The 115,343-nt window shown below is 68.1% G+C and carries 99 protein-coding genes, 2 tRNA genes and 3 pseudogenes (2 of these 104 running past the window's edge); 51 read left to right on the top strand and 53 right to left on the bottom strand.

The genetic code is table 11. The features are described from left to right. Positions 1–1,361, top strand: the 3' portion of a protein-coding gene (locus BJ970_RS09445) for an AfsR/SARP family transcriptional regulator (protein WP_446689085.1). Its footprint begins 937 nt before the window's first position; 1,361 of the gene's 2,298 nt are visible here — the last part of the coding sequence; its start codon lies off the left edge, out of view; it ends in the stop codon at positions 1,359–1,361. A 78-nt stretch (positions 1,362–1,439) separates the two neighbouring features. On the opposite strand, the gene BJ970_RS09440 is transcribed toward BJ970_RS09445, so the two are convergent. From BJ970_RS09440 to BJ970_RS09395, 10 genes are all read right to left on the bottom strand, one after another. Continuing rightward, positions 1,440–2,309: an SGNH/GDSL hydrolase family protein gene (locus tag BJ970_RS09440; protein ID WP_312864176.1), complete on the bottom strand. Its 870-nt coding sequence runs from the start codon at positions 2,307–2,309 to the stop codon at positions 1,440–1,442. 116 nt (positions 2,310–2,425) lie between these two features. Further along, a complete protein-coding gene (locus tag BJ970_RS09435; RefSeq protein ID WP_312864175.1) occupies positions 2,426–4,669 on the bottom strand; it encodes an oxidoreductase in 2,244 nt (747 codons plus the stop codon). A 227-nt stretch (positions 4,670–4,896) separates the two neighbouring features. Next, the gene (locus tag BJ970_RS09430) at positions 4,897–6,204 is read right to left on the bottom strand and encodes an IS701 family transposase (RefSeq protein WP_184725761.1); all 1,308 of its coding nucleotides are present in this window, start codon (positions 6,202–6,204) and stop codon (positions 4,897–4,899) included. A gap of 150 nt (positions 6,205–6,354) precedes the next feature. Continuing rightward, on the bottom strand, positions 6,355–7,119 hold the full coding sequence (locus BJ970_RS09425; protein WP_281399431.1) for an amino acid ABC transporter ATP-binding protein: 765 nt from the start codon (positions 7,117–7,119) through the stop codon (positions 6,355–6,357). Beyond that, entirely contained in the window at positions 7,116–7,961 is an 846-nt protein-coding gene (locus BJ970_RS09420; RefSeq protein ID WP_184725917.1) for an amino acid ABC transporter permease, read from the bottom strand. Before BJ970_RS09420 ends, BJ970_RS09425 begins: the two co-directional genes overlap by 4 nt. Positions 7,962–8,048: 87 nt before the next feature. Beyond that, on the bottom strand, positions 8,049–8,864 hold the full coding sequence (locus BJ970_RS09415) for a basic amino acid ABC transporter substrate-binding protein (protein WP_312864174.1): 816 nt from the start codon (positions 8,862–8,864) through the stop codon (positions 8,049–8,051). 782 nt (positions 8,865–9,646) lie between these two features. After that, complete coding sequence (locus tag BJ970_RS09410; RefSeq protein ID WP_184725916.1) at positions 9,647–11,731, bottom strand: VanW family protein; 2,085 nt, start codon at positions 11,729–11,731, stop codon at positions 9,647–9,649. Between the two features lie 148 nt (positions 11,732–11,879). Continuing rightward, positions 11,880–12,200, bottom strand: a complete 321-nt coding sequence (locus BJ970_RS09405; protein ID WP_093260968.1) for a GroES family chaperonin — start codon at positions 12,198–12,200, stop codon at positions 11,880–11,882. Positions 12,201–13,280: 1,080 nt separating this feature from the next. Further along, the gene (locus tag BJ970_RS09400) at positions 13,281–14,471 is read right to left on the bottom strand and encodes an ATP-binding protein (RefSeq protein WP_184725915.1); all 1,191 of its coding nucleotides are present in this window, start codon (positions 14,469–14,471) and stop codon (positions 13,281–13,283) included. Positions 14,472–14,811: 340 nt separating this feature from the next. Further along, positions 14,812–16,089 (bottom strand): acetyl-CoA C-acetyltransferase, encoded by a 1,278-nt coding sequence (locus BJ970_RS09395; RefSeq protein ID WP_184725914.1) that lies wholly within the window; start codon positions 16,087–16,089, stop codon positions 14,812–14,814. A gap of 97 nt (positions 16,090–16,186) precedes the next feature. Here BJ970_RS09395 and BJ970_RS09390 point away from each other — a divergent pair, with 97 nt between their 5' ends. Next, complete coding sequence (locus tag BJ970_RS09390) at positions 16,187–17,536, top strand: 3-oxoacyl-ACP reductase (RefSeq protein ID WP_184725913.1); 1,350 nt, start codon at positions 16,187–16,189, stop codon at positions 17,534–17,536. A gap of 44 nt (positions 17,537–17,580) precedes the next feature. Then, positions 17,581–18,408 (top strand): MaoC family dehydratase, encoded by an 828-nt coding sequence (locus BJ970_RS09385; protein ID WP_184725912.1) that lies wholly within the window; start codon positions 17,581–17,583, stop codon positions 18,406–18,408. 54 nt (positions 18,409–18,462) lie between these two features. Here the strand turns inward: BJ970_RS09385 and BJ970_RS09380 are convergent, their stop codons facing one another. Then, positions 18,463–19,116, bottom strand: a complete 654-nt coding sequence (locus BJ970_RS09380) for a TetR/AcrR family transcriptional regulator (RefSeq protein WP_184725911.1) — start codon at positions 19,114–19,116, stop codon at positions 18,463–18,465. Between the two features lie 375 nt (positions 19,117–19,491). Between BJ970_RS09380 and BJ970_RS09375 the strand changes: the two genes are divergently transcribed. From BJ970_RS09375 to BJ970_RS09365, 3 genes are all read left to right on the top strand, one after another. Beyond that, positions 19,492–20,130 (top strand): DUF4190 domain-containing protein, encoded by a 639-nt coding sequence (locus tag BJ970_RS09375; protein WP_184725910.1) that lies wholly within the window; start codon positions 19,492–19,494, stop codon positions 20,128–20,130. Between the two features lie 988 nt (positions 20,131–21,118). After that, complete coding sequence (locus BJ970_RS09370) at positions 21,119–21,373, top strand: hypothetical protein (RefSeq protein WP_184725909.1); 255 nt, start codon at positions 21,119–21,121, stop codon at positions 21,371–21,373. A 41-nt stretch (positions 21,374–21,414) separates the two neighbouring features. Continuing rightward, positions 21,415–21,885 (top strand): pyridoxamine 5'-phosphate oxidase family protein, encoded by a 471-nt coding sequence (locus BJ970_RS09365; RefSeq protein ID WP_184725908.1) that lies wholly within the window; start codon positions 21,415–21,417, stop codon positions 21,883–21,885. A gap of 56 nt (positions 21,886–21,941) precedes the next feature. Here the strand turns inward: BJ970_RS09365 and BJ970_RS09360 are convergent, their stop codons facing one another. Genes BJ970_RS09360 through pdhA form a run of 3 tightly spaced genes read right to left on the bottom strand, consistent with a single transcriptional unit; the run spans position 21,942 to position 25,555 of the window. Further along, positions 21,942–23,309, bottom strand: a complete 1,368-nt coding sequence (locus BJ970_RS09360) for a dihydrolipoamide acetyltransferase family protein (protein ID WP_184725907.1) — start codon at positions 23,307–23,309, stop codon at positions 21,942–21,944. A 12-nt stretch (positions 23,310–23,321) separates the two neighbouring features. Then, positions 23,322–24,338 carry an alpha-ketoacid dehydrogenase subunit beta gene (locus BJ970_RS09355; RefSeq protein ID WP_184725906.1) on the bottom strand — a complete coding sequence of 339 codons (1,017 nt, stop codon included), beginning with the start codon at positions 24,336–24,338 and terminating at the stop codon, positions 23,322–23,324. Further along, positions 24,338–25,555, bottom strand: a complete 1,218-nt coding sequence (gene pdhA / locus BJ970_RS09350; protein WP_184725905.1) for a pyruvate dehydrogenase (acetyl-transferring) E1 component subunit alpha — start codon at positions 25,553–25,555, stop codon at positions 24,338–24,340. The genes BJ970_RS09355 and pdhA overlap by 1 nt, the downstream gene beginning before the upstream one ends. 331 nt (positions 25,556–25,886) lie before the next feature. Here pdhA and BJ970_RS09345 point away from each other — a divergent pair, with 331 nt between their 5' ends. The 3 genes from BJ970_RS09345 (at position 25,887) to BJ970_RS09335 (ending at position 28,807) form a co-directional block, all read left to right on the top strand. Further along, positions 25,887–26,546, top strand: coding sequence for a GOLPH3/VPS74 family protein (locus BJ970_RS09345; RefSeq protein ID WP_184725904.1), 660 nt, complete (start codon positions 25,887–25,889; stop codon positions 26,544–26,546). Between the two features lie 68 nt (positions 26,547–26,614). After that, the gene (locus BJ970_RS09340; protein WP_184725903.1) at positions 26,615–27,256 is read left to right on the top strand and encodes a GOLPH3/VPS74 family protein; all 642 of its coding nucleotides are present in this window, start codon (positions 26,615–26,617) and stop codon (positions 27,254–27,256) included. Between the two features lie 135 nt (positions 27,257–27,391). Beyond that, complete coding sequence (locus tag BJ970_RS09335) at positions 27,392–28,807, top strand: M20/M25/M40 family metallo-hydrolase (RefSeq protein ID WP_184725902.1); 1,416 nt, start codon at positions 27,392–27,394, stop codon at positions 28,805–28,807. 84 nt (positions 28,808–28,891) lie between these two features. Here BJ970_RS09335 and BJ970_RS09330 read toward each other — a convergent pair whose 3' ends face one another. The 10 genes and pseudogenes from BJ970_RS09330 to BJ970_RS09285 form a co-directional block, all read right to left on the bottom strand. Next, positions 28,892–29,083 (bottom strand): PspC domain-containing protein, encoded by a 192-nt coding sequence (locus BJ970_RS09330; RefSeq protein WP_184725901.1) that lies wholly within the window; start codon positions 29,081–29,083, stop codon positions 28,892–28,894. Between the two features lie 67 nt (positions 29,084–29,150). Further along, positions 29,151–30,776: a glycosyltransferase family 87 protein gene (locus BJ970_RS09325; RefSeq protein WP_312864173.1), complete on the bottom strand. Its 1,626-nt coding sequence runs from the start codon at positions 30,774–30,776 to the stop codon at positions 29,151–29,153. 88 nt (positions 30,777–30,864) lie between these two features. Continuing rightward, positions 30,865–31,047, bottom strand: a pseudogene (locus tag BJ970_RS09320) (IS3 family transposase); the annotation flags it as partial. A 63-nt stretch (positions 31,048–31,110) separates the two neighbouring features. Next, positions 31,111–31,410 (bottom strand): DUF6262 family protein, encoded by a 300-nt coding sequence (locus tag BJ970_RS09315; protein ID WP_184722820.1) that lies wholly within the window; start codon positions 31,408–31,410, stop codon positions 31,111–31,113. Beyond that, positions 31,407–33,311, bottom strand: coding sequence for a tyrosine-type recombinase/integrase (locus tag BJ970_RS09310; RefSeq protein ID WP_184722817.1), 1,905 nt, complete (start codon positions 33,309–33,311; stop codon positions 31,407–31,409). Before BJ970_RS09310 ends, BJ970_RS09315 begins: the two co-directional genes overlap by 4 nt. Further along, positions 33,280–34,383 carry a tyrosine-type recombinase/integrase gene (locus tag BJ970_RS09305; protein WP_184725899.1) on the bottom strand — a complete coding sequence of 368 codons (1,104 nt, stop codon included), beginning with the start codon at positions 34,381–34,383 and terminating at the stop codon, positions 33,280–33,282. The genes BJ970_RS09310 and BJ970_RS09305 overlap by 32 nt, the downstream gene beginning before the upstream one ends. Positions 34,384–34,446: 63 nt before the next feature. Beyond that, positions 34,447–35,019, bottom strand: a pseudogene (locus tag BJ970_RS09300) (IS3 family transposase); the annotation flags it as partial. A gap of 88 nt (positions 35,020–35,107) precedes the next feature. Beyond that, complete coding sequence (locus BJ970_RS09295; RefSeq protein WP_184725898.1) at positions 35,108–35,602, bottom strand: helix-turn-helix domain-containing protein; 495 nt, start codon at positions 35,600–35,602, stop codon at positions 35,108–35,110. Positions 35,603–35,698: 96 nt separating this feature from the next. Beyond that, positions 35,699–38,563 carry a transglycosylase domain-containing protein gene (locus tag BJ970_RS09290; RefSeq protein WP_184725897.1) on the bottom strand — a complete coding sequence of 955 codons (2,865 nt, stop codon included), beginning with the start codon at positions 38,561–38,563 and terminating at the stop codon, positions 35,699–35,701. A 414-nt stretch (positions 38,564–38,977) separates the two neighbouring features. Next, positions 38,978–39,382, bottom strand: coding sequence for a DUF5318 domain-containing protein (locus BJ970_RS09285; protein ID WP_312864441.1), 405 nt, complete (start codon positions 39,380–39,382; stop codon positions 38,978–38,980). 224 nt (positions 39,383–39,606) lie between these two features. Here BJ970_RS09285 and BJ970_RS09280 point away from each other — a divergent pair, with 224 nt between their 5' ends. Next, the gene (locus tag BJ970_RS09280) at positions 39,607–40,197 is read left to right on the top strand and encodes a PadR family transcriptional regulator (protein ID WP_184725896.1); all 591 of its coding nucleotides are present in this window, start codon (positions 39,607–39,609) and stop codon (positions 40,195–40,197) included. 20 nt (positions 40,198–40,217) lie between these two features. Then, positions 40,218–41,315: an inositol-3-phosphate synthase gene (locus BJ970_RS09275; RefSeq protein WP_184728983.1), complete on the top strand. Its 1,098-nt coding sequence runs from the start codon at positions 40,218–40,220 to the stop codon at positions 41,313–41,315. A gap of 89 nt (positions 41,316–41,404) precedes the next feature. On the opposite strand, the gene BJ970_RS09270 is transcribed toward BJ970_RS09275, so the two are convergent. Next, on the bottom strand, positions 41,405–42,280 hold the full coding sequence (locus tag BJ970_RS09270) for a GGDEF domain-containing protein (protein WP_184725895.1): 876 nt from the start codon (positions 42,278–42,280) through the stop codon (positions 41,405–41,407). Positions 42,281–42,553: 273 nt separating this feature from the next. On the opposite strand from BJ970_RS09270, the gene BJ970_RS09265 reads away from it, so the two are divergent. Then, entirely contained in the window at positions 42,554–43,882 is a 1,329-nt protein-coding gene (locus BJ970_RS09265; RefSeq protein ID WP_312864172.1) for a glycosyltransferase 87 family protein, read from the top strand. Between the two features lie 145 nt (positions 43,883–44,027). On the opposite strand, the gene BJ970_RS09260 is transcribed toward BJ970_RS09265, so the two are convergent. Continuing rightward, positions 44,028–45,398, bottom strand: coding sequence for a hypothetical protein (locus BJ970_RS09260; protein ID WP_184729394.1), 1,371 nt, complete (start codon positions 45,396–45,398; stop codon positions 44,028–44,030). A 186-nt stretch (positions 45,399–45,584) separates the two neighbouring features. Beyond that, positions 45,585–46,451 (bottom strand): hypothetical protein, encoded by an 867-nt coding sequence (locus tag BJ970_RS09255; protein WP_184725894.1) that lies wholly within the window; start codon positions 46,449–46,451, stop codon positions 45,585–45,587. A gap of 202 nt (positions 46,452–46,653) precedes the next feature. Between BJ970_RS09255 and BJ970_RS09250 the strand changes: the two genes are divergently transcribed. Beyond that, positions 46,654–47,835 carry an AI-2E family transporter gene (locus BJ970_RS09250; protein WP_184725893.1) on the top strand — a complete coding sequence of 394 codons (1,182 nt, stop codon included), beginning with the start codon at positions 46,654–46,656 and terminating at the stop codon, positions 47,833–47,835. Between the two features lie 53 nt (positions 47,836–47,888). Here the strand turns inward: BJ970_RS09250 and BJ970_RS09245 are convergent, their stop codons facing one another. Beyond that, on the bottom strand, positions 47,889–49,097 hold the full coding sequence (locus BJ970_RS09245; RefSeq protein WP_312864171.1) for a GGDEF domain-containing protein: 1,209 nt from the start codon (positions 49,095–49,097) through the stop codon (positions 47,889–47,891). Positions 49,098–49,259: 162 nt separating this feature from the next. Here BJ970_RS09245 and macS point away from each other — a divergent pair, with 162 nt between their 5' ends. From macS to BJ970_RS09215, 6 genes are all read left to right on the top strand, one after another. Further along, positions 49,260–50,444: a MacS family sensor histidine kinase gene (gene macS / locus BJ970_RS09240; RefSeq protein WP_312864170.1), complete on the top strand. Its 1,185-nt coding sequence runs from the start codon at positions 49,260–49,262 to the stop codon at positions 50,442–50,444. Continuing rightward, positions 50,441–51,115: a response regulator gene (locus BJ970_RS09235; protein ID WP_184725891.1), complete on the top strand. Its 675-nt coding sequence runs from the start codon at positions 50,441–50,443 to the stop codon at positions 51,113–51,115. Before macS ends, BJ970_RS09235 begins: the two co-directional genes overlap by 4 nt. Positions 51,116–51,501: 386 nt before the next feature. Further along, on the top strand, positions 51,502–51,660 hold the full coding sequence (locus tag BJ970_RS09230) for a hypothetical protein (RefSeq protein WP_184725890.1): 159 nt from the start codon (positions 51,502–51,504) through the stop codon (positions 51,658–51,660). Positions 51,661–51,726: 66 nt separating this feature from the next. After that, complete coding sequence (locus tag BJ970_RS09225; protein WP_184725889.1) at positions 51,727–51,897, top strand: hypothetical protein; 171 nt, start codon at positions 51,727–51,729, stop codon at positions 51,895–51,897. A gap of 113 nt (positions 51,898–52,010) precedes the next feature. Further along, entirely contained in the window at positions 52,011–53,345 is a 1,335-nt protein-coding gene (locus tag BJ970_RS09220; protein ID WP_184725888.1) for a hypothetical protein, read from the top strand. A 264-nt stretch (positions 53,346–53,609) separates the two neighbouring features. After that, positions 53,610–54,365 (top strand): AfsR/SARP family transcriptional regulator, encoded by a 756-nt coding sequence (locus tag BJ970_RS09215; protein WP_184725887.1) that lies wholly within the window; start codon positions 53,610–53,612, stop codon positions 54,363–54,365. Positions 54,366–54,435: 70 nt separating this feature from the next. Here BJ970_RS09215 and ptsP read toward each other — a convergent pair whose 3' ends face one another. Continuing rightward, a complete protein-coding gene (gene ptsP, locus BJ970_RS09210; RefSeq protein WP_184725886.1) occupies positions 54,436–56,073 on the bottom strand; it encodes a phosphoenolpyruvate--protein phosphotransferase in 1,638 nt (545 codons plus the stop codon). A gap of 210 nt (positions 56,074–56,283) precedes the next feature. Here ptsP and BJ970_RS09205 point away from each other — a divergent pair, with 210 nt between their 5' ends. Next, on the top strand, positions 56,284–56,571 hold the full coding sequence (locus BJ970_RS09205) for a hypothetical protein (protein WP_184725885.1): 288 nt from the start codon (positions 56,284–56,286) through the stop codon (positions 56,569–56,571). Positions 56,572–56,950: 379 nt separating this feature from the next. Here the strand turns inward: BJ970_RS09205 and BJ970_RS09200 are convergent, their stop codons facing one another. Next, positions 56,951–57,283 (bottom strand): glutaredoxin family protein, encoded by a 333-nt coding sequence (locus BJ970_RS09200; RefSeq protein WP_184725884.1) that lies wholly within the window; start codon positions 57,281–57,283, stop codon positions 56,951–56,953. Between the two features lie 394 nt (positions 57,284–57,677). Here BJ970_RS09200 and BJ970_RS09195 point away from each other — a divergent pair, with 394 nt between their 5' ends. Beyond that, entirely contained in the window at positions 57,678–58,385 is a 708-nt protein-coding gene (locus BJ970_RS09195; protein WP_184725883.1) for a TetR/AcrR family transcriptional regulator, read from the top strand. On the opposite strand, the gene BJ970_RS09190 is transcribed toward BJ970_RS09195, so the two are convergent. Together BJ970_RS09190 and BJ970_RS39930 are read right to left on the bottom strand one after the other, a co-directional pair. Beyond that, on the bottom strand, positions 58,360–58,830 hold the full coding sequence (locus tag BJ970_RS09190; RefSeq protein ID WP_184725882.1) for a hypothetical protein: 471 nt from the start codon (positions 58,828–58,830) through the stop codon (positions 58,360–58,362). The genes BJ970_RS09195 and BJ970_RS09190 overlap by 26 nt on opposite strands. A 52-nt stretch (positions 58,831–58,882) precedes the next feature. Then, positions 58,883–59,110: an HC3 family zinc finger protein gene (locus tag BJ970_RS39930; protein WP_376775113.1), complete on the bottom strand. Its 228-nt coding sequence runs from the start codon at positions 59,108–59,110 to the stop codon at positions 58,883–58,885. A gap of 191 nt (positions 59,111–59,301) precedes the next feature. Here BJ970_RS39930 and BJ970_RS09180 point away from each other — a divergent pair, with 191 nt between their 5' ends. Then, positions 59,302–60,159 (top strand): helix-turn-helix domain-containing protein, encoded by an 858-nt coding sequence (locus tag BJ970_RS09180; protein WP_184725880.1) that lies wholly within the window; start codon positions 59,302–59,304, stop codon positions 60,157–60,159. A 9-nt stretch (positions 60,160–60,168) separates the two neighbouring features. Beyond that, entirely contained in the window at positions 60,169–60,363 is a 195-nt protein-coding gene (locus BJ970_RS09175; protein ID WP_184725879.1) for a DUF397 domain-containing protein, read from the top strand. Between the two features lie 161 nt (positions 60,364–60,524). On the opposite strand, the gene BJ970_RS09170 is transcribed toward BJ970_RS09175, so the two are convergent. The 4 genes from BJ970_RS09170 to BJ970_RS09155 all read right to left on the bottom strand — a co-directional run bounded on the left by BJ970_RS09170 (position 60,525) and on the right by BJ970_RS09155 (position 68,045). Further along, positions 60,525–61,499, bottom strand: a complete 975-nt coding sequence (locus tag BJ970_RS09170; RefSeq protein ID WP_246470794.1) for a hypothetical protein — start codon at positions 61,497–61,499, stop codon at positions 60,525–60,527. A 239-nt stretch (positions 61,500–61,738) separates the two neighbouring features. Continuing rightward, complete coding sequence (locus BJ970_RS09165) at positions 61,739–63,670, bottom strand: acyl-CoA dehydrogenase family protein (protein WP_184725878.1); 1,932 nt, start codon at positions 63,668–63,670, stop codon at positions 61,739–61,741. 216 nt (positions 63,671–63,886) lie between these two features. Next, positions 63,887–66,775, bottom strand: a complete 2,889-nt coding sequence (gene leuS / locus BJ970_RS09160) for a leucine--tRNA ligase (protein ID WP_184725877.1) — start codon at positions 66,773–66,775, stop codon at positions 63,887–63,889. A 193-nt stretch (positions 66,776–66,968) separates the two neighbouring features. Beyond that, the gene (locus BJ970_RS09155; RefSeq protein ID WP_184725876.1) at positions 66,969–68,045 is read right to left on the bottom strand and encodes an esterase-like activity of phytase family protein; all 1,077 of its coding nucleotides are present in this window, start codon (positions 68,043–68,045) and stop codon (positions 66,969–66,971) included. Between the two features lie 66 nt (positions 68,046–68,111). On the opposite strand from BJ970_RS09155, the gene BJ970_RS09150 reads away from it, so the two are divergent. Together BJ970_RS09150 and BJ970_RS09145 are read left to right on the top strand one after the other, a co-directional pair. Then, positions 68,112–68,525: an SdpI family protein gene (locus tag BJ970_RS09150; RefSeq protein ID WP_376775011.1), complete on the top strand. Its 414-nt coding sequence runs from the start codon at positions 68,112–68,114 to the stop codon at positions 68,523–68,525. 52 nt (positions 68,526–68,577) lie between these two features. After that, positions 68,578–68,745 (top strand): hypothetical protein, encoded by a 168-nt coding sequence (locus BJ970_RS09145; RefSeq protein WP_184725874.1) that lies wholly within the window; start codon positions 68,578–68,580, stop codon positions 68,743–68,745. Between the two features lie 35 nt (positions 68,746–68,780). On the opposite strand, the gene BJ970_RS09140 is transcribed toward BJ970_RS09145, so the two are convergent. Both BJ970_RS09140 and BJ970_RS09135 read right to left on the bottom strand, forming a co-directional pair. Continuing rightward, positions 68,781–69,356, bottom strand: a complete 576-nt coding sequence (locus tag BJ970_RS09140) for a YqgE/AlgH family protein (RefSeq protein ID WP_184725873.1) — start codon at positions 69,354–69,356, stop codon at positions 68,781–68,783. 216 nt (positions 69,357–69,572) lie between these two features. Further along, positions 69,573–71,066 (bottom strand): CCA tRNA nucleotidyltransferase, encoded by a 1,494-nt coding sequence (locus BJ970_RS09135; RefSeq protein ID WP_376775010.1) that lies wholly within the window; start codon positions 71,064–71,066, stop codon positions 69,573–69,575. Between the two features lie 234 nt (positions 71,067–71,300). Here BJ970_RS09135 and BJ970_RS09130 point away from each other — a divergent pair, with 234 nt between their 5' ends. From BJ970_RS09130 to BJ970_RS09090, 9 genes are all read left to right on the top strand, one after another. Then, the gene (locus BJ970_RS09130) at positions 71,301–71,858 is read left to right on the top strand and encodes an NUDIX hydrolase (protein WP_184725872.1); all 558 of its coding nucleotides are present in this window, start codon (positions 71,301–71,303) and stop codon (positions 71,856–71,858) included. Further along, positions 71,855–74,206, top strand: coding sequence for a glycoprotein (locus BJ970_RS09125; RefSeq protein WP_184725871.1), 2,352 nt, complete (start codon positions 71,855–71,857; stop codon positions 74,204–74,206). The genes BJ970_RS09130 and BJ970_RS09125 overlap by 4 nt, the downstream gene beginning before the upstream one ends. A 103-nt stretch (positions 74,207–74,309) precedes the next feature. Further along, positions 74,310–76,160 carry a murein biosynthesis integral membrane protein MurJ gene (murJ, locus tag BJ970_RS09120; RefSeq protein WP_312864169.1) on the top strand — a complete coding sequence of 617 codons (1,851 nt, stop codon included), beginning with the start codon at positions 74,310–74,312 and terminating at the stop codon, positions 76,158–76,160. Positions 76,161–76,257: 97 nt separating this feature from the next. Next, a complete protein-coding gene (locus BJ970_RS09115) occupies positions 76,258–77,835 on the top strand; it encodes a protein kinase family protein (RefSeq protein ID WP_184725870.1) in 1,578 nt (525 codons plus the stop codon). Between the two features lie 178 nt (positions 77,836–78,013). Beyond that, a complete protein-coding gene (gene sigM, locus BJ970_RS09110) occupies positions 78,014–78,622 on the top strand; it encodes an RNA polymerase sigma factor SigM (protein ID WP_312864168.1) in 609 nt (202 codons plus the stop codon). Further along, positions 78,619–79,428, top strand: a complete 810-nt coding sequence (locus BJ970_RS09105) for an RsmA family anti-sigma factor (protein ID WP_184725868.1) — start codon at positions 78,619–78,621, stop codon at positions 79,426–79,428. Before sigM ends, BJ970_RS09105 begins: the two co-directional genes overlap by 4 nt. 208 nt (positions 79,429–79,636) lie before the next feature. Next, positions 79,637–80,629 (top strand): thioredoxin-disulfide reductase, encoded by a 993-nt coding sequence (trxB, locus tag BJ970_RS09100; RefSeq protein WP_184725866.1) that lies wholly within the window; start codon positions 79,637–79,639, stop codon positions 80,627–80,629. Positions 80,630–80,660: 31 nt separating this feature from the next. Continuing rightward, positions 80,661–80,990 carry a thioredoxin gene (trxA, locus tag BJ970_RS09095; protein WP_184725864.1) on the top strand — a complete coding sequence of 110 codons (330 nt, stop codon included), beginning with the start codon at positions 80,661–80,663 and terminating at the stop codon, positions 80,988–80,990. Positions 80,991–81,274: 284 nt separating this feature from the next. Then, positions 81,275–82,423 (top strand): N-acetylmuramoyl-L-alanine amidase, encoded by a 1,149-nt coding sequence (locus BJ970_RS09090; RefSeq protein WP_184725862.1) that lies wholly within the window; start codon positions 81,275–81,277, stop codon positions 82,421–82,423. Between the two features lie 60 nt (positions 82,424–82,483). Here the strand turns inward: BJ970_RS09090 and BJ970_RS09085 are convergent, their stop codons facing one another. After that, positions 82,484–83,110, bottom strand: coding sequence for a GNAT family N-acetyltransferase (locus tag BJ970_RS09085; RefSeq protein WP_184725860.1), 627 nt, complete (start codon positions 83,108–83,110; stop codon positions 82,484–82,486). Between the two features lie 408 nt (positions 83,111–83,518). Between BJ970_RS09085 and BJ970_RS09080 the strand changes: the two genes are divergently transcribed. Then, positions 83,519–84,862, top strand: a complete 1,344-nt coding sequence (locus BJ970_RS09080; RefSeq protein ID WP_184725858.1) for an aminotransferase-like domain-containing protein — start codon at positions 83,519–83,521, stop codon at positions 84,860–84,862. A gap of 99 nt (positions 84,863–84,961) precedes the next feature. Continuing rightward, positions 84,962–85,912: a D-alanine--D-alanine ligase family protein gene (locus BJ970_RS09075; RefSeq protein WP_184725856.1), complete on the top strand. Its 951-nt coding sequence runs from the start codon at positions 84,962–84,964 to the stop codon at positions 85,910–85,912. 155 nt (positions 85,913–86,067) lie between these two features. Here BJ970_RS09075 and BJ970_RS09070 read toward each other — a convergent pair whose 3' ends face one another. The 8 genes from BJ970_RS09070 to rpmH all read right to left on the bottom strand — a co-directional run bounded on the left by BJ970_RS09070 (position 86,068) and on the right by rpmH (position 91,537). After that, positions 86,068–87,063 carry a ParB/RepB/Spo0J family partition protein gene (locus BJ970_RS09070; RefSeq protein ID WP_184725854.1) on the bottom strand — a complete coding sequence of 332 codons (996 nt, stop codon included), beginning with the start codon at positions 87,061–87,063 and terminating at the stop codon, positions 86,068–86,070. Next, positions 87,060–88,004, bottom strand: a complete 945-nt coding sequence (locus tag BJ970_RS09065; protein ID WP_376775009.1) for a ParA family protein — start codon at positions 88,002–88,004, stop codon at positions 87,060–87,062. Before BJ970_RS09065 ends, BJ970_RS09070 begins: the two co-directional genes overlap by 4 nt. A 53-nt stretch (positions 88,005–88,057) precedes the next feature. Further along, positions 88,058–88,735 carry a 16S rRNA (guanine(527)-N(7))-methyltransferase RsmG gene (gene rsmG / locus BJ970_RS09060; protein WP_312864167.1) on the bottom strand — a complete coding sequence of 226 codons (678 nt, stop codon included), beginning with the start codon at positions 88,733–88,735 and terminating at the stop codon, positions 88,058–88,060. A gap of 321 nt (positions 88,736–89,056) precedes the next feature. Further along, positions 89,057–89,614 carry a Jag family protein gene (locus tag BJ970_RS09055; RefSeq protein WP_221467707.1) on the bottom strand — a complete coding sequence of 186 codons (558 nt, stop codon included), beginning with the start codon at positions 89,612–89,614 and terminating at the stop codon, positions 89,057–89,059. 44 nt (positions 89,615–89,658) lie between these two features. Continuing rightward, positions 89,659–90,591: a membrane protein insertase YidC gene (yidC, locus tag BJ970_RS09050; protein ID WP_184725850.1), complete on the bottom strand. Its 933-nt coding sequence runs from the start codon at positions 90,589–90,591 to the stop codon at positions 89,659–89,661. A 5-nt stretch (positions 90,592–90,596) separates the two neighbouring features. After that, positions 90,597–90,935: a membrane protein insertion efficiency factor YidD gene (gene yidD / locus BJ970_RS09045; protein WP_184728974.1), complete on the bottom strand. Its 339-nt coding sequence runs from the start codon at positions 90,933–90,935 to the stop codon at positions 90,597–90,599. Next, entirely contained in the window at positions 90,935–91,381 is a 447-nt protein-coding gene (rnpA, locus tag BJ970_RS09040; protein ID WP_184725848.1) for a ribonuclease P protein component, read from the bottom strand. The genes yidD and rnpA overlap by 1 nt, the downstream gene beginning before the upstream one ends. Positions 91,382–91,393: 12 nt before the next feature. Next, entirely contained in the window at positions 91,394–91,537 is a 144-nt protein-coding gene (gene rpmH, locus BJ970_RS09035; protein WP_184725847.1) for a 50S ribosomal protein L34, read from the bottom strand. Positions 91,538–92,120: 583 nt separating this feature from the next. Between rpmH and dnaA the strand changes: the two genes are divergently transcribed. The 12 genes and pseudogenes from dnaA to BJ970_RS08980 all read left to right on the top strand — a co-directional run bounded on the left by dnaA (position 92,121) and on the right by BJ970_RS08980 (position 108,252). Further along, complete coding sequence (gene dnaA / locus BJ970_RS09030) at positions 92,121–93,857, top strand: chromosomal replication initiator protein DnaA (RefSeq protein WP_184725845.1); 1,737 nt, start codon at positions 92,121–92,123, stop codon at positions 93,855–93,857. A 1,296-nt stretch (positions 93,858–95,153) separates the two neighbouring features. Continuing rightward, on the top strand, positions 95,154–96,278 hold the full coding sequence (gene dnaN / locus BJ970_RS09025) for a DNA polymerase III subunit beta (RefSeq protein ID WP_184725843.1): 1,125 nt from the start codon (positions 95,154–95,156) through the stop codon (positions 96,276–96,278). A gap of 150 nt (positions 96,279–96,428) precedes the next feature. Then, positions 96,429–97,316 carry a phosphogluconate dehydrogenase (NAD(+)-dependent, decarboxylating) gene (gene gnd / locus BJ970_RS09020; protein ID WP_184725841.1) on the top strand — a complete coding sequence of 296 codons (888 nt, stop codon included), beginning with the start codon at positions 96,429–96,431 and terminating at the stop codon, positions 97,314–97,316. 298 nt (positions 97,317–97,614) lie between these two features. Continuing rightward, a complete protein-coding gene (recF, locus tag BJ970_RS09015) occupies positions 97,615–98,790 on the top strand; it encodes a DNA replication/repair protein RecF (RefSeq protein WP_184725839.1) in 1,176 nt (391 codons plus the stop codon). 91 nt (positions 98,791–98,881) lie between these two features. Beyond that, positions 98,882–99,451, top strand: a complete 570-nt coding sequence (locus BJ970_RS09010) for a DciA family protein (protein ID WP_184728973.1) — start codon at positions 98,882–98,884, stop codon at positions 99,449–99,451. A 500-nt stretch (positions 99,452–99,951) separates the two neighbouring features. Next, entirely contained in the window at positions 99,952–101,925 is a 1,974-nt protein-coding gene (gene gyrB / locus BJ970_RS09005) for a DNA topoisomerase (ATP-hydrolyzing) subunit B (RefSeq protein WP_184725836.1), read from the top strand. A gap of 152 nt (positions 101,926–102,077) precedes the next feature. Beyond that, positions 102,078–104,573 carry a DNA gyrase subunit A gene (gyrA, locus tag BJ970_RS09000; protein ID WP_184725834.1) on the top strand — a complete coding sequence of 832 codons (2,496 nt, stop codon included), beginning with the start codon at positions 102,078–102,080 and terminating at the stop codon, positions 104,571–104,573. A 54-nt stretch (positions 104,574–104,627) separates the two neighbouring features. Then, entirely contained in the window at positions 104,628–105,404 is a 777-nt protein-coding gene (locus tag BJ970_RS08995) for a DUF3566 domain-containing protein (protein WP_184725832.1), read from the top strand. 115 nt (positions 105,405–105,519) lie between these two features. Further along, positions 105,520–105,593: transfer RNA gene (locus tag BJ970_RS08990), tRNA-Ile, on the top strand. Positions 105,594–105,658: 65 nt separating this feature from the next. After that, positions 105,659–105,766 (top strand): annotated as a pseudogene (locus BJ970_RS36990) (DLW-39 family protein); the annotation flags it as partial. A 99-nt stretch (positions 105,767–105,865) separates the two neighbouring features. Continuing rightward, a tRNA-Ala gene (locus BJ970_RS08985) sits at positions 105,866–105,938 on the top strand. Positions 105,939–107,301: 1,363 nt separating this feature from the next. Further along, positions 107,302–108,252 (top strand): nuclear transport factor 2 family protein, encoded by a 951-nt coding sequence (locus BJ970_RS08980; protein ID WP_184725830.1) that lies wholly within the window; start codon positions 107,302–107,304, stop codon positions 108,250–108,252. A gap of 179 nt (positions 108,253–108,431) precedes the next feature. Here BJ970_RS08980 and BJ970_RS08975 read toward each other — a convergent pair whose 3' ends face one another. From BJ970_RS08975 to BJ970_RS08965, 3 genes are all read right to left on the bottom strand, one after another. Next, a complete protein-coding gene (locus BJ970_RS08975) occupies positions 108,432–108,641 on the bottom strand; it encodes a helix-turn-helix domain-containing protein (RefSeq protein ID WP_184725828.1) in 210 nt (69 codons plus the stop codon). A gap of 48 nt (positions 108,642–108,689) precedes the next feature. Beyond that, entirely contained in the window at positions 108,690–109,184 is a 495-nt protein-coding gene (locus BJ970_RS08970) for an SRPBCC family protein (RefSeq protein WP_184725826.1), read from the bottom strand. A gap of 103 nt (positions 109,185–109,287) precedes the next feature. Continuing rightward, positions 109,288–109,863 (bottom strand): hypothetical protein, encoded by a 576-nt coding sequence (locus BJ970_RS08965; RefSeq protein ID WP_184725824.1) that lies wholly within the window; start codon positions 109,861–109,863, stop codon positions 109,288–109,290. 142 nt (positions 109,864–110,005) lie between these two features. On the opposite strand from BJ970_RS08965, the gene BJ970_RS08960 reads away from it, so the two are divergent. Then, positions 110,006–110,554 carry a peptidylprolyl isomerase gene (locus BJ970_RS08960; protein WP_184725822.1) on the top strand — a complete coding sequence of 183 codons (549 nt, stop codon included), beginning with the start codon at positions 110,006–110,008 and terminating at the stop codon, positions 110,552–110,554. Positions 110,555–110,586: 32 nt separating this feature from the next. Continuing rightward, positions 110,587–111,516 (top strand): rhomboid family intramembrane serine protease, encoded by a 930-nt coding sequence (locus tag BJ970_RS08955; RefSeq protein ID WP_312864166.1) that lies wholly within the window; start codon positions 110,587–110,589, stop codon positions 111,514–111,516. Positions 111,517–111,520: 4 nt separating this feature from the next. Here BJ970_RS08955 and BJ970_RS08950 read toward each other — a convergent pair whose 3' ends face one another. Then, on the bottom strand, positions 111,521–111,928 hold the full coding sequence (locus BJ970_RS08950; RefSeq protein ID WP_184725820.1) for a PH domain-containing protein: 408 nt from the start codon (positions 111,926–111,928) through the stop codon (positions 111,521–111,523). 176 nt (positions 111,929–112,104) lie between these two features. After that, complete coding sequence (gene crgA, locus BJ970_RS08945) at positions 112,105–112,371, bottom strand: cell division protein CrgA (protein WP_184725818.1); 267 nt, start codon at positions 112,369–112,371, stop codon at positions 112,105–112,107. A gap of 361 nt (positions 112,372–112,732) precedes the next feature. Between crgA and BJ970_RS08940 the strand changes: the two genes are divergently transcribed. After that, a complete protein-coding gene (locus BJ970_RS08940; RefSeq protein ID WP_184725816.1) occupies positions 112,733–113,374 on the top strand; it encodes an aminodeoxychorismate/anthranilate synthase component II in 642 nt (213 codons plus the stop codon). 66 nt (positions 113,375–113,440) lie between these two features. Here BJ970_RS08940 and pknB read toward each other — a convergent pair whose 3' ends face one another. Further along, positions 113,441–115,343 carry the 3' portion of a Stk1 family PASTA domain-containing Ser/Thr kinase gene (gene pknB / locus BJ970_RS08935; protein WP_184725815.1) on the bottom strand. The gene runs 53 nt beyond the window's last position, so only the last 1,903 of its 1,956 coding nucleotides appear in the window; its start codon lies off the right edge, out of view — the gene reads right to left on this strand; its stop codon occupies positions 113,441–113,443.

The raw sequence follows: 115,343 nt of genomic DNA, 5'->3' as shown, positions 1-115,343 counted from the left end.
GGGGTTTCGTCGGACGCGACGCCGAACTTGCGCAGTTGGACAAAACCCGCGACGGCGCGATCGCGATCCTCACCGGGCCCGCAGGCGCCGGCAAGACCGCACTCGCGCTGCGCTGGGCGAACCGGGTGTGCGCGGATTTCCGGGATGGGCACCTGTTCCTCGACCTCCGGGGCTTCGACGAGGCGGAGCCGGTGGAGCCGGGCCAGGCGCTCGGTGGATTCCTCCGCGCGCTCGGTGTGCCCGACGCGCAGGTTCCCGACGACCTCAACGAACGCGCCGCGTTGTACCGCTCGGTGCTGGCCGGCCGCAAGGTGCTGGTGGTCCTCGACAACGCGCGCTCTGCGACGCAGGTCCGCCCGCTGCTGCCCGGCACCTCCGGCTGCGCTGTGCTGGTGTCGAGCCGGAGCCGGCTAGACGACCTGGCGGCCACCGAAGGCGCGGTCCGGGTGCCGGTCTCGGCATTGAGCCAGGATGCGGCGGTCACCGTGCTCAGGCTGGCCCTCGGCGCCGATCGGGTCTCCGCCGAGCCGGAGGCGGCGGCGGAGCTGGCGGAGCTGTGCGATCGGCTGCCGCTGGCACTGCGGATTGCCGCCGCCCGCGCCGCCAGTCATCCGCGCAGCACGGTCCGGTCGTTGGTCGACACCCTTTCCGACGAGCACCACCGGCTGTCCAGGCTTTCGCTGCCGGATTCCGGCACGGGCATCCGCACCGCGCTGACCCGGAGTTACGAGCGGCTCGACGCGGCGTCGGCCCGGCTGTTCCGGCTGCTGGGCGAGCACCCCGGCACCGACATCGACTGCTTCGCCGCCGCCGCGCTAGCGGGCGCCACGGTCCGGGAGAACCAGGGCCGGTTGGAGAGCCTGGTGGCGCTCCACCTGTTGCACGAGACTGGAGCCAGCCGCTACGGGAGGGCCGATTTAGTCCGGCTCTACACCGCCGCGGTCGCGCCGGAGGAGCCCGCAGCCGAACGGGACGCCGCGATCAACCGGCTGCTCGACTACTACCTGCACACTGCGGACCGTGCTCTGCGGTTCGTCACGGATTCGGGATGGCGGCCCAGAATGCGGGTCGCGCACCCACCCGCCGAGTTCCCCGAACTGGCAACGGCGCAGGCGGCACTGAGCTGGTTCCGTGCCGAGGAGACCAACCTGCACCACGCGCTCGCGCTGGCGTCGGCGCGCGGACAGCAGGAACGTACGTGCCGGCTGGCGCTGTGCCTGGAGCGCTTCCACCACCACGTCGGTGATCTCGCCGCGCAGACCGAGGTGGCGCGGCGCGGTCTGGCCGCCGCGCGCGAGCTGGGCAACGCGCGGGCGCAGGAGATTTTCTCCATCCGCATCGGTGAGAACCCGGTCCAGTAGGACGGACCGAGGACGCTATCCCGCACGGCCCAGGCCGAACGGGGCCGCTCGGTGCACAACCCGGCAGAACGACGTTGGTCAGGACGCCGAGTAGGGTGCGGCTTCGGCGACCGCTTCAGCGACGGCTTTCCCGAAGACGCGCATGCCCTTGGCGTTCGGGTGCATCGGGGCCGCCACCGAGGTCGGGAGGATGCCCTCGTAGTACTTGTCCGCCGGTGCCGCGCAAGCGTCGTGGCCCTTGCTCACCGGGCCCAGGTCGACGAACTCCGCGCCGTGGGCCTTCGCCCGCGCACCGAGCATCGCGCTCAATTTGTCCACGTTGGACTGGATGTAGTCCGCATCGCGGGCCCACATCGGTTGCCTCGGGTAGCAACCGCCCGGGCGGACGTAGGTGCCGTAGCCGACGACCATGATCTCGGCGTTCGGTGCCTTGCGCTTGATCTGGGTGAGGACCTCGTCGAAGCGCGGCGCGAGCACCCTGATCCGCTCCGCCAGTTCGTCCCTGCCACCCGCGGTGAACTTGGCCGCGCAGGACGAGCCGATCGGCTCCGGAAACAGGTTCACGCAGGAAACCGCCGCGGGCACCAGGTCGACGTCGTTGCCGCCGATGGTGATGGTCACCAGGTCGGTGCGGGCGCTGAGGGCGTCGTATTGCGGCGGCATGATCCCGTGCTGCCTGCCGCTGAGGTCCGAGATGTCCGCGCCCGAGCAGGTGACATCGGTCAGCTTGGCGCCGAGCAACTCGGCGGCCACCCGCGGGTAGTTCACCCTGGAGCGGAAGCAAAGCAGGTTCGGGTCCGGGTGCGGCGTGAGCGGCCCGGCGGCCGCGGAGTCGCCCATCGCGACGTATTCGAACTCGTCGGCCGCATGCGCGGTGGGCGCGAGCAGCGCCGCCGTCGCGGCGAGAGCGGAACCGAGCTGGGCGAGACGGCCGGGCTGGGATGTCACGCGGACCTCCTGCAAGAGCTGGGAATCGGCCAGCTTGATCTAGCACGAAGAAGTCCTTGTGGCACGCATATTCACCGGATCGCCGAACGACGTGAGCAGATCGGGGCAATCTACTGCTACAACTCCCGGCGCAGGCCCCTCGTGATACCGGCGGCGACCGTGGTGGCCAGGATCCAGCCCGAGGCGATGAGCACCACGGTGATCCACTGGGAATTGCCGTGCGCCTGCCACATCAAGTCATGGCCGAGGTTGACGATCGGCATCAATTGGTCCACTGTGTACAGAAATGGGTTCCACACCGGGTGGTCTTCCGAGTTGATCGGGGTCAGCGGGTGGTAGCTGAACCAGGTGGTGCCCGCCGCGGTCAACAGCATCAGCCAGATCAGCGCGCGCAGCGGGCGAAACCCGTAGCTCACCGTGATCAACTGCAGAAAGCTCCACAGCCGCACCGGTAACCGGAACATCGGGCGGCTGGCCGCCGCGATCGCCTGGTAACGGCGCCGCTGCTTCTCGATCAGCACCGTCACCGCGTGTTCCTCGTTGCCGTTGGCGCGGAACACCCGCGCCAGCTGGTCGTACGGCCCCGGTTGGTACCGGCCCGCCGAATTCGCCCGCAGCCAGCTGAGCCGCTCCAGCACCGCGGCGCGATCGGTCAGCTCGATGGTTTCGGTGAAGCTGTCGTAGGTGAAGTCCTCGACGTCGACCCCGCCGGATGCCTCCCACAGAGCCGAGTTGTCCGCGAGCAGCTCGCACTGCGCCTGCCGGAGCATGATCCGCCCCTGCGGCGCGGCCCCCGGCACCAACGTAAGTTCCTGGGCGACCAGACCGAACGCGTTGATCGCATTGCGGCTGGAGCCGTCGCCGAGCCGGCAGCCCCAGAAGTTCGCCTGCCGCCCGATCTCGGCGCGCCGCAACTGCACCTCGCCTTCCGCGAGGAACGGCCTGCTGCCCGACGCGCACACCAGGTCGCGCGCGATGCGGGCCGCGCGTAAGTCCACAGAGGACTTATAGGCCATCCGGTGACGGTGCCACGCGGGCTTGATCAGGTGCGCCGAGCGCAGATCGACGTTGGCGCCGATCTGGGCGCCCTGCAGCTGCACCGAACCGACGACATCGGCATCCCGGCAGTCCAGATTGCTGCCGACCACGATCCGGCTGGCCTGCAGCACATCGGTGCGCGGGCCGGTCAGCTTCGCCCGGTTCAGCTGGAAGCTGCCGTGCACCCGGACGTCGACCACGCGCACCTGACCGCGCAGGTCGACCCGAGTCGCCTCCAGGTTGCCCAGGATCTCGGTGCCGTCGAGGTGCACCGCGCGCAGTGGTTGCTCGACCGATGCCTTGGCGGACCTTGACCAGCTCAGGTCGATGTGCGCGCCGGACATCCGCAGATCGCCGCCGATCTGCGCGCTGACCATCCGGATCGTGCCGCCGCTGCGGAATCCCTGGTCGATCTGCACGTCGCCGCGGATGTCGCCGCGGTCGGCGACCAGGGTGCTGGTCGGATCGTCGTACTGGGACTCGCCGCGTCGCGGCGGAGCGACGCCGGGCTCCAGTATCGCGTCCCGCAGCCGCAGGTCACCGGCAATGTGCGCGCTGGGCAGGAAGAGCAACCCGGCGACGGTGAACGGCGTCCGGGTGAGCGGGTCAACGTCGCAGCGGAAACTGCCGCCGATCTGGATTCCGTTGGCGTTCAATGCATACCGGCCGCGGTTGCGCAGGGCCGCGCCGGAGAAAGTAACGTTGCCGCCGACCTTCGCACCGGGAATGCGGATCTCGCCGGACACCTGCAGCCGAAGTCCAAGCAGCGCGCCGGAAACCGACAGGCGGTCTGCGTAGATGGCCCGGTGGCCCGGATTACGCAGCTCGCTGTCGTTGAGCAGCAGGGATCCGCCGAGCCGGGCGTCGGCGAGGTCGACGATGCCGCCGATGCTGGTGCAGCTGCGCAGCACGGTGTCGTTGCTGGTGTTGAGGTTCCGCGCGTTGATGCCGGGGAACCGGCAACGCCAGAGCACTAGGCCCGCGATGTTGGCCTGCCGCAGGTCGGGCGCGTGCTCGAACCGGCAGCGGACGAACTCAAGCAGGTAAGGCAGATCGGTGGCGCGCAGGTCCAGGGTGCCGGTGACCACCGCGTCCTCGATCGCGATGACCTGCTGCTGGCCGCCGCTGCGCCGGGCGAACGGCCGCCAACCGGGCTCCTCCAGCGACTCGACCAGGCGGCGGGCGAGGTATTCGCCGCGGATCTCGCGGTCGTGGTGGTGGCGCTCGGCGTGCACGTCCAGCGGCGGACCGGCGTCCTGGAGCGAACGGTCCGCTCTGCCCTGCCTGAGAAGTTCCTCGAATCGCTGCTCAGCAGCGGTCACGGGACCGTTGTTGTCCCACGGCTTGACCGGCACTCTCGCCCCCGAACTCGTCCAACCCGATGATCCACACGCAAGGTAGTCGATCAACTACCTTTGGAACTCTGACGTGTGAAATCAATCCGTGGTTGCGACCCGTTCCGCAGTACACCGAGATGGCCTATACCGGCGCCGTTCCACGTGAAACCTGGGAGATTTCAAGGGAAATCAACCCGCCTGGGGTTTCGGGGTTATGCGGTGGCTGTTGCCCAGGCGTGGTGGACTTGGAGGGTTTCTTGTGGGGTTGGTGGTCGGGGTGGTGTGGGTCGAAATTGTTCGGCGATGAGGACTCGTCGGAGTTTGATGAGCATGTCTTGGTAGGAGGGTTCGGTTTTGGTGGTGTACCAGGGTGCGGTGCGGCGCCGGTCGGTGACGTCGGTGGGGTCGTGTCCTGCTAGGGCGTACCAGAGGTAGACCAGGCTGTAGCAGACGAGTCCGAAGGGCACGGTGCGTTCCACGGCGTGGGGGGTGCGGTTGCGGGCCTGACCGGCACCGAGGTCGTGTTTGGCTTGGTGGAAGGTGACTTCGATGGCCCAGCGGGCTGCGTAGCGTTCGATGATCTGCTCGGCGGGGGTGTCGAGGTCGGTGGTGATCAATGCCAGGTCCCAGGCGCGTCCGTCGCGGCGGGGCCGGCCGTCGTGGACGAGGATGACGCGCGCGTGCTGGCGCAGCAGGATGTGCGGCCACAGGCAGCGGTGTTCCAGCAGGCGGGTGGTCTCGGTGCGGCCGTAGCGGGTCACCGTGACCGTGCGCCAGTGCTGGTGTTCGGCGATCTCGGCGAGGGTGGTCTTGGGGCCTTTGTAGCGGGGCCGGCCGACCACACCCGGGAGGGGTTCGTGGATCTCGTGCAGGGCCGCGTTCGATCTCGGCCGGGTGGTCAAGCTCAGGTGTGCGGGCAGCCCGCGCCAGTGGCGGGTGCCGTAGAAAGCGTCAGCGACGACATGAAACCGGCGCCCGGGTAACCGGGCGGCGAGTAGCTCGATCAACTCACGAGCCTGCTGCGGTTTCGGCGTCCCGCCCGGGCGCCACAGCCGCGCCAGCACGGGCAGGCACACCGGCCTGCGGCTCCATGAGGGGTGCAGGACAAGGCCGGCCACGACCCAGCAATGCCCCCAGCCGGTGGTCTTGACCGGGCTGGGACTGGTGGGGTCGTGATGCCAGGCGGCAGCGTGGATCTTGCGGCCCGACCGGCGAAACAGCGTGTCGTCCACCGCTATCTCGATCACCGCATCGGTATCCAGCAGCCGGTCGACGAGCAGGGCGGCCAGCGTCAGCCCCAGCCGGTCGGCCGACCAGCGGGCCTCGGCGAAAAACCGGTGCGCCCAGTCATGGTGACGCCGCCCGGCCATCCCGGCCGCGGTGAGCATCCCGCACACCGTGCCACGCCCGGTCTGCGTGATCAACCCCGCCACCAGCATGGTGAAGGTCTGAAACGACGGAGCGGTGAAACAGCCCCGGAACGCCTCCACCACAACGGCCAGCGAGGCAGGTAAGGTCACGGGCTGGAGCATCGGCGGCACTCTCTTCTCGGAGACGTGGTAGGAACCGCCGATGCTCCTTTCATGATCACCTCAAGTCACGCCGCCACACCGACCACCACCCCAAAAAACCCGAAACCCTAGAACCCGCCGATTTACCCTGAAATGGCCTCACTCCGGAGCGGGATGGGCGTGGGTGGGATCGAGGACGCGGGCGAGGAAGGTGCGGGTGCGCTCCTCCCTCGGCGCCCCGATGACCTCCGCGGGCGCGCCCTGCTCGACGATCCTGCCGTCGTCCATGAACAGCACCCGGTCGGCCACCTCCCGGGCGAACTGCATTTCGTGGGTGACCACGAGCATCGTCATGCCGTCGTCGGCGAGTTCCCGCATCACGCCCAGCACGTCGCCGACAAGCTCCGGGTCCAGCGCCGAAGTCGGCTCGTCGAACAACATCACCCTCGGGTTCATCGACAGCGCCCGCGCGATCGCGACCCGCTGCTGCTGACCACCGGAGAGCTGGGCCGGCAGCGCGTCGGCCTTCTCCGACAACCCGACCCGCGCCAGGTTCTCCCACGCGATCTTCTCGGCGGCTGCCTTGTCCCGACCCAGCACCTTGCGCTGCGCCACCGTCAGGTTGTCCAGCACGTGCAGGTGCGCGAAAAGGTTGAACTGCTGGAAGACCATGCCGATGTGGCGACGGGCGCCGTCGAGGTCGGTGTCCGGGCCGGTGAGGTCGGTACCGTCCACCACGACCTTGCCCGCGCTCGGCTCCTCCAGCAGGTTCACGCAGCGCAGCAGGGTGGACTTGCCGGACCCGGACGGGCCGATGACGCATACCACCTCGCCGCGGTTGACCTCCAGGTCGATGCCGCGCAGCACCTCCAGCGAGCCGAACGACTTGTCCAGCCCGGAAATCTCGATCATCACGTCGCTCATGCCGCCGCGCCTCCTTGTCCGCCCTTGGCCCGCACGCCGCCGCCGTACTTGCGCTCCAGCAGGTCGGAAACCCGGGAGAGCGGGATCGTGATGATCAGGTAGCAGAGCCCGGCGACCAGCAGCGGCGTCAGCGACGCGTACTCGTTCAGCGCCGCCCGGCCGAACTTGGCCAGCTCGTACTGGTTGCCGGCCAGGCCGAGCAGGTAGATCAGCGAGGAGTCCTTGGTGAGCAGGATCAGCTCGTTGGTCAGCGGCGGCAGGATGATCCGGAACGCCTGCGGCATCACCACGGTGATCATGGTGCGGGTCGGCGACATGCCCAGCGACCGGGCCGCCTCGATCTGACCGCGCGGCACGGCTTGCACGCCCGCCCGGATCGTCTCGGCCATGTAGGCCGCCCCGACGAGGCCGAGCGCGAGCATCGCGGTGGAGTAGATGTCGAACCGCAGCTGGAAGGCGATCGGCACGCCGAAGCCCAGCGCGATGAACACCAGCAGCGCGGGCAGGCCGCGGAACAGTTCGATGTAGCCGGTGGCGATCCACCGGTACGGGGCGACCGGTGACATCTTCATCAGCGCCAGCAGGATGCCCAGCCCGAGGCCGAAGCCAAAGCCCAGGGCGGTGTAGATGATGGTGTTCACCAGCGCCGTGGTGATCACCTCGGGGAACTGCGCGGCGGCCACGTCGATGTTGAAGAACGCGCGCGCGATCGAGCCCCAGTCCGCGACCACTGCCGCGACCAGGATGACCACGACCAGCACGCCGTACTGGATGCCGCGGTTCAACCTGGCGCGCTGTCGCCGACCCAGCCCCGACTTGGGCCGCTCGGTATCGGTTGTCATGGAGTCTCCTGATCAGTGTCCGGGGCCGGCGGTGGAGCACCCGCCGGCCCCGTTGTTGGCAACTGGAGCGCTAAGCCCCGCAGGGCGTCACTGCGGCTTCTTGCCGAACCACTTCTCGTAGATCTTGCCGTACTCGCCGTTCTCTTTGATCTTCTTCAGCGAGGCGTTGACCTGGTCCTTCAGCGCCGTGTTGCCCTTCGCCACGCCGATGCCGTAATGGTCACCGGTGGTGAATTCCGCGGTGATCGCCACCTCGGGGTTGTTCTTGACGTAGTCGGCTAGCACGCTGTTGTCGTTGATCGCCGCGGCGACCTGGCCGGTCTGCACCGCGGTCACCGACAGCGGCAGGTCCTCGAACTGCACGACCTCGTAGCCGTTGGCCGCCTTGTTGTCGTTCGCGTACTGCTCACCGGTGGTCGACAGCTGCACGCCGAGCGTCTTGCCGTGCAGGTCCGCCAGGCCCCGGATGTTCGACTCTTTCTTGGCCAACAGCGCCTGGGTGGCCTCGAAGTACGGGTCGGAGAAGTCGAAGTTCTCCGCCCGGGTGGGCGTGATGCTCATGGCGGCGGCGGCCACGTCGCAGCGCCGGGTGTTGAGGTCCTCACCGGACTGAATGCCCTCGAACGGGGTGTCCACGATCTTCCGCTGCAGGCCCATGTCCTTGGCGATCGAGTCGATCAGATCGACGTCGAAACCGACGACGTTGCCCTGGTCGTGGAACTCGAAGGGCTTGTAGTCCATGTGCGTGCAGGTGGTGAGGTGTCCGGCCTCGATCACCGGGGCACCGCCATTCGCCGTGCCACCGCCGCCGGTGGTGGACTCGGCGCAACCCGCCGCCGCAGCGGTGGCCAAGGCGAGAGCGGGCAGCAGAGCCTTCGCTCGTAGTGTTCTGCGACGCGCCACGATGTCACTCCTAGTAGGCAAGAACGTGCGTGCTCGAATAGTGTCACTCGTTCAGGTGTTATCCCAATGCCGAATATTGCGAATCCATCAAGTTTTCTGGTCGGGCCCGGACGCAGACCGGACGGTAATCGGAAACCTGGCAGGGCAACACCTGGACCACGAAAGGAATTGCGCCGAACCTCCCCTGTTCGTGCGGGTTGTTGCCCGCGGTTGCCGGATGGCCTCAGTCTCAGGTGGTATGTGCCACTGGTCAACAGGGAGCCTCCGGTGCGCGCCGAAGCGCGGTTTCGCGCCTTCTTCGGACGATCACCGCTGGTACACGGAACCGGCCGGGGGTGGGTCACTTTGTCGAGAAATCGCCACTAGCCCATCCGGCGGTTGAGCGAGTCCTTCGATGGCTCTATCCCAACCTCTGCAACGGCGGCTTCGCGCACTGCCATTCGGCGGTCCCTACCGAGAGTCGCGGTAATCAGTGCGCGGAGTCCAAAGCTTCTCTGGCTTTCCGGCTTCTCTCGCTTTCCGGCTTCTCTGGCTTTTCCTGGCTTCTCGATATCCGGAGTACCGGGGTCGGTCGAGGTTCCGTCCGCGCCGCTGGCCGAACCCGAACCACTCGGGGCCTCGGCGGCGCCTCCCGAATTCGTGCTGCCGACCTTGGAACCGACGGCAGTGTCGCCACCGGCATCGCGGCTGGCGGGCTGGGGCTCGGGTAGCGGCGCGATGTCGGCGAAGGCCGGCGAAACAGGGCCCCTCCCGGTGCTTCGGGAAGAGGCCCTGTTTCGTCGTCAGCCGGGCGCCGGGGCAGGTGGCGGTGGAGGCGGAGGTGGCGCGCCGCAGTGGATGATCGGCTGCGGGTCGTACACCGTCCGCTGGTTCTCGGTCTTCACCCGGCCGCTGGACAGGTCCCGGATGGTCCGGGTGTCGGTGACCGTGAAGCCCGGCGCGCCCTTGCTCGGGCTGCACGGTCCGCCCGGCGGCACCACCGTCTCGTGCGGCGGCGTCGGGTTAAGCCGCTCACCGGTCTGCGAGGTCACGTCGAACTGCTTGGTGCCCCAGAACGTCACCGTGATCGACGACGGCGTCCAGCGCGTGGTGATCATGATGCCGCTCTTGGCGACATTCTTGAACTTGACATCGATGACGCTGGCGCCGCTCGGGCTCTGGAACACCGTTGCCTCGCGGCCTGCCGGGTAACGGCTGATGTAGTAGCTGTGCGCCTTGTGCTCGACGTTCTGCATGCCCGCGAAGTACGAGGCGTTGTACAGCGTCGTGGCGAACTGCGAGATGCCGCCGCCGACGGCGCGCGCCGGTCGACCGTCCTCGATGATCCCCGATTCGACGTAGCCCTGCGCGGTGCCGCGGGGCCCGGTGTGGCCGTTGAGGCTGAAAGTCTCGCCCGGCTTGATGATCGCGCCGTTGACCTGCTCGGCGGTCCGCCGGATGTTCACCCCGGATGCGGGCTCGAATCCGCTGGTGGTGAACTCGCCGACCACCTCGCGGATGCCCAGTTGGTTGGCCTGCTCGGTGGAGAACCGGGCCGGCTGATGCACGTAGATCGCCTGCACGGTGCGGTCCTGCGGCTTGCGGAACACCTCCATGATCCGCTCGAAGCTCTTGTTCCAGTCGACGCCGATGCCATCGGTCGACGGCCGGACCACCGGGGCCGCACCCTCCAGCACGATCTCGGCGTCCTTGCCGATCTTGATCGTGTCGCCCAATTGCGGTTCGACGCTGCGGATCGCGGTCGGCAGGTCCAGACCGGCCTTCAACCCACCGGCACCGTCGGGCTCGAACCGCAGCGACGCCGCGATCGCCTCCGGCGCGAAGGTCGCGTTCTTGCCCGCGCCGAGCACCGTCACCGGCGCGGACACCGCGGGCTGCGCGACCTCGCGCAGCGCCTGCTGCACGCCTTCGCGGGTCGTGCTGACCGGCTGCTCGGCATGGGGAACCTGGATGGCGACGTCGTCGGCCCAGTGGGTGAGCACCTCGTCGGCGGTCCGCTGCACGTCGATGGTCTGGCCGGTCAGCGGGTCGACCGCGACCGGTGTCGCGCCTTCGAAGCGGATGGTGCCCTCGGCCGGGGCCCGGTCCAGCTGCGGCCGGAGCTGCTCCAACGCCTGCACCAGCTGCTCCCGGTCGCCGTGGCTGACCGGGGCGACCTCGTGCGTCCCGAACAGCGAAGCGATTCTGGTGAACGGATTCAGCGGCTGACTGCCCGCCTGCTCCACGGTCGCCGTCCAGTCCATCTGCAAACCGACCTGCGCCGGGTTGATCGTGGCGGTGCGATCATCGACCCGCAGTTCGACGGGCTCGTTCAGGCCGGGTTCGAGCTTGTCCCGCAGCAGCCCTTCGGCGGCGGCCGTGTCGAGGCCCCCGATGTCGACGCCGGCCACCACCGTGCCGCGCGGCACCTGGCCGCTGGTGAAGATCAGGTCGCCGACGTAGAGCAGCGCCAGCAGGCCGGCTGCGGCACCGGCCACTACACCGGCCCGGATCAGGCCACGCTGCTTCTTGTCGGCCGCGGACTGCGGCGGGATGACCCCGGACCAGCTCGTCGGTTCGTCGGTGACCCGCGGGATAGCCTGGGTCTCGCCGATGGAGAAGTCGGAGAAGTCCGAGGCGACGGCGGAGATCTGCGCGGTGCGCTCGGCATCGGACTCCGGCTCGGACTGCGGCGGCTCGGACGACCTAAGGGAGACCGACAGGTTCGGCCTCGTGCGCTCCTCGAAGTCGGCATTCACCGGTGGGATCTGGGTGGTCCGCTCGACGCTGCTCTCCGGCTGGACACCGTCGGCAGGACGCTCCCGATCGGTGCGGAACCGCTCGGTCGACGGCTCCGCACCGCTTCGATGATCGTGGTTTTCCGGCACCGCTTCCCCTTCTCATGTCGGTCCTGCGGTGGGGCGCGTGAAGATATCAGGCCGGCGAGGCACGGCCGCTGCACGACGACGAACACCCTCGCACGCTCGGCGGACCGACCGACTGGCCGGGTCCGCTGCCCGACTGGGGGTTTACCGGCTACAGGTACAGCCCAGTGCCCTGCTCGGTGCGCTCGCTGGCCACGGCGTGCAGGTCCCGCTCCCGCATCACCAGGTAGGCCTGGCCCTGGACCTCGACCTCGAACTGCTCGTCGGGGTTGAACAGCACCTGGTCGCCGACCTTCACCGTACGCACGTGACTGCCCACGCCGAAGACCTCGCCCCACAGCAGCCGCTTGGCCACCTGGGCGGTCGCCGGAATCACGATGCCGCCGCTGCTGCGGCGTTCTCCGGACTCCGGAGAGATGCGCACCATGACCCGGTCGTGCAGCATCTGGATTTCGAGCTTGGCATCGGTCACCCGAAAAGTTTACTTGCCGCCACCGGGCGACCAACCGCCCAGGGCATGTGTTGTTGCGCGACTTTCCCGCCAGGCCACCGCGAATCCGCCTGCACGGCTCCCTCGCGAGGACGTAACCGCTGCTCAGGCGCCCGTGACCACTGCGGCTCGCGATAGCACCCCGCCGCGCTCACAGGAATTAGCGCGAAACCCGCCGGTGACGCGGCGTTTCGGCGTGGCCTGCCGCGACCCATGCGGTGAAAGCGTTTCGAATTCGGTCGGGGCTGGAACCGCATTTTCTGGAGTGAGCACTACCGGGCGCGGGTGAAGGTCTTCGTCCGCGCCGAGGCGGCCTGAGCTCCGGTGATGCGGGCGTGTCTTCGCCGGGCCGTGCGCCGAGCACCGCTAATCAGTGACGGTTGCGGTCCATGACGTAGTAGGTGGTGGCCGCCAGGGTGGGGACGAGGGTTCCGATGATGACGATGATGGCTTGCATCTGCGACTCCGCTTCGGGCAACGACGGGTCGCCGCCGCATCCGGGAATAAACCCGGGAGCGACGGGTTGTGAGCTTTGCGTGGGCGATATGCCCAAAACCGGCAGACGCGCCGGAATTGGAAAGCCCCGCGATGCTGCCAGGTCGGGGGTCCGACAGCACCGCGGGGTCATCCTGCATATCGACGGCCAACGGCTTCTCGTTACACGCCCATCGACATGTGTCTTAGGTCACCTTGGATCCGACCGGAATCAGCGACGGTTTGGGCGCATCGGTATCTATACGGATACCTAGCAATTGAGCTAGACGCCGCTAGAAGCAAGTAGCAAAGGCCTCGACAGCTCGGGAAGGTAGCCGGGCAAATGCCCGATGAGCTGCTGCGATCGCCGGAACACACGCCAAGCGACGACCTCTTTGAAGGGTTGCCGGTGCTCGAACCCGCAGCCGTGCGCAACTCGATCTTGCGGACGGCTGTCGGTGCCGTCGTAATGCCGCTCCACGTCCGCCAAGCACCATCTAGGCCGCTGCCGCAGACCGCTGCACGGACGGTCACTTCGTCTTGCTCGCCGTCAATGTCCCCCGGCTCCGCCAACCGCCTCCCCCTGGCTTATTCCTGCGTGAGCAGATAGCGCCCGAAATGCGGCACGGTGAACGCGATCAGGCCACGCTCGCCCGAGTACACCAGGCCCTTCTTGATCAGGCTGTCCCGCGCCGGAGACAGCGAGGAGGGGCGTCGCTCCAGGTACTCCGCGATGGATGCCGTCGGCGCGGGCTCGTCGCGGCCTTCAACGAGTTCCGCCATTGCTCGCAAGTACTCACGCTCGGCGGGCGTGGCCCGTTCGTAGCGAGACCCGAAGAAGCCGACAGCGAGTTCACTCTCCGCCTCCGGGGCGGCCAGCCGCACGTCTTCGTCGCTGATCTCCGCGCGCACCGCCGCATCCCAGGTCGCCTTGCCGTACGCCTGCACGAAATACGGGTAGCCGCCGGAGATCGTGAACAGCGCGTCCAGGGCGTCCGAGGTGATCGCGGCGTCCTCGCGCTCGATGGGGGCGACGACGGCACGGTCGGCGTCCGAGCGGTCCAGGCGGTCTATCCGCACGTAGCGGAACAGCCGCTCGGAATAGGACTTGCTCGCCGAAAGCAGCGCGGGCAGGTGCGGCAGCCCGGCTCCGACGACCACCAGCGGCGCGCCGGATTGGGACAGCTCGTGGCAGGCCGCGCACAACGCCGAAACGTCTGCGGGCTGGACGTCCTGCATCTCGTCGATCAGCAGCGCGATGCCGGTGCCGACGTCCGCGGCGAGCTCGGCGACCTCGGTGAACAGCTCCACCAGGTCGATCTCGATGTCTCCGGAGTCGGCCCGGCCCTGGGCGGCAGGCACGTCGATGCCCGGTTGCCAGCGGTCCCGCAGCTTCGCACCGTCCGGATTGGCCTTCAGCGCGAACGCCTTCAAAACGGCGAGGACTTCCTCGACACGGTCCGGCGCGCGGTGCCGGACGGCGAGGTCGCGGATCGCGCGGTGCAGCGCCGCGGACAGCGGACGGCGCAATCCGGCCTCCGGGCGGGCCTCCACCTTGCCCGCGCCCCAGCCGCGCCGGACCGCCATTGACCGCAGCTCGGCGAGCAGCACCGTCTTGCCGACGCCGCGCAGTCCGGCGAGCACCAGGCTGCGTTCCGGGCGGCCGCGAGCGACTCGTTCCAGCACGACTTCGAAGGCGTCTACCTCGCGATCCCGGCCGGCCAGTTCGGGCGGCCGCTGTCCGGCACCGGGGGCGAAGGGATTGCGGACCGGGTCCATTCCTCGGACTGTATCCAGTCGTCTAGCGCTGATTCGATATTCCGCGAGAAACCGCGATGGGCGTGTTCCCGTCCCGGCACCGAAGTCGGCGGTGTGGCCGGGCACCGGTCAGCGCTGCCCGAATCCCGTCGGACGGCACGCATGTCCACGACTAACGGCATTCGTGCTTATTCACCCATCTAGCGAAATTGCTATACAGGGCGATTCTTTCGGATGCGGCGACGTTCGAACCGGTCGATGCCGAGACGCGTTTACCTCTGCGCGGCGGCGGTGCTCGACGGGCTGCGGCGGAGGGCGAGTCAGACCCCGAATTCGCTTGAAGTTGGGATCTTTCTTGGCGTCAGCGTTCGAGGATGGCCGTGATGCCTTGGCCGCCCGCCGCACAGATGGAGATCAGGCCCCGGCCGGAGCCCTTCTCCGCGAGCAGTTTCGCCAGGGTCGCCACGATGCGGCCGCCCGTCGCCGCGAAGGGGTGCCCGGCGGCCAGGGACGAACCGTTGACGTTGAGCTTCGCCGGGTCGATCTCGCCCAGCGGTTGGTCCCGGCCGAGGCGGTCCTTGCAGAACTCCGGGTCCTGCCAGGCCTTCAGGGTCGCCAGCACCTGCGAGGCGAACGCCTCGTGCACCTCGTAGAAGTGGAAGTCGCCCAGTTCCAAGCCTGCCCGGTCGAGCAGCTTCGGCACCGCATAGGCCGGAGCCATCAGCAGGCCGTCTTCGCCGCTGACGTAGTCGACCGCGCCGGACACCACGTCACCGAGATAGGCCAGCACCGGGAGCCGACGCTGCTCGGCCCACTCCTCGCTGGCCAGCAGCACGGTCGATGCACCGTCGGTCAGCGGCGTCGAGTTGCCCGCCGTCATGGTGGCGCCCTCGCCGCGGCCGAACACCGGCTTGAGCTTGGCGAGTTTGTCCGCCGAGCTGTCCGCCCGCAGGTTCTGGTCCCGGGCCTGGCCGAGGAACGACGTCATCAGGTCGTCGAAGAAGCCCCGGTCGTAAGCGGCGGCGAGCCGCTGGTGGCTGCGCGCGGCCAGCTCGTCCTGCGCCTCGCGGCTGATCTCCCAGGCCAGCGCGGTCTTCGCCGCGTGCTCGCCCATCGACAGCCCGGTGCGCGGTTCGGCGTTGCGCGGGATCTCCGGCACGAGGTGCTGCGGCCGGATACCGGTCAGCGCCTTCAACCGCCCGGCCGCGGACTTGGCGTGGTTTGCCCGCAGCAGGACGCGGCGCAGGTCGTCGTTGAGGGCGATCGGCGCGTCGCTGGCCGAGTCCACCCCGCCGGCGATGCCGGCGTCGAGCTGGCCGAGGGCGATCTTGTTCGCCACCGACACGACGCTCTCCAACCCGGTCGCGCAGGCCATCTGCACGTCGTGAGCGGGGGTGCGGGGGTCGAGCCGGGAGCCCAGCACCGTCTCGCGGGCAAGGTTGAAATCGCGGCTGTGCTTCAGCACCGCCCCGGCGACGAACTCGCCGAGCAGCTCGCCCTGTAGCCCGAACCGCGCGATCAGCCCGTCCAGGGCCGCGGTGAGCATGTCCCGATTGGAAGCGCGGGCGTAGGGGCCACCGGACCGGGCGAACGGAATCCGGTTGCCGCCGATGATCGCTACTCGGCGAACGGTGCCCATTGCCTGACTCCCTCCCTCTGGCAACCCAACCTACCCGCCGGTAGGTTGGGCGTCGAGCGACAGTCGAACTTCGCGTCCAGTCTCGCGGGAGTGTCCAATGGCCGACCGGTACCAGCAGTTCACCCTGTCCCCGATCGGGCGGCAAGTCGTCAAGCGGCTCGGCCTGCCCGCGCCGACCCCGCTGCGCCGCTACCGACCCGGCGATCCCCTGGTCAGCGGCCCGCTACTGGTCGGCACCGCCGCCGGCGCCCAGCTCGGCGACGCGATCGCGGCCCTCCTCCAGAACGTCCGGGCCCAGGTCCACCGCGCACCCGTCGAAGGCGAGCGCTACTCGGCGCTGATCTTCGACGCGACCGGCATCGCCAGCAGCTCACAACTGCGCGAACTTTATGAGTTCTTCGGCCCGGCGATCCGGCAGACCGACCGCTGCGGCCGGGTGATCGTGCTCGGCACCCCGCCCGAAACGCATCACGATCCGCACGCGCGCACCGCGCAACGCGCGCTCGAAGGATTCGTCCGCACTGCGGGCAAGGAGCTCAAGCGCGGCGCGACCGCGCAGCTGGTCTACGTTGCCGAAGGTGCCGAGAACGCGCTCGACTCGACGCTGCGGTTCCTGCTCTCGGCCAAGTCCGCGTATGTCTCCGGGCAGGTGATCCGGATCAGCCCGGCCGAGGCATCCGGCGGAATCGCAGCCGTCGACTGGAAACGCCCGCTGCGCGACAAGATCGCCCTGGTGACCGGCGCGGCGCGAGGCATCGGCGAGGCGATCGCGGAGACCCTCGCGCGTGACGGCGCGCACGTGGTGTGCCTGGACGTTCCCGCGCAGGGCGGCGATCTGGCCAAGGTCGCCAACCGCATCGGCGGCTCGACATTGCAGCTGGACATCACCGCCGAAAACGCTGCTGAGCGCATCGCCGAGCACTTCGCGCAACGCCACGACGGCCTCGACATCGTGGTGCACAACGCGGGCATCACCCGCGACAAGACGATCGGCCGGATGACCTCGCAGCAGTGGGACGCGGTGCTCGCGGTGAACCTGACGGCGCAGGAACGGATCGACGAACTCCTACTCAAGTCCGGCTCCCCGCTGCGGCCAGGTGGGCGGATCATCGGTGTCGCCTCGATCAGCGGCATAGCCGGCAACGTCGGGCAGGCCAACTACGCGACGTCCAAGGCCGGGGTGATCGGGCACGTGCAGTCGGTCGCCGGAATCGCGGCGACATGCGGCGCCACGATCAACGCGGTCGCGCCGGGCTTCATCGAAACGAAGATGACCGCGGCCGTTCCGCTGTTCGTACGCGAAGCGGGGCGGCGGATGAACAGCATGTCCCAAGGCGGCCTGCCGGTGGACGTCGCGGAGACCGTCGCCTGGTACGCCAACCCGGCATCGGCCGGGGTGAACGGCAACGTGGTGCGGGTCTGCGGACAGAGCATGCTCGGCGCCTGACCGGTCGTGTGCACTCACACCTCCCCGACGGAACGGAACTTGCGATGCCGGAAGTGACCACCGCGCCGAAGCTCTCCGCGCTGTACCTCAAGGCGGTCGCAACCGGGCCGAGCCGACGCGGCGACCGGTTGCCGGACACCGAGTACCTGCGGCGCGACATCGAAATCGACCACGACCAACTCGCGGAGTACAACCGGGTGTGCGGTTTCGGATTACGCGACGAGTTGCCGATCACCTACCCGCACGTGCTGGCCTTCGGCCTCTCGATGCGGCTGATGACCGACCCGGGTTTCCCGTTCCCGCTGGTCGGCCTGGTGCACGTGGTCAACACGATTCGTCAGGAGCGCCCGCTGCTGGTGACCGACACGCTGACGCAGCGGGTTCGGATGGCCAACCTGCGCCCGCACCCGAAGGGGCGGCAATTCGACGTCATCACCGAGACCAGCGTGGGCGACGAGGTGGTGTGGCGGGAGGTCAGCACCTATCTGCGACGCGGCGGGGCGTCCGGGAAGGCGGAGCGGCGGGCCGATGCCGCCGGGGAGCCGACGGCGACGTGGCGGGTACCTGGGGACACCGGGCGGCGGTACGCGGCGGTGTCCGGGGATCGCAACCCGATCCACCTGCACCCCTTGGCGGCCAAGGCGTTCGGGTTCTCGCGGGCGATCGCGCACGGCATGTGGTCGAAGGCCCGCTGCCTGGCGGCGTTCGCGGAGCGGCTGCCGGAGGCGTACGCGGTGGACGTCGCGTTCCGGAAGCCGCTGCTGCTGCCGTCCACTGTCGACTTCGCGACGCGCCCGTGGGACACCGGCCGGGTCTTCGCCCTGCGCGCCCGCTGCGGCAAACCCCACCTGCTGGGCTCCGTGCGCTGGTGACTCAGCGATTTCAATTTGGAAATCAACGTGCCGGTTTCCGTGGAAATCGCCCACTCACGAGCCGGGGGTCCAGGAGCGGCCTTCGACGAGGTCGCCGAAGCCCATCCAGACCATGTTCATCAGGCGCATCGCCATCCCGTCGGCGGTGTGCGCGGGGTGGTGGAACCACCACTCCACCAGCGCCTCACCGGCCCCGACCAGCGCCGCCGCGAACGGCTCGGTCTGCTCTGGCTGCATGGGCTGTGCCGAACCCTCGGTCGCCTGCGCCAGCAGTACGGCGATCACGGCCGTCGCCCGCTCTTGCGATTCCGCCAGCTCCGTGACGAACGGCTCGCCCTGCACGTTGGCCTGCCGGTGCAATACTGCCCAGCCTGCCTGATTGCGCTGCACGTACTCGAAGAACACCCGCAGGCCGCGCCACAACTGCTCGGCCGGGCTCAGCCCGGTTTCCACCGCGACGCTGATCGCTTCGATCAAGCGGGTGGCCTCCCGCCGGATGCAGGCCACGAACAGTTCATCCTTAGCACCCAGGTAGGCGTAGAGCATCGGCTTTGAGATGCCCGCGACCTCCGAGATCTCGTCCATCGATGCGGTGTGGAAACCCCGGGTGCCGAACACCTCGACCGCAGCGTCCAGGATCTGCCGCTCGCGAACCGCCCTTGGCAGGCGCCGCGACCGGGGGCGGCCGTTGTCCTGAGGATCGACCATTTCACCTCTTACGCTGGTCTTTTCGGGTCAGGCTAGATCAGATCCCGGCGGTTCTGCCTGCTTGGCTTCAAACCTACTCAAAAGTAGATTTACTCGTGAGTAGGTGATGGCGGATTCACCGAAAACGTCGTCAAGAAGGCACGCCCCAAGATCGGCGCCAAGACGCAACGGCACGGATTCGGCCGGTGTGCACGCCAGCGTCCGCGAGCTAGACAAGCCCCCAACCCGTCACTACTGCTGACCGCGTTGAGGCTCGCCCATTCGTCTGGAATGCCGTGCCCTAGTTCACTCGGATGGGGGGGCAACCAAACCAGCCCATCCGGCGATACATGGATCGCTGGTCCGACCAAGCCACAACCGAAAAACGGAGTAGCCATGACAACGCAGCAGCCCATCTACCAGCCAGCATCCCCGCCCAAACGCGGCGCAGGGCTGGCCATCACTGGGCTCGTGCTCGGCCTATGTGCCCTGTTGTTCAGCCTGATTCCCCTTATCGGCGTCATCGCGTGGGTACTCGCCCCGCTCGGCCTGATCTTCGGGATCATCGGGCTGCGCGCCCACAAGGGCATGGCGATCACCGGTATCGCCACCAGCACAGTCGCCCTGATCATCTGCGTCGCATGGCTCGGCTCGCTCGCGTCGTCGGTGTCGGAACTCCCTAAGCCGCCCGCAGCTCCGGCAGGAGAGTCCGCACCAGCAGGCATTCCTGGCGTGGCCGATGGAAACGCCCTCGCCGACGTCAAGGTCACTTCGTGCAAGGTCGACTCCAACCGGTACTTCCCGAGCGTCAAGGCGCAGGTGGAGATCGTCAACAGCAGCAAGGACCTGGCTTCCTACACCGCCACCGTCGCCGCGGACGCCGCCGACGGCTCCCGACTCGGTGAAGGCCCGGTGTTCTCGTCGAAGCTCCAGCCCGGCCAGAAAACCACTCAAGAAACCGTGATCATGCTCAACGACAAGCAGTCCGGCAACGTGACGTGCTCGGTGGTGTCGGCGAACCGACTGCCGTTCTGACGCCCTAGACCACGCGCAGCGTGAAGGCGCTCCTTCGGTTACCCGCCGAAGGGGCGCCTTCGCGTATCGCGACCGAAGTGTCAGGCAGCCGCGCTAGATTCGTTACCGCCAGGCAGCTTATGCCCAGAAACAACCGCGGAGAGTAGAGAACCCACTGGCATCCGCGGATTCAGGCGGGTCGCCATCACCGACGAACTACGCGCCCAGCGACAGCGCCGTCGGGTAGCCCGGTTCCCGCGATCATGCGGGTGTCGCGGGTCGTGGGAGGAGTTCCGACCCGCGACACCGGGGCTCACTGCGACCGAGTTACGAATGCGCCGTCGAGGGTGCCGCCGGAACAGGCGAAGCTTTCGAACCCGACCCGCGACGACGCGCCACGTCGTGCCCCGGCCGCGCCTCGATGGTCAATGCCGCCGCATGACCAACGCCGCCCGGATACGTCGATCAGGCGACTTAACGTCAGAAAGAAAGCCGTGGCGGGGCGTGATCGATGAAACCTGGAACGTGACCCGATCGGTCGGTTCGCAGTAACCGGAAGGGGGTGCGGGCCATCGGCGCGGGCCCCGATCTCGGCGGGCTGTGCAGGCCCGTCGGCCACTGGTCGGGGCCGGGGATTCACCTTCACCGGGGTGTCCGAATGACGCGGTTGACGATGGTTTGCCCGGATTTGCACAGTGGCGATCGCCACGGTGCGGAATTGCACAAAGCGCTCACGGGTTGAAGGCTGAAGGGGCACGATTCCGAAGGCCCTTGCATAGCCCGGCCTGCGCAGGGGCACCATTAACGCTCGTCCGAACGGATGAACGTCAGCGTCGGCGGATCAGCATCCAACCCGGCGCGCGTCACATCGACGCGGGACAGGCAAGTGTGGCGCCTGTGCCGCGCTGAGCGAGCTCTGCGGGGAGGGCTCGGAACGGGATGCGGTGGGCGACGGCGTTGCCCGCGGCGGCCCGGCCACAGCTTCGAGAGTGAACGGGAGGGCGAAGCGGTGAAGAAGACCACCCCTGACCTGGAGACACCGATCTTCCGGGAACTGAACAAAGAGCTCGGCGAGCTGCCCGAGATCGACATTCACGACTTCGACAAGCACGCGTTCGACTTCCTCCGCGAGTACGACGAGCAGAGGTCCACGGCGGACGAGTCCGCCGCAACCGCAACGACGGCGGCCACCGAGAAGGCCAAGCCGGTCGCGGCATCGACGGGCAGCTCCAGGCGCGGGGGTCGGCGCCGCAAGGGGGACTGATCAACCTGGCGCTGTCGGTGACGCATGCCACTATGACGCGCATGACGACGTGGCAGGAATTCGCCGCAGAAGCCCCTGAACTAGCGAAAACCGTCCGGGTGCGGCTGAAGGCCGCCAAGCACCACGTGCTGGCGACCCTGCGCCTGGACGGTTCGCCGCGGGTCAGCGGCACCGAGGTCGCCTGGCGCGGCCCGGACTTGACCCTGGGCTCGATGCCGGGTGCCAGGAAGGCGCTGGACCTGCGTCGAGATCCCCGGTTCGCGCTGCACGGTAATCCCGGCGACGGCTCGATGATGGCCCCGGACGTCAAGCTCGCGGGCCGGGCGGTCGAGGTCACCGGCGACGAACAACGGGCCTGGGTCGCCGAGGTCAAGCCGCCGAGCGAGGACTCACACCTCTTCCGCCTAGAGCTCACCGAGGTGACGACCACGGGCGTCTCGGCGGACCAGACCCATCTGATCATCCAGCACTGGACCCCGACCGAGGGCACCCGCGTTTTCACTCGCAAATAGAGCCCGAGTAGGCGGAGCACCGGTCACTGCTTGGTTGCGGGTGCCCCGCAGCTCGATCAGTAAGTGATGGCCATGCTGGGGTTGGCCAGGAGGCTGCCGACGTCGGCCAGGAACTGGGAGCCCTGCTGGCCGTCGACCACCCGATGGTCGAAGCTCAGCGCCAGCTGGCAGACCTTGCGGGGCACCACCTGGCCGTCCACCACCCACGGCATGTCGCGGATCGCGCCGAGCGCGAGGATCGCCGACTCGCCGGGGTTGAGGATCGGAGTCCCGGTGTCGACGCCGAACACGCCCACGTTGCTGATCGTGATGGTGCCGCCCACCATCTCCGCCGGGGTCGTCTTGCCGTCGCGCGCTGTGATGGCGAGTTGCTCCAGCGACTCTGCCAGCTCCTTCAGGGACATCCGGTCGGCGTCGCGGACCTTAGGCACCACCAAGCCGCGCGGCGTGGCCGCCGCGATGCCCAGGTGCACGTAGTCCTTGTAGACGATCTCGCCGGCCGGCTCGTCCCAGGTCGCGTTCACATCCGGGGTCCGGCGGACGGCGAGGCACACGGCCTTCGCCGCGAACGCCAGCGGCGTGATCTTGACGCCGTGGAACTCCGGCTGCGACTTCAGGTGCTCCCGCAGCTCCATCATCGGCGTGACGTCGACAGTGAGGAACTCGGTGACATGCGGGGCGGTGAACGCACTTTCCAACATCGCCTGCGCGGTCGCCTTGCGGACGCCCTTGACCGGCACCCGCCGCTCCCGTCCGGCCGGTGCTTCGGCGACGCCCCTAGTCAGGCCGGTGGCCGCACCACCGGCGGCAGACTGCACGTCCTCGCGGGTGATCACGCCCCCGGATCCGGAACCGATCAGCGCGTGCAGGTCCACCCCGAGATCTTTGGCCAGCTTCCGCACCGGCGGCTTCGCCAGCGGCACGTAACCGCCCTGCTGCACTGCAACAACCGGCTCGGGTGCAGGGACGGCCCGCTCGGGCGCAACCTCCACGGCCGGCACCCGGGCCTGCGGGACCTGCACGGCCGCGGGCTCCGCACCGGCCCGGCCCTTGCGCGGGCGGCGTTTCGCGCTCGCCGTGCGCGGGCCGTAGCCGACCAGCGTGGCGACGCGGCCATTGGACTCTTCGCCGATCTTGCCGGGCCCTGCCTCGGCGGCCTCCGGAGCCGCGTCCTCGGCCGTGCCCGCCAGGTCGATCGTCACGATCGGCGATCCGACCTCGATGGTCTGCCCCGGCTCGACGAGCAGCTCGCGCACCGTGCCGGCCCACGGGCAGGGCAGCTCGACGGAGGCCTTGGCCGTTTCGATTTCGACGATCACCTGGTTGACGGTGACCGTGTCACCGGGCTGGACGCGCCAGCCGAGGATTTCCGCTTCTCTCAGCCCCTCGCCGACGTCGGGCAGCGGGAAGTGCTTGAGTGCCATCGAATGACTCCCTCAGTACGCCAACGAACGGTCGACTACGTCCAGCACCCGGTCGAGGTCGGGCAGGTAGCTGTCCTCCAGCTTGCTCGGCGGATAGGGCGTGTCGAAGCCGGTCACGCGCAGCACCGGTGCCTCCAGCGAGTAGAAGCACTCCTGCTGCACCCGGCTGGCGATTTCCGAGGTGATGGATGCCTCCGCAGGCGCCTCGCTGACCAGCACCAACCGACCGGTGCGGCGCACCGAGTCGAACACCGGGTCCAGGTCCAGCGGGGACAGCGTGCGCAGGTCGATGACCTCGAGTTCCTGGCCGTCTTCGGCGGCGGCGGTCGCCGCGTCGAGGCAGGTGCGCACCATCGGGCCGTACGCCGCCACGGTCACCGCCGAGCCCACGCGCACCACCCGCGAGCTGAACAGCGGGATCGGCGGCGCGGTCGGGTCGAGCTCGGACTTCTCGTAGTAGCGGCGCTTCGGCTCGAAGAACAGCACCGGATCGTCGCACTCGATGGCCTGTTGCAACATCCAGTAGGCGTCCACCGGATTCGAGCAGGACACCACCTTCAGGCCGCCGACGTGCGCGAACAACGATTCCGGCGACTCGGAGTGGTGCTCGACGGCACCGATCCCGCCGCCGAAGGGCACCCGCACCACGACCGGCATCTTCAGCTTGCCCTGGCTGCGGAAGTGCAGCTTGGCCAGCTGGGACACGAGCTGGTCGAAACCGGGGAAGATGAACCCGTCGAACTGGATCTCGCAGACCGGCCGGAAGCCGCGGATCGCCAGCCCGATGGCGGTGCCGATGATCCCGGACTCGGCCAGTGGCGTGTCCAGCACGCGGTGCTCGCCGAAGTCCTTCTGCAGGCCGTCGGTGATCCGGAAGACGCCGCCGAGCTTGCCGACGTCCTCGCCCATCACCAGGACCTTCGGGTCGCGCTCCAGCGACGCGCGCAGGCCCATGTTCAGCGCCTTGGCGATCGTGACCGTCTGGGTACCTACCGGGGCGACCGGGCTTTTCAATGCTGGCGCGACCATCAGCGCACACCTCCTGCGATCGCCTCGTCGGCGAAGCCGGCCAGGTACTGCAGGTAATCCTCGCGCTGGGCGACCAGCTGCGGGGTTTCCTCGGCGTAAACCTCGGAGAAGATCCGGGTCGGGGGCGGTTCGGGCATGTTGAAGCAGAAGTTGCGCAGCCGGACGGCGAGTTCGTCGGCCTCGGCGTCGATCCCGTCGAAGAAGCCTTGGTCGGCGATCTGCTCGCGGACCAGATGCACCCGCAGCCGTTCGATCGGATCCTTGAGCTTCCACGCCTCCTGCTCGTCGGCCAGCCGGTAGCGGGTCGGGTCGTCGGAGGTGGTGTGCGCGTCCATCCGGTAGGTGAACGCCTCGATCAGCACCGGGCCGTTGCCCTGGCGGCACTCGTCCAGTGCCCACTTGGCGACCGCGAGGCTGGCCAGCACGTCATTTCCGTCCACCCGGATGCCCGGGAAGCCGTAACCGCTGGCGCGCCGGTAAAGCGGCACCCGGGACTGGCGTTCCACCGGTTCGGAGATCGCCCACTGGTTGTTCTGGCAGAAGAACACCAGCGGGGCGTCGTAGACGGCGGACCACACCATCGCCTCGTGCACGTCGCCCTGGCTGGTGGCGCCGTCGCCGAAGAAGACCATGGTGGCCTCGCCGTCCGGGTCGCCGACCTTGCCCTCGAAGCGCTGGCCCATCGCGTAACCAGTGGCGTTCAGGCACTGGTTGCCGATGACGATCGTGTACAGGTGGAAGCGGGTGCTGTTCGGGTCCCAGCTGCCGTGGTCGGTGCCGCGGAAGACACCCAGCAGCTCCGTCGGGTCGATACCGCGGCACCAGGCGACGCCGTGCTCCCGGTAGCTTGGGAAGATCATGTCCTGCGGCCGGACCGCCCGGCCCGCGCCGATCTGGGCGGCTTCCTGACCGAGCAGCGGAACCCAGATGCCCAGCTGGCCCTGCCGTTGCAGTGCGTTGCCTTCTCGGTCGGCGCGACGGACCAATACCATGTCCCGGTACAGGTCGCGCAACTCCGCGTCGGGGATGTCGATGTCGAAGTCCGGGTGCTCGACCCGCTGACCTTCTGGCGTGAGTAGCTGAACCAGGTCAGCCCCACCCTCGCTCGTCGCACGCAAACCGGCGATCACCTGCTCCCGTGTGGGTTTTGCTGCGGTAGCGGCAGGGGGCCCGGTGGTGCCTTCGTTCTCGGGTCGCGTCCATTGCTCAGGGGACATGTGTGATCTCCTCTGTCGCGCGCCGGGCCACTCCGCCTGTAGGCCGGTGACCTGGTGATTCACTCGGTCGATTCGACCGGAGCGATTAGATCGCTCCCCGTCATCCTGGCACGAAACCGGTCGCTTTCGTGAGCCCTGCCACAGGGAGTCGGCTCGGCCGTGGCCCGGTCGGCGTCCTCCCGCGAGATCACCGTAGTTCGCCGCCGATCGAAAGAAAACCGCAGGTCATCGAATTAATGGAGGTCCGACTAACGCTTTGTGGACCATCGCGTTACCGATATTGGGAGCCTGATGTCTCTCGCCGACCCGGGAAATGCGACACACTGGGCAGGTGGCCGAGTTCTCGAACCCACTCGCGCTGCCCGACGAGCTCACCCTCCTGCTGCACAAGGACAACGGCTCGTACTACGTCAGCACGAACCCGAACACGGCGACCGCCGCGGCCGAGGTCGGCGAATTGGCCCTGCGGGACCGCGTCGAGCTGGTGGGCACGGCGGTTCGCCTGGTCGACGACGGTTCGAGCGGGCTGCCGTGGATGGACCGGTTGCTGGCCGATTTCCAGGCGATGTCCGGGCGGGAGAACCACCCGGTCGAGCTGAGCTGGTGGTTGCCGACCCACACCAACGCCTTCGTGACGCACCGGACGGTGTTGGTCGAGCACGGGTTGCTGCGCCGGGAGCGCCGGAAGTTCCTGGGTGTGCTGCCGGACGACCGCTACTACCCGGATCGCACGGTCCGCGAGGCTTTGCTGACCGAGCTGCACCAGGTCGCTTCGAACGAGCGGCCGATCGACGGGCGGCTTGCGCTGCTGAGCGCGCTGGTCTACCGCAGCGGGCTCATCTACGTGCTCGGCTTCGACCGCGCGCAGCGGACCCGGTTGAAGTCGATCGCCGAGACCGAAGACCTGAGCAACACGGTCGGTGCCGCGGTCGCGGCGATGCTGGTGGCGATCACGACGGTTCCGGCGATCATCGTGTCAACAGGCGGTTGACCTGCAAAGATGCATCCTTCCTGCCGAAACCGGCCACGACGCCCGAGGACCGCTGCGACACTGCCTGCATGACGGCTTTGCCCCTGCCCGAAGAGTTCGTGTTGCTGCTCCACAAGGACAACGGCTCGTACTACTCGACGTCCGAATACACCGGCGCGGCGGAACTAGGTGAGCTGGTGCTGCGGCATCGGATCGAGTTCGTCGGCAAGAGGGTCCAGGTTCGCGACGCCGCACCGAGCGGCATCGGCTGGCTCGACGAGTGCATGGCCTACCTGGTCAAGAAGGCGGGCGCGGCGAACAAGCCGGTTGCCGCACCGCGATTCGTCCAGTACCGGCGGGGCGTGCGCAAGGTGCATTGCGCCGCGCTGGCGGAGCGGGGCTTGATGCGGTGCGAGCGCAAGTCGGCGCTGTTGTTCACGTACGACAAGTACTTCCCGGACCCGGCGGCGCGGCAGGCGTTGATCGCGGAAATCCGGGCGGTCGCCCGCGAGGAGCGCGAGCTCGACAACCGGACGGCGCTGCTCGCCGCCTTGGTGCACGCGACCGGGCTGGTTCGGGTGCTCGGCCTGGAGCGGGCCGAGCGCAAGCGCTTGAAGGAGATCAGCAAGGGCGAGCAGCTGGGCAAGACGGTGGAGGCCGTTGTCGCCGCTGCCACCGCGGCCATTTCCGCCGGTGGCGCCGTGGCAGCGACCATGAGTACGAGCAGCTGAAGCCGAACCCGTGGCCGTGAGTCGCCCGGGCGTCTTGGCACGGGCGGTCTAGGTTCCCGAAGGACTCACGGTCGTTACGGAGAACAGCTCCGGCGATCGCCTCCAACTGGGCGAAGGCGGGCATAGGATCGCGGCGTGGATCGTGCAGCCGTAGCGAAAGCCGTTGACCAGGCATGGGACGAATCGGTCCTGCCCAGTCTGTCGGAGTTGGTGAAGATCCCGGCGATCTCGCCCGCCTTCGACACCGGATGGGCCGCCGCCGGGCACCTCGACGCCGCCATCGAACACCTGCGGGCGTGGATCTCGGCGCGGGACATCCCAGGCGCGAACATCGAGGTCCTGCGGCTGCCCGAACGCACCCCGCTGCTGTTGGTGGACATCCCGGCGAGCGAAGGTGCACCCGACGAGACGACGCTGCTGTATGGGCACCTCGACAAGCAGCCGCCGGTGGGCGGCTGGTCCGAGGGACTCGAGCCGTGGACGCCGGTGGTCCGCGACGGACGGCTGTATGGGCGCGGCGCCGCCGACGACGGCTACGCCGGGTATGCGGCGATCACGGCGATCGAGTCGGTCCGCGCGCACGGCGGCGCGCATGCACGCTGCGTGGTGCTGCTGGAGACCGGCGAGGAGTCCGGCAGCCCCGACCTGCCCGCCTACCTGGAGCACCTGTCCGAGCGGCTCGGCGACGTCTCGCTGGTGGTGTGCCTGGACTCCGGGGCCGGCGACTACGACCGGCTGTGGCTGACGAACTCGCTGCGCGGCATGGCGCAGCTTGAAGTCAAGGTGCAGGTGCTCGACAACGGCCTGCACTCGGGTATCGCCAGCGGCATCGCGCCCAGCTCGTTCCGGGTGCTGCGGCAGTTGCTGGACCGGCTGGAGGACTCCGCCACCGGCGAGATCCTGGTGTCCGAGCTGAACGTGCCGATCCCGGAGAACCGGATCGCCGAGGCGCGTTCGGCGATCGAGGCCGCGCCCGGGCTGGTGCGCAACGTGGTGCCGTGGCCGGATGGGCTGCGGCCGGTCGACGAGGACGAGGTCGAGCTCGCCCTGAACAGCACCTGGCGGCCGACGCTGTCGGTGATCGGCGCCGATGGGCTGCCGCTGCCCGCGGATGCGGGCAACGTGCTGCGGCCTTACACGACGGTGATGCTGAGCTTCCGGCTGCCGCCGACGGCTGACCCCGAGGCGGCGATGCGCGCGATCCAGGAGCGGCTGACCACCGACGTGCCGTACGGCGCGAAGGTGACCTTCGGGCACACCGAGACCGGGCTGGGTTGGCACGCGCCGGACCCCGCGGCTTGGCTCTCGACGGCGTTGGACCAGGCCAGCCACGAGGTGTTCGGGGCGGGTTGGCGGACGATGGGGCTCGGCGGCTCGATTCCGTTCATGGGCCTGCTGCACGACGCCTACCCGGACGCGCAGTTCGTGGTCACCGGGGCGCTGGGACCGGACAGCAACGCACACGTGCCGGACGAGTCGCTGCACCTCGCGTTCGCCGCCAAGGTCACCTCGGCCGTCGCCTACGTCCTCGACGCCCACGCTTGTCGCTGACCTGGGGATAATTCGGGCGATTCAATGGAAATCCCGGGCGAATCTCCGTTGAAATCGCCGGTACCAACGACCACCCACGCGGTTTCAGCGCTTCGGAATCAGCACCCAGAGCGCGAGGTAGACCACGAACTGCGGGCCGGGTAGCAGGCAGGACAGCAGGAACAGCAGGCGGACGGTAAACGGCTTGATGCCGAACCGCTGGGCCAAACCGGCGCACACACCCGCGATCATCGCCGCATCGCGCGGCCGGGCAAGGGGCATTCGGTACGTCGTCATGCTTCAAGGTTCGCCGCCGCGGCGGTTCGCTGCGTCGGGGACCGACCCCGAGATTTCCCTGAGAGGATCATCGCCCGGGTGCGGACGGTTCCTTACCCCAATGGCCTATGCCGGGTAACACGAATCGGTCTCGTGCTCCGTCCAAGACCCCACCGCACGGGTCATCGAACGCGCCAGGCTCGCGCTCGCCCCGCACGACCAGCGCCGCGCGGACCCTGTCCCGCTCGGGCCGCAGGATCTCCTGGATGATCAACACGCACAGCGCGACCACCATCGCATCACGGATCACGACCGCGCCCAGGAACCAGCCTTCCGGCAGCCCCTTGTTGCCGGTGCCGAGGTAGTAATACATCCGCGGCGCCCAGACCGCGGCGTCGATGACCATCCAGGTCAGCAGCAGCCGCCAGCGCGGGATCGCCAGTACCGCCAGCGGCACCAGCCACAGCGAGTACTGCGGGCTCCACACCTTGTTGGTCAGCAGGAACGCCGCCACCACCAGGAAGCACAGTTGCGCCAGCCGAGGCCGGGTCGGCGCGGCCAGCGCTAGCCAGCCGATGCCGAGGCAGGCCACCAGGAACACCGCGAGGCTGACCGAGTTGAGCATCGTCGGCATGGCCCCGTCCGGCAGCGGGCCGTCGAAGCCCGCCCAGCCGGTGAAGTGCATGAGCACGTTGTACAGCGAGTCCGGGTCGGCGGGTCGCTCGTTATTGAGCCGGAAGAACTCCCGCCATCCCACCGGGTACAGCACGAGTATCGGCACGTTGACGGCCAGCCAGGTCACCGCGGCGGCCAGCACCGAGCGCAACGCCTCCGGCAGCTTCCCGGCCCGCCAGGCCAGAATCAGTAGCGGGCCGAGGAAGAACAGCGGGTAGAGCTTCGCCGCGCCCCCGAGCCCGATCAGTACGCCGGCCAGCACCGGCCTGCGCCGCGCCCACGCGAGCAGCCCGACCGTGCCGAAAGCCGTGGCCAGGGTGTCGAAATTGGTGAAGGCGTGCACGAAGACGAGCGGCGACACGGCGGCCAGCGCGGCGTCCCAGATTCGTCTGCGGCACAGCAGCACCAGCGCCCAAATGGTCACCAGCCAGGCCGCGGCCAGCCAGAACGCCGAGATGTTGAAGTACAGCACGCTCGTCAGGCCGGACGGCAGCCAGCCGAAGCTCGCCAGGGTCGCCCAACCGTCGGCGGAGCGTGCGTTGATCCACTGGAAAATCCCGGTCAGCACCGGGTATTCCATGTACCGGACCCGCTCCTGGGGGGTGCCGCGGTTCTCCAACCACGGTGTCTTGTACGGAAACGCGGTGTCCGGCGCAAGATCACCCATGCCGTAGCGCGGGATGATGTCGGTGTAGCACATCGCCGTGTACTGCCGGTTGTTCCGCCAGTCCAGCTGCGGCCCGCCCTCGGTGTTGTAGGTGACCTGGCAGGGCGCCTTGAACAGCCATGCGGCGGCCAGCACCAGCACCGCGAACAGCAGGATCACCCGCAGGGGCGTCCAGAACCACTGGCGCCCGACCTGCGCGTGCCGCCCGAGCCGACCGCCGAAGGGGCGGCTGAGCCGCTGCGCCAGCGGCTCGGTCCAGGTGGGTGCGACCCGGTCGGCGGGGCCCAGGGAGTCGGTGTCCACGGCCGAGCTCGCGCGCTTGCCGGGCGTCGGCGATGGTTCGGGGCTGGCGGGCGCGCTGGAGGTGGACACGCCCGGATGCTACTTGGGGCAGTACAACGCGAAGGGGCACCCGCCGACTTGAAGTGGTCCCCGGGGGTTGGACTCGGTAATTGAGAGTCTAGGCGGCGAGGGTCTGGGTCCGGTATTGCACCGGGCTCAGACCCTCGCAGTGTGTGTGACCACGGCCGGTGTTGAACCAGGTGATGTAGTCATCCAGCGCGGTCGTGAACGCCTCGACGCTGAGGTATCGGGTGTGGTGGAACATCTCTTCCTTGAGATGACCGAAAAAGCTCTCGATGACGGCGTTGTCGTGACATTATCCGGCTAATGATCGTGGTTTCCGGTTGTTGGCCGGTTAACGCTTTCAGTCGTTTCGAGCTGTGAGGCGTCGGAGTTGTTCTTCGTGGCGGCGTACTCGGGTGGCGAGGGCGTCGAGGGCGGCGCGGAGGGTGGTGATCTCGTCGGTGAGGCTGGTGAGGGTGCCGCTGGTGGCGGATCGAGATCGGTGTTCCTCGATGACGGCGCGCAGGGTTGGGTTGCGGTAGAGGGTGGTGCGGCCCAGCCCGGTGTGGGCGGCGACGGCGGTGAAGGTGACGGCGTGGCCGTCGTGGTGGAGCTGGACGCAGGCGCGTTCGACGCGGCCCAGGGTGCTGGTGGTGGTCATCCGGCTTGGGCCTCGTTGATCAGAATGTCGAGTCGGGCGATGAGTCGTTGGTGGCGTTGGGCTTCGGCGATCCAGCCTCGTTGTTCGGCGTCGCGGGCGAGTGCTTCGGCGTCGACGCGTTGGGCGGCCAGGATGGGCAGCGAGCTGGGTTCGGTGTGGAAGCTGGGGCAATGCTCGCAGATGTTGGCGTAGGCGCAGGCGCCTTGGGCGGGTGCGCGGAGGCAGAACCCGCCGGCCAGACGGGATTTGAGCAATGGGGTGTTCTTCCAGTCGGCTCCGCCGGTGATGTCGGCCAGTGGCAGGCTGATCGTGCCGGTGGTGGGGGTGCGGGCCTGTTGTTTGGCGAGGTCGAGGGCTCGTTCGTATTCGGCTCGGACGGTGGTGTCGAACAGCCGACCGTAGCGCAGGCTCATCTCGGCGGAGACGTGGCCAAGTAGCGCCATCAGTGCTTGGAGTGAGACGCCGGCGTTGACCAGGGCGGTGGCGTAGGTGTGGCGGAGCTGGTGCGGGGTGAGGTGGTCGAGTCCCGCGGACTGGGCGGCGCGGTCGAGTTCGTGACGGACCGCGCTTTGGGAGAGGCGTCGGCCGTGGTGGGTGAACAGGAACTGGGCCCGGCGCCGGTAGCGAGGGTGCGGCATCGGCCGTCCGTGGGAGCGGATGGCGGTGATGTGGTCGATTAGGTCGAGGATGTCGTCATCGATGGGGATCATGCGCTCGGTCTCCAGTTTGCCGAGCGGGATTTTCAGCCAGCTGCCGTGGTCGGGGACTTCGTGGACGCAGTCGAGCTCGAGGTCGAGCAGTTCCCCGATCCGCAGTCCGCAGCTGCGTTGCAGTCGCAGGGCGGCTGCGGCGAGTTCGTTGCCGGGGTGTTCGGTCAGCACTGCGGTGAGTCGGCGGTCGACGTCGAGGGGCAGGTAGCGGGGCAGCGTGTGCGGGAGTTTGGGGACATCGTCGCGGAATATCAGCTTGCGGGGTGGCGCGTCGGGCCAGTCCCACTCGGTGATATCGGTCAGGAATCCCATCAGCGCGAGCACTCGCCGGGATCGGTCCGCGACGGTGATCGGCTGATCGTTTTTCGGGTTGACCGCGTCGACCAGCGACCTCAGGTAGGGCTCGATGTGCTTGCGGCGATCCAGCTCGGCGATGGAGCCGAGTCCGGGATCGACCTCGGCCAGGAAGACCCCGAAGTGCTTGAGCCGGGTCGCGAAGGCCGACACCGTTTTGGGCTGACAGGTCGCCCGCTTGCGTTCCAGATAGGCGATCATCGTCTCGCGGATCGGCGGCCGCAGGTCGGCGAGCCGGTCGGCGAACGGGACCGGCCCGCCCGAGCGTGGCAGTTCATCGACGATTCCCAAGTAAAACAGCACCCGTTGGGCATTGCTGACCGACGCCAGATAGTGCCTGTGCCCCTTGCCAGTTCGCGTCTCCCGCTCCTGGCACGCAGCCCGGAATTCGTCCAGATCGGCCATGGTGAGCAGATCCAGCGACCGTCCAGTCTGGATCAGCAGCCGGACCGGAACTTGGGAACCGGTGGCGAACCGGACCCGTTCGGTGAACCCGAGCTCGGCGGCCGCGGTCATGAACCGATCGAGATCCGGACCCAGCGGTGAATCCTTGACCTCCCTCCAGATGCTGGAAAGCTTGCGTTCCAGCAGATAGTCATAGCCCGGTTGCAGCACCCGATGCAGCATCAGGAACGTGATGATCGGCCGGGTCGAGCTTCCCGCCGACAAGCGGGTCTCCAAAGGCTGCACCGCCCACTGCCCGGGGTCTGGCCAGCGCTGGAAGAACACCCGAGCCGCCCCCGTGTAGGCGGTGTTTCCGCGTCCGGTCCGCCGCAGGTAGTCCAAGTAGGCGGCGTGCAGATCATCACTGGGAGCGGATGCGATCGCGAGCGGCATCGAATTCTGCTTTCACATGCGCCGGAGCCAAATGGATGTAACGGGCGGTGGTGTCGACATGAGCGTGTCCGAGCAACGCTTGCATCACCGCGAGATCGACCCCCGCTTCGGCCAGGGCGGTGCCGAAGGTGTGTCGCAGCGCGTGAGGATGCCCGCCGACGACGCCGGTAAGCCCACGGTGATAGCGGAAGATCGTGCGCAACCCGGCCGCAGTCAACGGCTGGCCCCGGTTCGGCCCCTTGGCCACGAGAAACAGACGGGCGCTTGCGGATTCGGGCCGCTCGGCCAGCAAATACACCTGGATCACCGAAGCGACGTCGGCATCCAGCGGGACCCGGCGTTCCCGCTGGCCCTTACCGACCACCCGCAGCCATCGGCCGCCGATATCGGCGTCGACGACGTCCAGGCCCAGCACCTCGGCGGAACGCAGCCCGCAATACAGCATCAAGCCCGCGATCGCCCGGTCCCGCCACGCATGAAAACTCGCCAGAAGCTCCGCCGCATCCGACTGCGACAGCGCCGTGGGCAGACGACGAGGCTCCCGGAGCCGAAGCGACGAACGGGTTTTCGGCCGACGGACGGTGTGCGCGAGCATCCCGCTGCGCTCACCCGCTACCAGCCAGCGGGCCTCCTTGCCTCTGGGGACTGGGTTTTTCACGTCCGGATCCCGCATCGCGGCGAACGCGAACAAACCCGAGATCGCCGCCAACCGCCGATTGATCGTCGTGGGGGCATACTGATCCATCCGACGGCCCGACAACGTGACCACGTTCGGCCCCGGCCTGCCCGCAACCGTAGCCTCCCGGCAGGCACGCAAGAACCGCAACAACACCTCCGTGGTCACCTCCGGCAACGGCTGCTCCTCAACGACGAGCCACCGGCAGAACGCCAACACGTCGTATCCATAGGCACGCACGGTCTTCGGTGAATAGTTCCGATCGGCCAAATACGCCAGGTACTCATCCACCAACCCGAACCGCGACGCGGCCGGCCCGGCCAACGCCCAGCCACCGTCCCGTTCCTCAAGCCGAAGACCGGCCTCGATACCCAAAGGAACAGACGTACCAGCCATGAACGCAGCCAACCGGCAAGTACCACTACCGCAGCGTGTCGCTGACCTGGACAAACACAACCATTAGCCGGTTAAGAGGGAGTTGGCCTTCCGTGACATCGACTGCCTCGCACCGGCCTTGGTCAACAAGCCTCGCCAGGACCGGTGCTGATACTGAAATCCCTGGTCGGAGTGCACCAACGGCGCCTGTCCCTCTTCCAAGGTCGCCAGCGCGTCCTGCAGGGATGAGTTGGTCAGCTCCAGGTTGGGTGAGTTGCTGAGCGCGTAGGAGATGATCTGCCGGTCGAACAGGTCCATCACCGGCGAGAAGTAGACCTTGCGGTCGTTGATGCGGAACTCGGTGACGTCGGTGACCCACTTCTGGTTCGGGGCGGTGGCGGTGAACTGCCTGTCCAGGATGTTGTCAGCGACCTTGCCGACCTCGCCCTGGTAGGAGACATAGCGCCGCCGCCGGCGGATCGGGCAGGCCAGACCCAGTTCACGCATCAGCTTGAGCACGGTCTTCTTCGCGACCCGCCACCCGGTGCGCACGAGTTCGCGGTGCACGACGCGATGTCCCCGGCGCCTGTTTTCCTCGAAGGTCGTGGTGATCGCGGTCTTGAGCTCGGCGTGGGGATCGGGCCGGTCCAGGCGGGCCTGGTGATAGAAAACGTCGACCGGGCCAGCCCGGCGACCTCAAGCAGCACTTCGAGGCGATGGCCGGCCCTGAGGGCGATCACAGCGGCTACTTTCGCCGCTGTTCCCGCGTCCTCAGGGCACGCAATTTTCCCAGGTAGGCGTTCTCCGCCCGTAGCCGCTCGTTCTCCCGGCGCAGTGCCTGGAGCTCGCTTTCCCCGCCCGAGCCCGCCTCAGCGGGCCTGGGTGGACGGCCTCGGCGTTTCGGGCGCAGCCCCTCCTCGCCCTCGTTGCGGTAGATCCGCGCCCACGTCTCGATCAGCTTCGGCGAGGACAGATCGAACTCACGAGCCAGATCGAACTTGGTCTCACCAGCGAGGAACCGCTGCACCGCCTTGAGTTTGAACTCGAAGGAGAACGCACGCTTGGTCGGCTTACTCACCAGTGCCGCACCCCCACGAAGCCGCCACCGGTCATACAACTCACCGACCGCCCAGACCGAGGCCCCAAGCCTGGTCGCGACCGCCTTCCTCGCCCAACCATCACCGAACAACTCTATCGCCGCAGCACGCTGCTCCACGGTCAACGAACTGTCCCTACGCATGCAACTGCTCCCCGGAGATCGGAACTGAATTTCTCAGTCCAACTCCCGGGGAGCAGTTCAACTTTCGCGGGTGCCCCTTCGCGGTTTCGCCGGTGCTTACCAGCCTTGCTGCCTGGTCCGGGTTGGCGCCATGTTGGGCGAACCGTTGCCGGAGCCGTTGCCGGAGCTGTCGCCGCCGCCAGTCGGGTCGCACGGCGGCCCGAAGATGCCACCGCAGTCCTGGTTCGGCTTCTCCTTGCTGGTGCTGGTCGGTTCCGGGGCGCTGGTCTCGCTCTGCGTCGATGTCGGCGGCGCCGACGTGGGGGGCGGGGCCGAGGATGTCGGCGGAGGCGGCGGCGGGACGTCCTCGAACTGCCCGATCTTGTCGCCGTTGGGCAGTTGGACGACCTTCTTGCCCTGGAGGTAGGAGTTCATGAACTTCTGCCAGACCTTGGCGGGCAGGCCACCGCCGTAGAAGCTCTGGCCGTTCGCATCCTCCAGCGGCTTCGGGCCACCGTCGTCGTTCATCATGGCCACCGCCGTGGAGATTTGCGGCGTGGCGCCAATCATCCAGGCGTTCCGGTTCTTCGTGGTGGAGCCCCACTGGTGGGTACCGGTCTTGGACACCACCGGTCGGTTGCCGCTGAGCTCGGCCTTCGAATGCTTGGCGACGTCCAGCATCGCCTGCGAGACGTTGTAGGCGACGTTGCGGCTCGTCGTCTGGTCGCCGAACGCCGGGGCCGGCTCGGGCGTCTTGAGCTTGAACACGCCGGCATCGGGGCTGACGGCCTGCTGCACGAAGTGCGCCGGCGCTTTCTGGCCGCCGTTGACGAACGAACCGTACGAGGCGGCCATGTCCGCCGGGAGCACCGGGTACATGCCCAGCGCGATACCGGCCTCGACGGCGCCGTTGGGGCTTTGCAGCTTCGTCGAGTCCGGAATGCCCGCCTGGTGTGCGGCCTCGGCCACCTTCGCCGGCCCGAATTGGGCGGCCATGTTGACGAACACCGTGTTGACGGACTTGGTCATCGCCTCGCGGACGCCGCAGTGGGTCGGAACATCGCACTTCACCCCGGGAGCGTTGTCGAACTCGGTACCGGCGATCACCTGCTGTCCCGAGCCGTCGTAGAACTCGCCGATGCCCTTGCCCTTCTCCAGCCCGGCGACCGTCACGAACGGTTTGAACGACGAACCCGGCTCCTGCGGCGTGCTGGCCCAGTCGAGGTCGCCGATCTGGGTTTGGGAACCGTAGTACGCCTGGATCCCGCCACTGTTGGGGTCGACCGCGACCAGCGACGTGCGCAGCGTTTCGGGCTGGGAGCCCATCACGTCCTTCACGGCCTGCTCGGCCTTCTGTTGCGCGTCCGGGTCGATGGTGGTCTTGATCGTGTAGCCGCCGAGGGACAGCTCGCTCTCGGGCAGGCCCTGGGCCTCCAGTTCTTTGCGCACCCCCTGCCAGATGGCGTCCTGGGCGGGGGAGAGCCTGCTGTTGGTCTTCCACTCCGTGCGGGGCCGGGTGGGCGGCAAGGTCAGGGTCTGCCGCTCACCCGGCTTCAGGAAGCCGTTCTGCTCCATCTGCCCGACGACGTACTCCCAGCGCTTCTTGCCCTTCTCGGGGTTCTGGCCGGGGTCGTTGCCGCCGTAAGGGCTCTGGACCACGCCGGCCAGCACGGCCGCTTCGGCGTCGTTGAGCTCGCTCGGCTTCTTGTCGAAGTACGCCCGCGCGGCGGCGCTGATGCCGTTGGCACCGCGCCCGTAGTCCGCAGTGTTCATGTAGGCGAGCAGGATGTCGTCCTTGCTCTGCTGGTTCGTCATCTTGTACGCCAGCACGACTTCCTTGATCTTGCGGATGTACGTCGGGTCCTTCTTCAGCCCCTGGTCCATCTTGATGAACTGCTGGGTGATCGTGGAGCCACCGCCGACGCCGGAGCCGCTCACCAGGTAGTAGGCCGACCGCACGATGCCCATGAAGTCGAAGCCGGGGTTCGTGCGGAACGTGGCGTCCTCGGCCGAGATGGTGGCGTTGCGCATCGGCACCGACACCTCGTTGATGTTGTGCAGGACCTCCCGCGAGCCGTCCACCTCGATGCGGCCCATCGGTGCGCCGTTGGCGTACTGCAACTCGATCGGCCGGGCCGCGCTCATCACCTTGGCCTCATCCGGCACGTCCCAGGCGAAGTAGCCGTAGATGAACACCGCGGTCGGTAGCAGGATGGCCAGCGCCGCGGCGACGTAGCAGGCCCGGCGCACCCGCCGCCAGATCCGGCTGCGCTTTGCTCGGGCGGCACTCATTTCGTCGTCCGCGTCGGAGAAGTCATCCGGATCGGCGTCGAAGTCGTCGTCGAGGTACCGGTCGTTGCGATCGTTGCCATTGCGGTCATTCCCGTAGAACTCGTCGCCGCGCCCGTCGTCGTACCCGCGATACGGATCGTCGTCGTAGCCGTCGGCGTAGTAGTTATAGGTCCCCTGCTCCTGGTGCGTGAGCAGGTGTGGCTCGGGGGCTCCCCCGCCGCCGGTCGCCCCCTTCGCGGCTCCGGCACCGGCCGCGGCCGCCATCCCGGCGCCTGCGGCAGCCCCGGCGATTCCGCCCGCAGCGGCACCGGCCGCGCCTGCGGCGGCAGCGCCGCCCGTCCGGCGGCGATCGCCGCTGCGGTCCTCCGCCGGAGTCTGCGGGATGGTCTCGGTCGGCTGCTCGCCACGCGGTGGCTGCGGCGGCCGTCCGGGCGGTGGTCCCGGCGGCGGCACCTGCCTGGTCTGCTGCGCACCCGGCGGCGGTGGCGGCGCCTGCCGTCCGCCGTTCGGGGGCGGCGGCGCTGGGGAATACGAGGTGGGCAGGTCGAGTTTGCGCCCGCCGCTGTTCTCGGGTTCGCCGGAGTCGCCGCCGAGCCGCTTGCCCAGGCCCGAGTCGTCGTCATCGTCGTCGAACGACGGCATCCACGCGCCGGTCTGCTCCTGCGGGCGCTCCGTGTCCGGCCACTTCATGGGCTGGCCCGGCGGCGGCACCGGGGGGTTCTGCTGCGTCTCTTCCGAGCTGCGGTCCCCGCCTGCCGCCCGCTGCGGGGGCGGCGGCGCCGACCGGGGGGCGGGACCACCTGGCCGCGTTTCTTCGCTTGGCCACGCCGGACCACCCGCACCCGGTGGGCCCGATGGCGGACCCGGCACCGGGCGCTGCGGAGGCCGTGCCTGGTCGCCGGGACGCGGCCCCGGTCTCGGGGGCGGGGGTGGCGTGCCTCGACCGTCGGGGCGCGGATGCCGGGAGTGGCGCCCTCGGGTGGGGTCGTCACGCTCGTCGTTCACGAGTGGGCCTCCAGGACAGGCGTCATCGGACGCCATGTGATGCGTTCACGTCGGGGATGCGCCGCACCGGGCGCAGCCGTGTCGGGAGCACGACTTATTTCACTCCGCAGCAGTCTTGCGGCGGGAACGGCCGTTGTTCAAACCGCCGGTTCCGAGAACATACGACTGCACCAGGTGGTTCCAGTTACATGTGCGGCATACCTCTACGACGTAGACGTTGAACTCCTCGAACATGGCCGCCATCCGGTCGAGTTCCTCGGGGGCCCGCGCCGATCCGGACGCTTGCTTGAGGGCATCACCGAAAACCCAGGACACCAGGGTCAACGGTTCCTTCCGACACACCGGGCAGGTCACCCCGCTCGGCTCACCATGGAATTTCGCCGCCCGCAGCAGGTACGGATCGGCGTCGCAGACCTCCATCACCCCGACCCGGCCAGCGTGGACTTGCGCGAGCAGCGCTCGGCGCTGCAACGCATAGTCGACCACTTGCCGTTGGGTCCGCACGACCACAGGGTACGTGTCGACCACGGCTCCTCCATGCGCCGTTCAGGGCAGGCGCCGCCACCGACCGCCACCAGCAGTGACGACGGCCACCTCGGGACCCTGTCGATCGTGTCGCCCGATATATCGGCGCGATATAATCCGCGAGGTGGGCTGCTTCGCCGCAGCGTCGCCGGTGTATTTACGTGTCGATATCGGGCGTCGGGACTCGGGCGGAGGAGGTGCAGATGCTCGAACTCGCCGTGCTCGGGCTTCTGCATGAGGCCCCGATGCACGGCTACGAGCTGCGGAAACGGTTGCACGACACGCTCGGCGCCTTCCGCGCGTTGTCTTGTGGAACTTTGTACCCAACGTTGCGCAGGCTGCTGCGCGCCGGGTTGATCGAGGAGGAGCCCGACGCCTCCGGCTCGCGTGGTTGGGGTCGTCGAGCGCGGCGCGTGTACCGGATCACAGCCACCGGACAGCATCGGTTCGTCGAACTGGTCGGCGACTGCGGCCCGCAGGCTTGCGACGATAACGCCTTCGGCGTGCACATGGCGTTCTTCGCCCGCACCCCGGCCGAGGTCCGGCTGCGGATCCTGGAAGGACGTCGACGTCGCGTCGAGGAGCGTCGGGACAGCCTGCGTAGTGCATTGGCGCGCTCTGGGGACCGGTTCGACCGATACACCCGCGAACTGCACCGGCTCCGGCTGGACCACAGCGAGCATGAGGTTCGCTGGCTCGACGAAATCATCGAACACGAACGCGCCGAGCAGGCTGCTGCGGCGCCGAGCCGACCCAGTGTCGGCGGGCAAGAACTGCAAGGACACGACAGATGACCAAGAAGGAGGGCCCTGCCATGGGCGGAGATCGTCCCGGTCGAGCGGTGCGAGTGGCGATCGTCGGCGTCGGGAACTGCGCGGCGTCGCTGGTGCAGGGCGTTCATTACTACGCCGACGCCGATCCCAAGAGCCGGGTTCCCGGCCTGATGCATGTCGCCTTCGGCGACTACCACGTGCGCGACGTGAAGTTCGTCGCGGCCTTCGACGTCGACGCGAAGAAGGTCGGCCGAGACCTCTCCGAGGCGATCGTGGCCAGCGAGAACAACACCATCAAGATCGCCGACGTGCCGCCGCTGGGCGTCACCGTGCAGCGCGGCCACACCTACGACGGTCTCGGCCGCTTCTACCGGGAGACCATCGAGGAGTCCGACGATCAGCCGGTGGATGTCGTGCGGGCGCTCCAGGACGCCGAGGTCGACGTGCTGGTGTCGTACCTGCCGGTGGGCTCGGAGGAAGCGGACAAGTTCTACGCGCAGTGCGCGCTGGATGCCGGGGTGGCGTTCGTCAACGCGCTGCCGGTGTTCATCGCCTCGGACCCGGAGTGGGCGCAGAAGTTCACCGACGCCGGCGTGCCGATCGTCGGTGACGACATCAAGTCCCAGGTCGGGGCGACCATCACGCACCGGGTGCTGGCCAAGCTGTTCGAGGACCGCGGCGTGCACCTGGACCGCACGATGCAGCTCAACGTCGGCGGCAACATGGACTTCCTGAACATGAAGGAACTGGAGCGGCTGGAGTCGAAGAAGACCTCCAAGACGCAGTCGGTGACCTCGCAGGTGGACCGCGATCTAGGCAAGCGCAACGTGCACATCGGGCCGTCGGACTACGTGCCGTGGCTGGACGACCGCAAGTGGGCCTACATCCGGTTGGAGGGCCGCGCGTTCGGCGATGTGCCGCTGAACCTGGAGTACAAGCTGGAGGTGTGGGACTCGCCGAACTCGGCGGGGATCATCATCGACGCCATCCGGGCCGCGAAGATCGCCAAGGATCGCGGCATCGGCGGGCCGATCTTGTCCGCTTCGTCGTACTTCATGAAGTCGCCGCCGGAGCAGTACTCCGATTCCGCCGCCTACCAGGCCGTCGAGGACTTCATCGCCGGCGAGGCCGACCGCTGAGGGCTCCGTGATCGGCGATTTCCATGGAAATCGCCGCAGGAGAAGGGGCACCCGTTGCCGCGCGGGTGCCCCTTGCTGCCGGGGTCTGTTCAGGCCCCACGCGACACCCTCTTCCAGAGTTGGAGCTGCTGCTCGGCCCGGGCGAGAACCGAGTGCACCGAGGCCTGGCCATCGGTGGTCACCCAGGACACCCGCAATCCGGGCTGAACGCGCTTGCGGCCGATGCGCACCGGCCAGCCCGCCACTTCCCGTGCCTGCTCGGCGATCTCCTCACCAGCGCCGCTCGGGTGCTCGGCGACCACCGCGAACTCGTCGCCGCCGTAGCGGGCCACGGTGTGCTCGTCGCTGAGCCCCTCCCGGAGCCGACAGGCCAGCGTGGTTAGCAGGTCGTCACCGCGGTCGAAGCCGTGTTCGGCGTTGAAATCCGCCAACTGCTGCACGTCGATGAGCACCAAAGTGGACAGTGTGCCGCGGCTGCGGGCGCGGACCAGCGACTGTTCGAGCCGGTCCAGCAGCAGAACCCGGCCGGGCAACCCGGTTAGCGGGTCGAGCAGGCCGCGGCTGTGCGATACGTCTGTGTGCACCGACTGCAGCAGGATCAGCACCCGGCTGCGGCCCTGCACCTGCACCGCGTGGTAGTCCGCCCAGATACGGCTCAGCGGCTGGCCGCTGCGGGCGATCACCATCGGGATGGAAAGCGGTGAACCGGCCCGCAGTACCTGGCCGGCCAAGTCGGCCCAGTCCGGCATCGGGGCGCCGGTGTCATCGCGCACCTGCCAGCCGACCGGCCGGACGCCGGTGAGCAGATCGGCCTTGTCCAGCTGCATCAACTCGGCGGCGACGTCGTTGGTGGCCAGCACCTGGCCCCGTCCGTCGGTCAGCAGCACGCCGACTGTCAGTCCGCTGATGAGCTCGTCCCAGACCGGTGCCAACTGGCCTGGTGCGGTCACCTCAAGGACACTCATTCGACCCCCCTCCTCACCAACGAACGGAGCAGTCCGTTTGAGCCTCCCCTCCGGACAGGGCGGAATTCAAGGGCACGACGACCACCCGTAGTGGTGGAATTCACGCTGCGCACATAACAGTGCGTCAGGTGTCCCCGCTGTAGTTGCGCCTGGATCACACCCGTGGCCGGAACTTGATGATTCGACCGGGTGAAATTCCGCCACGGTGGTAGCGGTCCCAAAAGTCGCCCCACGGCGACCCCGCCGACCGACCGGATCTCTACGCTGGCCGAGGTGCTGCAGGCGAGAGGACGGGGCATACCGGTGCACGGGACCGCAGGTTTACTGCCGCCGCGGGAGCGGTTACGCGAATACCGATCACTGCTGGCCGTGATCGCGGCAGCGGAGCTGATCGCGGTAATAATGGTCTCCACCGTCAACACGCACGACCATATCGACGGCGAGGTCTACCGGCTCGGCGCGCGGGCGCTCTTAGCCGGCCACGACCTCTATCACGGCCTCCCGGCCACCGAGTCCGGGCTGCGGCTGCCGTTCATCTATCCGCCGTTCGCGGCGATCCTGTTCGCGCCACTGGCATTGATCCCGAAGGCCGGCTCGACCGCGGTGATCATGCTGGTCAGCCACGTCGCGTTATTCACCACGCTGTACGTGGTGCTAGGCGCCTCGACCTTCCTGCACGCGCACCGGGACAAGGTGCTGCTGGTGGCGGCGGCGGTGCTGCCGCTGGCCACGATCAGCGAGCCGGTGCTGGAGACGATCACTTACGCGCAGATCAACATCGTGCTGATGGCGCTCGTCACGGTGGATTGCCTGTGGCGGGTGGACGGCCCGAAGAAGCTGCCGTACCCGCGCGGTCTGCTGATCGGCCTCGCCGCCGGGATCAAGCTCACGCCGCTGGTGTTCCTGCTGCTGCCGCTGCTGCGCCGGGACGTCCGCACGATCGTGACCGCGTTGCTGAGTTTCCTGGGCACCGCGCTGCTGGGCTTCGCGCTGACCTTCGACAACGCCCGGCGGTTCTGGCTGCACGAGATGCTGGCTAGCAGCAACGTCTCGTTCGGTCCCAAGTTCACCGGCGACGCGTCGACCTACGCGGGCAACCAGTCGCTGCGTTCGCTGCTGAGCAAGATGTCGACGCCAAGCCTAACGGTGGTGTTCGTGCTGCTGGCGGTGCTCGTGGTGGTGTTGGCGGTGCTGGGCATGGTGCACGCGATCCGGCAACGGGATCTGCCCATCGCGGTGACGATCAACGGGATACTCGGGCTGCTGGTATCGCCGATCTCCTGGTCACACCACTGGGTTTGGGCGATCCCGGGGCTGGTGCTGCTGCTCGGTGCGGCCTACGTCCGGCGGAAGTGGGGGCTGCTGCTGGCGAGCGCGCTGACGGCCGGGTTCTTCATGGTCGGCCCGCACTGGAAGATGCCCCAGGGCCATGGCCTGGAGCTGCGCTGGAACTTCTTCGAGCAGCTGATCGGCAACGCCTACGTCTACTTCGGACTCGCGTTCCTGCTCTACAACGCGATCCTCTGGTGGTTTTCCCGCCGCGCGGCCAAGTTCGCGACCAGCGACCCGGCCCCGCAGGCTCCGCTCGCGCAAGTCCTGTAGCCGCACCGGGCGCCGACTCACGATCGAGTCGGCGAGCGGCCGGGAATAAGGCATTCGAGGTGCGCGGCCCGCGGCCGCGGAAAGCCAGAACAGCGCATGAAAAAACCGGGGCGAGCGCGGCGCTCGCCCCGGTTCCGGGTTTAGGTCAGATGCGGGGGAGGACGACCGTGTCCGCGTCCTCCAGGGTGCGCCGCACGCCGTCCGCGGTCACGCCCGGCATCGGCAGCGTCTGGCCCTGCGCGGCCGTGATGTCCGGTACACCGCCGCCGAGCACCGGCAGCGCCACGCCAGCGGCCCGCGGCGCGGGCGTCGGCCGGAACGGGTTCTGGGTGACCACCTGCTCCGGGGGCAGCACCGCGTCCGCCGTGTCCATCACCTTGACCGCGACGTCAGACTGCAGCGGCGTGTTGGTGAACGTCTGAGGCACGCTGCGCGGCGCGGTGTCCTCCAGCGCGGCGGTGATCCGGCTCACCGACGGCCCCGAGGTCTGTCCGCCGCCGAGCGCGTTGAGCTCGCCGATCCCCGGCAGCGGTGCCCCGAAGCCGGGGGATTCGCTGCGCTGCACGGTGCCCGGCGTCTTGGACAGCTCGATCAGGGTGAGACCGCCGAGGTCCGGGACCTCGTTGGCCTTCTCCTGATGGTCACCCGGCACGTGCAGCGGCACGAAGTCCGCACGGGGAGTGGGCTCGGCGGCGACCTCGGACAGCGCGTCGACCAGCACGTCGTGCGGCACCGTGTGCATGTCGCTGCGGAAGCCGGGTAGCTCCGGGGAGGTGAGGTCCGCCAGGTCCGGCGTCACCAGCCCCCCGTGGCCGCGCGACAGCGCGTCCTCCCACAGCTCGACGATGCCGTCGGTCTGCCCGAAACCGTCGACGTAGGCCGGCTCGCCGTGCGGGATCATGAGGTCTGCAGGGACATCCAGGACCGGACCCGATCGAAATGCACCCTTGTCGAGGGTGTTGGCACCTCCCCGGATCACCTCGCCAATGGGGCCGGCCCAGCTCAGCGAGCGGTGGAAGCCCTCCGCGGGGGTTACCGGGCGGGCCCCGCCGGACGGCGGCATCCCCGGCACGGTGTCCAGCGGCCGGGCGGCGGCGGGGTCGGCGACCCAGCCGGCCAGGTGTAGCGGCGCGGTCTTCGGCGGGGTGATCCACTGCGCGTCGCGGAACGCCGGGATCTCCCGCGTCATCTCGTTCTCGACGGCCGGCAGCAGGTCGTGCACCGGGTCCAAGGTGCCGGTCAGCGCCGTGACCGCGTGGCTGGATCGCGGCTCCACCAGCGGGGCGTTGTACCGCGTTCCGGGGCCCTCGGGGAACAACTCACCCGCGAAGCACCGATCGGCAGGCACCGTATCGTCTCCGAGCTCATCAAGGACGGGGGGAATCACCGACCCGCCTCGCGGCGTGGTCGGGTGGTCCGGGCAGGTCTCGCCGGCGGATGCGACCCCTGTGCCAACGGCCAACATGCCACCAGTGACCAGCGCGGCCTGCACACCGCGCTTCGCCCAAGTTTGCATGGATCTCTCCTTCACCAGGTTTCTCCGCTAGGGGGAGAAAAATCAACGATGGGCGCCACACCGTCATCGGAAATTGATCGTCGATGCGACGGCGGGCCTTCGGGAACTGCGATAGGGCTCGCGTTTGCGGCGGGATTTCCTTTCACCGGCAACGACATCTGTCGCCGATGGAACGCCGCGCGAGGGCTAGTCGGGCGTGGTGCCCGGCTGCGGTTCGGGCGCGCTGCTCAGCGCGCGGGCGGTGTCGCGGGTCGGCGAATCGGCGAAGGCGGGAGTGCGATCCGGTTCGGCGAAGTACCAGCCGACCGCGTTGTTGTTGTGCTGCTGCCCGTCGGTGGTTCCGCCGAAACCGGGCGCGGCCGGTGGTGCGGGCAAGGTGAAAGGTCTTGACCCGACGGGTTTTCCGGGGGAATCGCCGGGCTCCGGCGACCGCCGCTCGGTGACCGGCGTGGTTCGCTCGGCGGAGCCTTGATGCTCGGCCAGCTGCGACGACTGCGGGACGGCGGGTGCAGCGCCCCGCGTCGGCGTCGGCGTTTCGATCGACGAGATGTCCGGCTGCGGTCCGGTTTCCTCGGACAGCAGCGACGTCCTGAGCCCACCCAGTCCATTGTCGACTGATTTGGTGAGCGTGCCCGCCTGGTCTCCGGTGGCCGTCACCGCGTCGTCCGCGACGTCGCGCACCTGGGTGGTGGAATCCTGCAGCGCGCCGGTCACCGGTCGTGCCGTTGCGAGCAGCCGATCCGTCGGACCGGACCGGACCAACTTGCCCGGATCCAGCGGCCCCAGCGAGAACTCCGCCGGACCAGGCCGACCAACGGCAGTAACGTCCACTGTAGACAGTTTTGACCCCACCGTGGCGGGCGGCGTCGTCGACTCGCCGGTCGGCGCGTCTGCCACTGCGGCCGGGCGCAGGTTCGCGGCGTCCGCCGGAAGTCCGCCGCCGACGAGCCAAGCCGTGGAGGTTCCGGCGACCGTCGCGCCCGCCACGACCAGCGCACGGCGCAGCAGCCGCCACGGTCGGGCGGCTCCCATCCTGCGGTCGCGGCGGGACATCTCGGTGCCAGAACCTCCTCGGCTTGCGGCGACTCCCCACTGGAGCTCGTCTTCCTCGCCGTGGCGCACTCTTTCAGAGCAATCGCCGCTTCCGTAAGCGCAGCGCGACAGCTTCGCCACATCGTGTTACCGGTGATCCAGTCCGATTGCGCGCAGTGGTCATTTCGCCCCTGGCATCCGTGGTCGGCGCTACGGTGACAGGGTGAACGACTTCAAGATCACCACGCGGGACGACGCGGCGGCGTCGATTCCGCGCGTGCTGCGCGTTTCGGCCGCGGTGAGCTGGCGAGCGCTGGTGATCCTCGGCGCTCTGTACGTGCTCGGGTTGGCCCTCGGCCGGGTCTACGTGGTCGTGATCCCGGTAGCCATCGCGCTACTGCTGGCCGCGCTGCTGGCCCCGGCCGTGGCCTCGTTGGCTCGGCACGGCGTGCCGCGCTCACTGGCCACCGCCCTGGTGCTGATCGGCGGGCTCGCGATCGTCGGCGGTGTGCTCACCTTCGTCATCAACGCTTTCGTCGAAGGTTTCCCGGATCTGCAGAGCCAGGTCCTCGCCAGCCTCAACACGCTCAAGGGCTGGCTGGCGCTGGGCCCGCTGCACATCAACGAGCAACAGATCGGGCAGTACCTCAACCAGGCCCAGCAGTGGTTGGCGGCCAATCAGGCGGCGTTGACCAGCGGCGCGTTGTCCACCGCGGGCACCTTCGGCAACTTCCTGACCGGGTTGGTGCTGGCGCTGTTCACGCTGATCTACTTCCTGTACGACGGCCGCCGGGTATGGCTGTTCGTGACCAGGCTGGCGCCGAAGCACGTGCGGCACCGGGTCGACGTGGCCGGCTGCCGGGGCTTCGCCTCGCTGGTCGGCTTCGTGCGCGCGACCGCGCTCGTCGCGGTGGTCGACGCGCTCGGCATCGGCCTGGGGTTGGCGATCCTCGGGGTGCCGTTGGCGATACCGCTGGCGGCGCTGGTCTTCCTGGGCGGCTTCGTGCCGATCGTCGGCGCGGTGGCCTCCGGCGCGGTCGCCGTGCTGGTGGCGCTGGTGACCAAGGGCTGGATCGTCGCGCTGATCGTGGTCGGCATCGTGCTGGCGGTACAGCAGATCGAGGGCAACGTGCTGCAACCGCTGATCCTGGGGCGGGCCGTGCAGATCCACGCGCTGGGCGTGGTGCTGGCGATCAGCATCGGGCTCGTGGTCTCCGGCATCATCGGCGCGCTGCTGGCGGTCCCGCTGGTGGCGGTGCTCAACTCGGCGATCCGTTCCCTGGTCGCCGAGGAGGAACCGGAAGAACCCCCGGAACCGACCGAGCACGAAGAGTCCGAACCCCCGCCCGACGAAACTCCCGACGAGAAGGCACCCACCAACTCGTCCGCGAACAACGAGGCGTGAGCGGCACCCGCGGCCGAGCCGTTCGGCGGTGGGCGCCCGTCACGCGGAAGCGCTCAGGCGAGGGCGACCGCGTTCCGGCCGCCGGATTTCGCCGCGAGCAGGGCGGCGTCGGCGGCCACCAGCAGGTCCGTGAGGTCGTAGCCGAAGCGGGACGTGCTGGCCACGCCGATGCTGACCGTCAGGTCGTTGAGCTCGCGGTGGCGGCCCTGGGTGTCGCGGGCGGGCACGGACAGCGCGGCGGTCGCGGCCCGGACCTGATCGGCGACGGCGCACGCGGCATCGGCCCCCGTGCCGGGCAGCAGCACCACGAACTCCTCGCCGCCGAAGCGGCCGACCACGTCTGTGCGCCGCAAGCTGCCGCGTAACATCGTCGCGATGGCCGCGAGCACGGCGTCGCCCGCCAGGTGCCCGATCTCGTCGTTGACCCGCTTGAAGTGGTCCAGGTCCAGCAACAGCAGCGACACGGGTTGGACACGGGCCTGCGCCCGGTGGAGCTCGTTACGCGCCAACCGCTCCCAGTGCACCGCGTTGGCCAGGCCCGTCTTGCCGTCCCGCTGCGCGGATCGCCGCCACTGCGGCAGCTGGCTGGCCAGGTCCAGCAGCACCAGCGGTGGGCCGGCCAGCAACGCGCTGCTCGGCTCCGTGCTTACCGCAACCGCCAGTAGCCCGCCCAGGCTCGCGGAGACGATGCCTAGCAGCACGTCGATCGGCTCGCCCACCACGTCCTCCCGCGCCGCCGCGGGGTTGCGCAGCCAGATGCCTAACGCGACCAGGCTGGCCCGCGTCAGCAGCAGAACGGCACCGGCCACCACGAACAGCACCGGCCCCCACTGGGGTTCCTCCCAGCCGATGACCGAGCGCGCGGACAGCGTGGCGATCGTGGTCGCCGCCGTGGTGAACAGCCAGCGGTGCAGCTCCGGACGACCGTCCAGCACCCCGTGCAGGGTCGGCCCGAGCAGCAGGAGCACCAGCAGGTTCGGCGGCAACGTCAGGATTCCGGTGGCCAGGTAGGCGATGTGCAGGGTCCACGGGTTCCGCCGGAGTTGCCGCTGCGCCTTGATCGACACCGAGGTGATCACGATGACCGTCCCGGCGGTGACCGCCAGCATCGTGAAGGTCAGCAGCTCGTGCGACAGCGGTGAGCGGCTCGTGACGAACACCCCCGCCACCATCCCGAGCGCCACCGCCTGGACCGCGAGCACGTAGGCCATCGCCGCCGGACGAAGTCGCCAGAGCGGCCAACCGCCCACCAAGCCGATCACCTCCCTCGACGAGCCTCGCACAGCGGCCCGCCACGCCGATGCACGCCACCCGGGCAATTCGCGTCGTCGCTGGTCGTGATCCCAGACACGCAGCGTGCGCGATCCGGTTCCCGCTGCCAACGCCTGGCGTACGGCAGGATGGTCCGCTGGGAAGGAGCGAATGTGGGCAGTCCGCAACAGCTGTCACGTCAACCTCAAGTGGCCGACGGTCGTTCGCCGTTGTGGCGCGGGCACAACGTGTTCCGCGTGGTGACGTTCCTGTACGCGTGTTTCTGGGTGATCGTCCAGTTCGACGACTACCGCCGGCCGTGGTTGGCGTTGGTGGTCATCGTCTCGATGGGCCTGTGGACGGTGTTCACCGTCTGGCGCTACTGGTCCCGTGCCGGACGCACCAACCGCATGGTGCTGATCGACTGTGTGGTGGTGACCACGCTATTCCTCAGCAACGAGTTCATCCTCTCCGATGATCAGATGTTGAGCAACGATCCGTCAGTGGTGACGGTCTGGCACCCGACGATGGTCACCGCCGCCGCGTCCCAGTGGGGCATGCTCGGCGGGCTGTCGACCGGGATCATCACCGCCGCCAACAACTACCTGATCCGCGGCTACAGCGATTCGGCGATGTCGCTCGACACCCTGCTGCTGGTCGGCACCGGCCTGGTGATCGGCCTGGCCTCGGACACCGCGCGCAAGTCCACCGATCGGCTCGCTCGCGCCCTGCGCGCGGAGGCCGCGACCGCGGAGCGGGAGCGGCTGGCGCGCAACATCCACGACAGCGTGCTGCAGGTGCTCGCGCGGGTGCGGCGACGCGGCGCGGAACTCGGTGGCGAAGCCTCCGAGCTGGCGAAACTCGCCGGGGAGCAAGAGATCGCGCTGCGTGCGCTGGTCGCCACCACGCCGCAGGAGACCACCGCAAACGGTGAGACCGACCTCGCCGCGCGGTTGCAGGTGCTGCGCACCGGCCGGATTCACGTGTCAACCCCGGGCAATCCGGTGCGGTTGCCGGAACCCCTGAGCACCGACCTGTTCGCGGTGGCTCGGGAAGCCCTGGCGAACGTCGAGCAGCACGCCGGCACGGCCGCCCAGGCATGGGTGCTGTTGGAAGAACTGCCGGACGCGGTCGTGCTCAGCGTTCGCGACGACGGACCGGGCATCCCCGACGGCCGACTGGAGGAAGCGGCCGCCGAAGGCCGGTTGGGCGTGGCCAAGTCGATTCGGGGTCGCGTGGAGAACATGGGTGGCACGATCATGCTGGACACCACGCCCGGCGAGGGAACGGAGTGGGAGATCCGGGTGCCCCGTCCAGGGGCGCCCCCGGCCAAGCGCCGCAGAGGAGGAAAACGATGAGCGAGCCGCCCGTCACCGTGATGGTCGTCGACGACCACCCGATGTGGCGCGACGGAGTCGCCCGCGACCTGACGGAGCGCGGCTTCGAGGTGCGGGCCACCGCGAGCGACGCCGCGTCCGCGCTGCGCATCGCGCGGACCGTCAAGCCCGACGTGGTGCTGATGGACCTCAACCTGGGCGACACCTCCGGGGTCAACGCCACCCTGCAGATCACCCAGGAGATCCCCGGCACGCGGGTGCTGGTGCTGTCCGCCAGCGGGGAGCACAGCGACGTGCTGGAGGCGGTCAAGGCCGGGGCCTCCGGTTACCTGGTCAAGTCGGCATCGGTCGAGGAACTGGTGGACGCGGTGCGGCGTACCGCCGTCGGCGACGCGGTGTTCACCGCCGGGCTGGCCGGGCTGGTGCTCGGGGAGTACCGGCGGATGGCGATCACCCCGGATTCGGATTCGCAGGCGCCGCAGCTGACCGACCGGGAGACCGAGGTGCTGCGGCTGGTCGCCAAGGGGATGACCGCCCGGCAGATCGCGAAGAAGCTGGTGATCTCGCACCGCACGGTGGAGAACCACGTCCAGTCGACGCTGCGCAAGCTGCAGCTTCACAACCGGGTCGAACTCGCTCGCTACGCCATCGAACACGGCCTGGACCAGGAAGCCGACGCCGAAGAAGCCTGAACCGCCCGGTCCGCACCGGGTTCGCGCGGCGATGTGGGTACCGGCGGGCCGGACACCCGGCCAAGCGGCCACGGCGCTGCCAGGACAATTGAAAAGGCTGGTCAAGGCCCGTGCGCCCGGTCTGGGCGCAGGGGCCTTTTTCATTGGGTGACAGCGGTCTGTACAGGATTTTCCAGGTTCACCCGATTCACCGACAACGGCTTTCAACCGGATGGTGTTTCCCCAGGGCACGCAGGGCATTACCCACTGTGACCAAGGGCGTCACCCGGCGCACCACGACACCGCGTGACGGAGTGGTGACGGGGCGGTGACGGACCTCTGGCGTACTCGTTTCCAGCGGCGCGAAGCCGCAGTCGAAATTCCGTTGATGCGAACAGGAGCAGATCATGGAGTTTTCGTACGAGTTCGCTGAGGTACTGCCCGAGCGCGAAGCTTGCTGGTTCTTCGGCCCTGACATCAACACCGTCGTGGCGAAGAACACCGCTGTGGCGCTCTTCGGTTCGCAGGCCACGGCCGCACAGGTCATCACCCAGGTCAGTCGCTAACACCCCCGGCCGCCCACTGCTGCTGCGCGCGGTGGGCGGCCGGGCTCCAACACGAGGAGATGCAACATGGACGTTCTTGATTTTTCTAGCCAGTCCGCAGAACTGCTCCCGCAGCGCGAAGCCCTGGGGGGCTGCTGCAACTTGTTCCCTGACATCAACACAATCGTGGCGGTCAACACGGCTGTGGCGCTCTTCGGTTCGCAGGCCACGGCCGCTCAGGTCATCAACCAGTTCTGACGGTCCCGCCTGGCCGGGAGCGAAGCGCTCGCTCCCGGCCAGGCTCACCTGCTCGCCACAGCGCTCAACCCAGTGCATCTACCCGCACTTGACCGGGTTCGCAGGAGGAAGCCATGTCAGAAGTCACTCAGACCGACTGCGTCGAAGAGACCGACGAGCAGGCGGTTGCGCGACTGGCCGACGGAGTGTCGTTGTGCGGGGAATACGAGGGCAGCGGCTTTGATGAACCGCGTTACCTGATCTCCCGCGGCGACGGTCAGATGGTGTTGGTGTCACCGTTGCTGTACCAGCTCGCGGCCGCGATCGACGGCACCCGGCAGCTGGCCGAGGTGGCTGCGCGAGTGTCGCAGGCGACTGGTAAGGAAGTGTCCGCCGTCGGCGCGGCATTCCTCATCAACGAGAAACTGCATCCGCTCGGCGTCGCCACTCTGTCGGAGCCGATCGCCGAGCCACCGAAGGCGGATCCGCTGCTGTCCTTGGCCATGCACGGCGTGTTCGCGCCTGCTCGGGTGGTGCGCGTGGCGGCGGCGATTCTCGCGCCGTTGTACGCACCCGTGATCGTAATTCTTGTGCTGTGTGGGTTGCTCGCGTTCGATGCGTGGCTGATCGGCTCCGGTTACATCGATGCGGCATTCCAGCAGTCCGTGGGCGAACCGGCGCATGTGCTGCTGCTGATGGGCCTGGTGTTGGCCAGCACGTTGTTCCACGAGGTCGGCCACGCCGCGGGATGCCACTATGGCGGGGCGAAGCCAGGCGCGATAGGCGTCGGCATCATGCTGATCATTCCCTGCTTCTACACGAACGTCACCGACGCATACCGGCTGGACCGGCGGGGCAGACTACGCACCGACCTGGGCGGCGTCTACTTCAACGCCATTTTCATTCTGGCCATGGCCGGGATCTACGATTTGACGCATTTCCAACCACTGTTGGTCTTCATCGCGCTCAGCCATATCCAGATGCTGCAGCAGATGTTGCCTCTGCTGCGCATGGACGGCTACTACATCCTTGGCGACCTGGTCGGGGTGCCGAACCTGTTCTCACAGGTCGCCCCGTTCCTGCGACGCCTCACCGGGCGCCGGGGCGACGGCGGCCAGCCCAACGCTTACACCGGGCTGCGGCCGCGGGTGCGGATCATCGTCGCCGCCTGGGTGTTGATCGTGGTGCCCACGTTGTTGGTCGCGGTGGGTTTGCTGCTCTGGCGGCTCCCGGTCTACCTGTCCCGGGTGTTCACCAGAGGACAGGACTACTGGACGATGCTGGCGAACGGTGTCGGGCAGGGGCATTTCTGGACCGCGCTGCTGGCAGTGGTCGCGATGATCATCCTTTTGCTGCCGTGGGTAGGCGCGACCGCGTTCGTGGTGCGGGTCGGCCGACGGATCTCCCGGCGCATCGCCCAACGCAAGCCACGGAGCACACGCGGACGCCATCGTGCTGTGCGCGCCTGAGTTGTGCTCCTTCATGGGGCTCCCACGGGGGGTGTGGGAGCCCCACATACGTATCGCAGCCAGTTCAGAACCGAAAATCACGGTGAGTAGTGCCGTAACAACCGACCGGAGCACCCCCGATAGGCACGGATGTGGGACCTGCTTCCGGCGTCCCCGCCGGTGCTCCGGGTTTCTGGGGAAGGGACGGCAAGCCGTGTCGCCCCCCTGAAGCCCTGTGGCAGGCCTGTCGAGGGGGGAACTATGACCGGTGGAACAGTGCGTCCGATGACACGCCGACGTGCACGGACCCCGGCGCAGCCCGATCAGCAATTCCGGCTGTCGCTGCTCGGCGGGTGGGACCTGCACGCGGGGGGCGATGGCGTGCCGATGTCCAGCAATGGGCAACGGCTGCTCGCCTTCCTGGCGCTGCGCGGACGCACGCAACGTGACTACGTGGCCGGTGTTTTGTGGCCGGAGAGTGACGACCAGAGCGCGCTGGCGAATCTTCGGACCACGCTGTGGCGGGTGCGCCAGCGTGCGCAGGGCGCGGTGATCAGCACCTCGCACGAGCTTGAACTCGCGCCGCTGGTGTCACTGGACGTCGATGGCCTGGTCGCCGCCGGTCGCTACCTTTTGCGCCAGGACCCAACCGAATCGCCCGCGGACTGCGCGGAGATTGGCCGCGACTTGGCGCGGCACGCCCCGCTCCTGCCCGGCTGGTACGACGACTGGGTGCTGACGGAACGCGAGCGCCTGCAGCAGTTGCAGGTGCATGCGCTGGAGATGGCCGCGGAACGGCTGGTGCAGTCCCGGCATCTGGCGACGGCGTTGGAGATCGCGCAGGCCGCGACCCAGGTGGAGCCGTTCCGGGAGACGGCGCACTGCGCGGTGGTCAAGGTGCTGCTGCAGCAGGCCAATCCGGCGCAGGCGGTCCGCCACTACCAGCGCTACGAGCGGCTGCTGGACCGCGAGCTCGGCATCGAGCCGTCGCCGCACCTGCGAGACCTGGTGCGCCCGGTCCTCGCCCGATCCCGGGCTTAACCCCCACAAAGTGTGAATTGTTCGAGGCGATTTCGCGCGAAATCGGCGGTGTCCAAGGCAACCGGAGGATTCAGTCGAGGGCGGCGCGGACCGCTTCGCGGGCCCTGGACGGGGTCGGTGCGGACAGCGCCGCGTCGGCAGCTTGCCGGAAGGTCGCGAACGGGTGCTTAGCGAGCGCGGCGCCGACCGCCGGGACAGCGCCGGCAGCCATCGACAGGCTGGTCACGCCGAGCCCGGCGAGGACGCCGGCCAGCAGCGGGTCGGACGCCGCCTCGCCGCACACGCCGACGGGCTTGTCGAGCTCCCGTCCCGCGTCGCCGACCTTGGCGATCAGCCGCAGCAACGCAGGCTGCCAGGGGTCGTTGAGCTGGGCGAGTGCGCCCGCCATCCGGTCCGCGGCGAAGACGTACTGGGCGAGGTCGTTGGTGCCTATGCTGACGAAGTCGACGGCGTCGAGGATTTCCGCCGCGCTCAACGCGGCGGCCGGGACCTCGATCATCACTCCGGCGCGCGGCAGTCCCGCGGCCCGCACCCGGTCGGCGAACCAGGCGGCTTCGTCGACGGTGGCGACCATCGGAGCCATCACGGACACCTCGGCGGCGGAATCTGCCGTGGCACCGACGATCGCCTCCAGCTGCCGTTCCAGCACGTCGGGCCGGTCGAAGGCCACCCGCAGACCGCGCACGCCGAGCGCCGGGTTCGGCTCCACCCCCATGCCGAGGAAGGGCAGCGGCTTGTCCGCACCGGCGTCGAGCGTGCGGACGATGACGGGCTTGCCCGCGAACGGCGCGATCACCTCGTGGTACGCGGTCCGCTGCGTCTCAATAGCCGGCTCGTCATCGGCCCCGAGATAGCAGAACTCGGTGCGGAACAGGCCGACTCCCTGGGCGTCGGCCGCGACGGCGGCACGCGCGTCGGCGGCCGATCCGACGTTCGCGACGACCTTGACCGGCACGCCGTCCGCGGTGGCACCGACGCCGTTCCATTCGCCGACCCCGGCTCGTTCCGCGACCTGGACGGCCACCGCCTGGCCGGAGGTTTCGACCGAACCGCGGTCGCCGTCCACGACCGCGCCGACCAGGTCCGGCACCGCGAGCAGCCCGCGGACCGCGACCACGGCCGGAATGCCCAGTGCCCGCGCCAAGATCGCGGTGTGGCTGGTCGGACCGCCTTCCTCGGTGACCAGCGCGAGCACCAGATCCGGGTCGAGGTCGGCGGTGTCGGCGGGCGCGAGGTCGCGGGCTATAAGGACGCTCGGCCGCTCGAATTCGGGGATGCCGGGCGGTGTCACTCCGGACAGCTCGGCGATGATCCGGTCCCGGACGTCCTGCACGTCCCGGGCGCGTTCGGCCAGGTAATCTCCGGCTTCCCGCAGCGCGTCCGCGAAGCCGTTGGCGGCCTCGTGCACCGCGCGCGGCGCGGGCAATGAGCGGCCGGTGACGAGTTGTTCGGCCTGCGAGATCAGCGCCGGGTCGATCGCCATCGCGGCGGTCGTCTCCAAGACCGCTTTCGCGTCGCCCTCAACTCGGCCGGCCCGCTGGAACAGCCGGTCGGCCACGGCATCGGCGGCCGGCCGGATGCGCGCCGCTTCGGCGGTCGGGTCGGCGGGCGCGGGGGTGACGGGCGGTTCGGGCAAGGAGTCGGCGACCCGGACAACCGGTCCCGAAGCGCGGCCGGAGCTGACTCCGACACCAGTCAAGCGCGACATTGTCTAGACCATACCCTCCTCAATCGGCCCGTGGGGCGATCGTAGGCATGAGTACCCCGTTCGGCCCGGCTACCAGGGCCAACGTGAACACACCCGGTGACGACAGTGGTTCTTACCTCCCCCAAATGTCGCAGCGACTCGACTACCGATGAGTAACACCTGAGTAGCCGTACGGATCCGGCCGGAACCCGGAAACAGCAGGCTGTGGGCATGGCAACGAGCACCCTGATCCCCGACGCAAACCAGCGCCTCGACTGGTTCGCCGAGCCGCTGGCCGCCGTCGTGAACCTTTTCGCCAGCCAACTGCCCGCCGCATCCGATGACGGGACGAGCGATGCGGACCCGACCCCCGGGACCGCATCGGACAGACTGCCGCCACCGACGGGCGTACTGCTCGGCGGGACCGATCCGATCCCGGGCGAGCCCGTCGACACCAGTCAAGCTCGCCCAGCGCAGTCCCCGGCCGCTTCGGCCGGGACTGCCCCGTCTTCGGAGTGATTCCCAGCCCACGCCACCCAGGCCGCACCGGGTAGCACGCCAACGGCCCGTTCGCCTTCAGAACAGCGGCGAACGGGCCGTTCGCGCACGCGCACGAGACGACCGGAATTCGGCCGGATTGGTTTGTGAGCGGCAACAATCGTGTGGCGGAAGCCACAGTGGAGGATCGCCCAAATGGAATCCACCGTTCGAGCTAACTTCGGGTCGACTGTGGATCTTTTCGGCGTAGCCGGACGTCAAACTAAGTGGGTTGTTGTTCGCCGGTATCGCGCAGCTGACGATCACAACCTGCTGTGGGCCGGCCGTAACGCCCCCCGTACGGTCGGCCCCCAGTGAGAGCGCCGTCGGTCGCGGAAATCGGGCCGCTGGCCCGGCACGATCAGTCGCGGACCTTGCGCAGCCCCAAAGCATTCAACGCACCTTCGACCGGGCCTGGCTGCCGCTCCGGAAGCAGGTGCGGCGCGTGCTCGCCGACCGCGGAAAGCACACTGCCCGCCGAGGGGTTGACCGCCTGCCAGTCGCCGACGACCACGGTCGGCACCGTCTCGTTGCCATCGGCGATGGAGCGCACCACTGCTGCCGCCGCCGGGTCCTCCCAGATGTTCACCTCAGTGAAGGCCAGCCCCTGGCGCCGCAACCCGGCTCGCAGCGAGGTGCAGAACGGGCAGCCGGGCCGGGTGTAGACGACGACTTCCTGGACGACGGCGGTCATCTTGCCTCCTGAGTCGTAGGCATCTTCGGTGAACCTAGCCGGTGCAGCGGCACACGGAGCGGGGTGAGTTTATTCCCACACCGCAATGTGCAGGTCACCGCGCGGTTCTTAGTTCGCGTTCGCACTCGGCGTCCACCGAGAATCCACTATGGACTGTCCGACACTGCGACTCGGAGATCCGGGAGCGCGCCCCTTTCTGGTGGCCGACTGCTGGTGACCGGAGCCCGCGCCGGTTACCGTGAGGTGAACGCCGTCAACTGCGTAAATGCCGTTCACTGGGCGTCGCCGCGGCGACGGGGCCGGCCGCGCACACCCGATCGGAGGGCCGGATGGGCCACACTCACGAGCGGCCGATCGGAAGGGCAGGGTCGTCCAGCACACACAGGAGTGGCACATGACCGAGGTGACTCGGCGCGAGCGGCTTCGCGCGGCCACCGAAGCGGAGATCCGGCAGCACGCGCGGACGCTGCTCGTCGAGCACGGACGCGAGGCGGTGACGCTGCGCGCGATCGCCCGGGAGCTCGGCATCACGGCGCCGGCGTTGTACCGGTACTACGAGTCCCGCGAAGATCTACTCCGGCAGTTGCGCGACGACATCTGCGCCGACCTGGCGAGCGAGCTGCATGCGGCGCTGGAACCGGTGGGCGAGGACTTCCTGGAAAAGATCTTTGGGGTTTGCCGGGCGTTCCGGCGCTGGGCGCTGACGCACCCGGAGGAGTTCGCGCTGGTCTTCGCCGTCCCGCAGGGCGAGGCGGGGACGTGGCAGGCCGACCAGTTCGCCGGGGTCTTCCTGGGAATCGTCGGGCCGCTGCTGATCGAGGGGGCACTGAAGATCGACTCCCAGGCGGGACCGCCGTTCGAGCTGCCGGACCTGCCCGCGAACCGGGAGGCGTTGGCGGCGGCGTTCTCCGCCGAGGGCATCGAGGTGCCGCAGGAGGCACTGCGCCCGGACGCGGTGTACTTCCTGCTGCGCTGGTGGGTGCGCCTGTACGGCTACGTGGCGCTGGAGGTCTTCGGCCGCTTCCCGTTCGATCTCCAGCACGCCGACCTGCTCTTCGACTCGATACTCCACGAGCTCACCCACGAGATCGGCTTGGCCTGAGCGACTTCGTCCGGATCGGTGCGGAAACCCGGATCCCGTCGGGCCATACTTGGTGCGCGAGGGCCGCGGGAGCCAGCGCCACGGCCACCTTGGGGTAGATTTCGTCGACTAGGTCTTCAATCGCGAGGCGGTGCTTGCCGACATAAGGCGGCGGTTCGGCGACGAGCATGCGGCGGTGGCGATCGGCCAGGTAAGCGCGGCACTGTTCGGCCGTCATGTCGTCGAAGGTGTCCCGCTCGCGCGTTTCTGCCGGATGTCGCGTGGCCGCCGACTGCGTGGCGTCGCGTATCTGCCAGACGCTGACCGCACCCGGTCCTGCGCCCGCGTGCTGGCCGTTCCCGCCGCGCAGCGGGAAAACCGCGACGAACGCGACGCCAACGGCGAGCACACCGATCGCGCTCGGCGCGCCCATCGGCGAGTTGATGAATCCCAGCACCACGTCCATGTCCAACCTCCGCGTAGTGTCGTGCAGTTCGACCCAGTCCACTCTGGACAGATCAGCCCGCCGCATCGCGGCGGGCTTTGGCTTCGGACCAGCAGACTTCGCAAGTGGCCGCGCGCCAGTCGACCTCGGTTGCCCGATCGACGCTGATCGTTCGGCCGCACAAGGTCGAGCGCTCCTGCCCGGGCAACGGCGGCTCGGTCGGCTCCAACCCGTGCCGGGAACCTTCGAAAGGCCGCCAGGAAAAAACAAGCCGCTGCGGCTGCAAATCGGGAAGCAGCACCAAGAACACCTCCAAAGAGAAAGGGAAAGACGGCGGCGGTCCGATCGACGGGGAGGGGAAGGCGATCTGGCACCGCCGCCTAGACAAGAAGTTACAGAAGAAATACTTCTTGATCTATCACTCAGTAGTGTGCTGTGCTCTGTGCTAGATGTGACAAAAGCCCGCGTATTGCCCTGAACGAAGGGATTCTGATGGCACCCGCCTCTCCAACGCTCGCCGCCTGGGAACTTGGGCAACGCCTGAAAGAGGCTCGCGAGAACCTTGGGCTGACGGGTTCTGATGCCGCCAAAGCCCTTGGAATCACGCAGAACTACATGAGCAACATCGAGCACGGTCGGCGCACGATCGCTGAAGACAAGCTCCGCCAACTGACCGCCGTGTATGAGCTGCCACCCGAAGACCAGGAAGAGCTCGTTGCCCTACGCAAGACTTGCGAGGGTCGCGGCTGGTGGGCACGTTACGGCGGCATCTACCCGGCAGAGCTACTCCGGTTCTTCGGATACGAGCACGGAGCCGAAGAGGTGCGAAGCTACGAGAACATCCTGGTCTCCGGCCTTCTCCAGACCGAGAGCTATGCGCGCGCTATCCATCGAGGCGACGGAGCGAACCTTCGGATGTCCGAAGTGGAACGTCGCGTCGAAGTACGAATGCGCCGTAAGCACCGCATACAGGGAGCGGACCCACTGCGAGCGTCGATCCTCATGGGTGAAGCCGCGCTGCGCCAACAAGTAGGCGGGACCGCAGTCCTGGAGGAACAACTCCGCCATCTACTCGACTTGATCGACAAGTATCCAGACAACCTCGATCTTCGGGTCATCCCATTCACGGCTGGAAGTTATGGCGCGATGGGCAGCTCAACTTTCCACGTGCTGACCTTTCCAAGCCCTCGCCTGCCGCGACTCGCATGGCTGGAGACAGCCGTTGCGATGGATCTCATCGATGACCAGGCACGTGTGGCTCAGTACAGCGCTTCCTTCGAGGAGGCGAGCACGTTCGCACTTGGTCGACAAGACACTGTCGACCTTATCCGCGATACCCTAAAGAGTTAATCTGACCGGGTGTCAGGCTTAGAAGAACAGCTTCATAGTGCAGCGTGGTTCACGTCGAGCCACACCACGAACTCTCAGGCGTGCGTCGAAGTGGCGCTGATGCGCGACGTTGTCGCCGTTCGAGATACCAAAAATCGACAAGGCGGCATCCTGATCTTCCGAACCGGGCAGTGGGCCGCCTTCGTCACCTCGATCACGATGTAGCCAGCACCGCGATCTCCTCACGCACCACGTTGACTGCACTTCCTGGCCAGCAGAAACACCGCGCTCGGCGTGGCGGTCCGGGCTGTCGTCGCCTCGCAGCAGCGGCAGACGAAAAAGCAGCGGTCCGCCGGTGTGCGGGCCGCTGCTTGATCGGCTTTTGATCAGAAGTTGGTGATGGCGGAGATGTTGCCCTTGTGCAGGTTCTCGATCACGTTGCGGGCGTCGCGGTACTTGTAGGAACCCGACTCGAAGACCAGGTAGGCGGCGCCGTTGTACTCCGTGATGCCCTCGGCCATGCTCGGGGCGCGGAAGCACTTGGTGGACGGCTTGTCGATGTCCGTCGCGCCCTTGTCTACCACGAAGATGTTGCTGCGCTTGGTGCGGCCGTAGGACGTGCTGAAGATGAACTTGTCCCTGGTGACCATCAGGCCCTGCGTCTTGGTGGGCACCTCGTAGGCGTGCTGCGTGGTCAGCGAGCCGTCGTCATTGATCTTGTACGAGTACATCTTGCCGCGGCCGCCATCGTTGAATTTGCCCGCGTACAAGGTGTCGCCATAGCTCGACACGAACGACGCCGCATACACCCGGCGTGCCTTGCCGTCCTGATTCAGGTACGGGACGCCGCTCTTCTTCATCGCGTCCTTGAGGTCGGACAGCTTGTACTTGCGGATCGTGTCCCACTTGCCCGAGTCCCTGCCCTGCACGAACGCCCAGCCCTTGCTGACCGTGATGCCGCCGACGTGCGACTCGGCGATGCCGACCGTGCCGACGTGCTTGCCGCTCTTCGGGTCGATGCCGACGATGCGGGCGTCCTGGCCCTTCGCGCCGTAGGAGGTCACAAGCAGCAGGTCGTTGCCGCTGCCATCCCAGTTGTACCAAGGCGAAATGCCCTGCGGGGTGTACTTGTCCAGGCCCGGGACCGCCGGGCCCTTACCGAAAGCCCGGTCGTAGACGTAGGAGGCGGAGGGGCCCCTGTAGAACGCGCCATCCTTGCCGCTGGCGCTCGACTCGCACTGGATTTTCCAGTCGGCGGCGCCTTCCTCGGGCACCGCCGCCACGCTGGTCGCGGCGGTTCCCACTAGAAAAGCACCGCTGAGCACGGTGATCGCGGCTTTCCGGAGCAGGGTGTGCATCATGGCCTCTCAACGTCTCGGCATCGGTCGTACGCAAGGTGTGACGCACTGCGAGCCGATCGGTTCCACTCGTTTCGAGGAAACCACGTGCGTCGACAGCACGAACCGCAAGCTTGCGCAGCGGCCGGGCGAGTCCATTCCCCTGGTGTCGCCGGAGAGAAGCTGATGCACGGTTGAACGCAGTACGAGCCGGACGAAGGGCGGTCACTACCCGATGACAGAGCAACTGGCGTGCCGTTGAATCATTCCGCCGAAGCCTCGTGGGTGCGTTGCGCCTCCTGGCGTTGGGCTTGCGCTCCGGTGGCGATCGGGGCAGTCAGCCACTGACGCGGAAGGCCGAAGGCCGCCACCAGGTCCACCGCGTGCGGGCGGATCTGGCCGCACAGCACGTTAATCGCCTCGATGATCGCCTTCGACCGACGCGGCGTGATCCGCTCGTGCTCCAGGAACCAGCCGCGGTCCGCCTCAATGTTGGCCAGCACGTAGAGATCGCAGAGCTTGTTCAGCAGCTCGGTGGTTCGCCGGTCGCGGCAGCGATCGATCGCCGCGACGAAAGCCTCCAGCACGATGCGGTCGACGTGCACCCGGGCGGCGCGCAGCACGTGGTCCTGCGCGTTGTTGAAGACCTCGAAGGCGTTGTCGCGGTTGGATTTGCGCAGGCGGCGACCGAGGCCATCGAGCACGTGCCGCTCGCGGTCGTCGAACAGCTTCAGCTGCCAGCCCCGGTCGAGGATGTCGTCCTTGCCCGAGCCGTCGATGATCCGCTGCACCAGGTTACGCGTCGCGGTCCGCTCGATCACCGCGCCCACGAACTGGTCGGCGATGAACTTGGCCATGCCCAGCGTGCCGAGGTCGTCGAACTGGTCCTTGTAGTTCGTCAGCAGGCCCTTGGCGACCAGCTGTAGCAGCACCGTGTTGTCGCCCTCGAACGTGGTGAAGACGTCGGTGTCCGCCTTGAGCAGGGCCAGCTGGTTTTCCGCCAGATAGCCCGCGCCGCCACATGCCTCACGGCAGGTCTGGATGGTCTGGGTCGCGTGCCAGGTCGTGATCGCCTTCAGGCCCGCGGCGCGGGATTCCAGCTCGCGCTGTTCGCGTTCGCCGCCCGGGGCGTCGTGCAGGGTCGACACCAGCTCCTCCTGCGCGAAGTGCAGAGCGAACGTCTTCGCCAGCGCGGGCAGCAGTTTCCGCTGGTGCGCGAGGTAATCCAGCACCACGGTCGCCTCGCCGGCACCGGGGCGTCCGAACTGGCGGCGGGCGTCGCCGTAGCGCAGCGCGATCTCCAGCGCCAGCTTGGTCGCACCGCCCGCGGTGCCGGCCACCGAGATCCGGCCGCGGATCAGGGTGCCGAGCATGGTGAAGAACCGCTTGCTCTGGCTGGTGATCGGGCTGCGATAGGCGCCGTCCGGGTCAACGTCGCCATAGCGGTTGAGCAGCGACTCGCGCGGCACCCGCACCTGGTCGAACGTGATCCGGCCGTTGTCGACGCCGTTGAGCCCGGCCTTGCGGCCGCAGTCCTCGATCCGCACGCCCGGCAAGATCTTCCCGTTCTCGTCCCGGATCGGCACCAGCAGCGCGTGCACGCCGTGGCTCTTGCCATCGGTGATCAGCTGGGCGAATACCACCGCCAGCCGGCCGTCCCGGGCGGCGTTGCCGATGTAATCCTTGCGCGCCGACCCGTGCGGCGTGTGCACCACGAACTCTTGCGTCGCCGGGTCGTAGGTGGCGGTTGTGCGCAGGTGCTGGACGTCCGAGCCGTGGCCGGTCTCGGTCATCGCGAAGCAGCCCGGCAGGTCCAGGCGCATGATGTCGCGCAGGTAGCGCTCGTGGTGGCGCTCGGTGCCCAGCGCGACGACCGCGCCGCCGAACAGTCCCCATTGGACACCCGCCTTGACCATCAGCGACAGGTTTCCGGGCAGCATCTCCAGCGAGACCACCGAACCGCCGGTGTCCCCGCGGCCGCCGTAGGCGACCGGGAAGCCGAGGTCGGTGATACCGGATTTGACCAGCAGGTGCAGCTGTTCAAGGGTCTGCGCGCGGTGGCTTTCGGTGTCGAGGCCGTCCCCCGGCGGGAGCTGGACGCCGTCGAGGGCGTCGCGGACCTGCTTCCGGATGTCGGCCCAACGCCCGTCCAGCAGGGCCGAGAGTTCGCCAGCGTCGAATCCGGAGCTTCCCATCGCGGCCTCCACTTGTCGGTATCAGCAGCCCCGAGCGTAGTTACCGGCTAGTAACAACGCTAGGTGAGCTAGCTCGCCACCCCTCGGGGATCACGGTGCCCATTGAAACCGCACCCCCGAGGCGCGGCGACCGGTATGGCGCGGTTCACCACGGCCCTCGGCCTCTAGCCCCCGTCGATTTCCATGGAAATCGACACCGGAGAGACCGGCGTCGGCTCAGGCGACGACGTTGACCAGGCGGCCAGGGACGACGATGACCTTGCGCGGGTCCTTACCGTCCAGCGCGGCAACGATCTTCTCGTCCGCCAGCGCGGAGGCCTTGACCGCGTCCTGGTCGGCCGAGGCCGGCACCACGACCCGGGACCGCACCTTGCCGTTGACCTGGATCGGGTACTCCAGGGTGTCCTCGACCAGGTACTGCTCGTCGGCCACCGGGAACGAGCCGTGCGCCAGGCTTTCCTCGTGCCCCAGCCGGGCCCACAGCTCCTCGGCCAGATGCGGCGTCAGCGGCGAGACCATCAGCACCAGCGGCTCCACCACCGACCGCGGGGTACCCGCCGCCGACGAGTAGGTCTTGGTGATCCGGTTGTTGAACTCGATCAGCTTCGCCACCGCGGTGTTGAACCGCAGCTCCGCGTAGTCCTCCCGGACCCCGGCGATGGTCTTGTGCAGCGCCCGCAGCATCTCGACGTCCGGCTGCTCATCGGTGATCCGCAGCTCTCCGGTGTGCTCGTCGACGACGTTGCGCCACAACCGCTGCAAGAACCGGTGCGAGCCCACCACGTCCTTGGTCACCCACGGCCGCGACGCGTCCAGCGGACCCATCGACATCTCGTAGAGCCGCAGCGTGTCCACGCCGTAGGCGTCGGCCATCTCGTCCGGCGACACGGAGTTCTTCAGGCTCTTGCCCATCTTCCCGTACTCGCGGTTGACTTCCTCGCTGTTGTGGAAGAACTTGCCGTCGCGTTCCTCCACCTCGTCGGCCGGGACGTACACACCGCGCGAGTCGGTGAAGGCGTACGCCTGGATGTAGCCCTGGTTGTACAGCCGCCGGTACGGCTCCTCCGACTCCAGGTACCCCAGGTCGTGCAGCACCTTGTGCCAGAACCGGGAATACAGCAGGTGCAGCACCGCGTGCTCCACGCCGCCGACATACAGGTCCACGCCGCCCGGGTCGTTCGCGCCGTGCAGCTCCGGGTGCTTGCCCATCCAGTAGCGCTCATTGGCCGGCTCGACGAACCGCTCGGAGTTGTCCGGGTCGATGTAGCGCAGCTGGTACCAGCAGGAACCGGCCCACTGCGGCATCACATTGGTGTCCCGGTGGTAGCGCTTCAGCCCGTCGCCCAGGTCCAGTTCCACCTCGGCCCAGTCGGTGGCCTTGGCCAGCGGCGGCTCCGGCCTGCTGTCGGCGTCCTCCGGTTCGAAGGTCCGCGGCGAGTAGTCCTCGACCTCGGGCAGTTCGACCGGCAGCTGGTCCCCCGGCAGCCCCAGCGGCACGCCGTCCTCGCCATAGACGACCGGGAACGGCTCGCCCCAGTAGCGTTGCCGCGCGAACAGCCAGTCACGCAGCTTGTACTGGACGGTGCCGCGGCCGTGGCCATGGTCCTCCAGCCAGGCGGTGACCGTCTTCTTCGCGTCCGCTAGCCCCAACCCGTTCAGGTCCAGCCCGACCTCCGGGTTCGCGGAGTTGATCCGCGGCCCCTCGCCGGTGTAGGCGCCGCCCTCGAAGCCCTCCGACGGCTGCACAGTGCGCACGATCGGCAGGCCGAAGACCTCGGCGAACTCGAAGTCGCGGGCGTCCTCCCCGGGCACCGCCATGATCGCGCCGGTGCCGTAGCCCATCAGCACGTAGTCGGCGATGAACACCGGGATTTGCGCGCCGTTGACCGGGTTGGTCGCCCAGGCGCCGGTGAAGACGCCGGTCTTCTCCTTGTTCTCCTGGCGGTCCAGGTCCGACTTCATCGACGCCGCGCGCCGGTACTGCGCGACGGCCTCGGCGGGTGTGGCCGCGCCGCCGGTCCAGCGGTCGTCGACCTTGGCGGGCCATTCCGTGGCGGTCAGCTCGTCGACCAGCGGGTGCTCCGGCGCCAGGACCATGTAAGTCACGCCGAACAGGGTGTCCGGGCGGGTGGTGAAGACCTCGATGTGGTGGGCCGAACCGTCCAGCGGGAATACCACGTTCGCGCCCTGCGAGCGGCCGATCCAGTTCCGCTGCATGGTCTTGACCTTGTCCGGCCAGTCCAGCCGGTCCAGGTCGTCGACCAGCCGGTCGGCGTAGGCGGTGATCCGCATCATCCACTGCTTCAGGTTGCGGCGGAACACCGGGAAGTTGCCGCGCTCGGTCAGGCCGTCGGCGGTGACCTCCTCGTTGGCGACCACGGTGCCCAGTCCGGGCGCCCAGTTCACCGGCGCCTCGGACAGGTACGCCAGCCGGTAGGAGTCGATGATCTCCGCGTGCTCGGCGCGGGTCAGCTCGGCCCACGGGCGACCGTCCGGGGTGGCGCGCTCGCCGGTGACGAACTGCTCCACCAGCTCGCTGATCGGCCGGGCGCGGCCCTTGCCGCCGTTGGCCTCGGTGTCGTACCAGGCATTGAAGATCTGCAGGAAGATCCACTGCGTCCAGCGGTAGAACTCGACGTCGGTGGTGGCGATCCGGCGGCGCTCGTCGTGGCCCAGGCCCAGGCGGCGGATCTGCCCCAGGAACCGCTCGATGTTGGCCTCGGTGGTGGTGCGCGGGTGCGTCCCGGTCTGCACCGCGTACTGCTCGGCTGGCAGGCCGAAGGAGTCGAAGCCCATGGTGTGCAGGACGTTGCGGCCCAGCATCCGGTGGTAGCGGGCGTAGACGTCGGTGCCGATATAGCCCAGCGGGTGCCCGACGTGCAGCCCGGAACCGGACGGGTACGGGAACATGTCCTGCACGAACAGCTTGTCCGCCGGGACATCGCCCTTGAGTGAACCGGCCGGGTTGGGCGCGTGGAAGGTGCCGCGCTCCTCCCAACGGCGCTGCCAACGCTGCTCGATCTCGGCCGCCGTGTCCGCGGTGTAGCGGAACTGCGGGACCTCTTCGGTCCCCCCGGTCGTCGAGCCCTCTGCCTGGCCACTCATCGTGTCGCGTCCTTCCCTGCCTTCTCGCCCGAGCGCGCGGGTCATGCGCCCTTAGTGTGCCGCCTGCTGAAAATGGAAAACCCCCCAGGCCCACTTGGGCATGAGGGGTTGCCGCGTCGAAGCGTCGCTACCGGACGTTCAACGCGGCCTCGCAAGAAGCAGCTGCATGCTCACGACTCCAGGGTAACCTAGATCACTTCACGGCAAGAGTGATTATCTGCGTGGTCTGGGCGGGGGAGAAGTTGTCGTCGCTGACAAGCACCAGGCTGCGCCGCCCGTTCGGCAGCCGCGGCCCCCAGGTCATGCCCTCGACGTTGTCAATCTTGCTCAGGCCGAGGTCGGCGAGGTCGACCAGGAGTTCCTTGTGCACCGGTCGCACGTGCGCGCCCAGCAACGACGGGACGTCCTGCACGTCGGTCGCGCCGCGGGTGTCGATCCGGTAGATCCGAACCGAGTTGCCGACACCGCTGACGAACGCACGCTCCATCACCAGGTAGCCGTTCCGGTCCGCCAACAGCGCGGACACCCCGTTGTTGGCGGACCCACCGGTCGGCGACTCGGCGAACACCTTGTCCAGCGGGTAGGCATACTGCCCGAGCACCCGGCCGGACCGGGACTGCACGGTGATCCGGGACAGCGCGCCTTGCCCGGCGGTCGGCGACTCTCCGTCCTGCATCAGCGGGCCTTCGACCGCCGTGACGACCCTGCTGCCGCCAGCGGCGAAGGTCAGACCTTCCAGCACCTCGTTCTGCTTCGGCCCGGTCTCCGGAAGGATCCGCAGGTTTTCCGGCAGCGGCAGCTCCGAGGCGAACGCGCCGTCGGCGGTGGCGCTGCGGATCGACGGGTCGATCGGCTGCGCGCCGCGATCGCCCTCGCTGGTCCACCAGACGCCGCGAGTCCACGGATCCCACCGGACGTCCTCGGGGTCCACGCTGCCCTTCGGGTATGTCGTGCCGTCCGGACGCAGCAGCGGCGCCGTGCCGGTCAGCCGCAACGCGCCGTCGGTCAGCTCGGCGGTGTAGATCCGGGCCGGTTGCCGCTCTGAGCGATCATCGCTGATCAGCACCCATTTACCGGTCCGCGGGTCGTAGTCCACACCGGACAGCCCGCCGACCGTGGTGCCGTTGAACTGCATGGCGTGCGGCAATGTCGTTTCGCTCACCAGCGCTACCTTCTCGGGGGCCGCCGTGGCGGGCGCGGCGACCGCCATCGGCAGCGCGACCGCCAACGCGATCGCCAGGAGTCCGCTCGGGACAGATGTCTTCGACATGTGGGACAGCACACCGGACGAGGGTGTCCGACAGGTAGCGCCCAGATGGAGCCTTACGCTGTTCGAGTGCTCGCTGTTCAGGTGATCCTCTGCACGATCTTGGTTCTCGGCGGGGCGGCGCTGCTGCTCCTGGGTTTCCGGGGAATCCGGGGCCAGCTGCCCCGCAACCGTTACGTCGGTGTCCGCACCCCCGCCGCCATGCGCAGCGAGGACGCGTTCGAGCTCGCCAACCGGGTGGCCGGTCCCGCGATGCTGGCCGGCGGCGCGATCGCGGTGCTCGCCGGCGCTTCGCTGCCGATGCTGGCCGCCACCTTCAGCGTCGTGATGGTCGCGGGGTTCGGGCTGATCGGCGCGTTCGCGCTGATGACGGTCGGCGGAGTGGTCGGCAATCGGGCCGCCGAGGCGATGCCGGCACCGGCGCCCGCCGCCGGATGCGGTGGCTGCGCGGGCGGCTGCTGCGGCGTGCCCCGGCAGAACTGATCTTGCGCGGTAACTCCTCGCGCCCGGACGTCTCCTTGGCACCGCAACCGGCATGCTGGTGCACCGCTTCCGCGACAGCGTCGCCGAGGAGTTCCCCGGCCAGGCACTCGTGCTGATCGCCACCGCCTGGTGCGGTCTCTATCCGCCGCGACGGCTGACGCTGAGTTATCCACAGGCAGTTGTTCACAACTCTGTGGACAACTCCCAAATTTGGGGATAACTCGCCGCATCATCCACAGCTGGGGCTCGGCGGAGCTAGTTGAGCTTGACGTCGCCGGGATGCGTGGCGAGGAAGGCGAGCGGTGGCCCCTGGCGGCGCAGGACCCGCCCCCAGAGCTCGGCGCCGGGGTCGGCGATGACGTCGTCCGGCAAGGCCGGCACCACGACCCAGTCACCGCGCTCGATTTCGCCGGCGAGCTGGCCGGGCTCCCAGCCGGCATAGCCGGCGAAGAAGCGGAGGCCGCGCGCTCGGGGCACCAGTTCCTCGGGGTCACCGTCGAGGTCGACCAGCCCGACCGGGCCGCGGACGCCGACCATGCCGGCGATCCTGCCGACGTCCTCGCCCGCGCGCAGCGCGGCCAGGCAGATCGCCGTGCGCTGTTCCACCGGGCCGCCGACGAACAGCGACTGCGGTTCGCTGGCGTGCGGGCCCCACTTCGGCAGCACGTCGTGCACCGCCACCTCGCTCGGCCGGTTCAGCACGACGCCCAGGGTGCCCTCGGCGCGGTGGTGAATGACGTAAACGACCGTCCGCCGGAAGTTCCGGTCCAGCAGTTGTGGGGCGGCGACGAGCAGCGTCCCCGGTTCCACGTCCGCGTCTGATCCCACCATCGCATGATCTCACTGGTTACCCATGCACGAACCCACACCAACCAAACCAAGTCCGGCAAACGTCCGGAACTGAGCCGTCAAGGGCACCAACGACGAGACAACACTCAGCGATCACAACAAGTATTTCTTCTCATTATTATTAATGACACCTTGAGCTGGGGAAACGACATGAGTAGCGCGCCACCTGGCACCCGGCGCCCGTTGGCCCGCACCGGATCAGGAGATGTCGATGCCCTGCTCCCGGGCCCAGCGGAAGAGCTCCTCGACCGCTTCGTCATGGGACATCGGGCCGCGGTCCAGGCGTAGCTCTTTCAGGTGCTTCCAGGCCTGGCCCACGACCGGTCCCGGCTCGACGCCGAGCAACCGCATGATCTCGTTGCCGTCCAGGTCCGGCCGGACCTTCGCCAGGTCCTCCGCCTCCGCGATCCGCGCGATGCGCTCTTCAAGATCGTCGTAGGCCCGCTGCAACGCCGCCGCCTTGCGCTTGTTGCGGGTCGTGCAGTCCGCCCGCACCAGCTTGTGCAGCCGGGGCAGTAACGGACCGGCGTCGTTGACGTAGCGGCGGACCGCCGAATCGGTCCACTGGCCGTCGCTGTAGCCGTGGAACCGCAGGTGCAGGAAGACCAGGTCGGCGACCTGGCCGATGACGTCCTTGGGGTATCGCAGCGCGCGCAGCCGCTTGCGCACCATCTTCGCGCCGACCACCTCGTGGTGGTGGAAGCTCACCCCGCCGCCCGACTCGAACCGCCGGGTGGCCGGCTTGCCGATGTCGTGCAGCAGCGCCGCCAGCCGCAGCACCAGGTCCGGCTCGCCCGCCGGATCGGCGGAGCGCTCCAGGTCGATCGCCTGGTCCAGCACGGTCAACGAGTGCCGGTAGACGTCCTTGTGCTGGTGGTGCTCGTCGATCTCCAGCTTCATGGCCGGCACCTCGGGCAGCACGTGGTCGGCCAACCCGGTCTCCACCAACAGCTCGATGCCGCTGCGCGGGAACTCGCCGCACAGCAGCTTGGACAGCTCGACCTGCACCCGCTCCGCGGTGATCCGGGCGATTTCGGTGGCCATGTCGGTCATCGCTTCCACCACCCGGTCGGCGGCGGTGAAGCCGAGCTGGGAGACGAAGCGGGCGGCCCGCAGCATCCGCAGCGGATCGTCGGCGAAGGAGTCCTCCGGCGCGGCCGGGGTGTCCAGCCGACGGTTTACCAGGTCCGCCATTCCGCCGTGCAGGTCGATGAACGACCGGCTCGGCAGCTCGATGGCCATGGCGTTCACCGTGAAATCGCGGCGCACCAGGTCGCCTTCGATGGTGTCGCCGAAGGCGACGTCCGGATTGCGGCCCACGCGGTCGTAGGTGTCCGCACGGAACGTGGTGATCTCGACCGTCGTGCCGTGCCGGTACGCGCCGAGCGTGCCGAACTGGATCCCGGTGTCCCAGATCGTCTCCGCCCAGCCGGTCAGCAGATCGCGGACCTGCTCCGGACGGGCGTCGGTGGTGAAGTCCAGGTCCGTGCCCAACCGCCCCAGCAGCGCGTCCCGCACGCTGCCGCCGACCAGGTACAGCCGGTGGCCCGCCGCGGCGAAGCGCTGGGAAAGCTCCTCGGCGACCGGGGCGATCTTCACCAACTCCACGACGGCGTTGCGCTGCGCTCTGCGCTCCCGAGACTGCAGCTGCTCGGCGGACGTTACGAAGTCGTTGTGCTGTGAAGGGGACACGATGTATCAGGGTATCGCCTGCTCAGGCCGTCCCTCTTGGGGCGTGGGGTCGGTGATCGACGCGAAAAGCCGACCTGCGCACGCCGGGTCATCCGGGCACCCGCCGACACCTTTTCCGTGCCCCGCACAGGCACGCCACGCCATTCTCCGACGCCCGTGAGCCCCGCCACCAGCGGCGCTGCGCAAAACGACCAGCTCCCCCCTAAAACAGCTGATCGCACTACCATCGGCGGCATGCCCCCGTCGCCCGGCCGCTCCGGCGGTGCCCAGCCGGGGCGTCGGAACCGGCGCCGGCGGCGCAGGCTGCGAACCGTCGACGAGACCTCGGCCGGCGGGCTGGTGGTCGACGGCGTCGAAAGCCTCGCTGCGATCATCGGAAGGCTGGACCGCAAGGGACGCCTGCTGTGGTCGCTGCCGAAGGGGCACATCGAGGCGGGCGAAACCGCGGAGCAGACCGCGGTGCGCGAGGTCGCCGAGGAGACCGGCATCATCGGCCGGGTGGTGGCCCCGATCGGCACGATCGACTACTGGTTCGTCGCGGGCAGCCGGCGCATACACAAGACCGTGCACCACTTCCTGCTGGATGCGGTGGGCGGACAGCTTTCCGACGAAGACGTGGAGGTCACCGAGGTGGCGTGGGTGCCGCTTGGTGAACTGGACGAGGTACTGGCCTACGCCGACGAGCGTCGGCTGGTGCGCCGCGCGCTGAGCCTGCGCGGCGACGAACCGGACGGCCCGGGCGAGCGGCTCGCGGCCCGGCCGGTGCGAGGTAGCGAAACGGAGCCGGGGTGAAGGTTCTGCTTGCCGCGCTGGTCGCGGCGGTGTTGTTCGCGGTGGTCCCGCTGGTCCCGGCGCCCCGGGCGGCCGCGCAGGGCGAGACCCCAGCCCACTTGGACGTGATCAAGATCACCCCGCCGGCGGTCACCGGCGGATCTCCGGGCGAAGTCGTCGTCACCGGTCGGTTGACCAACACCAGCGATCGCCAGATCAACGACATCGAGGCCCGCATCCAGCGCGGCAACGCGACCACCACCGAACCGGCCGTCCAGCGCGCACTGCACGACGACACGGCCACCGTCACCGAACCCGCCTTCGCCGCGGTCGCCGACCGGATCGCGCCCGGCCAGCAGATCCCGGTCGAGCTGCGCATTCCGTTGACCGGCGCGAATTCGCTGCAGCTCAGCCAACCCGGTGTGTACCCGCTGTTGGTCAACATCAACGGAGCGCCGACCGGCGGCGGCCGGGCGCGCATCGCCGAAGCCCAGTTCCTGCTGCCAGTGCTCGGCCCACCGGGCGGTGCGCCGGTCCGGCCCGCACAGCCAACCCCGATCAGCATGCTGGTGCCGATCGTGGACTACCCACACCTGGAGCGGGAGGCCATCGGGCGCATGCGCGCGGTGCTGGCCGACGACCAGCTGTCCACCTCGCTCGCGCCCGGCGGCCGGCTCTACGACCTGGTGCAAGCGGTAACCGACCGGGCCGCGCCGGGTTCGCCGCTGGGCAGCGCGCTGTGCTTCGCCGTCGACCCGGACCTGCTGGTCACCGTCAGAGCCATGCAACGCGGCTACCTGGTGCGCCAGCCCAACGGTTCGCTGACCGAAGGAATCGGCGCCCGCGCTGCCGACCTGTGGCTGAGCAAGCTCCGCGAGGCCACCGCGGGGCGCTGCGTGATCGCGCTGCCCTATGCCGACGCCGACATCGTGGCGCTGGGCCGGGCCGGGCTGCCGGACCTGGTCAACGGCGCGCTGGACGGCACCGCCCTCGTCCGCGACATCCTGGGCGTCGAGCCCCGCAACGTGCTCTGGCCGATCGAGGGGGCGCTGGACAACGCGGCGATCGGCAAGCTGCCCGGTCTCGCGCTGTTGGAGCCCCGAGCGCTGGACCTCCCCGCCGGTTCACTGTCCCCGGTCCGGGTGCGCGGTCAGCAGTTGGCCGCCCTGCCGATCGACCCGCTGCTGACCAGCGCGCTCGACCCGCTGCACGACACCGAGATGAAGGTCACCGCGCTCTCTCCGCCGCAAAACGGCGCCTTGTCCGCGCAGAACGCGCTCGGCGCGCTGACCTTCCGGGCGACGCAGGGTGCGGTGCCGAACGCCACCTCGGTGCTGATGCCGCCGCGCCGCTGGAACCTCCGCGGCGACGATCTACGCGGCCTGCTCGACGGCATGCAGCAGTTGAGCGACGCCGGTTTCATCCGGCCCACGGCCCTGCCCGACCCGAACCCGAAGACGCTGCCGGAAGCCGACCTCAGATACCCGGTGGACGCCGGTTCGGCGGAGATCCCGCAACCCGTGATCGACCAACTCGCCGAGCAGAACTTCAAGGTCGGCGACCTGTACCGGTCTTCGTCGGAGGAACGGTCCAGCCCCGTGCCGCCCAGCGACGTCACCACGCCGCTGCGCAGCGGTTTGCTGCGCGGGGCTTCGAGCGCGTGGCGCGGGCACCCCGACGCCGCCCGGCAGTGGGTGAACCGGGCGACCGGCGTGATCGGCGAGGTACTCGGGCAGGTCCGCGTCGAGGAGTTCGCCGGCCAGGTCACGCGGTTGGATTCGGGCAGCAGCCCGATCCCCCTGACGGTGGTCAACGACCTGCCGATCACGGTGAAGATCGTGTTCCACATCCCGCGGGTGCCCGGCGTCGAGATCCGGCACGAGTTCGGCGGTCCGGTCTCCATCCCGGCCAACGGGCGGCGGGTGTTCTACCTGCAGACCTCGGCGCAGCGCGCCGGGAAGTTCACCATCGACGTGAGCACGACCACGCAGGCGGGCACCCAGCTCGGGCCCACCAAGCGGCTGCAGATCGAGTCCACCAACTACGGCGCCCTGATCCCGATCCTGACCGCGATCGCGGCGGCGCTGCTGGTGCTGATGTCGGCGCTGCGGATCGTCAAGCGGGCGCGCGCCAGGCGTCGCCGGGCCGCGGAATCGGCGGCTCGCTGGTCCGGCCCGGCCGCGCCGTGCGCCACAGCCGATCCTTCCGACCCTGCTGACTCGGCCGCTCCGACTGACTCGACAGACCCGGCTCACCCAGCGGAATCGACCGGCTCGACCGAACCGACCGGTACGAACGGAGCGCCGCAGGACAGCACGCCCGAAAACACCCAGATCGCCACCACTGACGGTGATCGGAACCGGAACTGAGATCCTGAGCGGGGTCATGCCATCACTCGTAGGTGTGGACCTGGACTGACCGACAGGACCGGGCGATGCACTCGGTGTGCCGACGGGCGAAGGATTTGAGCCAGTGAACCGAGACAGGGATACCGGGCGGATCGGCGGTAACCCCGGGCCGCCCAGGCCCGCGCCGCCACCCGAGACGCGCCCGACCATGCCGATTCGCCGGCCCGGCGCCATGTCCCAGGCCCCGAGCATGCCGCGCGGCTGGCACGTCGCGGAGACCCAGCCGATCCCCGCGGTGCCGCCGGAGCCCGGTATGGGCCAAGCCGTCGAGCAGGCCACCGAGCAGACCCAGGTGATCCGCCCGGTCTCGCCGGGCAAGCCGTCGCTGCTCAAGGCCAGCGGATCGATGGCCGTGGCCACCCTGACCAGCCGGATCACCGGCTTCCTGTGGAAGCTGATGCTGGCCGTGGTGCTCACCTTCGGCGTCGAGAACGACTCGTTCAACGTGGCCAACACGCTGCCGAACATGATCTTCGAACTGCTCATCGGCGGCGTTCTGACCAGCATCGTGGTGCCGGTTCTGGTGCGCGCCCAGAAGTCCGACGCCGATGGCGGCGAGCGGTTCGTCCAGCAGCTGATGACGATCGCAAGCGTGGTCCTGGGGCTCGGCACGCTGCTGGCGCTGGTCTGCACGCCGATCCTGACCTGGATCCTCGTCACCGAGTCCGACGCCTCGAACATGTCGCTGGTCAACGCGTTCGCGTACCTGCTGCTGCCGCAGATCTTCTTCTACGGCCTCAGCGCGCTGATCGGCGCGATCTTGCAGGCCAAGCAGATCTTCAGCCCCCCGGCTTGGGCACCGGTGGTCAACAACCTGGTGGTGATCGCCACCATCGGCGTCTTCTGGCTGCTACCGGGCAGGATCTCGCTGTCGCCGGTCTCGATGACGGACGGGCACGTGCTCGTTCTGGGCATCGGCGTCACCCTCGGTGTGGTCTGCCAAGCGTTCATTCAATTGCCCGCGCTGCGCAGGACCGGATTCCGCTTCCGTTGGCGGTGGGGCTGGGACTCGCGGCTTTCCGAGTTCGGCGGGCTCGCGCTCTGGATGCTCGGCTACGTCGCGATCAGCCAGGTCGGGCTGACCGCGCTGACCCGGGTGGCGACCGGCTCCGACGCCGGTGCCCTGTCCACTTACACCTACGTGTGGATGCTGCTCCAGTTGCCCTACGGTGTGATCGGTTTCTCGATCATGACCGCGATCCTGCCGCGGATGAGCGCCGCCGCCGCGGACGGCGATCATCCCAAGGTGATCGCCGATCTTTCGCTGGGCAACCGACTGTCCACTGTGACCTTGCTGCCGGTCAGTGCGATCATGACCGCGCTCGGCGTACCGCTGGCGATGGCGTTGTTCGCGCTGAAGTCCGGGCTTTCCGGGCAGGCCACCATACTCGGTCTCGCGCTGGCCCTGTCGGCCTTTGGTGTGCTGCCCTACGCGCTGACCATGATGCAGATGCGGACGTTCAACGCCTTGAACGACGCCCGCACCCCAACGCTGATCATGGTGGTGATGACCCTCGCCAAGGTGCTGATGGCCTTCGTGGTTCCCGCGTTCCTCGCACCAGAGCACGTGGTATTCGGCCTGACGTTCGTCAACTCTTTCTGCTTCGTGATCGGTTGGCTGGTCGGCGAAGCCTGGCTGCGGCACCGGCTCGGCCCACTCGGCAGCCGCCGTTTCCTTGTCACACTGGCAAAAACCTTGACGGCTTCGCTGCTCGGCGGGTTTCTCGCGTGGGTTACCGCGCTGGGCGTGGACGCACTGGTGCCCGGAAGCGCCGGTGCCGGAACGGGATGGCTACAGTTGAGCGTGGGCAGCGTGATCGGTTTCGCGGCGATCTTCGGACTGATGTCGGTGCTGCGCGTTGCGGAATTGCAGCCGGCGATCGGACGGCTCACCGGTTTGCTGCGTCGTCGCTGACCCCTCCGTCACGTACCCTCGTGATTAAGTCTCCTTCCGTGGGGGGAGAGGGGTGGCACGCAACCCCTGGCGGACCGGAAGGAGCGGGAGAGGGAAGGTGACCAGCAAACCCACCGAGCAGATCGCAGCGGAACGCAACGAGTCCGGCGACGAGGGTTCGGCCGAGCAGGCGCTGACTCCTGGTCGGGTTCTGGACCACGGCCGGTATCGGCTGCTTTCCCAGGCTGGTTCGGACAACCGCTGCAACGTCCAGTTGTGGCGGGCCAAGGACGGTGTGCTGGGCCGGGACGTCGCGCTGACGATCTTGATTGGCGACCGCTCGGACTCCGAAGCTGCGTCCAACGCGCGGCGCACCCTGGAACGCGCGATGCACGCCAGCACCTTCAACCACGTCGGCGTCGCGCGGGTGCTCGACGTCGTTACGCAATCCTCCAGCGATCCCAATGGCGTGCTAGGCCTCGTGATCGCCGAATGGACCCACGGCACCGATCTGCTCGATCTGGTCGCCGAGGGCCCGCTGCCGCCTGGCACCGCGGCCCGGCTGCTGCAGCCGCTCGCCGCCGCGGTCGAGGCGGCGCACCATGCCGGGCTGGTGCTCGGCGCCGATCACCCGCAGCGGATCCGGGTCACCCCGGACGGCGAGATCCGGATGGCCTTCCCCGGCCCGATGGCTCGGGCCACCTCCAGCGACGACGTTCGCGGCCTGGGTGCCGCGCTGTACCTGCTGCTCACCGGCAGGTGGGCGCTCGGCGACGCGCCCGAGAGCCTGCCCGCCGCGCCGACCGGCCCCGACGGCAACCTGATCGCGCCGCGCACCCTGCGACCGACCGTGCCGCTGGAGCTGTCCACGGTCGCGGTGCGGGCGCTGGGCAACCCGGATTCCACCGGCACCACCGGCGGGGTCCGCACCGGTGCCGCCGTGCTCCGCGTGCTGGAACAGCATGCGACCTTCGAAACCACCGGTTCGGTGACGCAGAACACGCAGGCTACCGAGAGCAACGAAGTCTGGCGTCGCGAGGACCCCAAGCCGGACCGGGCCAAGCGCAAGAAGCTGCTGATCAGCCTCGGCGTACTCGCGGTGGCCACGCTGCTGGTGGTCGGCTGGATCGCGGTCGGCCTGATCGGCATGTTCACCGAGTCCAACCGCGACAGCGGTACCGGCCAGATCATCGGCGAGTCCGGAAACCGGCCGGGCGGTCAGCCCAGCGAGCAGCAGCCGCCGGCGGCGCTGATCAAGGTGCCGGTGACCGGCGCGACGCAGTTCAGCGGCAACGGCTCGGCGGACAACCCGAACAGGATTCGCTTTCTCGTCGATGGCAACCCCACCACGGAATGGGGGACCTCCCGCTACAACCAGCAGCTCGGCCCCGGCGGGATCAGCAACGGCACCGGTGCCGTGCTGAACTTCGATCACCCCGCGGTGCCTCGGGAACTCGTGATCAACTCGGCGAGCGTCGGCACTGTCGTCGAGGTCCGCACGGTCAGCGGGGCGCCCAGCGCGGATGGCGGCACCCTGCTAGGGGCGGCGACGCTCGGCAACGGTGACACCGCGATCAAGTTGAACGCGGACTCCCCGATGCAGCAGATCCTGGTCGTGATCAAACGGCTGATCCCCCAGGACGGCGGATTCGCCGCACAGATCAACGAGATCACCGTCAACGGCACCGCTGGCTGACGGCAACCCGTAGGGCAGTAGTCACCACGCGGCGACCGGCGCGATCCGAGATCGATTCGCGGCAAGCGGGAGACAACCGGTCGCGGAGTCACCTGCGGCGGATGGTTGACCACGGCAGATCCGCCACTCGTCAGTGTGGCGGATGTGCCGGTTCTCACGATCAGTAAAGTGCTGTTCCGTGTCTGTCCCCGTCAGCTCGGACGCCGAACTCATCGCGGCGCATACCAACGGAGATCCGCACGCGTTCTCCGAGCTCTTCCGCCGACATCGGGATCGGCTGTGGGCGGTGGCGCTGCGGACCGTGCGCGACCACGAAGATGCCGCGGATGCGCTTCAGGACGCCATGATCTCGGCTTTCCGCAACGCCTCGTCGTTCCGCGCCGAATCCCAGGTCACCACCTGGCTGCACCGGATCGTGGTGAACGCCTGCCTGGACCGCATCCGCCGCCGCCAGGCCCGGCCGACCGTACCGCTACCGGAGACCGGCCCCACCGAACCGGCGGTGTCCCGCGATGCCATCGATGAACAGGACACCAAGATGGCCGTCCAGGACGCGCTCGCCGAACTCCCCGAAGATCAACGGTCGGCGATCGTGCTGGTAGACGTGGAGGGATACTCCGTAGCGGAGACCGCGGCGATCTTGGGTGTCGCCGAGGGAACCGTGAAGAGCCGATGCGCACGCGGTCGGGCCAAACTCGCCAAACTTCTAGGACACCTGCGGAACCCAAGTGCAGATGCGAACGTCCGAGATGACGCGATGGCCATGCGTCAACGGGAGGGACGATGAGTGGTGAACACCGGCGCACGGGGGCGCCGCAGGGGCCACCGTGGTCCTTGGACTTGCTGGCCGATCTCCACGCTGGAGTGCTGGACCAGCAGACCGCCGATCAACTGCGCGTCCAGGTCCAGGATGACCCGGAGGCCAGGGAGATCCTGGCGGCGTTGGACGCCACCAGTTCGGATCTGGCGGCGCTTCCGCCGCTGACGATCCCCGACGACGTTTCGGCCCGCATCGATGCCGCACTGGAGAACGAGGTTCGGGCCTGGGCCGAGCAGCAGGGAAGTGCCGCACCGCCGGTCGAGCCCGCCCGCCCGGCTCCGGCTGCCGAGCAGGGTGGCCAGGTAATCGACTTCACAGCGGCCAAGCAGCGCCGCCGACGGCGGATCACGGTGGGCACCGGCCTGGTCGGGGTGGCGGCCGCAGCCGCGGCAGTGGTGTTCTCGATCATGCCGGGGGACATGGAACCGAGCAGCCACCAGGCGCACCCAAACGCGACGACCGCCTCACCCGCGCCGCTGGCGTTGCAGGGCGACCGGGTCACGCTGAGCGGCGAACAGTTCGCCGAGATCATCAACTCCGAGCAGTACAACGGCGCGCTGGCGGACCCGAAGCGGCTCATCGGCTGTTTGCAGGCCAACGGCGTCAACGGCGGAAAACCGCTCGGGGCGCGGGCGATAACGCTCGACGGACAACCGGCCCAGCTGCTGATCCTGCCGGGCGGCGGCCTCGGCAAGTTCCGCCTCTTAGCGGTCGGCCCCGAGTGCGGCCCGGGCAACCCCGCCAAGATCTCGGACGCCACGTTCGGCGGCTGACACCCAACCGCCACGCCGCCGGGTGCGGATCCCGCAACCGGCCGTGCCAAAGCTGCGCCGGCTCTCGGTCCTTGGGACGGGAGTCGGCTCCGCTGTGCCCTGGCGCACGGCGTCTGGCGTGATCGGGAACAGACCCGAATAGGATCGCGTTAAGCCGGATACGGTCGCGCGCCGAGCGCGACGGGGACGCTACAACGGAAGGGGCGCGGTGACTGGCGACGTCCGCAACGTGATCATCGTGGGCTCTGGCCCAGCCGGGTACACCGCAGCGGTGTACGCCGCGCGAGCGGAGCTCGAACCACTGATCTTCGAGGGCACCCAGTTCGGTGGCGCGTTGATGACCACCACCGAGGTGGAGAACTACCCGGGCTTCCGGGACGGGATCATGGGCCCCGACCTGATGGAGCAGATGCGATCCCAGGCGGAACGCTTCGGCGCCGAACTGCGGGCCGAGGACGTCGAGCGCCTCGATCTGACCGGCGACGTCAAGACGGTGCTGGCCAACGGCGTGGAGTACCGCGCCAAAGCCATCGTCCTGGCCATGGGCGCCGCCGCCCGCTACCTCGGCGTGCCCGGCGAGGAGCGGCTGCTTGGGCGCGGCGTGTCCGCCTGCGCCACCTGCGACGGGTTCTTCTTCCGCGACCAGGACATCGCGGTCATCGGCGGCGGTGACTCGGCGATGGAGGAGGCCACCTTCCTGACCCGCTTCGCCCGGTCGGTGACGATCATCCACCGCCGCGAGGAGTTCCGGGCCTCCAAGATCATGCTGGAGCGCGCGCGGGCCAACGAGAAGATCAAGTGGCTGACCAACAAGACGGTCACCGAGGTCGTCGGCGATACCACCGTCAGCGGCCTGAAGCTAAGCGACACGGTCACCGGCGAGACCTCCGAGCTGGACGTGACCGGCATGTTCGTCGCGATCGGCCACGACCCGCGCAGCGAACTGGTGCGGGAGCAGGTCACCGTGGACGACGCGGGCTATGTGCAGGTCCGGCAGCCGACCACGCACACCGGCGTGCCCGGTGTGTTCGCCGCCGGCGACCTGGTGGACCACATCTACCGGCAGGCGGTCACCGCCGCCGGCTCCGGTTGCGCCGCCGCCATCGACGCCGAGCGCTGGCTCGCCGAGCATGACTCGCCGACGGCCGAGAAGGCCACCGAACTCGTCGGCGGCGGCTACGGGCCCGGCACGACGCACTGACTTCAGCAGCATCTAAGAGAGGGAGAGGAACATGGCCGACACCAACACGGTGGTCGTGGACGAGAAGACGTTCAAGGAAAAGGTCCTGGACAGCGACAAGCCGGTCCTGGTCGACTTCTGGGCCACCTGGTGCGGCCCATGCAAGATGGTCGCCCCGGTGCTCGAGCAGATCGCCGACGAGTACAAGGACAAGATCACCGTCGCCAAGCTGGACATCGACTCGAACCCCAGCCTGCAGCGCGACTATCAGGTGATGTCCATCCCGACCATGCTGCTGTTCGACAAGGGCCAGCCGGTCAAGCAGATCGTCGGTGCCAAGCCGAAGGCCGCGCTGGAGTCGGACCTCTCCGATTATTTGTGAAATCGGACTCCATCTGACGCAACCGAATAACGCGGTCCCGCCGTCATGTCGATAACACAGTGACGGCGGGACCGTTTTTTCGCACCCGAGGAGATCAGCCACCCACGGACCGTTGTCGCACGTCCAGCGCGGTGGCCGTGGGCCGCAGCGCCGGGTCCCGGTACACAAGGCACAATGACCCGACGGGTCCGCCATCCGGGCCCGGCACGTAGAACGAGACCGGGGCCTCCCCGACTATCCTTCGCGTCGGTGCCAAACCGGCGCCTGAATCGAGCGAGGAGTGCATGCAGCTGCTCCACCGCGGTGACGTCGGTCCGGCCGTTGCCGAGATCAAGAACACGCTTGCGGCATTGGGTCTGCTACCGGCCAACGGCCGGACGGGCCCGGCGATCTTCGACGAAGCGGTGGAACAGGCGGTTCGGGTCTTCCAACAACAACGCGGGCTGATCACCGACGGCGTCGTCGGCCCGGCGACCTACCGGGCGCTGACGGACGCGCGCTGGCGGCTCGGCGACCGTTCGTTGGCGTTCCTGGTATCGAAGCCGGTCAGCGGCGATGACGTCTTCGCGTTGCAGGAGCGGCTGCTGGAGCTGGGCTATGACGCGGGCCGCCCGGACGGCATCTTCGGCCAGGAGACCGAGCAGGCCCTGCGCAGCTTCCAGCGGGACTACGGGCTGAACGCCGACGGCATCTGCGGGCCGGGCACGTTGCGGGCGCTCAAGCAACTCGCGCCGAAGGTCCGCGGCGGTCGGCCGGTGTTCCTTCGCGAGCAGGAGAAGGTGCGACGCGCGGGGCCTCGGCTGCGCGGCAAGCGAATCGTGATCGATCCGGGACACGGCGGCGCCGACCGCGGGGCGTCCGTCGGCAACGTGCACGAGGCCGACCTGACCTGGGACCTGGCCCGCCGGCTGGAAGGCCGGATGGTCGCCACTGGAATGGAAGCATTGATCACCCACGGGCCCAACTCCTGCCCGCCGGATGCCGACCGGGCCGGGTTCGCCAACGAGGCCGGCGCAGACATGTTCCTGTCGCTGCACATCGACGCCAATCCCTCGCCGCTGGCGGAGGGCGTGGCGAGTTTCCACTTCGGCACCGGCAACGGCACCACCTCCACCGTGGGCGAGGCGCTGGCGGGCTTCCTGCAGCGCGAGATCGTCGCCCGGACGGGCTTGCGGGACTGCCGCACCCACCCCAAGACCTGGGACGTGCTGCGGCTGACCCGGATGCCCGCCGTCCGGATGGAGATCGGCTACCTGAGTAACGCCGGGGACCGCAGCCGACTGCTGGACCCGGCCTTCCGGGACGTCGTCGCCGAGGGCCTGCTGGTCGCGGTCAAGCGGCTTTACCTGTTGGGCAAAGACGATCAGCCGACGGGCACCTTCACCTTCGACGACCTGCTGCGCCACGAACTCGCCCGGGCGGAAGGTGCCTAACCGGCGATTTCACTGGAAGTCGGCACATCGATTTCCAGTGAAATCGCCTTCGATGACCCCTCAGGCGCCCCCGACGACCGGTTCGGCCGTCTTGATCGTCACCGAGCTCAGCAGCCGTTCCAGCGCCGCCTCCACGTCTTCCTTCCAGGAGATCGCGGTGCGCAGCTCAAGCCGCATCCGCGGCCACTTCGGATGCTGGCGGACCGTCTTGAACCCGACCTGCTGCAAGAATCCGGCCGGGATCACGCAGCGCGCGGCGGACCCCTCCAGATCGCCGAACGCCTCCACGGCCTTTACCCCGCGCCGGGTCAGGTCCTTCGCGACGTTCTGCACCAGCACCCGGCCCAGGCCGCCGTTCTCGAACTCGGGCACCACGCGCAACGCCGTCAGCAGCACGGCGTCCGCACTCACCGGGGCGGTGGGGAAGGAGTTAGACCGTGGCACGGCTGCGGGCGGCGCATACATGGCATACCCCGCCGGGACGCCGTCGACGTAGATGATGCGGCCGCAGGAGCCCCACTCCAGCAGCACGCTGGAGACCCAGGCTTCCTTCTCCAGTTCGGTCTCGCCGAACTCCTCGGCCTGCTCCCGGACATTCGGCGCCAGCTCCCAGAAGACACATCGGCGGCACCGCTGGGGCAGGTGGTCGAGGTTGTCCAGCGTGACGCCGACGACGCGTCGCGACACCTGACCTCCTGGAAACCCGCACGAACCCGCGCACACAGCGCGGGGATGTGGTCAGGATAAGCCGCAGCGGCCCGACACCGGAAGCGCTTGCGCTCGCCGAGCGCGACCCGATGGGGTGAGATGGGTTACCGCCCCGACCGGTTGTGGGCATTCAACTCGCATGGTTACGGGGTTTCAGTCGTCTTCTCACGAGCAGATTGCGGCGTGGTGCACCGGCGGTGTTCTGACGTGCGATCGCACCGCGAGAAAGCGTCTGAACCCTCGCCGGGCGAACCGGTCCGCGCGCATTCCTCGCGAGGTACTCGTTACATGTGGGGTGGGTCGCGGCGATAGGACCGATAGAATCACCCGATCGTCCCCGCCCGGAGGGAGGGGACGAGCAGCGCACAACCGAAACCGGAGCGCGATATGTCGGATCAAGGAAGCCAGCCGGCCATGCCGGAACGCCCGAGCCCGCTCGACAAGCCCGCACGCAACCTGGATGCGTACCGGGCGCACTACGCCGAGCGGACCGCAGGGATGACCGCCTCCGAGATCCGAGCTCTCTTCGCCGTCGCCAGCCGCCCCGAGGTGGTCTCGCTGGCCGGCGGCATGCCGAACCTCGCCGCGCTGCCGCTGGACTCGCTGGCCGCCGAGGTCGCCCGGCTGATCTCGGTCGACGGCCAGGTCGCCTTGCAGTACGGCTCCGCGCACGGGATGCCGGAGCTGCGCGAGCAGATCTGCGAGGTCATGGCGCTGGAGGGGATCTCCGCCCACCCGGATGACGTGATGGTCACCGCGGGCTCCCAGATGGCCCTGGACATGGTCACCCGCATCTTCTGCGACCCGGGAGACGTCATCCTCGCCGAGGGCCCGTCCTACGTCGGTGCGCTCGGCTCGTTCGGCGCGTACCAGGCCGAGGTCGTACACGTCGCGATGGACGAGGACGGTCTGCAGCCCGGTGCGCTGCGCCAAGCCATCGCGGACGTGACGGCGCAGGGCAAGCGGATCAAGTTCCTCTACACCATCCCGAATTTCCACAACCCGGGCGGCATCACGCTGGCCCTGCCACGGCGCGCCGAGATCCTGGAGATCTGCGCTCAGCACGGCATCCTCGTGGTGGAGGACAACCCGTACGGCCTGCTCGGCTTCGACGGCAGGCCGCATCCCGCGCTGCGCAGCATGGACGCGGAAAACGTGGTCTACCTCGGCTCGTTCTCCAAGACCTTCGCCTCCGGCCTGCGCGTCGGCTGGGTGCTGGCGCCGCACGCGATCCGGGAGAAACTGGTGCTGACCGCCGAATCGGCGACGCTGTGCCCACCCACGCTGAACCAGATGATCGTGTCCCGCTACCTGAGCACGCACGACTGGCAGGGGCAGATCAAGATCTTCCAGGAGCAGTACCGGGAGCGCCGCGACGCGATGCTCGGCGCGCTAGAGCAGTACATGCCGCCCGGTTGCACGTGGACGCGGCCCGACGGTGGCTTCTTCGTCTGGCTGACCGTGCCGGAAGGCGTGGACACCAAGGCGATGCTGCCGCGAGCGGTGACCCAGCGCGTCGCGTACGTCTCGGGCACCGGGTTCTATCGCGATGGGTTCGGCAGCCGGCAGATGCGGCTGTCGTTCTGCTACCCGACGCCGGAGCGGATCCGCGAGGGCGTGCGGCGGCTGGCGAACACGCTGACCGAGGAGATGGAGCTGGTCCGCACCTTCGGCACCGTGCCGCAGCGCAGCGTGTCGGGCCCGCAGGCTCCTTCACCTGACACCGCGTAGAGTTTTTCACCGAATCCGGGGCCCGAAATCCGAACAGTCCACTGTGCACCAGGGATTCTCCTGGGCACAGTGGACTACTACTTTCCAGGGGTGTGCTGAGTGTCTGATCGCTGGGTTGCCGTGCTCGCCGGCGGACTTTCGCACGAGCGCGAGGTGTCATTGCGCTCGGGGCGTCGATTGTCCGCCGCACTGCGCTCTGTCGGCGTGACCGTCGCGGAGTGGGATGCCGACGCCCGGCTGCTGTCCCGCATCGAGCAGGAGCGGCCGGACGCGGTCGTGGTCGCCCTGCACGGCGGGGAAGGGGAGAACGGGGCGGTGCAGGCCGTGCTGGACATGGTCGGAGTTCCGTACGTCGGCACCGGCCCGCACGCCTGCCGCCGGGCCTGGGACAAGCCGACCGCGAAGGCGGAGCTGGCGCGCGCCGGACTGGCCACCCCGGACTGGGTGGCGCTGCCCCACGCCACCTTTCGCGAACTCGGCGCGCAGGCCGTGCTGGATGCGCTCGTGGCCAAGCTCGGGCTGCCGTTGATGCTCAAGCCGGACCAAGGCGGGTCGGCGCTGGGCGCGCATGTGGTGCGCGGCGCCTCCGAGCTCCCGTCGGCGATGGTGGGCGCGCTGTCCTACGGGGACGCGGTACTCGTCGAGCAGTTCGTCGAGGGGACGGAAGTAGCGATCACCGTCATCGATGGCCCCGAGGGTCCGGAGGCGCTGCCTGCGGTGCAGATCGAGCCGACGGGCGGCTTCTACGACTACGCCGCTCGCTACACTGCGGGGCTCACGAGTTACCGGGCTCCCGCCGAGGTCTCGCCGGAAGCGGCCGCCGCCGCGGGCGAATTGGCGGTCGCCGCGCACCGGCTGCTCGGACTGCGGGACGCCTCGCGCACGGACGCGATCATCGACCGGAACGGGATTCCACACTTCCTGGAAGTCAACGTATCGCCCGGACTGACCGAGACCTCGTTGCTACCGATGGCAGTCGAGGCCGCGGGCCGGTCCCTGGGGGAGGTCTTCGCGACGCTCATCGAGCGCGCGATCTCGCGGTCGCGATGATCCGCTGTTTCACGTGAAACAGCGGGCCGGTCTCCAACGAGACCGGCCCTCTTGTTTGGGGGTCGCAAATGGACGGCCAGACCCGGCCCTTCGATCACCATCTGGAGCAATTCAACTACAGATCGTCATCGTCACCGTGACGAAAGACTTCGGTGTCATCGCTCGTTGATTTCACGTGCCTGATCACCCAAGATCAACTCCGCGAGTCGCTCAAGATCGTCGATCGACCCGAACTCGACGACGATCCGGCCCTTCCGCCGACCTCGCTCCACCTTGACGGTCGTGTCGAAGTGGTTCGACAGCCGATCGGCCAACCGATCGAAGCCGGGGGCCTGGATCGGCTTCTTCGCCGCGGTCTTCTCCTTCACCGGGCCATTCGACTTCTGGAGAGTCACCGCCTCCTCCGTCGCCCGGACCGACATGCCCTCCGCGACGATCCGCTTGGCAAGCTCCTCCTGGGTCCCGGCGTCGTCCAGGCCGAGCAGCGCCCGGGCGTGCCCGGCCGAGAGCACGCCGGCCGCCACCCGCCGCTGCACCGGCATCGGCAGTCGCAACAGCCGGATGGTGTTGGTGATGACCGGACGGCTGCGACCGATCCGGTCGGCTAGCTCGTCGTGCGTCACGCCGAACTCCTCCAGCAGCTGCTGGTAGGCAGACGCCTCTTCGAGCGGGTTGAGTTGCACCCGGTGGATGTTCTCCAGCAACGCATCCCGGAGCAGCTCGTCGTCCTGCGTCTTGCGGACGATCGCCGGGATGAACTCCAGCCCGGCCAGCTGGGAGGCGCGCCACCGGCGCTCTCCCATGATCAGCTCGAAATGGTCGGTCTCCAGCTCGCGCACCACGATGGGCTGCATCAGGCCGAACTCGCGGATGGAGTGCTGCAGCTCGTGCAGCGCCTCCTCGTCGAAGACCTGACGCGGTTGCTTCGGGTTGGGCGTGATCGAGGAGATGGCGATCTCGCGGTACACCGCACCGGCCACGGTCCCGCCGGTTTCACGTGAAACCGGCTCCCCCACGGGCTCCACGGGCTCGGCGGGCTTCGAGCCGCGGAGCACCGGGCTGCGCAGCGCGGCGCCATCGGCCCCCGCTGGGGGACCGCTGGGGATCAGCGCGGCGATGCCGCGCCCAAGGCCACCTCGACGCTCGGTCATGCTGTCTTCCTCTCGGCACCTCGTTCGGCGATCTCCCGAGCGGCGTCCAGGTAACTCATCGAGCCGCGCGAGCCCGGGTCGTACGTCAGCACCGTCTGGCCGAAGCCGGGCGCCTCGGAGATCTTCACGCTCCGCGGGATCACGGTGCGCAGCGCCAGGTCGCCGAAGTGCCCGCGCACCTCGGCGGTGACCTGATCCGCCAACTTGGTCCGGCCGTCGTACATGGTCAGCAAAATCGTCGACACCCAAAGGGCCGGGTTCAGGTGCGCCTGCACCAGCTCGATGTTGCGCAGTAGCTGGCCGAGGCCCTCCAGCGCGTAGTACTCGCACTGGATCGGGATCAGGACCTCATGGGCGGCGACCAACGCGTTCACGGTGAGCAGGCCCAGCGATGGCGGGCAGTCGATGAAGACGTAGTCGGGCGCGAGCTGGTCCACCGCCTCGGAGTTAAGCGCCTCCTTCAACCGGCCTTCCCGCGCCACCATCGTGACGAGCTCGATCTCCGAGCCCGCCAGGTCGATCGTCGCCGGCACGCACCACAGGTTCTTCGACTGGGTACTCTGCGCCGCGGCATCCGCGATGCCGATCTCGCCCAGCAGCACCTCGTACACCGACGGGACGCCGGAGCGGTGCTCTACGCCCAGCGCGGTGCTCGCGTTGCCCTGCGGGTCCAGGTCGATCACCAGCACGTTGAGCCCGTGCAGCGCGAGACCCGCCGCGAGGTTCACCGTGCTCGTCGTCTTGCCGACGCCGCCCTTCTGATTGGCGACGGTGATGATCCGCCGGTGGGTGGGGCGGGGGAGTTCCAGGGCATCCGGGTGCAGGACCCGCGTCGCCCGCTGGGCCTCCTCCATGATCGGAGTCCAGCCGATGTCGTCCCTGCCGAAGTTCGCCGCCGAGTCGCCACCGCCCGGCGCGGACGGGAACCGCAAACCGCCCATCGCACGCCCCTTCGTTTCACGTGAAACTCGACCCGCTCCGTTTGACTCCGGATTCACCGTCCACGATCCTTTCTCGTTCGACGTGCATCGTCACGACGCCGACCGGACGCATTTCGGGCCGCCGCGACCCGCTCCACCACGACAACGGTCGTCGGCACCTCAAGCACACCGACGCCGCACGACACCACTTCGCCGCCGCCTCCACCGGCCGCAGCGATCGCCGCCGCATCCCGGTCGAGTTCTTCCGCCGCGCTCTCGCCCTTCATGGCGAGCAGCCGGCCGCCCGGCCGCAGCAGTGGGAGGCACCACTTCGCGAGCCGTTCCATCGGTGCCACGGCGCGTGCTGTCACGGAGTCCTGATCGGCCAGCCGTTCGCGCACCGGGCCCTCCTCGGCACGTCCACGCACCACCTCGACGGTGAGCGCCAACTCGGTGATGACTTCCTGCAACCACGTCACCCGTCGAGCCATCGGCTCCAACAGGGTCAGGTTGAGATCCGGGCGGGCGATCGCCAACGGGACACCCGGCAACCCTGCCCCAGAGCCTACGTCCAACACCCGGCAATTCGGTGGCAGCAACTCCGCGATAACCGCAGAGTTCAGCAAATGTCTTTCCCAGAGCCGGTCCAGTTCACGCGGGCCGACCAGGCCGCGCTGGATTCCGTGCTCCCGGAGCAACTCGACGAAGCGTTCCGCTAACGCCAATCGCTCACCGAATACGACCCGCGCCACCGACGGCGCACCTTCGGTCAAAGCATTCACCCCGTGTCGATGTTTCACGTGGAACCAGGTGTGTTCACCTAAGCCTGCCGGATCGCGGTCCGCAGTCGAACGGCAACCCATGTTTCACGTGAAACCGCACCTGGACGTTGAAGCGATCCGGCCGGGTGAACGGGGAAATCGGCAGCGTCCGATTCGGAAGCGATTGCCGACCCTCGGAACGGGCCGGGCGTCCATTCGCCCGCTGCATGTGTTTCAACATGAAAACGCAGCCCGAATACAGCGGTGCCCCCGTCGGCCCGAAGACCGCGGGGGCACCGGTGGGGTAGGGGGTTAGCTCTTGAAGACGACGACCTTGCGGTTCGGCTCTTCGCCTTCGCTCTCGCTGTGCACGCCGTCCACGGCCGCAACCGCGTCATGGATGATCTTCCGTTCGAACGGCGTCATCGGGCGCAGCCGCGCCTCCTTACCGGTCTCCAGCACGCCCTCGGCCGTCGAACGCCCGAGCTCTGTCAGCTCCCGACGACGACCGGCCCGCCAGCCCGCAACGTCCAGCATCAGCCGACTGCGGACGCCGGTCTCCTGCTGCACCGCGAGCCGGGTCAGCTCCTGCAGCGCCTCCAGCACCTGGCCGCGCCCGCCGACCAGCTTCTCCAGATCGTCGCCGCCGTCGATGCTCACCACCGCCCGGCCGGCTTCCACGTCGAGGTCGATGTCCCCGTCGTAGTCCAGCAGGTCGAGCAGTCGCTCCAGGTAATCACCCGCGATGTCGCCCTCCTGCACCAGGAGGGCCTCGGTGTTCGATGCCTCGGCCGCGGCCTCGACCGACGTCGCGGCGGCTTCAGCGGTGTCGGTCTGGGGCTCGGCCGAGGACGGGCTCGACTCCTGCATGGTTTCGGACACTAGGTGTCTCCTCTCCAGGGTTCGCGACGAACTCAGCGGGACTCGCCCGGCTTGCCCGTGTCGCGAGAACGGTCTTCGATCACCCCGGGGATCTCACCGGGTTCGTCCTTGGCCGCCGGGTCCGCCGCCCGGATGGTGTCGGCCTCCACGACAGTGGATTCGACGACCGCGGGCGCGCCAGCCAGCGCAGCCTCCTCGCGGTCAATCCGCCGGTACACCACTCGCTGCTGACCCAGCGTCCAGAAGTTGTTGGCCAGCCAGTAGAGCAGGATGGCCAGCGGCAGGAACGGGCCGCCGATGATCGCGAACATCGGGAAGATCCACAGCGTCATCCGGTTCATCACCGCGGCCTGCGGGTTCGCCGCCGCGTCGGCCGTCTGCCGCTGCACCGAGTGGCGCGCGGTGAAGTGCGTGGCGATCGCGGCGGCGATCATCAGCGGCACGCCGACCAGCATCATTTCCAGCCGGTCGGTGCCGAACGTGGCGAGCACCTCGGGGGACTGGCTGATGGTGTTCGACAGCTTCGCGCCGAACAGGTCGGCGGCCACGAACGAGGCGACGTCATCGGCGTTGAAGATGAAGTTGGACGGCGCGCCCGGCTTGAACCCGTTGAGCACGTGGAAGAGGCCGATGAACACCGGGATCTGCACCAGCATCGGCAGGCACCCGCTGATCGGATTGAAGCCCTGCTCGGCCTGCAGCTTCTGCATCTCCGTGGCCAGCTTCTGCCGGTCGTCGCCGTACTTGGCCTGCAACTCGCGGATCTGCGGCGCGAACTCCTGCATCTTCTTCATCGACCGCACCTGGTGCACGAACGGCTTGAACAGCAGCGCACGCAGCGTGAAGACGAGGAACATGACCGCCAGTGCCCAGGCGTAGCCGCTGGCCGGATCGAGCACGAAGCCGAACACCTTGTGCCAGAACCAAAGAATGGCCGACACCGGGTAGTAGATGAAATCCAGCACGCGTGCTACTCCTCGGCAGGTTTCTCGGGTTTACGGGCACCAACGGGGTCGCTCGACGCGAACCGCTCGCGGGGCGGCGGAACCGGGTCCAGACCTCCAGGGTGCCAGGGGCCGCAGCGCAACAGCCTGCGCAGGGTCAACCAGCCACCGCGGAACAGGCCGTGCACCGTGAGCGCCTCGACCGCGTACGCGCTGCAACTCGGGTAGAAGCGACACGTCGGCAGTAGCAGCGGGGAGATCACCTTGCGGTAAACGTGCACCGGACCGAGCAGCACCCACGCAAGCGGGCTCGGGCGCCGAGCGGGGGCGCGGAGCCTGTCATCGTGCCGTTCGTCCGGAGCCATCATCTGGAACCCGTCGCCGGAACATCGGGATCGAGGATGCGGAGCTTGCGCAGCCCCGCATCGAGGTCCGCACCGAGTTCGCGGCTGGACGCTCCTGCTGCCGGGGGCAGGGCGCGGACAACCACCAGTGTGCCAGCGGGCAACGCCGGTAGGCGGTCGCGCATCAGGTGTCGGAGGCGGCGGGCGACCCGGTGCCGAACCACGGCCGTGCCCACGGCCTTGCTTACGACAAAACCCACCCGGGTCGAGACATCCGATTTCCGGGTGGGTGCCGTATTCGCGTCGGCTTCCGGCAAGGCCGCGCCGGTGCGGTTCGGGCCGGGGCCCCGGGCCTGGTCCGGACGCAGCACGTGGACCACCAACCGGGGCCGCCCGGCCCGGCGACCACGCCGGACCACCAGGCGGAAGTCCTGGCTCTTGGTCAGCCGGGCTGCCGCGGGAAGCACGGCCGGGCGCGATCAGGCAGTCAGCTGCGCGCGACCCCGGCGACGGCGCGTGGCCACGATGGCTCGGCCGGCCCGAGTGCGCATGCGCAGCCGGAACCCGTGCTTCCTGGCACGGCGGCGGTTGTTCGGCTGGAAAGTGCGCTTGCCCTTGCTCACGGTCGGATCTCCCGGTTACTACAGGCACCGATGGCCACGGTGAACCACGGTTCGGTCAAGGTGTCCCTGTTTCGTGAGTCGCAGTCGCCATCCGTGCGGCCACCGGCGACACCGAGCGGTGCACGGCGCCGGAATATCGGCGCAGCGACGTGCCCGCTCAGGAAGCGGGGGACTATACGAGAGTACGCAGTGGCAACAGGGGACGCACAACCGGGGTCGCCGACTCGCCGTCAAGGCTGCCACATCACGATCTTCCCGGCATCTCCGGGATGTTGCTTGTGAGCGTGGCCCGGCCTTGTTAGCGTGCCCCCCTGCGATACGCAGCCGGTGGGTGGGAGCACCGGCCTCGGCAGGGACCCTGACCTCGATCGCAGCGGTACAACGGCCCCAGGGGGGATCACCGAAGCGGCCTGCCGTACCTTCATACACAAGTTGTGGACAACTCTGTGGACACCTGCGTGGATCGGTGCCCGCCAGAGTATGGCCCCACCGTCCCGTGACACCGCCCGCACCCGAGCACCGTGGGAGCCAGGCCCCGGGACCGCACCGGGGGCTGCGCGAGCGAGGGGAGGGGAGCAAGGCGGTGTCCGACCACCAAGCCGATCTCGGTCGAGTTTGGGAAGAGGTGGTGCAGGAGCTGTCCTCCGGCACGCTCTCACCTCAACAACGCGCTTGGATGCGGGTGACCCGGCCGATCGGGCTGCTGGACGGTACCGCATTGCTCGCCGCGCCCAGCGATTTCGCCAAGGAAGCCATTGAGCGCGCGCTGCGCGACCCGATCACCGACGCGTTGTCCCGTCGGCTCGGCCGCGCCGTGTCGTTGGCGGTGAAGGTGGACACTGCGGTTCCCGCACCGACCCGACCCGTCGCAGCGCCCGCTCCGGCCGAATCCTGGTCGGGGCGCGGCTCCGCGGCCGGTGCCGATCAGCCGTCTCCTACGTACATCTCGGTGCCGGGCTTCGGCCGTGCGGCCGAGGCGTTCGGGCAGACCTCGCACAGCGGCTCCATCATCGGGCCGGTGCCCACCAACGAGGGTCGGCACGCCCCGCCGGATTCTTCCCCCGAGATCGAATTCCCGACGGCCGATTTCAAGTGGCCGAACGGCGAGATGCCGCAGCCGTTGGAGGGTGACGGCGAGGCCGAGGGCGAGCCGGAAACGGCCGGGCCCGAGGCGGAGAGCCAGGAAACCGGCAGCGAGATCTGGCCGACCTTCGGCCGGGCCGGTCAACCGGGCGAGCCGCAGCAGGGCCAGCCGTTCACGGCGCCGAAGAACGCGCCGCCGACCTCGCAGACGCGGCTGAACGCGAAGTACACCTTCGACACATTCGTCATCGGTTCCTCGAACCGGTTCGCGCACGCCGCCGCCGTCGCAGCGGCCGAAGCTCCGGCCCGCGCCTACAACCCGCTGTTCATCTGGGGTGAGTCCGGGCTCGGCAAGACGCACCTGTTGCATGCGGTCGGGCACTACGCGCAGCGCTTGTTCCCCGGGATGCGGGTCCGCTACGTGTCCACCGAGGAATTCACCAACGACTTCATCAACTCGCTGCGCGACGACCGGCAGGTGGCGTTTCAGCGCCGGTACCGCGACGTTGACGTGCTGCTGGTGGACGACATCCAGTTCTTGGAAGGAAAGGAAGGAACCCAGGAGGAGTTCTTCCACACCTTCAACACGCTGCACAACTCGAACAAGCAGATCGTGGTGTCCTCGGACCGGCCGCCGAAGGGGCTGCGCACCCTGGAGGACCGGCTGCGCACCCGGTTCGAGTGGGGCCTGATCACCGACATCCAGCCGCCGGAGCTGGAGACCCGGATCGCGATTCTGCGCAAGAAAGCCGCGCAGGACCGGATGAACGCGCCGGCCGACGTGCTGGAGTTCATCGCCTCCCGGATCGAACGCAACATCCGCGAACTGGAGGGGGCCCTGATCCGGGTCACCGCGTTCGCGTCGCTGAACCGCCAGCCGGTGGACCTGCAGCTGGCCGAGATCGTGCTGCGCGACCTGATCCCGGACTCGCAGACCCCGGAGATCACCCCGCCGACGATCATGGCGGTGACCGCGGACTACTTCGGTGTGACCATCGACGACCTGTGCGGGCCGGGCAAGACCAAGGCATTGGCGCAGGCCCGGCAGATCGCGATGTACCTGTGCCGCGAGCTGACCGACTCGTCGCTGCCCAAGATCGGCCAGTACTTCGGCGGCCGCGACCACACCACGGTGATGTACGCGGACAAGAAGATCCGCAAGGAGATGGCCGAGCGGCGGCGCATCTACGAGCACGTCCAGGAGCTGACCGCTCGCATCAAGCAGCAGTCGCGCTGATCTTTCGAGGATTCCCAGGTAGTTCCGCCTGACGTTGCGCGCGTTGGGCTATCCCTGCTTCGCAAATGCCCGTGGCCAGAAGGCCCGCGCGCATAGAAGCCCGCTGTGGCCCTAACGCGGCACGCCTGGTGTGATCCCCTACGGCGAGCGCGGCGGATCTTTCTGCCGCCCCGCCCCGGCGTGAGGCACCCAGGACAACAGAAAGGCGCGTCGCCGAACGTCGTAGGCCATCGGTCCGGCGACGCGTCACCGGGCCGGGAGCGGCGGTCACCGATTGCCGGGCGGCAGGAATGTTGCCCCGCTTCGCGCGCGGCGCCCCTGGGTACCGTCAAGCGCGCCGGGATCTTTCTGTTGGACCAGCCGGGTCGGATCAGCCGCCCTCAGCAGAAAACTTCGGGCTTCCACGGCGGCCTCCACAAGCCCGGGTTCTGGGCGCATCGAGCTCCCGCGGGACCCGCCGGGACAGCAAACCACCACGTTCCGAGGTTGATCAAGCGCGCTCCGCTGTCGCGGACGGGTGTTGGGGCGCCGAACTTTTCTGCGGGCCGGGGTGGTCTTCGCCTCACCCCATCGGCAAAAAAGTCTGCCGCCGGGTGAGTTGTCCACAGATTCGCTATCCCCAGGGCTGACCTGGAGTTTTCCCCAAACCATCCACAAGCTGTGCACAAGCTGGGGGAAGCTGCCCACATGGTGAGGCCGAGTTGATCACAACGCTCCCACAGCTTTGCCCACAACCTGATCGGTGGAGAGGCCGAAAACCAACAGGGGTTGGGTACAACTGGGCCAACAACTGTGGATGGAACTGTGGACAACTCGGGGTAGCTGTGGATGAACCGAGGGGAAGCAAAAGTTGTCCACCACCCGGTTGTCGTAGTCCCCGGTTACTTCCCGTGTTCATCCACACCCAGCCACGCCATCCGACCAGCCCAAACGACACTTGTCCCCACAACTCACAGCCCTTACTACTACTGCGGTCATTTCTTCTCTTTGAAGAAAAAAGAAAAAGAGAAGAAGGCTCGGTGGATAAGTGGATAACTCGGCCGCGGCCCCCTGGACGGCCTCACCGAGTGCTCGGACCCGGATGCGGCGATCACGTCGCACGCTCTACGGTGGAACTCCCGCGAAGGTCGCCCGTGAACTTCGGGCTCGGGTCTGACTTCGCGTGCACGGCGCTCGTGGGGGATCGCTTCGCCCTCGCTGCGTGGGCACGAAGCACACCGACCCGATGAGCTGCTTCGCTCCAGCTCGACACAGTTCTCCGGCAGCCGAGCCACGGCTGGAACCGAAAGGACACCCATGAAGATCCGCGTGGAACGTGACGGTCTCGCCGACGCCGTCGCCTGGGTCGCGCGCAGCCTGCCGTCGCGGCCACCGGTTCCGGTGCTGGGCGGGGTGCTGCTCGACGCGAGCTCCGGGGAGGCGCTGACCATCTCCGGGTTCGACTACGAGGTCTCGGCGCAGGTCACCACCGACGCCTCGATCGATGCCAGCGGACGCACGCTGGTTTCCGGGCGGCTGCTGGCCGACATCACCAAGGCGCTCCCGGCCCGTCCGGTGGAAATCACCGTCGACGGCTCCCGCGTCACCATCACCTGCGGCAGCTCCCGGTTCAGCCTGCCGACCATGCCGGTCGAGGACTACCCGGAACTGCCCGCGATGCCGGAACACGCCGGTTCGGTGCCCGGCGATCTGTTCAGCGAGGCCGTCGGCCAGGTCGCGGTGGCGGCCGGCAAGGACGACACGCTGCCGATGCTCACCGGCATCCGGATGGAGATCAACGCGGACAAGCTGACCATGGTCGCCACCGACCGGTTCCGCCTCGCGATGCGCGAGATCACCTGGGAACCGGGTACGTCGATCACCGACACCTCGGTGCTCGTCCCGGCCAAGACCCTCGCCGACTCGGCGAAGACGCTGGGCACCGGTGGCAGCAAGGTGGAGATCTCGCTGGCATCCGGCGACGGTTTGCTCGGGTTGTCCGGGACCGCGCGCCGCACCACCACCAGGCTGCTGGACGCGGAGTTCCCGAAGTACCGCCAGCTGCTGCCCGCCGAGAGTGCGGTGACCGCGAACGTCGACGTCGCACCGCTGGTAGAGGCGATCAAGCGCGTGTCGCTGGTCGCCGAGCGTGGCACCCAGGTTCGGCTGGAGTTCTCCGATCGGGTGCTGCGGCTGACCGCCGGCGGTGACGACGAGGGCAGCGCCGAAGAGGAGCTCGCGGTCGAGCTGGTCGGCGAGCCGCTGACCATCGCCTTCAATCCGGCCTACCTGCTCGACGGCCTTGGCGCGATGAAGACCGAACGGGCCCAGCTGCAGTTCACCACCGCCAACCGCCCCGCACTGGTCAAGCCGGTCGGGGAGGATGGAGCAGTAACGGAGGGCTACCTCTACCTCCTGATGCCTGTCCGCCTCCCGGGCTGATCTGAGTCACATCCGGCGCACGCCCGGCCGGAGCCTCCGATGTCGGTCGATAGGCTCCGGTCGGATCGATTCAGCTGGTGAGGTCCAGCCCCGCGGCCGGCCATGCGCGCCGACCAACCAGTCGAAACACAGCTCGCAGAGGGAGATCCGGTGCAACTTGGACTTGTCGGTCTCGGCCGAATGGGTTTCAACATGCGTGAACGGCTGCGTGCCGCCGGTCACGACGTCGTCGGTTACGACCGCAACCCGGACGTCAGCGACGTCGCTTCCATCGCGGAGCTGGTGCGGAAGCTGGCCGGCCCGCGAATCGTCTGGATCATGGTGCCGCACGGCGACCCGACCCGGCAGACCGTCGAGGAGCTCGCCGGACTGCTGGCGGACGGCGACCTGGTGATCGAGGGCGGCAACTCGAAGTTCACCGATGACCAGGCCAACTCCGCCCTGCTTGCCGAGCGCGGCATCAAGTACGTCGATGTCGGGGTTTCCGGCGGCGTGTGGGGTGCCCAGAACGGTTACGGCCTGATGGCCGGCGGCGACCCCGAGGACATCGAGCGCGCCATGCCGATCTTCGACGCGCTGCGTCCGGAGGGTCCGCGCGAAGAAAGCTTCGCGCACGCTGGTCCGGTCGGCGCCGGGCATTACGCGAAGATGGTTCACAACGGCATCGAGTACGGCCTGATGCAGGCCTACGCGGAGGGCTTCGAACTGCTGTCCGCCTCGGACGTGGTCACCAATGTGCCGGAGACGATCAAGGCGTGGAGCCGGGGCACCGTGGTCCGCTCCTGGCTGCTGGACCTGCTGGTCCGCGCGTTAGACGAGGACCCGGGATTAGCCGAGCTGCGCGGTTACGTCAACGACTCCGGCGAGGGGCGCTGGACCGTGGAGGAGTCGATCAAGAACGCCGTGCCCACCCCGGTCATCACCGCTTCGCTGTTCGCCCGGTTCGCCTCGCGTCAGGAGGACTCCCCGGCCATGAAGGCGGTCGCGGCGCTGCGCAACCAGTTCGGTGGCCACGCCGTAGCAGCGACCGAGGACTGACCCGCGCCGCGGTCGGTAGGTCGATTTGTCGACAAATAGACCTACCGACCGCAGTGTCCACAGGTCGCGATGGCGATCTGTCGACAAGTCGCCGAGCGTGAGCCAGCGGCCGCATCGCCTCGTCTATCGGCGCGAACAGCCCGCTCACCTCGATCGGCTCGGCACCCGACTCGTGGAGCGAACGCCACCGCTGACCTCTTCGAGCGAGGCGAGCTGGCCGTTTCTTCAGTAGCCGACCGACCTCGTGTTGTGGTGAGCAGCGCGGGGCCGGGGGGATCGACGACTAAGTTGGACCGCCGTGTACGTCCGCCATCTGCAAGTGACCGACTTCCGGTCGTGGCCGCACGTCGACCTGGCTCTGGAGCCGGGGGTCACGGTGCTGGTCGGGGCCAACGGACAGGGCAAGACGAACCTGGTCGAGGCGATCGGATACGTCGCGACGCTCGGCTCGCACCGCGTCGCCACCGATGCGCCGCTGGTCCGCGACGGCGCGCTGCGCGCTGTCGTGCGGGCCGCGGTCGTCAATAGCGGACGTGAGCTGCTGGTCGAGCTGGAGATCACGCCCGGCAAGGCCAACCGCGCGCGGATCAACCGTGGCGCCGCCGCCAAACCGCGCGACGTGCTGGGCATCCTGCGCACTGTCCTGTTCGCCCCGGAAGACCTCGCGATCGTCCGCGGCGATCCGGGCGAGCGCCGCCGGTTTCTCGACGACCTGCTGGTCGCGCGGTCACCTCGATACGCCGGTGTCCGCGCCGACTACGACCGTGTGCTCAAGCAACGAAGCGCCCTGCTGAAGTCCGCGGGCGCGGCACGCAAGGGCGGCGGCTCGGCGGACCTGCGGACACTAGAGGTCTGGGACGGCCACTTGGCCCGGTACGGCGCCGAGCTGCTGGCCGGTCGACTCGACCTGGTCGCCGCCATCACCCCGCACGTGACCAGCGCATATGCCAACGTCGCGGCCACCGACGAGGCGACCGCGCCGTCCGGTCGGGTGGCTGAGGTCCGCTACCGCAGCAGTCTCAGCGAGTCGCTGCCCGAGGGGTACGGCGTGCCGTTGGGCAAGGCCGCCGACGTGGCCGACCTGGAATCGGCCATGCTCACCGAGCTGGAACGGGTCCGGTCGCAGGAGATCGACCGCGGCGTGTCCCTGGTCGGACCGCACCGCGACGACCTGGAGCTGCTGCTCGGCGGGCTGCCCGCGAAGGGCTACGCCAGCCACGGCGAATCGTGGTCGTTCGTGCTGGCGTTGCGGCTGGCTTCCTACCACCTGCTCACCGAAGATGGCGCCGAGCCGGTGTTGATCCTGGACGACGTCTTCGCCGAGCTCGACCGCCGCCGCCGGGCCCGGCTGGCCGATCTGGTCGCCGGCGCCGAGCAGGTGCTGGTGACCGCGGCGGTGCCGGAGGACGTTCCGGCGGAACTCACCGGCGTCCGTTTCGACGTCCGCGAAGGCGAGGTGCGACGTGTCCCGTGACCGTTCGCAGCGATCGAGTATACCCAGAGTGATCGACGGGGCGGGGAATCTCACCGAACTACCCACATCTGGGGATAACTCTGTGGATGGTGTGGATAACCCGACGGCATCAGCAGGGCGCAGCACCGCCGGTCCGGTGCACCCGGTCGGTTCCGATGGCGCCGCGCTGTCCGGTCCGGACCTCGCCCGTGCCGCCCTGCAGGCCGCGCGCGAGCAGTCCGCGGCCCGCCGCCGCGATGCCAAGAAGAAAGGTGTCGGTGTCCGTCCGCGCCGCCGCCGGGGGTGGTCCGGCCCCGGTCCGGACGACCGCGACCCGCAGCCGCTGGGGCGGCTGGCCGCCCGGATCGCCAAGGAGCGCGGCTGGACCGAGCACCTCTCCGGTGGCCAGGTCTTCGCCAAGTGGGCGGCGCTGGTCGGCGGCGACGTCGCCGAGCACACCAAGCCGGTGGCGTTGAAGGACGGCGAGCTCACCGTCCAGGCCCAGTCCACCGCGTGGGCCACGCAGTTGCGCCTGTTGCAACGCCAGATTCTGAAGCGGATCAGCGACGGTGTCGGACGCGATGTGGTGCGCCGCATCAAGGTGCAGGGACCGGCCGCGCCCAGTTGGCGACACGGCCCCCGGCATGTTCCCGGGCGCGGCCCACGTGACACCTACGGCTAGTGGCCGGCGCGGCGCGGTCCCTGTCGTCAACTCGTTAGCGCAGGTAATCCAGCAAGCGGCCGTCGTGCGAGGATCCGGACCGAGCCCGTCGTTGCGCGGCTGGCCCGGTGTGCATGGGCCGATCGGCCGCGCCGCCCCGGGAGGAGAACTGTGGGTTGGCCCACAGTGCGGCCCGCAGGCGGCCGATCGCCACAGAGATCCCTCGACGGCCACTTACGGCTCTCGGATGGTGCCTCGATTCGAGTTATCGGCTCTGTGAGCAAGTCAGGGGTGTCCTTGCCCTACTTCTGCTGCAGGGGACAAGTAGAATCGGTGGAGGGTGTGGCCGACGCCTTCGACCGCCATCGCATCGTCGCGGCGCGGAGCGTCGGCTCATATCTGGGTGCGGCGCCGACAGACGAGTCGCCCCGAAGTGGTCTGCGGTGCGGTGCGCGGGTGTTCGAGCCGGCACCAACCGATCACCCTGACAGCATAATCGGCTCAAGGAGAAATCGAGGCCCGTGGCACCGAAGAAGAGCGATTACAACGCTTCATCCATCACCGTTCTTGAGGGCCTTGAGGCCGTCCGCAAGCGTCCGGGCATGTACATCGGCTCGACCGGAGAACGTGGTCTGCACCATCTGGTGTGGGAGGTTGTGGACAACTCCGTCGACGAGGCGATGGCCGGGTACGCATCCAAGGTCGAGGTCACCCTGCTCGCCGACGGCGGCGTGCGCGTCGTCGACGATGGCCGCGGCATCCCAGTCGACATGCACCCGGTGGAAAAGAAACCGACTCTGGAGGTCGTGCTGACCGTGCTGCACGCGGGCGGCAAGTTCGGCGGCGACTCATATGCGGTCTCCGGCGGTCTGCACGGCGTGGGTGTGTCGGTGGTCAACGCGCTGTCCATGTCCTTGGAGGCGGAGATCTACCGCGACGGCTACATCTGGCGGCAGCGCTACGAGGACTCCAAACCGGTCGCCGACGTCGAGCGCGGCGAGCGCACCGACAAGTCCGGCACCTGCATCACTTTCTGGGCCGACCCGACGATCTTCGAGACCACCAGGTACAACGCCGAGACGGTGTCCCGCCGCCTGCAGGAGATGGCGTTCCTGAACAAGGGTCTGACGATCGTGCTCCGCGACGAGCGCGCCGCCGAGGAGGACGAGGCCGGTGAGGACGCGAGCGGCAGCGCCGCGCGCGCCACCGAGCGCACCTTCCACTACCCGGGCGGCCTGGAGGACTTCGTCCGGCACATCAACGCCACCAAGGAGCCGATCCACAAGAAGGTGGTCTCCTTCAGCGCGGCCGGGAAGGGCTCCGAGCTGGAGATCGCGATGCAGTGGAACTCCGGCTACAACCAGTCGGTCTATACCTTCGCGAACACCATCAACACGCATGAGGGCGGTACCCACGAGGAAGGCTTCCGGTCGGCGCTGACCCGCGTGGTCAACGCCTACGCCAAGGACAAGAAGCTGCTCAAGGAGAAGGACGGCAGCCTCACCGGCGACGACGTCCGCGAGGGCTTGGCCGCGATCGTCTCCGTGAAGGTCCGCGAGCCGCAGTTCGAGGGCCAGACCAAGACCAAGCTGGGCAACACCGAGGTCAAGTCGTTCGTGCAGACCACCGCGTTTGAGTGGCTCACCGACTGGTTCGAGCGCAACCCAGCCGAGGCCAAGGTGATCGTCAACAAGGCGGTGTCCTCGGCGCAGGCGCGGATGGCCGCGCGCAAGGCCAAGGAGCTGGTGCGGCGCAAGAGCGCGATGGACATCGGCGGCCTGCCGGGCAAGCTGAAGGACTGCCAGTCCAACAACCCGGAGGAATGCGAGCTCTACGTCGTGGAGGGCGACTCCGCGGGAGGCTCCGCGAAGGAAGGCCGCGAGTCGCGGTTCCAGGCGATCCTGCCGCTGCGCGGCAAGATCATCAACGTGGAGAAGTCGCGGATCGACAAGGTCCTCAAGAACAACGAGGTCCAGGCGATCATCACCGCGCTGGGCACCGGCATCCACGACGAGTTCGACCTGTCGAAGCTGCGCTACCACAAGGTCGTGCTGATGGCCGACGCCGACGTCGACGGCCAGCACATCCGCACCCTGCTGCTGACCCTGCTGTTCCGGTTCATGCGACCGCTGATCGAGAACGGCCACGTGTTCCTCGCGCAGCCACCGCTGTACAAGATCAAGTGGCCGCGTTCGGAGCCGGAGTACGCCTACAGCGACCGCGAGCGCGACGCGCTGCTGGAGCAGGGCGCGGCCGCGGGCCGCAAGCTGCCCAAGGACGACGGCATCCAGCGCTACAAGGGTCTCGGCGAGATGAACGCCGACGAGCTGTGGGACACCACGATGAACCCGGAGACCCGGCTGTTGCTACAGGTCTCGCTGGACGACGCGGCTACCGCGGACGAGCTGTTCAGCGTGCTGATGGGCGAGGACGTCGAAGCCCGGCGCTCGTTCATCACGCGCAACGCCAAGGACGCGGGCCTTCTCGACGTCTGACGAGCTCATATGCAGTCGCCGAGGGGATTGATCGCCGTGTCAAGGCCGCAGCAGTGCCTCGTCTGTAATGGAACGGGAGAGGTTCGAGGGAACGTTTGCCCGCGTTATGGCGGCGCCGGAACACGCTAATCCGCCTGAAAGGAATCTCTACTGTGACGGAAATCCTGCCGCCGGAACATGGCCGGATCGAACCGGTCGACATCCAGCAGGAGATGCAGAACTCCTACATCAACTACGCGATGAGCGTCATCGTGGCGCGCGCGCTGCCCGACGTGCGGGACGGCCTCAAGCCGGTGCACCGCCGCGTGCTGTACGCGATGTACGACTCCGGCTTCCGGCCGGACCGCGGCTACGTGAAGTGCTCCCGCGTGGTCGGTGACGTGATGGGCAACTACCACCCGCACGGCGACTCGGCGATCTACGACACGCTGGTCCGGCTGGCCCAGCCGTGGTCGATGCGCCACCCGCTGATCGACGGCCAGGGCAACTTCGGTTCGCCCGGCAACGACCCGGCGGCGGCCATGCGATACACCGAGTCCCGGCTGGACCCGTTGGCGATGCACATGCTCGCCGACATCGAAGAGGACACCGTCGACTTCGCCGACAACTATGACGGGCGCACCCAGGAACCCACGGTGCTGCCGTCGCGGTTCCCGAACCTGCTGGTCAACGGCGGTGGCGGGATCGCGGTCGGGATGGCCACCAACATCCCGCCGCACAACCTGCGCGAGGTAGCCGACGGCGTCGTCTGGGCGCTGGAGAACCCGGACGCCGACGACGAGCAGTTGCTCGAAGCGCTGATGGCGCGGATCAAGGGCCCGGACTTCCCAACCCAGGCGCTCATCCTCGGCACGAACGCGATCGCGGACGCCTACCGCACCGGGCGCGGCTCCATCAGGATGCGGGCCGTCGTCACCATCGAAGAGGACAACAAGGGCCGCACCACGCTGGTCGTTACCGAACTGCCCTACCAGGTCAACCCGGACAACCTGATCGAGAACATCGCCACGATGCACCGGGAGGGCAAGCTCACCGGTATCTCGGACATCGCGGACGAATCCAACAGCCGTCGAGGCATGCGGATCGTGGTCACGCTCAAGCGCGACGCGATTCCGAAGGTGGTGCTGAACAATCTCTACAAGCACACCCAGCTGCAGACGACCTTCGGCGTGAACATGCTGGCGCTGGTCGACGGGGTGCCCCGCACCCTGCGGCTGGACCAGGTGATCCGGTACTACGTCAAGCACCAGGTCGAGGTCATCGTCCGGCGGACCAAGTACCGGTTGCGCAAGGCCGAGGAACGCGCCCACATCCTGCGCGGTCTGGTCAAGGCGCTGGACATGCTCGACGAGGTCATCGCGCTGATTCGGCGCTCGCCCACGGTGGACGACGCGCGCACCGGGCTGATCGAGCTGCTCGAGGTCGACGAGATCCAGGCCAATGCGATCCTGGAGATGCAGCTGCGCCGGCTGGCCGCCCTGGAGCGGCAGAAGATCGTCGACCAGTTGGCCGAGATCGAGCGGGAGATCGAGGACCTCAAGGACATCCTCGCCAAGCCGGAGCGGCAGCGGCAGATCATCCGCGACGAGCTGATGGAGATCGTCGACAAGTACGGCGACGACCGGCGCACCAAGATCGTCCCGTTCGAGGGCGAGGTCTCCATGGAAGACCTCATCGCCGACGAGGATGTGGTCGTCACGATCACCCGCACCGGCTACGCCAAGCGGACCCGCACCGACCTGTACCGTGCGCAGAAACGCGGCGGCAAGGGCGTGCAGGGCGCGCAGCTGAAGCAGGACGACATCGTGTCGCACTTCTTCGTGTGCTCAACGCACGACTGGATCCTGTTCTTCACCAACAAGGGCCGCGTCTACCGGGCGAAGGCCTACGAACTGCCGGAGGCCAACCGCACCGCGCGCGGTCAGCATGTGGCGAACCTGCTCGCGTTCCAGCCGGACGAGCAGATCGCGCAGGTCATGCAGATCAAGGATTACACCGCGGCGCCGTACCTGGTGTTGGCCACCCGCAACGGGTTGGTCAAGAAGTCCCGCCTGACCGACTTCGATTCCAACCGATCGGGTGGTCTCATCGGGATCAACCTGAAGGACAGCGACGAGTTGGTCGGGGCGGTGCTGTGTTCCGCCGATGACGACCTGCTGCTGGTGTCCGCCGAGGGCCAGTCGATCCGGTTCCACGCCACTGACGAAGCGTTGCGGCCCATGGGCCGGGCCACCTCGGGCGTGCTGGGCATGCGGTTCAACGACGGTGACGAACTGCTGGCGATGGGCGTGGTCCGGATCGACCGGTACGTGCTGGTCGCGACCGATGGCGGCTACGCCAAGCGCACCCCGATCGATGACTACCCGGTGCAGGGCCGTGGTGGAAAGGGCGTGCTGACTCTCCAGTACGACAACAAGCGTGGCAGGCTGGTAGGGGCGCTCATCGTCGAGATCGATGACGAGCTCTACGCGATCACCTCGACCGGTGGGGTCATCCGGACCACCGCCAAGGAGGTGCGCAAGGCCGGCAGGCAGACGAAGGGGGTTCGTCTGATGAACCTGGACGAGGGGTCCACGCTGGTGGCGATCGCGCGCAACGCCGACGAGGCCGCCGACCCCGACGCTGCGGGGCCGGAGCAGCAGAAGTAAAACCGTGGAAGACCACGCCGAACACCGCCACCGACGATCATCGAAGGATCGCTCGTGACACCTTCCGAGAAGCCGGAGCAGTCCGACCCGCAGCAGGATGCGGACCGGGCTTCGGTCAGCACCCAGACAGTCGACGAAAGTGCCGGGACCGCCGGCACCGAATCCGGCTCCGCCCCGGAGCAGCCCGCCACCGGAGGAAGCGGGGAAGCACTGCACGGCACCGAGACGCCGCCGCCCTGGCAACGAGCATCGGCGACGACCGAGCAGAGCTCGACCGGGACACCGGCGACTGCCGCCGCCCCCGGCTCGGACGCCGATGACACGCAGAACATCCCGAAGCAGATGCAGGACCAGCAAACGGTGCGTACCAAGGTGCCACAGGCCGCTCGGACGACGGTGTCGTTCACCGGCGACGCCATTGGCACCCGCGCCGCACAAACGGCGACTTCGGCGCGGCGACCGAGCCGGGGCCCGCGGCGAGCCAGCCTGCAGGTGAAGCGGCTGGACCCGTGGTCGGTGCTGAAGCTCGCGCTGGTGCTGAGCGTGGCCCTGTTCTTCGTGTGGATGATCGCGGTCGCTGTGCTGTACGGCGTGCTCGACGGCATGGGGGTGTGGGACCAGCTCAACGGCACCTTCACCGAGCTGACTCAGCCCGACAACGCGGCCAGCGCACCGCTGATCAGCGCGGGCCGGGTGTTCGGGGTCGCCTCGATCATCGGCGCGATCAACATCGTGCTGGTGACCGCGCTGGCGACGGTGGCCGCGTTCATCTACAACGTGGCCGCCGACTTCGCCGGCGGCATCGAGGTCACCCTTTCCGAGCGGGAGTGAGCCGCTGACGTGGCGATTCCGGTGCCGGACCGGGATCGCCACGTCCGGCTCATCCGCAACGGGGACCCCCGTTCCGGGTTCCGAAAGGCATCCTGTAGTGTTTGAAGTACACCAAGGGCCTATAGCTCAGGCGGTTAGAGCGCTTCGCTGATAACGAAGAGGTCGAAGGTTCAAGTCCTTCTAGGCCCACTGGTCAATCTTTTCCAGATCCGAGGAAGTCTCGGGCTGCACGCCACGCTAGGAGGCGACCGGAAGTGAAGAAGCTGCTCGCACTCGCCGCAGTTGCTGGGGTCGTGCTGTTCGTCATCCGGCGTAACCGGGCCGCTAAGGCCGAGGCCGACCTGTGGCGCGAAGCCACCGCAGAGGCCTGATCGTTTCTCTGGGCGCTTGAACCGGCTCGCGAAGCCGGTCGTCATCGCGAGCGTCACCGGTCAGCGGACCTGAGTGGTGACGCAATAGCCGGGGACGTAGCTCAATTGGCAGAGCACCGCCTTTGCAAGGCGGGGGTTAGGGGTTCGATTCCCCTCGTCTCCACCGTAAAGACCAGGTCGAAGCGCCTGGTCTTTTTTCATGATCATGTGCTAAGCCCATTCGGGGCACCTACCGGCGAATCATTTCGGGCGACAATTTCGTGCAACCGGTCTCGGAATAGGGTGTCCTTACTAATCGAGAGCCATTGCCGCCGGCTTGTGGCCCAACCCCTGCTGGACGATTTCACGCCCCCGGGGCGATGGCCGGTGAAGCCGCAGTGTGGCGCAGCGCGCGCGATGGAATTCGACTGGTCCAATCTTCGGCTACGGCACGATCGGACACTGCCCGCCGGAAGCTCGGAACCCGAAGCACACCACCCGGTGCAGTGCAGCCGTCCGCTGGCCTCCGTCACCGACTCCGCGACCAGTACGCGACGCGCCGGTCGAGGTCGGTGCGGTGAACGCGCGGTGCGGCCATCTCACCCCAGCGCAGGCCGGTGTCGGCCAGGAGCAGGACTCCGGACCGTCCATACCGCGGGCATCGGCGAGGTCGGCAACCTGATAGTGGGAGAGGACCGGTGTTCCGGCACTACAACGCGCGGGAGGTTGACCTCCTCGGCCGGTTCTTCGCCGTTCGTCTGACGACGACTCGCAATAGGGTAAATTGGGCAATGTAATAGGGTAAATCCGGGCAATGGCCCCACGTGACCACGGCGAATGGGCGTCGGCAGTCTTGACCCCCACTGGGAACTATGCAACCGTCACGATCTGATAGGCAGCATGCCGGCAACCGGAAGCATCTCCCGTACTAACTCGGCGACCGGCATTGAATTCGGCACAGCGAACGGGTCTGGGGCAGGTCAAGACCGTCGATAACGTCAGCGGCCTGCTACTCCCGCGACCCGGTACGCGATGAATCGCGTACCGGTGTCTGACCAATGTTGTGGCGCGCTGACCAGCGCTTCAAGCATAAGGTCTCGGAACGATAACGGCATGGTCCCGCATCTTGCTGAGTGTCCTAAGGGTCATTAAGACTATACGTGCTAGATATCACGGCTTATCCGAACAGAGATTAGAGCTTCTATCGAAAAAGCAACCTTGTCGCCACTGAGCAGTGTCGGAGTGTGCGGATATGTGCGCTTCGATACCAGTCTATGGCTGGGCTGAATCGCTGCCTGATCAGCCGCCTTTCCCGCGAATCGGTACCCCACTGCGCGTCGGTCGACCGTCCACCTGCGACGATTGACCGTTCTCACTCTGGGTCTAACTACAGTCCGTCCACGACGCGTGCCCGGAAGGGGCGGGCACACCGATGGCCTGGAAACGAATCGACCCCTGAATAAGTGCGATAGACACATGAACGACCAGTCCCTGGGCCGCTTCCTTTTAAGCGCGGCTCAATCTGAGTTGCAGGGAACGAGAAACCTATGCCCAAAAAATATGGATCCCGAAGGCTATTACTTGGGTTTACTGCGTTCGTCACAGCCATTGCCATAGCCGCCGGTATCACGCCACTCGCTGTCGCCGCACCGCAGCAGCACTGGCCCGCGTCGCAATGGCAGTTGGAAACGCCAGATGAGGCCGCGAACAAGGGGGTCGTCCTCGCGCTCTACGACGCGCTGAACGAGGGCAGGCTTCAATTCGTCAACCGGGCCATGCGGCCTGATCTCATCCAACATAATCCCGAAGTGGCCAACGGCAGTGCGGCCTTCCGGAAGTACCAGGCCGATTTGCGGGCGAAGTTCCCGCAGCTGCGTTTTGACGTGAAAAGGGTCATCGTCGAAGGTGACCTCGTCATCGTCCACAACAACTTCGTCCCACGGCCCGGCGAACTAGGGCTTGCCAAGATGGACCTCTTCCGGCTCAGCCACGGAAGGATCGCCGAGCAGTGGGGGGCCAGCCAGGATGTGCTGCCGCCGTCGAACATCGGCAACGACATGTTCTCCACGCTCAGCTCGCCCAGGGTGGACTTTCCGTTGCCGCTGTCCACGGACGCGAACAGCAAGCAAGCGGCTGTCGGCCTCTTCGATGAGGCGATCAACGAGCGCGATGACAACCTGCGTCTTGCGGCACTCGACCATTACATCGGTGACAACACCTACTTCCAGCACTGGCCGGGTGTGCCGAACGGTTCCCCTGCTCTGCAACAGTTCATGCAGGACATGTATGCCGCGCACCCCGGATACCGGGCCGATGTGAAATTTGCTGTCGCCCAAGGAGACCTGGTCTTCTTGTTCGCCCACCTGCTGGACTTCCCCGATGCCAAGGGATCGGTGTCCGGCGACATTTTCCGGGTCCGTGACGGCAAGCTGCTAGAGCACTGGAGCGTCGTCCAGCCCATCCCGGCGACCTCTGCCAATCCCAACACGATGTACTGACCCTGCGCGGGTTACGTAGAGAAACGGCTGGCCGGGCGGAAATACCGCCCGGCCAGCCGGTCTCGTTGATCCGGAGATCACGCAGGGACGCTCCAGGATCGATCAAGCTTGCCGTGTCGTTGTGTCCCAGCGGGGCTCACTGTCGTGGGCTTCGGGGCCTCTTCGTGAGTCGAACATGATCACGACCTCCCGTGTTTCTTGTGCACGGCCTGCCTGGACACGCCGAGTTCCCCGGCTATCTCCTGCCACGACCAGCCCTGGTTGCGCGCATTGCGGATCTGTACGGCTTCCAACTGTTCGAGCAGCTTTCGCAGCGCCGCCACGGCCCGCAGGCCGATCCGTGGGTCGCGGCTGCTCGCCGCGGAGGCGAGTTCCGTCGCTTCTGCCATGACGTCAACCTAGGTTGACAAGTTGGCTGATGTCAACCCTGGTTGACATCAGCGTTCCGCGGCGTCTTTGATCGCCTCGACCGTCTGTTGCATCGCCTGCTGCAGTCGCGACCGGCGAAAATCCAGGAAGGTGGCGGCCCGCTCGGCGGGCAGGCGATCCCTGATCGAAAGAAGCGGGGTAGGGGGTTGCCGCATCCGGAAGCGCTGGGTCAGCGTGCAGCCGGCACCATCGGGTTCGAACTCGAACGACCACACCGAGTTGTCCGGCGTCGGCGAGTGGGTCGGCACCGCCCAGGCGAACCGGCGGCCCGGCTCGGCCGCCGTGACCTCGCACTCGGTCGTCCAGGTGTCGTCGCGGAACCGATTGCGGCCCTTGACGGTGGCGCCGACGGTGCCCGGCTCGCCGGTGGCCCACTCGCCGCCGGTGCACTCCGGGCTCCATTCGCCCATCCGCGTGATGTCGCTGGCGATCCGGTACACCTCGTCCGGGGTCGCGGACACGCGCGTCGAAGCTTGCAGATCGAAGCTGGTCGGTTCGCTCATCCCTGCATCGTGACCATAGAACCGATCCCATCGGATGTGATCTAAACCACTCCGAGAAATGGGAGGCCGGGCCAGCGCTCCGGCCTCCCATTGGTTCACGGGGTCAGCGGGATTGCTCTCGGGCGACGTTCGGCCGGCTCTCGGACTGGGTCGCCGTGTCTGGGCGGTCCGCGCGGTGGCGGGCTTGGGTGTCGCGCCGGGTGAACTCGTTGTCCGCCTCCGCGATCGGCAGTTCCTCGGGGCGGCGGGAGAACACCGCCGCCGCGGCCGCAACCAGGCCGATCAGCGCAAGGAGCATCCACGGCCATTTGCGCCGCTGCTTCGGCTTGCCCGGGTCGATGCGCGCGGCCAGTTCCTTGCGGGCCGCGAGAGTGTTCTTGGCCAGCTGTTTGCGAGACTTCGCGGTCTTCTTATCCCACTGCTTGCGCGCCTTGCGGCCGCGTTTGGCGAGCTCCTTGCGGGACATCCCGGTGGCCCGCTGCGCGAGAAGTTCCTGCAGCTCCTCTGTGGAATAGCCGCGACTGGCGAGCTCCTGCTCGGCGCGGACCGCAGCCTGCCTGGACAGCGCCACGCCGACCTCGCCGGCGCGTTTAGCGCCGTGGCGGGCGGACTTGATGCCCGTCCCGACCGCCTTGCCCACGCTTTCGCCAGCTCGGGCCATCGCCTTCACCTCGTCCATCGTGTGCCCTCCTCAGCCCGACGTTCGCCGGTCGATTTCATCTGCCCACGCCCCCGGCGTTGACACCGCCCGGCAGGCGGCGATCAGCCCCCATACTGCACCCAGACACCGCGTTCGGCCTCTTCGATGGCAGGATGGTCTGGTGGCTGAAGACAACGGATCGCTCGTTGGGACGAAGGTGACCGCGACCCTGCACACTTCGCAGGGCGACATTCGGATCAACCTGTTCCCCGACAAGGCGCCCAAGACCGTGGCCAATTTCGTGGGCCTCGCCGAAGGAACCAAGGAGTACACCGAACCCAACGCCAAGGGTGAGCGCTCCGGGCCGTTCTACGATGGGGTGATCTTCCACCGGGTCATCGCAGGTTTCATGATCCAGACCGGGGATCCGACCGGAACCGGGCGCGGTGGCCCCGGCTACCAGTTCGGTGACGAGTTCCACCCCGAGCTGCAGTTCAGCAAGCCCTACCTGCTGGCGATGGCGAACGCCGGACCGAACACCAACGGCTCGCAGTTCTTCATCACCGTCGGTGCCACGGACTGGCTGAACTACAAGCACTCGATCTTCGGTGAGGTCGCCGACCAGGCGTCGCGCGACAAGGTCGACTCGATCGCGCAGACGCCGACCGGCAAGGCCGACCGGCCGCTCACTGACATCGTCATCGAGAAGGTTTCGATCGAACGCGGCTGACTCAGCCGACGAAGTGAAGAGCAGGTCCTGACGTGACTGTTCCGCCCGGATCGCAGCCTGGGGCGGACGGGGCGCCGCCGCAGCTGCCGACCTGCGTCCGGCACCCGAACCGCCCCACCGGGCTGCGCTGCACCCGGTGTGAGCGGCCGGCGTGCCCGGAGTGCCTTCGCGACGCCTCCGTCGGCCAGCAGTGCGTCGACTGCGTCGCGCAGGGGCAACGTGCCGCGCGGCGACCGGTGACGGTCGCCGGAGCGCGGCTGTCCAGCAAGCCGATCCTGGTGCCCGTGCTGGTCGCGATCAACGTGGTGGTCTTCGTGCTCACCGCGGTGCAGGCTGGCAGCATCGGTTTGAACTACACGGCCGCGCTGTTCGATGACTTCGCGCTCTGGCCGATCCTGGTCGCCGCCGGGCAGTGGTGGCGACTGATCAGCTCCGGGTTCCTGCACATCGGCCTGATCCACCTGCTGATGAACATGATCGCCCTGTGGGTGATCGGCCGGGACCTGGAGCTCGTGCTGGGGCGGCTCCGATTCGGCGCGGTGTACATGCTGTCCCTGCTCGGCGGCAGCACCGCCGTGTTTATGTTCGGTGCCGAGCTCAAGTCGGTGGCTGGCGCGTCCGGCGCGGTGTACGGCCTGATGGGCGGCATCGCGATAGCCGCGCTCCGGCTGAAGGTGAGCCTGCGGCCGGTACTGGTGGTGATCGCGCTCAACATCGCCGCCAGCGTGCTGATCCCGGGCATCTCGCTGCTCGGGCACCTCGGCGGGCTCGTCATCGGCGTGCTCGCGACCGGTGCGCTGGTCTACGCGCCCCGTAATCGGCAAGCGCTGATCCAGGCGGGCGCGCTTGCCGGGCTGCTGGTGGTCCTGATCGCGATGCTGGTCATGCGTGACCTGCAGTTGGGCAACATAGTCTGCATCGGATCCGGCGCGGATACCCGCTGCCAGCAGTTGGGGGCCTGACCGCTCAGCCGCGCAGCGCGTGGAGTTCGTCCGCGACTACCTGTGGGTCCGCACCCAGGTCAAGCCTGGTCAGCACGACCAGCTCCGGGTCGGCATCGAGTTCGAGCGTCTGCACGGTGCGGCCGAACCGGCGGTCCTGGCGGACCCGCACCGCCACCGCCGGCCAGGACCAGTGCTGCGGGCCCCGCAAGCCCCGGACGGTGACGCCTTCGCGGTCCGCGCGCAGCCGCGGTCGGCAGATGCTGCCGTGCGCGGCGGTGGCGGCCAGCGCCACCACGAGCACGCCGATGAACAGTCGGTCCGTCGCCGACTCGGCGACCAGCCACCACACCGCCGCTGCGACGGCGAGCACCCAGCCGCAGGCGACCAGCCCAAGCGGCGTCGCCCACTGCCGAGATCCACCCGCCTCCACCGTTATCCACCTGCCGCCGATGAGTTATCCACAGGGGTTATCCCCATTGGGGATGAGTTACACCGCTGTTCTTCGCTGACTCGTAGTCAAGGGGCCGACTAGACGAATGAGGCCCGAAGGGATTAATCCCTTCGGACCTCGACCACGATCCGCTGCCTTGCCGAAGCGGGTCGTGATCAGCGCCAGCGCATCGTCATCAACAGGCCGATGATCATGAACGAGAAGCCGACGGCGAAATTCCACCCGCCCAGATCGGTCATGAACGGGATCTTCTCGCCAGCCAGGTAGTTCACCACCAGCCAGACCAGCCCGATCAGCATCATCCCCAACATCACGATGACGTAGATCGGGTGCGATGGGCCGACCGCCTTCGCCTTCACCGGCGTGCGGCGATCGGCCACCGGGGTGGGGGAGTCCTTCTTGCGGACCTTGGACTTCGGCATGGTGTCCTCGCCAGGTGGTGCGGCATCGTGCGCCGCTTGCTCGGGCGGTCGCCGCGCCTCGGATTCCGGCCCGGTGTCCGGGTGCGCGGCTTCCGGCGGCGCGACTCGTTATTCCAGTTACCACGTTAACGTAATCACAGCGTTGATCGACTCCGTGGTCCAAGCCGTGACCGGACCGGAGCACGGCGGCTTCATCCCGGGCGGTCCTCGCGCTGTCGCCGAATCGTCGTCCGCACGATTGCGCACGGTGTCGCGGACTTTCCGGTAGTTGTTGATCACTTCCTCGATCGGGCGCCCGTTGTGAACAGTCCGTTGTGAACAGACCGGTGAAACCGGAATGCCTACCGCGTACGCTGTCGGCGTGCGCGTACTCGTCGTCGACAACTACGACAGCTTCGTCTACAACCTCGTACAGTATCTGGCGCAACTGGGCGCGAATTGCGTCGTGCGCCGAAACGACGTCGTCGCCGCCGCCGACATGGCCTCCGCCGATGGTGTCCTGATCAGCCCCGGTCCGGGTACGCCGGACCGCGCCGGGCGCACGATGGAGCTCATTGAACGCTGCGCCGCGGAGCGCAGGCCGGTGTTCGGAGTGTGCCTCGGGCACCAGGCCGTTGGCGCGGTCTGGGGCGGGGTCGTCGAGCGGGCGCCGGAACTGCTGCACGGCAAGGTCAGCGAAATTCACCATTCCGGAGCCGGAGTGTTCGCCGGTCTCGCGGAGCCGTTCATCGCGACGCGCTACCACTCGCTGATCGTCCGCGCCGACACCATCCCGGACGATTTCGAGATCACCGCGCGAACCGCGTCCGGCATCGTGATGGGCATGCGGCACCGGGAACTTCCGGTGGAGAGTGTTCAGTTCCACCCCGAATCGGTGCTCACCGACGGCGGCCACCGGATGCTGGCGAATTGGATGGCCTCGGCCGGGCACCCGGTGGACGAGTCCGTGGTCGCGGAGCTCGAACGCGGCATGCGCCAGGTCGCTGCGGCCGCCCGGCGCTGACGCGAATAGCCGAAGGGCATCCCGGACCGATCGGTCCGGGCTGCCCTTCGAGCCGTTTGCGGCCGATCAGCCGAACGGCGGGATGATGCCGCCATTAGGCGGGGAACTGGTGGGTGGGCTGCTGTCGTATTCGCCGACGTACAGCGTCACCGGCTGGTTCTTGGCCATCTTCTGACCCGCGCCCGGCGACGTGCCGACCACCTTGTTGTCCAGCGTTTGGTCCGTGGTCGACTGCTTGGTCTCGATGATCTCGCCGTCCCAGCCGCGGGACCGCAATGCCTGCTCGGCCTGGCTCGGCGACATTCTCGTCAGGGGCGGCATCGTCAGCTGCTGGCCGTTGGACACCACCAGGGACACCTCGGAGCCCGGCCGTGCCTTGCTCCCGCCCGCCGGGTTCTGGTCGATCACGGTGCCCTGCGGCTGGTCGGAGTCGCGGTCCACCTTGCTGACCTTGAACCCGGCGCCCTCCAGGTATGCCTTCGCCGTGTCGTAGGGCATGTTGCGCACGTCCCGGACCTCGACCGTGGTGATCTCCTTGCCGATCACGACGGAGATCGTGGTGCCCTGGGTGACGGTCTCGCCCTTCTTGTCCCAGTCCATGACCTTGCCGACGGACTTGGGGTCGCTGGTCTCCTTGTAATCCGGCGTCAGCCCCAGCTTGAGCCCGGCCTCTTCCAGCCGTTGCGAGGCCTCGTTGATGGTCAACCCGGACAGGTCGGGCACCGGCACGCTGGCCGGGCCGGTGCCGAAGCACAGTTCCAGCTTCTGGCGTTCCTTGACGAGCTGAGCCGGCCACGGCGGGGTCTGCCTGACGACTCTGTCGACGTCCTCTACCGACGACGGGCACAGCTTCGAGACGACGTTCCACTGCTCGCTGCTGGCCTGGGCCAGCGCCGCCGCCCGGTTCATGCCCATGAGGTTCGGTACCGGTTGCCCCTCCGGCTCGCTGTTGACCATGCTTGTGACCAGCCACGCCGCGAGCGCGAAGACCGCCACGCAGGCCGCGGTGACCAGGGCGACCATCCAGTGCTTGCGGCGCTTGCGTTCCTGTCGGGGGTCGATCTCGTCCGGGTCCCGGTCGACCGAGCGGTGCCGCCCCGGCGGCAGCATCTCGGTCGCCGACGTCTGGGTGAGCATCGCCGTCCGCTCGTCCTCCGACATGATCATCGGGGCCTTGGGGCGCTGCCCGGAGAGCACCCGCACCAGGTCGGCCCGCATCTCCGCGGCCGACTGGTAACGGTTGGCCGGGTTCTTGCTCAACGCCTTGAGCACCACGGCGTCCAGCGAGGCGGGCGTCGTCGGGTTGACGTCGGAGGGCTTGCGCGGCTCCTCCCGAACGTGCTGGTAGGCGACCGCGACCGGCGAATCACCGGTGAACGGCGGTTCCCCGGTGAGCAACTCGAACAGCACGCAGCCGGAGGCGTAGACGTCGCTTCGCGCGTCCACCGCCTCGCCGCGAGCCTGCTCCGGTGACAGGTATTGGGCGGTTCCTATCACCGCCGCGGTCTGCGTCACCGCGGCTTGTCCGTCGGCCAGCGCGCGAGCGATGCCGAAGTCCATCACCTTCACCGCGCCGGAGCGGGTGATCATGATGTTGGCCGGCTTGACGTCCCGGTGCACGATGCCATGCCGGTGGCTGAAGTCCAGCGCCGCCGACGCATCGGCCATGACCTCCATCGCCCGGCGCGGCGCCAGCGGCCCCTCGGTCTTGACGATGTCCCGCAGCGTCCTGCCGTCGACGTACTCCATCACGATGTACGGCAGCGGCCCGTTCTCGGACTCGGTCTCGCCGGTGTCGTAGACCGCCACGATCGCCGGGTGGTTCAACGCTGCGGCGTTCTGCGCCTCGCGGCGGAACCGCAGCTGGAACGTGGGGTCGCGGGCGAGGTCGGCGCGCAGGATCTTTACCGCCACGTCCCGGCTCAGGCGGGTGTCGCGGCCGCGGTGCACCTCGGACATACCGCCGTAG

The organism is Saccharopolyspora phatthalungensis (assembly GCF_014203395.1).
In the GTDB taxonomy this organism is placed as follows: Bacteria; Actinomycetota; Actinomycetes; order Mycobacteriales; family Pseudonocardiaceae; genus Saccharopolyspora; species Saccharopolyspora phatthalungensis.
Note: the sequence above shows the minus strand (reverse complement) of the source record. Positions and strands in the feature narration are given on the sequence as shown.

What these genes read in the sequence shown, in the direction of transcription:
- BJ970_RS09295 (WP_184725898.1), bottom strand. Translation starts at nt 35,602, where the DNA reads ATGCGTAGGGACAGTTCGTTGACCGTGGAGCAGCGTGCTGCGGCGATA.
- BJ970_RS09380 (WP_184725911.1), bottom strand. Translation starts at nt 19,116, where the DNA reads ATGGTCGATCCTCAGGACAACGGCCGCCCCCGGTCGCGGCGCCTGCCA.
- BJ970_RS09315 (WP_184722820.1), bottom strand. Translation starts at nt 31,410, where the DNA reads ATGACCACCACCAGCACCCTGGGCCGCGTCGAACGCGCCTGCGTCCAG.
- BJ970_RS09375 (WP_184725910.1), top strand. Translation starts at nt 19,492, where the DNA reads ATGACAACGCAGCAGCCCATCTACCAGCCAGCATCCCCGCCCAAACGC.
- BJ970_RS08970 (WP_184725826.1), bottom strand. Translation starts at nt 109,184, where the DNA reads ATGAGCGAACCGACCAGCTTCGATCTGCAAGCTTCGACGCGCGTGTCC.
- BJ970_RS09270 (WP_184725895.1), bottom strand. Translation starts at nt 42,280, where the DNA reads ATGAGTGTCCTTGAGGTGACCGCACCAGGCCAGTTGGCACCGGTCTGG.
- BJ970_RS09080 (WP_184725858.1), top strand. Translation starts at nt 83,519, where the DNA reads ATGTCGGATCAAGGAAGCCAGCCGGCCATGCCGGAACGCCCGAGCCCG.
- crgA (WP_184725818.1), bottom strand. Translation starts at nt 112,371, where the DNA reads ATGCCGAAGTCCAAGGTCCGCAAGAAGGACTCCCCCACCCCGGTGGCC.
- yidD (WP_184728974.1), bottom strand. Translation starts at nt 90,935, where the DNA reads ATGGCTCCGGACGAACGGCACGATGACAGGCTCCGCGCCCCCGCTCGG.
- BJ970_RS09260 (WP_184729394.1), bottom strand. Translation starts at nt 45,398, where the DNA reads ATGCAAACTTGGGCGAAGCGCGGTGTGCAGGCCGCGCTGGTCACTGGT.
- trxA (WP_184725864.1), top strand. Translation starts at nt 80,661, where the DNA reads ATGGCCGACACCAACACGGTGGTCGTGGACGAGAAGACGTTCAAGGAA.
- BJ970_RS09280 (WP_184725896.1), top strand. Translation starts at nt 39,607, where the DNA reads ATGCTCGAACTCGCCGTGCTCGGGCTTCTGCATGAGGCCCCGATGCAC.
- BJ970_RS09390 (WP_184725913.1), top strand. Translation starts at nt 16,187, where the DNA reads ATGGCCGACCGGTACCAGCAGTTCACCCTGTCCCCGATCGGGCGGCAA.
- BJ970_RS09070 (WP_184725854.1), bottom strand. Translation starts at nt 87,063, where the DNA reads ATGACCGAGCGTCGAGGTGGCCTTGGGCGCGGCATCGCCGCGCTGATC.
- BJ970_RS09395 (WP_184725914.1), bottom strand. Translation starts at nt 16,089, where the DNA reads ATGGGCACCGTTCGCCGAGTAGCGATCATCGGCGGCAACCGGATTCCG.
- BJ970_RS08975 (WP_184725828.1), bottom strand. Translation starts at nt 108,641, where the DNA reads ATGGCAGAAGCGACGGAACTCGCCTCCGCGGCGAGCAGCCGCGACCCA.
- BJ970_RS09420 (WP_184725917.1), bottom strand. Translation starts at nt 7,961, where the DNA reads ATGACAACCGATACCGAGCGGCCCAAGTCGGGGCTGGGTCGGCGACAG.
- BJ970_RS09340 (WP_184725903.1), top strand. Translation starts at nt 26,615, where the DNA reads ATGACGGCTTTGCCCCTGCCCGAAGAGTTCGTGTTGCTGCTCCACAAG.
- BJ970_RS09140 (WP_184725873.1), bottom strand. Translation starts at nt 69,356, where the DNA reads ATGGTGGGATCAGACGCGGACGTGGAACCGGGGACGCTGCTCGTCGCC.
- BJ970_RS09200 (WP_184725884.1), bottom strand. Translation starts at nt 57,283, where the DNA reads ATGACCGCCGTCGTCCAGGAAGTCGTCGTCTACACCCGGCCCGGCTGC.
- BJ970_RS08965 (WP_184725824.1), bottom strand. Translation starts at nt 109,863, where the DNA reads ATGGACGAGGTGAAGGCGATGGCCCGAGCTGGCGAAAGCGTGGGCAAG.
- BJ970_RS09275 (WP_184728983.1), top strand. Translation starts at nt 40,218, where the DNA reads ATGGGCGGAGATCGTCCCGGTCGAGCGGTGCGAGTGGCGATCGTCGGC.
- BJ970_RS09155 (WP_184725876.1), bottom strand. Translation starts at nt 68,045, where the DNA reads ATGTCGAAGACATCTGTCCCGAGCGGACTCCTGGCGATCGCGTTGGCG.
- ptsP (WP_184725886.1), bottom strand. Translation starts at nt 56,073, where the DNA reads ATGTCGCGCTTGACTGGTGTCGGAGTCAGCTCCGGCCGCGCTTCGGGA.
- BJ970_RS09355 (WP_184725906.1), bottom strand. Translation starts at nt 24,338, where the DNA reads ATGGTCGCGCCAGCATTGAAAAGCCCGGTCGCCCCGGTAGGTACCCAG.
- BJ970_RS09215 (WP_184725887.1), top strand. Translation starts at nt 53,610, where the DNA reads ATGACACGCCGACGTGCACGGACCCCGGCGCAGCCCGATCAGCAATTC.
- BJ970_RS09425 (WP_281399431.1), bottom strand. Translation starts at nt 7,119, where the DNA reads ATGAGCGACGTGATGATCGAGATTTCCGGGCTGGACAAGTCGTTCGGC.
- BJ970_RS09090 (WP_184725862.1), top strand. Translation starts at nt 81,275, where the DNA reads ATGCAGCTGCTCCACCGCGGTGACGTCGGTCCGGCCGTTGCCGAGATC.
- BJ970_RS09360 (WP_184725907.1), bottom strand. Translation starts at nt 23,309, where the DNA reads ATGGCACTCAAGCACTTCCCGCTGCCCGACGTCGGCGAGGGGCTGAGA.
- BJ970_RS09190 (WP_184725882.1), bottom strand. Translation starts at nt 58,830, where the DNA reads ATGGACGTGGTGCTGGGATTCATCAACTCGCCGATGGGCGCGCCGAGC.
- BJ970_RS09385 (WP_184725912.1), top strand. Translation starts at nt 17,581, where the DNA reads ATGCCGGAAGTGACCACCGCGCCGAAGCTCTCCGCGCTGTACCTCAAG.
- BJ970_RS09400 (WP_184725915.1), bottom strand. Translation starts at nt 14,471, where the DNA reads ATGGACCCGGTCCGCAATCCCTTCGCCCCCGGTGCCGGACAGCGGCCG.
- BJ970_RS09305 (WP_184725899.1), bottom strand. Translation starts at nt 34,383, where the DNA reads ATGGCTGGTACGTCTGTTCCTTTGGGTATCGAGGCCGGTCTTCGGCTT.
- BJ970_RS09145 (WP_184725874.1), top strand. Translation starts at nt 68,578, where the DNA reads ATGCTGGTGCACCGCTTCCGCGACAGCGTCGCCGAGGAGTTCCCCGGC.
- BJ970_RS09205 (WP_184725885.1), top strand. Translation starts at nt 56,284, where the DNA reads ATGGCAACGAGCACCCTGATCCCCGACGCAAACCAGCGCCTCGACTGG.
- BJ970_RS09330 (WP_184725901.1), bottom strand. Translation starts at nt 29,083, where the DNA reads ATGACGACGTACCGAATGCCCCTTGCCCGGCCGCGCGATGCGGCGATG.
- BJ970_RS09225 (WP_184725889.1), top strand. Translation starts at nt 51,727, where the DNA reads ATGGACGTTCTTGATTTTTCTAGCCAGTCCGCAGAACTGCTCCCGCAG.
- BJ970_RS08980 (WP_184725830.1), top strand. Translation starts at nt 107,302, where the DNA reads ATGCCCAAAAAATATGGATCCCGAAGGCTATTACTTGGGTTTACTGCG.
- BJ970_RS09290 (WP_184725897.1), bottom strand. Translation starts at nt 38,563, where the DNA reads ATGAAGTGGCCGGACACGGAGCGCCCGCAGGAGCAGACCGGCGCGTGG.
- BJ970_RS09255 (WP_184725894.1), bottom strand. Translation starts at nt 46,451, where the DNA reads ATGTCCCGCCGCGACCGCAGGATGGGAGCCGCCCGACCGTGGCGGCTG.
- BJ970_RS09170 (WP_246470794.1), bottom strand. Translation starts at nt 61,499, where the DNA reads ATGATGCACACCCTGCTCCGGAAAGCCGCGATCACCGTGCTCAGCGGT.
- BJ970_RS09235 (WP_184725891.1), top strand. Translation starts at nt 50,441, where the DNA reads ATGAGCGAGCCGCCCGTCACCGTGATGGTCGTCGACGACCACCCGATG.
- BJ970_RS09055 (WP_221467707.1), bottom strand. Translation starts at nt 89,614, where the DNA reads ATGCAGGAGTCGAGCCCGTCCTCGGCCGAGCCCCAGACCGACACCGCT.
- BJ970_RS09165 (WP_184725878.1), bottom strand. Translation starts at nt 63,670, where the DNA reads ATGGGAAGCTCCGGATTCGACGCTGGCGAACTCTCGGCCCTGCTGGAC.
- BJ970_RS09105 (WP_184725868.1), top strand. Translation starts at nt 78,619, where the DNA reads ATGAGTGGTGAACACCGGCGCACGGGGGCGCCGCAGGGGCCACCGTGG.
- BJ970_RS09310 (WP_184722817.1), bottom strand. Translation starts at nt 33,311, where the DNA reads ATGCCGCTCGCGATCGCATCCGCTCCCAGTGATGATCTGCACGCCGCC.
- pdhA (WP_184725905.1), bottom strand. Translation starts at nt 25,555, where the DNA reads ATGTCCCCTGAGCAATGGACGCGACCCGAGAACGAAGGCACCACCGGG.
- BJ970_RS09130 (WP_184725872.1), top strand. Translation starts at nt 71,301, where the DNA reads ATGCCCCCGTCGCCCGGCCGCTCCGGCGGTGCCCAGCCGGGGCGTCGG.
- BJ970_RS09220 (WP_184725888.1), top strand. Translation starts at nt 52,011, where the DNA reads ATGTCAGAAGTCACTCAGACCGACTGCGTCGAAGAGACCGACGAGCAG.
- BJ970_RS09230 (WP_184725890.1), top strand. Translation starts at nt 51,502, where the DNA reads ATGGAGTTTTCGTACGAGTTCGCTGAGGTACTGCCCGAGCGCGAAGCT.
- leuS (WP_184725877.1), bottom strand. Translation starts at nt 66,775, where the DNA reads ATGAGTGGCCAGGCAGAGGGCTCGACGACCGGGGGGACCGAAGAGGTC.
- dnaN (WP_184725843.1), top strand. Translation starts at nt 95,154, where the DNA reads ATGAAGATCCGCGTGGAACGTGACGGTCTCGCCGACGCCGTCGCCTGG.
- BJ970_RS09180 (WP_184725880.1), top strand. Translation starts at nt 59,302, where the DNA reads ATGGCACCCGCCTCTCCAACGCTCGCCGCCTGGGAACTTGGGCAACGC.
- BJ970_RS09065 (WP_376775009.1), bottom strand. Translation starts at nt 88,004, where the DNA reads ATGGGCGGTTTGCGGTTCCCGTCCGCGCCGGGCGGTGGCGACTCGGCG.
- BJ970_RS09365 (WP_184725908.1), top strand. Translation starts at nt 21,415, where the DNA reads ATGACGACGTGGCAGGAATTCGCCGCAGAAGCCCCTGAACTAGCGAAA.
- BJ970_RS09195 (WP_184725883.1), top strand. Translation starts at nt 57,678, where the DNA reads ATGACCGAGGTGACTCGGCGCGAGCGGCTTCGCGCGGCCACCGAAGCG.